This is a genomic window from Nocardia sp. NPDC023733, assembly GCF_040639775.1.
In the GTDB taxonomy this organism is placed as follows: Bacteria; Actinomycetota; Actinomycetes; order Mycobacteriales; family Mycobacteriaceae; genus Nocardia; species Nocardia rosealba.
Map to the genome: position 1 here is coordinate 230,687 of NZ_JBFAAN010000005.1, position 112,448 is coordinate 343,134.

The 112,448-nt window shown below is 67.8% G+C and carries 106 protein-coding genes and 1 tRNA gene (2 of these 107 running past the window's edge); 46 read left to right on the forward strand and 61 right to left on the reverse strand.

Features of this window, described 5'->3' with window-relative positions:
• Window positions 1-153: the 3' portion of a type II toxin-antitoxin system VapB family antitoxin gene (locus tag AB0F86_RS21325; RefSeq protein ID WP_067641359.1), read on the forward strand. Its footprint begins 66 nt before the window's first position; only the last 153 of its 219 coding nucleotides appear in the window; the start codon falls outside the window, past its left edge; its stop codon occupies window positions 151-153.
• 60 nt (window positions 154-213) lie between these two features.
• On the forward strand, window positions 214-882 hold the full coding sequence (gene radC, locus AB0F86_RS21330; protein ID WP_356984896.1) for a DNA repair protein RadC: 669 nt from the start codon (window positions 214-216) through the stop codon (window positions 880-882).
• A gap of 14 nt (window positions 883-896) precedes the next feature.
• Here radC and sph read toward each other — a convergent pair whose 3' ends face one another.
• Together sph and AB0F86_RS21340 are read right to left on the reverse strand one after the other, a co-directional pair.
• Window positions 897-1,856, reverse strand: coding sequence for a sphingomyelin phosphodiesterase (gene sph, locus AB0F86_RS21335; protein ID WP_356984895.1), 960 nt, complete (start codon window positions 1,854-1,856; stop codon window positions 897-899).
• 120 nt (window positions 1,857-1,976) lie between these two features.
• Window positions 1,977-2,870 (reverse strand): fructosamine kinase family protein, encoded by an 894-nt coding sequence (locus AB0F86_RS21340; RefSeq protein WP_356984894.1) that lies wholly within the window; start codon window positions 2,868-2,870, stop codon window positions 1,977-1,979.
• Between the two features lie 168 nt (window positions 2,871-3,038).
• Here AB0F86_RS21340 and AB0F86_RS21345 point away from each other — a divergent pair, with 168 nt between their 5' ends.
• Window positions 3,039-4,268 (forward strand): cytochrome P450, encoded by a 1,230-nt coding sequence (locus AB0F86_RS21345; protein WP_181697581.1) that lies wholly within the window; start codon window positions 3,039-3,041, stop codon window positions 4,266-4,268.
• A gap of 28 nt (window positions 4,269-4,296) precedes the next feature.
• On the forward strand, window positions 4,297-5,010 hold the full coding sequence (locus tag AB0F86_RS21350; RefSeq protein ID WP_181697580.1) for a TetR/AcrR family transcriptional regulator: 714 nt from the start codon (window positions 4,297-4,299) through the stop codon (window positions 5,008-5,010).
• Here the strand turns inward: AB0F86_RS21350 and AB0F86_RS21355 are convergent, their stop codons facing one another.
• Complete coding sequence (locus AB0F86_RS21355; protein WP_356984893.1) at window positions 5,011-5,508, reverse strand: hypothetical protein; 498 nt, start codon at window positions 5,506-5,508, stop codon at window positions 5,011-5,013.
• 161 nt (window positions 5,509-5,669) lie between these two features.
• Here AB0F86_RS21355 and AB0F86_RS21360 point away from each other — a divergent pair, with 161 nt between their 5' ends.
• Window positions 5,670-6,278: a dihydrofolate reductase family protein gene (locus AB0F86_RS21360; protein ID WP_356984892.1), complete on the forward strand. Its 609-nt coding sequence runs from the start codon at window positions 5,670-5,672 to the stop codon at window positions 6,276-6,278.
• 160 nt (window positions 6,279-6,438) lie between these two features.
• Here AB0F86_RS21360 and AB0F86_RS21365 read toward each other — a convergent pair whose 3' ends face one another.
• From AB0F86_RS21365 to AB0F86_RS21375, 3 genes are all read right to left on the reverse strand, one after another.
• A complete protein-coding gene (locus AB0F86_RS21365; protein WP_067641376.1) occupies window positions 6,439-6,951 on the reverse strand; it encodes a hypothetical protein in 513 nt (170 codons plus the stop codon).
• Entirely contained in the window at window positions 6,948-7,661 is a 714-nt protein-coding gene (locus tag AB0F86_RS21370; RefSeq protein ID WP_181697576.1) for a hypothetical protein, read from the reverse strand. The genes AB0F86_RS21365 and AB0F86_RS21370 overlap by 4 nt, the downstream gene beginning before the upstream one ends.
• A 61-nt stretch (window positions 7,662-7,722) precedes the next feature.
• Window positions 7,723-8,874 (reverse strand): type VII secretion target, encoded by a 1,152-nt coding sequence (locus AB0F86_RS21375; protein WP_356984891.1) that lies wholly within the window; start codon window positions 8,872-8,874, stop codon window positions 7,723-7,725.
• A gap of 445 nt (window positions 8,875-9,319) precedes the next feature.
• Here AB0F86_RS21375 and AB0F86_RS21380 point away from each other — a divergent pair, with 445 nt between their 5' ends.
• Window positions 9,320-10,147: an Rpn family recombination-promoting nuclease/putative transposase gene (locus AB0F86_RS21380; RefSeq protein WP_357171709.1), complete on the forward strand. Its 828-nt coding sequence runs from the start codon at window positions 9,320-9,322 to the stop codon at window positions 10,145-10,147.
• Window positions 10,148-10,270: 123 nt separating this feature from the next.
• Here AB0F86_RS21380 and AB0F86_RS21385 read toward each other — a convergent pair whose 3' ends face one another.
• From AB0F86_RS21385 to sdhC, 4 genes are read right to left on the reverse strand one after another with little or no spacing between them, the layout of a single operon-like run.
• Window positions 10,271-11,041, reverse strand: coding sequence for a succinate dehydrogenase iron-sulfur subunit (locus AB0F86_RS21385; protein ID WP_067490793.1), 771 nt, complete (start codon window positions 11,039-11,041; stop codon window positions 10,271-10,273).
• A complete protein-coding gene (gene sdhA, locus AB0F86_RS21390) occupies window positions 11,041-12,810 on the reverse strand; it encodes a succinate dehydrogenase flavoprotein subunit (RefSeq protein WP_220139230.1) in 1,770 nt (589 codons plus the stop codon). Before sdhA ends, AB0F86_RS21385 begins: the two co-directional genes overlap by 1 nt.
• 16 nt (window positions 12,811-12,826) lie before the next feature.
• Window positions 12,827-13,261 (reverse strand): succinate dehydrogenase hydrophobic membrane anchor subunit, encoded by a 435-nt coding sequence (locus AB0F86_RS21395; RefSeq protein WP_181697572.1) that lies wholly within the window; start codon window positions 13,259-13,261, stop codon window positions 12,827-12,829.
• A 1-nt stretch (window position 13,262) separates the two neighbouring features.
• Window positions 13,263-13,667, reverse strand: coding sequence for a succinate dehydrogenase, cytochrome b556 subunit (gene sdhC, locus AB0F86_RS21400; protein WP_181697571.1), 405 nt, complete (start codon window positions 13,665-13,667; stop codon window positions 13,263-13,265).
• Between the two features lie 289 nt (window positions 13,668-13,956).
• Between sdhC and AB0F86_RS21405 the strand changes: the two genes are divergently transcribed.
• The 4 genes from AB0F86_RS21405 (at window position 13,957) to AB0F86_RS21420 (ending at window position 17,582) form a co-directional block, all read left to right on the forward strand.
• Entirely contained in the window at window positions 13,957-14,358 is a 402-nt protein-coding gene (locus AB0F86_RS21405; protein WP_181697570.1) for a cytidine deaminase, read from the forward strand.
• A gap of 129 nt (window positions 14,359-14,487) precedes the next feature.
• The gene (locus AB0F86_RS21410; RefSeq protein ID WP_356984889.1) at window positions 14,488-15,774 is read left to right on the forward strand and encodes a thymidine phosphorylase; all 1,287 of its coding nucleotides are present in this window, start codon (window positions 14,488-14,490) and stop codon (window positions 15,772-15,774) included.
• Window positions 15,775-15,816: 42 nt separating this feature from the next.
• Window positions 15,817-16,299 (forward strand): hypothetical protein, encoded by a 483-nt coding sequence (locus AB0F86_RS21415; RefSeq protein WP_356984888.1) that lies wholly within the window; start codon window positions 15,817-15,819, stop codon window positions 16,297-16,299.
• A 185-nt stretch (window positions 16,300-16,484) separates the two neighbouring features.
• Window positions 16,485-17,582 carry an adenosine deaminase gene (locus tag AB0F86_RS21420; RefSeq protein ID WP_356984887.1) on the forward strand — a complete coding sequence of 366 codons (1,098 nt, stop codon included), beginning with the start codon at window positions 16,485-16,487 and terminating at the stop codon, window positions 17,580-17,582.
• Between the two features lie 43 nt (window positions 17,583-17,625).
• Here the strand turns inward: AB0F86_RS21420 and AB0F86_RS21425 are convergent, their stop codons facing one another.
• From AB0F86_RS21425 to AB0F86_RS21445, 5 genes are read right to left on the reverse strand one after another with little or no spacing between them, the layout of a single operon-like run.
• Window positions 17,626-18,858, reverse strand: coding sequence for a primosomal protein (locus tag AB0F86_RS21425; RefSeq protein WP_181697566.1), 1,233 nt, complete (start codon window positions 18,856-18,858; stop codon window positions 17,626-17,628).
• Between the two features lie 20 nt (window positions 18,859-18,878).
• The gene (locus tag AB0F86_RS21430) at window positions 18,879-19,232 is read right to left on the reverse strand and encodes a YbaB/EbfC family nucleoid-associated protein (protein ID WP_181697565.1); all 354 of its coding nucleotides are present in this window, start codon (window positions 19,230-19,232) and stop codon (window positions 18,879-18,881) included.
• Window positions 19,229-19,582: a hypothetical protein gene (locus tag AB0F86_RS21435; protein WP_067490779.1), complete on the reverse strand. Its 354-nt coding sequence runs from the start codon at window positions 19,580-19,582 to the stop codon at window positions 19,229-19,231. Before AB0F86_RS21435 ends, AB0F86_RS21430 begins: the two co-directional genes overlap by 4 nt.
• Window positions 19,579-20,706, reverse strand: a complete 1,128-nt coding sequence (locus tag AB0F86_RS21440; RefSeq protein WP_067490777.1) for a C40 family peptidase — start codon at window positions 20,704-20,706, stop codon at window positions 19,579-19,581. The genes AB0F86_RS21435 and AB0F86_RS21440 overlap by 4 nt, the downstream gene beginning before the upstream one ends.
• Entirely contained in the window at window positions 20,703-21,023 is a 321-nt protein-coding gene (locus AB0F86_RS21445; protein WP_067490775.1) for a hypothetical protein, read from the reverse strand. Before AB0F86_RS21445 ends, AB0F86_RS21440 begins: the two co-directional genes overlap by 4 nt.
• Window positions 21,024-21,166: 143 nt before the next feature.
• Here AB0F86_RS21445 and upp point away from each other — a divergent pair, with 143 nt between their 5' ends.
• On the forward strand, window positions 21,167-21,790 hold the full coding sequence (gene upp / locus AB0F86_RS21450) for a uracil phosphoribosyltransferase (RefSeq protein WP_356984886.1): 624 nt from the start codon (window positions 21,167-21,169) through the stop codon (window positions 21,788-21,790).
• 9 nt (window positions 21,791-21,799) lie between these two features.
• Here upp and AB0F86_RS21455 read toward each other — a convergent pair whose 3' ends face one another.
• Together AB0F86_RS21455 and AB0F86_RS21460 are read right to left on the reverse strand one after the other, a co-directional pair.
• Window positions 21,800-23,302: a phospho-sugar mutase gene (locus tag AB0F86_RS21455; protein WP_356984885.1), complete on the reverse strand. Its 1,503-nt coding sequence runs from the start codon at window positions 23,300-23,302 to the stop codon at window positions 21,800-21,802.
• Entirely contained in the window at window positions 23,303-24,082 is a 780-nt protein-coding gene (locus tag AB0F86_RS21460; protein WP_181697563.1) for a purine-nucleoside phosphorylase, read from the reverse strand.
• A gap of 162 nt (window positions 24,083-24,244) precedes the next feature.
• Here AB0F86_RS21460 and AB0F86_RS21465 point away from each other — a divergent pair, with 162 nt between their 5' ends.
• The 3 genes from AB0F86_RS21465 to AB0F86_RS21475 all read left to right on the forward strand — a co-directional run bounded on the left by AB0F86_RS21465 (window position 24,245) and on the right by AB0F86_RS21475 (window position 27,487).
• Entirely contained in the window at window positions 24,245-24,946 is a 702-nt protein-coding gene (locus tag AB0F86_RS21465) for an enoyl-CoA hydratase/isomerase family protein (RefSeq protein ID WP_356984884.1), read from the forward strand.
• A 49-nt stretch (window positions 24,947-24,995) separates the two neighbouring features.
• Window positions 24,996-26,198 (forward strand): M20 family metallopeptidase, encoded by a 1,203-nt coding sequence (locus tag AB0F86_RS21470; RefSeq protein WP_356984883.1) that lies wholly within the window; start codon window positions 24,996-24,998, stop codon window positions 26,196-26,198.
• Window positions 26,199-26,323: 125 nt separating this feature from the next.
• Window positions 26,324-27,487: a M20 family metallopeptidase gene (locus AB0F86_RS21475; protein ID WP_356985017.1), complete on the forward strand. Its 1,164-nt coding sequence runs from the start codon at window positions 26,324-26,326 to the stop codon at window positions 27,485-27,487.
• 61 nt (window positions 27,488-27,548) lie between these two features.
• Here AB0F86_RS21475 and AB0F86_RS21480 read toward each other — a convergent pair whose 3' ends face one another.
• On the reverse strand, window positions 27,549-28,013 hold the full coding sequence (locus tag AB0F86_RS21480) for a gamma-glutamylcyclotransferase (protein WP_067490738.1): 465 nt from the start codon (window positions 28,011-28,013) through the stop codon (window positions 27,549-27,551).
• A gap of 210 nt (window positions 28,014-28,223) precedes the next feature.
• Here AB0F86_RS21480 and AB0F86_RS21485 point away from each other — a divergent pair, with 210 nt between their 5' ends.
• The 5 genes from AB0F86_RS21485 to AB0F86_RS21505 all read left to right on the forward strand — a co-directional run bounded on the left by AB0F86_RS21485 (window position 28,224) and on the right by AB0F86_RS21505 (window position 34,631).
• Window positions 28,224-29,621 carry an NAD(P)H-quinone dehydrogenase gene (locus tag AB0F86_RS21485; RefSeq protein ID WP_225282052.1) on the forward strand — a complete coding sequence of 466 codons (1,398 nt, stop codon included), beginning with the start codon at window positions 28,224-28,226 and terminating at the stop codon, window positions 29,619-29,621.
• 176 nt (window positions 29,622-29,797) lie between these two features.
• Entirely contained in the window at window positions 29,798-30,835 is a 1,038-nt protein-coding gene (locus AB0F86_RS21490; RefSeq protein WP_356984882.1) for a hypothetical protein, read from the forward strand.
• Between the two features lie 690 nt (window positions 30,836-31,525).
• Entirely contained in the window at window positions 31,526-32,314 is a 789-nt protein-coding gene (locus AB0F86_RS21495) for a hypothetical protein (RefSeq protein ID WP_356984881.1), read from the forward strand.
• A gap of 88 nt (window positions 32,315-32,402) precedes the next feature.
• Entirely contained in the window at window positions 32,403-33,590 is a 1,188-nt protein-coding gene (locus AB0F86_RS21500; RefSeq protein WP_356984880.1) for a PLP-dependent aminotransferase family protein, read from the forward strand.
• Window positions 33,591-33,719: 129 nt separating this feature from the next.
• Entirely contained in the window at window positions 33,720-34,631 is a 912-nt protein-coding gene (locus AB0F86_RS21505; RefSeq protein ID WP_356984879.1) for an alpha/beta hydrolase, read from the forward strand.
• A 30-nt stretch (window positions 34,632-34,661) separates the two neighbouring features.
• Here AB0F86_RS21505 and AB0F86_RS21510 read toward each other — a convergent pair whose 3' ends face one another.
• Together AB0F86_RS21510 and glpK are read right to left on the reverse strand one after the other, a co-directional pair.
• Window positions 34,662-35,252 carry a TetR/AcrR family transcriptional regulator gene (locus AB0F86_RS21510; protein WP_356984878.1) on the reverse strand — a complete coding sequence of 197 codons (591 nt, stop codon included), beginning with the start codon at window positions 35,250-35,252 and terminating at the stop codon, window positions 34,662-34,664.
• A 2-nt stretch (window positions 35,253-35,254) separates the two neighbouring features.
• The gene (gene glpK, locus AB0F86_RS21515; protein WP_225282058.1) at window positions 35,255-36,751 is read right to left on the reverse strand and encodes a glycerol kinase GlpK; all 1,497 of its coding nucleotides are present in this window, start codon (window positions 36,749-36,751) and stop codon (window positions 35,255-35,257) included.
• Window positions 36,752-36,985: 234 nt separating this feature from the next.
• On the opposite strand from glpK, the gene glpD reads away from it, so the two are divergent.
• Window positions 36,986-38,776, forward strand: a complete 1,791-nt coding sequence (gene glpD / locus AB0F86_RS21520; protein ID WP_356984877.1) for a glycerol-3-phosphate dehydrogenase — start codon at window positions 36,986-36,988, stop codon at window positions 38,774-38,776.
• 3 nt (window positions 38,777-38,779) lie between these two features.
• Here glpD and AB0F86_RS21525 read toward each other — a convergent pair whose 3' ends face one another.
• The 3 genes from AB0F86_RS21525 to AB0F86_RS21535 form a co-directional block, all read right to left on the reverse strand.
• Window positions 38,780-39,160 carry a VOC family protein gene (locus tag AB0F86_RS21525; protein WP_356984876.1) on the reverse strand — a complete coding sequence of 127 codons (381 nt, stop codon included), beginning with the start codon at window positions 39,158-39,160 and terminating at the stop codon, window positions 38,780-38,782.
• Window positions 39,161-39,258: 98 nt separating this feature from the next.
• Window positions 39,259-40,032 (reverse strand): DNA-formamidopyrimidine glycosylase family protein, encoded by a 774-nt coding sequence (locus AB0F86_RS21530; RefSeq protein ID WP_356984875.1) that lies wholly within the window; start codon window positions 40,030-40,032, stop codon window positions 39,259-39,261.
• 3 nt (window positions 40,033-40,035) lie between these two features.
• Entirely contained in the window at window positions 40,036-45,231 is a 5,196-nt protein-coding gene (locus tag AB0F86_RS21535) for a DEAD/DEAH box helicase (protein WP_356984874.1), read from the reverse strand.
• 148 nt (window positions 45,232-45,379) lie between these two features.
• Between AB0F86_RS21535 and AB0F86_RS21540 the strand changes: the two genes are divergently transcribed.
• On the forward strand, window positions 45,380-45,922 hold the full coding sequence (locus AB0F86_RS21540) for a histidine phosphatase family protein (protein ID WP_181697552.1): 543 nt from the start codon (window positions 45,380-45,382) through the stop codon (window positions 45,920-45,922).
• Window positions 45,923-45,962: 40 nt separating this feature from the next.
• Here the strand turns inward: AB0F86_RS21540 and AB0F86_RS21545 are convergent.
• A tRNA-Met gene (locus tag AB0F86_RS21545) sits at window positions 45,963-46,039 on the reverse strand.
• A 53-nt stretch (window positions 46,040-46,092) separates the two neighbouring features.
• Window positions 46,093-47,616 (reverse strand): aldehyde dehydrogenase family protein, encoded by a 1,524-nt coding sequence (locus AB0F86_RS21550; protein ID WP_181697551.1) that lies wholly within the window; start codon window positions 47,614-47,616, stop codon window positions 46,093-46,095.
• 113 nt (window positions 47,617-47,729) lie between these two features.
• Between AB0F86_RS21550 and AB0F86_RS21555 the strand changes: the two genes are divergently transcribed.
• The 3 genes from AB0F86_RS21555 to AB0F86_RS21565 all read left to right on the forward strand — a co-directional run bounded on the left by AB0F86_RS21555 (window position 47,730) and on the right by AB0F86_RS21565 (window position 49,903).
• Window positions 47,730-48,182, forward strand: a complete 453-nt coding sequence (locus AB0F86_RS21555) for an Lrp/AsnC family transcriptional regulator (RefSeq protein ID WP_067490712.1) — start codon at window positions 47,730-47,732, stop codon at window positions 48,180-48,182.
• Between the two features lie 64 nt (window positions 48,183-48,246).
• Window positions 48,247-49,587 carry an L-lysine 6-transaminase gene (lat, locus tag AB0F86_RS21560; RefSeq protein WP_181697550.1) on the forward strand — a complete coding sequence of 447 codons (1,341 nt, stop codon included), beginning with the start codon at window positions 48,247-48,249 and terminating at the stop codon, window positions 49,585-49,587.
• A 121-nt stretch (window positions 49,588-49,708) separates the two neighbouring features.
• Window positions 49,709-49,903 (forward strand): hypothetical protein, encoded by a 195-nt coding sequence (locus tag AB0F86_RS21565; RefSeq protein ID WP_067981606.1) that lies wholly within the window; start codon window positions 49,709-49,711, stop codon window positions 49,901-49,903.
• 21 nt (window positions 49,904-49,924) lie between these two features.
• On the opposite strand, the gene AB0F86_RS21570 is transcribed toward AB0F86_RS21565, so the two are convergent.
• The 5 genes from AB0F86_RS21570 to AB0F86_RS21590 form a co-directional block, all read right to left on the reverse strand.
• Window positions 49,925-50,281, reverse strand: coding sequence for a hypothetical protein (locus tag AB0F86_RS21570; RefSeq protein ID WP_181697549.1), 357 nt, complete (start codon window positions 50,279-50,281; stop codon window positions 49,925-49,927).
• Between the two features lie 21 nt (window positions 50,282-50,302).
• The gene (locus AB0F86_RS21575; RefSeq protein ID WP_356984873.1) at window positions 50,303-51,673 is read right to left on the reverse strand and encodes a DoxX family protein; all 1,371 of its coding nucleotides are present in this window, start codon (window positions 51,671-51,673) and stop codon (window positions 50,303-50,305) included.
• 102 nt (window positions 51,674-51,775) lie between these two features.
• Window positions 51,776-52,744, reverse strand: coding sequence for a patatin family protein (locus tag AB0F86_RS21580; protein ID WP_356984872.1), 969 nt, complete (start codon window positions 52,742-52,744; stop codon window positions 51,776-51,778).
• Window positions 52,745-52,885: 141 nt separating this feature from the next.
• Window positions 52,886-54,685 carry an acetyl/propionyl/methylcrotonyl-CoA carboxylase subunit alpha gene (locus AB0F86_RS21585; RefSeq protein ID WP_067490697.1) on the reverse strand — a complete coding sequence of 600 codons (1,800 nt, stop codon included), beginning with the start codon at window positions 54,683-54,685 and terminating at the stop codon, window positions 52,886-52,888.
• 185 nt (window positions 54,686-54,870) lie between these two features.
• Window positions 54,871-55,752, reverse strand: coding sequence for a sulfurtransferase (locus tag AB0F86_RS21590; protein ID WP_181697546.1), 882 nt, complete (start codon window positions 55,750-55,752; stop codon window positions 54,871-54,873).
• Window positions 55,753-55,902: 150 nt separating this feature from the next.
• Between AB0F86_RS21590 and AB0F86_RS21595 the strand changes: the two genes are divergently transcribed.
• Window positions 55,903-56,709: a helix-turn-helix domain-containing protein gene (locus AB0F86_RS21595; protein WP_181697545.1), complete on the forward strand. Its 807-nt coding sequence runs from the start codon at window positions 55,903-55,905 to the stop codon at window positions 56,707-56,709.
• On the opposite strand, the gene AB0F86_RS21600 is transcribed toward AB0F86_RS21595, so the two are convergent.
• The 3 genes from AB0F86_RS21600 to AB0F86_RS21610 form a co-directional block, all read right to left on the reverse strand.
• A complete protein-coding gene (locus AB0F86_RS21600; protein WP_356984871.1) occupies window positions 56,635-57,270 on the reverse strand; it encodes a nucleoside triphosphate pyrophosphatase in 636 nt (211 codons plus the stop codon). The two genes, AB0F86_RS21595 and AB0F86_RS21600, sit on opposite strands and share 75 nt — an antisense overlap.
• Before the next feature lie 2 nt (window positions 57,271-57,272).
• Window positions 57,273-57,602: an acyl-CoA carboxylase epsilon subunit gene (locus AB0F86_RS21605; protein WP_181697543.1), complete on the reverse strand. Its 330-nt coding sequence runs from the start codon at window positions 57,600-57,602 to the stop codon at window positions 57,273-57,275.
• Between the two features lie 129 nt (window positions 57,603-57,731).
• The gene (locus AB0F86_RS21610; protein ID WP_067641427.1) at window positions 57,732-59,372 is read right to left on the reverse strand and encodes an acyl-CoA carboxylase subunit beta; all 1,641 of its coding nucleotides are present in this window, start codon (window positions 59,370-59,372) and stop codon (window positions 57,732-57,734) included.
• Window positions 59,373-59,495: 123 nt separating this feature from the next.
• Here AB0F86_RS21610 and AB0F86_RS21615 point away from each other — a divergent pair, with 123 nt between their 5' ends.
• Window positions 59,496-60,293: a biotin--[acetyl-CoA-carboxylase] ligase gene (locus tag AB0F86_RS21615; RefSeq protein ID WP_356984870.1), complete on the forward strand. Its 798-nt coding sequence runs from the start codon at window positions 59,496-59,498 to the stop codon at window positions 60,291-60,293.
• 74 nt (window positions 60,294-60,367) lie between these two features.
• Here the strand turns inward: AB0F86_RS21615 and AB0F86_RS21620 are convergent, their stop codons facing one another.
• Entirely contained in the window at window positions 60,368-61,336 is a 969-nt protein-coding gene (locus tag AB0F86_RS21620) for an acyl-ACP desaturase (RefSeq protein ID WP_356984869.1), read from the reverse strand.
• 127 nt (window positions 61,337-61,463) lie between these two features.
• Here AB0F86_RS21620 and AB0F86_RS21625 point away from each other — a divergent pair, with 127 nt between their 5' ends.
• From AB0F86_RS21625 to AB0F86_RS21635, 3 genes are read left to right on the forward strand one after another with little or no spacing between them, the layout of a single operon-like run.
• Entirely contained in the window at window positions 61,464-61,997 is a 534-nt protein-coding gene (locus AB0F86_RS21625; RefSeq protein WP_181697540.1) for a PH domain-containing protein, read from the forward strand.
• A 31-nt stretch (window positions 61,998-62,028) separates the two neighbouring features.
• A complete protein-coding gene (locus tag AB0F86_RS21630) occupies window positions 62,029-62,718 on the forward strand; it encodes a response regulator transcription factor (RefSeq protein WP_067490653.1) in 690 nt (229 codons plus the stop codon).
• A gap of 6 nt (window positions 62,719-62,724) precedes the next feature.
• On the forward strand, window positions 62,725-64,032 hold the full coding sequence (locus AB0F86_RS21635; protein ID WP_181697539.1) for a HAMP domain-containing sensor histidine kinase: 1,308 nt from the start codon (window positions 62,725-62,727) through the stop codon (window positions 64,030-64,032).
• An 18-nt stretch (window positions 64,033-64,050) separates the two neighbouring features.
• Here AB0F86_RS21635 and AB0F86_RS21640 read toward each other — a convergent pair whose 3' ends face one another.
• Window positions 64,051-64,593, reverse strand: coding sequence for a GtrA family protein (locus AB0F86_RS21640; protein WP_181697538.1), 543 nt, complete (start codon window positions 64,591-64,593; stop codon window positions 64,051-64,053).
• Between the two features lie 39 nt (window positions 64,594-64,632).
• On the opposite strand from AB0F86_RS21640, the gene AB0F86_RS21645 reads away from it, so the two are divergent.
• From AB0F86_RS21645 to AB0F86_RS21665, 5 genes are all read left to right on the forward strand, one after another.
• Window positions 64,633-65,856: a 5-(carboxyamino)imidazole ribonucleotide synthase gene (locus AB0F86_RS21645; protein WP_356984868.1), complete on the forward strand. Its 1,224-nt coding sequence runs from the start codon at window positions 64,633-64,635 to the stop codon at window positions 65,854-65,856.
• A gap of 45 nt (window positions 65,857-65,901) precedes the next feature.
• Window positions 65,902-66,408, forward strand: coding sequence for a 5-(carboxyamino)imidazole ribonucleotide mutase (gene purE, locus AB0F86_RS21650; protein ID WP_067641439.1), 507 nt, complete (start codon window positions 65,902-65,904; stop codon window positions 66,406-66,408).
• A 407-nt stretch (window positions 66,409-66,815) separates the two neighbouring features.
• Window positions 66,816-67,250 carry a hypothetical protein gene (locus tag AB0F86_RS21655; RefSeq protein ID WP_356984867.1) on the forward strand — a complete coding sequence of 145 codons (435 nt, stop codon included), beginning with the start codon at window positions 66,816-66,818 and terminating at the stop codon, window positions 67,248-67,250.
• 63 nt (window positions 67,251-67,313) lie between these two features.
• The gene (locus AB0F86_RS21660; protein ID WP_356984866.1) at window positions 67,314-67,973 is read left to right on the forward strand and encodes a TetR family transcriptional regulator; all 660 of its coding nucleotides are present in this window, start codon (window positions 67,314-67,316) and stop codon (window positions 67,971-67,973) included.
• Between the two features lie 171 nt (window positions 67,974-68,144).
• Window positions 68,145-69,302, forward strand: coding sequence for an acyl-CoA dehydrogenase (locus tag AB0F86_RS21665; protein WP_067641442.1), 1,158 nt, complete (start codon window positions 68,145-68,147; stop codon window positions 69,300-69,302).
• A 52-nt stretch (window positions 69,303-69,354) separates the two neighbouring features.
• On the opposite strand, the gene AB0F86_RS21670 is transcribed toward AB0F86_RS21665, so the two are convergent.
• The gene (locus AB0F86_RS21670; protein WP_356984865.1) at window positions 69,355-70,278 is read right to left on the reverse strand and encodes a T6SS immunity protein Tdi1 domain-containing protein; all 924 of its coding nucleotides are present in this window, start codon (window positions 70,276-70,278) and stop codon (window positions 69,355-69,357) included.
• 19 nt (window positions 70,279-70,297) lie between these two features.
• The gene (locus tag AB0F86_RS21675; protein ID WP_356984864.1) at window positions 70,298-70,666 is read right to left on the reverse strand and encodes a hypothetical protein; all 369 of its coding nucleotides are present in this window, start codon (window positions 70,664-70,666) and stop codon (window positions 70,298-70,300) included.
• A gap of 265 nt (window positions 70,667-70,931) precedes the next feature.
• Here AB0F86_RS21675 and AB0F86_RS21680 point away from each other — a divergent pair, with 265 nt between their 5' ends.
• Window positions 70,932-71,600, forward strand: a complete 669-nt coding sequence (locus tag AB0F86_RS21680; RefSeq protein ID WP_357171704.1) for a hypothetical protein — start codon at window positions 70,932-70,934, stop codon at window positions 71,598-71,600.
• Window positions 71,601-71,604: 4 nt separating this feature from the next.
• Here AB0F86_RS21680 and AB0F86_RS21685 read toward each other — a convergent pair whose 3' ends face one another.
• Both AB0F86_RS21685 and AB0F86_RS21690 read right to left on the reverse strand, forming a co-directional pair.
• Window positions 71,605-71,889 carry a GNAT family N-acetyltransferase gene (locus AB0F86_RS21685; RefSeq protein WP_067490634.1) on the reverse strand — a complete coding sequence of 95 codons (285 nt, stop codon included), beginning with the start codon at window positions 71,887-71,889 and terminating at the stop codon, window positions 71,605-71,607.
• A gap of 35 nt (window positions 71,890-71,924) precedes the next feature.
• Window positions 71,925-73,298 carry an FAD-linked oxidase C-terminal domain-containing protein gene (locus AB0F86_RS21690; RefSeq protein ID WP_356984862.1) on the reverse strand — a complete coding sequence of 458 codons (1,374 nt, stop codon included), beginning with the start codon at window positions 73,296-73,298 and terminating at the stop codon, window positions 71,925-71,927.
• 311 nt (window positions 73,299-73,609) lie between these two features.
• Here AB0F86_RS21690 and AB0F86_RS21695 point away from each other — a divergent pair, with 311 nt between their 5' ends.
• Both AB0F86_RS21695 and AB0F86_RS21700 read left to right on the forward strand, forming a co-directional pair.
• The gene (locus AB0F86_RS21695) at window positions 73,610-73,903 is read left to right on the forward strand and encodes a hypothetical protein (RefSeq protein ID WP_356984861.1); all 294 of its coding nucleotides are present in this window, start codon (window positions 73,610-73,612) and stop codon (window positions 73,901-73,903) included.
• A gap of 60 nt (window positions 73,904-73,963) precedes the next feature.
• Complete coding sequence (locus tag AB0F86_RS21700) at window positions 73,964-74,476, forward strand: GtrA family protein (RefSeq protein WP_356984860.1); 513 nt, start codon at window positions 73,964-73,966, stop codon at window positions 74,474-74,476.
• Between the two features lie 5 nt (window positions 74,477-74,481).
• On the opposite strand, the gene AB0F86_RS21705 is transcribed toward AB0F86_RS21700, so the two are convergent.
• From AB0F86_RS21705 to AB0F86_RS21715, 3 genes are read right to left on the reverse strand one after another with little or no spacing between them, the layout of a single operon-like run.
• Window positions 74,482-75,129 (reverse strand): Type 1 glutamine amidotransferase-like domain-containing protein, encoded by a 648-nt coding sequence (locus AB0F86_RS21705; RefSeq protein ID WP_356984859.1) that lies wholly within the window; start codon window positions 75,127-75,129, stop codon window positions 74,482-74,484.
• Entirely contained in the window at window positions 75,129-75,971 is an 843-nt protein-coding gene (locus tag AB0F86_RS21710; RefSeq protein WP_181697527.1) for a maleylpyruvate isomerase family mycothiol-dependent enzyme, read from the reverse strand. Before AB0F86_RS21710 ends, AB0F86_RS21705 begins: the two co-directional genes overlap by 1 nt.
• Window positions 75,968-76,465 (reverse strand): HIT family protein, encoded by a 498-nt coding sequence (locus AB0F86_RS21715; protein ID WP_356984858.1) that lies wholly within the window; start codon window positions 76,463-76,465, stop codon window positions 75,968-75,970. The genes AB0F86_RS21710 and AB0F86_RS21715 overlap by 4 nt, the downstream gene beginning before the upstream one ends.
• Before the next feature lie 398 nt (window positions 76,466-76,863).
• Between AB0F86_RS21715 and AB0F86_RS21720 the strand changes: the two genes are divergently transcribed.
• From AB0F86_RS21720 to AB0F86_RS21730, 3 genes are read left to right on the forward strand one after another with little or no spacing between them, the layout of a single operon-like run.
• Window positions 76,864-77,982 (forward strand): Re/Si-specific NAD(P)(+) transhydrogenase subunit alpha, encoded by a 1,119-nt coding sequence (locus AB0F86_RS21720; RefSeq protein WP_067641456.1) that lies wholly within the window; start codon window positions 76,864-76,866, stop codon window positions 77,980-77,982.
• Window positions 77,982-78,284, forward strand: coding sequence for an NAD(P) transhydrogenase subunit alpha (locus AB0F86_RS21725; protein ID WP_056818017.1), 303 nt, complete (start codon window positions 77,982-77,984; stop codon window positions 78,282-78,284). The genes AB0F86_RS21720 and AB0F86_RS21725 overlap by 1 nt, the downstream gene beginning before the upstream one ends.
• Window positions 78,285-78,301: 17 nt before the next feature.
• Window positions 78,302-79,720, forward strand: a complete 1,419-nt coding sequence (locus AB0F86_RS21730; protein WP_181697616.1) for an NAD(P)(+) transhydrogenase (Re/Si-specific) subunit beta — start codon at window positions 78,302-78,304, stop codon at window positions 79,718-79,720.
• Window positions 79,721-79,788: 68 nt separating this feature from the next.
• On the opposite strand, the gene AB0F86_RS21735 is transcribed toward AB0F86_RS21730, so the two are convergent.
• The 5 genes from AB0F86_RS21735 to AB0F86_RS21755 all read right to left on the reverse strand — a co-directional run bounded on the left by AB0F86_RS21735 (window position 79,789) and on the right by AB0F86_RS21755 (window position 92,454).
• Window positions 79,789-80,787 carry an ABC transporter substrate-binding protein gene (locus AB0F86_RS21735; protein WP_356984857.1) on the reverse strand — a complete coding sequence of 333 codons (999 nt, stop codon included), beginning with the start codon at window positions 80,785-80,787 and terminating at the stop codon, window positions 79,789-79,791.
• A 34-nt stretch (window positions 80,788-80,821) separates the two neighbouring features.
• Window positions 80,822-89,632 carry an amino acid adenylation domain-containing protein gene (locus AB0F86_RS21740; protein ID WP_356984856.1) on the reverse strand — a complete coding sequence of 2,937 codons (8,811 nt, stop codon included), beginning with the start codon at window positions 89,630-89,632 and terminating at the stop codon, window positions 80,822-80,824.
• Between the two features lie 127 nt (window positions 89,633-89,759).
• Window positions 89,760-90,416, reverse strand: coding sequence for an isochorismatase family protein (locus AB0F86_RS21745; protein ID WP_067490608.1), 657 nt, complete (start codon window positions 90,414-90,416; stop codon window positions 89,760-89,762).
• Between the two features lie 29 nt (window positions 90,417-90,445).
• Window positions 90,446-91,606 carry a chorismate-binding protein gene (locus tag AB0F86_RS21750; protein WP_356984855.1) on the reverse strand — a complete coding sequence of 387 codons (1,161 nt, stop codon included), beginning with the start codon at window positions 91,604-91,606 and terminating at the stop codon, window positions 90,446-90,448.
• Window positions 91,603-92,454 carry an SDR family oxidoreductase gene (locus AB0F86_RS21755; RefSeq protein WP_356984854.1) on the reverse strand — a complete coding sequence of 284 codons (852 nt, stop codon included), beginning with the start codon at window positions 92,452-92,454 and terminating at the stop codon, window positions 91,603-91,605. The genes AB0F86_RS21750 and AB0F86_RS21755 overlap by 4 nt, the downstream gene beginning before the upstream one ends.
• An 86-nt stretch (window positions 92,455-92,540) precedes the next feature.
• On the opposite strand from AB0F86_RS21755, the gene AB0F86_RS21760 reads away from it, so the two are divergent.
• Entirely contained in the window at window positions 92,541-94,196 is a 1,656-nt protein-coding gene (locus tag AB0F86_RS21760) for an AMP-binding protein (protein ID WP_356984853.1), read from the forward strand.
• Between the two features lie 55 nt (window positions 94,197-94,251).
• On the opposite strand, the gene AB0F86_RS21765 is transcribed toward AB0F86_RS21760, so the two are convergent.
• Genes AB0F86_RS21765 through AB0F86_RS21795 form a run of 7 tightly spaced genes read right to left on the reverse strand, consistent with a single transcriptional unit; the run spans window position 94,252 to window position 100,411 of the window.
• Window positions 94,252-94,467 (reverse strand): phosphopantetheine-binding protein, encoded by a 216-nt coding sequence (locus tag AB0F86_RS21765; RefSeq protein ID WP_067641464.1) that lies wholly within the window; start codon window positions 94,465-94,467, stop codon window positions 94,252-94,254.
• Window positions 94,468-94,469: 2 nt separating this feature from the next.
• A complete protein-coding gene (locus AB0F86_RS21770; RefSeq protein ID WP_181697521.1) occupies window positions 94,470-95,309 on the reverse strand; it encodes a siderophore-interacting protein in 840 nt (279 codons plus the stop codon).
• On the reverse strand, window positions 95,293-96,525 hold the full coding sequence (gene entS, locus AB0F86_RS21775) for an enterobactin transporter EntS (RefSeq protein WP_181697520.1): 1,233 nt from the start codon (window positions 96,523-96,525) through the stop codon (window positions 95,293-95,295). The genes AB0F86_RS21770 and entS overlap by 17 nt, the downstream gene beginning before the upstream one ends.
• Window positions 96,522-97,517 (reverse strand): ABC transporter substrate-binding protein, encoded by a 996-nt coding sequence (locus AB0F86_RS21780; protein WP_356984852.1) that lies wholly within the window; start codon window positions 97,515-97,517, stop codon window positions 96,522-96,524. The genes entS and AB0F86_RS21780 overlap by 4 nt, the downstream gene beginning before the upstream one ends.
• A gap of 22 nt (window positions 97,518-97,539) precedes the next feature.
• On the reverse strand, window positions 97,540-98,352 hold the full coding sequence (locus tag AB0F86_RS21785; protein ID WP_356984851.1) for an ABC transporter ATP-binding protein: 813 nt from the start codon (window positions 98,350-98,352) through the stop codon (window positions 97,540-97,542).
• 8 nt (window positions 98,353-98,360) lie between these two features.
• Window positions 98,361-99,416 (reverse strand): iron chelate uptake ABC transporter family permease subunit, encoded by a 1,056-nt coding sequence (locus AB0F86_RS21790; protein ID WP_181697517.1) that lies wholly within the window; start codon window positions 99,414-99,416, stop codon window positions 98,361-98,363.
• Window positions 99,413-100,411 carry an iron chelate uptake ABC transporter family permease subunit gene (locus AB0F86_RS21795; RefSeq protein WP_356984850.1) on the reverse strand — a complete coding sequence of 333 codons (999 nt, stop codon included), beginning with the start codon at window positions 100,409-100,411 and terminating at the stop codon, window positions 99,413-99,415. The genes AB0F86_RS21790 and AB0F86_RS21795 overlap by 4 nt, the downstream gene beginning before the upstream one ends.
• A 186-nt stretch (window positions 100,412-100,597) precedes the next feature.
• Here AB0F86_RS21795 and AB0F86_RS21800 point away from each other — a divergent pair, with 186 nt between their 5' ends.
• Both AB0F86_RS21800 and AB0F86_RS21805 read left to right on the forward strand, forming a co-directional pair.
• A complete protein-coding gene (locus AB0F86_RS21800; RefSeq protein ID WP_225282088.1) occupies window positions 100,598-101,227 on the forward strand; it encodes an MspA family porin in 630 nt (209 codons plus the stop codon).
• Window positions 101,228-101,261: 34 nt separating this feature from the next.
• On the forward strand, window positions 101,262-101,927 hold the full coding sequence (locus AB0F86_RS21805) for an MspA family porin (protein ID WP_356984849.1): 666 nt from the start codon (window positions 101,262-101,264) through the stop codon (window positions 101,925-101,927).
• A 47-nt stretch (window positions 101,928-101,974) separates the two neighbouring features.
• Here the strand turns inward: AB0F86_RS21805 and AB0F86_RS21810 are convergent, their stop codons facing one another.
• The gene (locus tag AB0F86_RS21810; protein ID WP_356984848.1) at window positions 101,975-103,540 is read right to left on the reverse strand and encodes an MFS transporter; all 1,566 of its coding nucleotides are present in this window, start codon (window positions 103,538-103,540) and stop codon (window positions 101,975-101,977) included.
• Between the two features lie 119 nt (window positions 103,541-103,659).
• Here AB0F86_RS21810 and AB0F86_RS21815 point away from each other — a divergent pair, with 119 nt between their 5' ends.
• Entirely contained in the window at window positions 103,660-104,787 is a 1,128-nt protein-coding gene (locus tag AB0F86_RS21815; RefSeq protein WP_356984847.1) for a DUF5925 domain-containing protein, read from the forward strand.
• Between the two features lie 9 nt (window positions 104,788-104,796).
• Here AB0F86_RS21815 and AB0F86_RS21820 read toward each other — a convergent pair whose 3' ends face one another.
• Window positions 104,797-106,077: an MFS transporter gene (locus tag AB0F86_RS21820; RefSeq protein ID WP_356984846.1), complete on the reverse strand. Its 1,281-nt coding sequence runs from the start codon at window positions 106,075-106,077 to the stop codon at window positions 104,797-104,799.
• A gap of 108 nt (window positions 106,078-106,185) precedes the next feature.
• A complete protein-coding gene (locus tag AB0F86_RS21825; RefSeq protein WP_356984845.1) occupies window positions 106,186-107,028 on the reverse strand; it encodes an NAD(P)H-binding protein in 843 nt (280 codons plus the stop codon).
• Window positions 107,029-107,109: 81 nt separating this feature from the next.
• On the opposite strand from AB0F86_RS21825, the gene AB0F86_RS21830 reads away from it, so the two are divergent.
• Both AB0F86_RS21830 and AB0F86_RS21835 read left to right on the forward strand, forming a co-directional pair.
• On the forward strand, window positions 107,110-108,060 hold the full coding sequence (locus tag AB0F86_RS21830; RefSeq protein WP_181697511.1) for an AraC family transcriptional regulator: 951 nt from the start codon (window positions 107,110-107,112) through the stop codon (window positions 108,058-108,060).
• Window positions 108,061-108,082: 22 nt separating this feature from the next.
• Window positions 108,083-108,499: a thioesterase family protein gene (locus AB0F86_RS21835; RefSeq protein ID WP_356984844.1), complete on the forward strand. Its 417-nt coding sequence runs from the start codon at window positions 108,083-108,085 to the stop codon at window positions 108,497-108,499.
• Window positions 108,500-108,504: 5 nt separating this feature from the next.
• Here the strand turns inward: AB0F86_RS21835 and AB0F86_RS21840 are convergent, their stop codons facing one another.
• The 4 genes from AB0F86_RS21840 to AB0F86_RS21855 all read right to left on the reverse strand — a co-directional run.
• The gene (locus AB0F86_RS21840; protein WP_181697509.1) at window positions 108,505-109,308 is read right to left on the reverse strand and encodes an SDR family oxidoreductase; all 804 of its coding nucleotides are present in this window, start codon (window positions 109,306-109,308) and stop codon (window positions 108,505-108,507) included.
• 51 nt (window positions 109,309-109,359) lie between these two features.
• Window positions 109,360-110,718 carry a nucleobase:cation symporter-2 family protein gene (locus AB0F86_RS21845; RefSeq protein ID WP_225282096.1) on the reverse strand — a complete coding sequence of 453 codons (1,359 nt, stop codon included), beginning with the start codon at window positions 110,716-110,718 and terminating at the stop codon, window positions 109,360-109,362.
• A gap of 108 nt (window positions 110,719-110,826) precedes the next feature.
• The gene (locus AB0F86_RS21850) at window positions 110,827-112,134 is read right to left on the reverse strand and encodes a dihydrolipoamide acetyltransferase family protein (protein ID WP_357171706.1); all 1,308 of its coding nucleotides are present in this window, start codon (window positions 112,132-112,134) and stop codon (window positions 110,827-110,829) included.
• Window positions 112,135-112,151: 17 nt separating this feature from the next.
• Window positions 112,152-112,448 carry the end of an alpha-ketoacid dehydrogenase subunit beta gene (locus tag AB0F86_RS21855; RefSeq protein WP_356984842.1) on the reverse strand. 678 nt of this gene lie beyond the right edge of the window, so only the last 297 of its 975 coding nucleotides appear in the window; its start codon lies off the right edge, out of view — the gene reads right to left on this strand; it ends in the stop codon at window positions 112,152-112,154.

Genomic DNA, 112,448 nt, shown 5'->3' on the forward strand with positions numbered 1-112,448 from the left:
GCCGACAGCAACACCACCGTCAACGAGGCATTGCGGCGGATCGTCGTGCACGAGCGCCAGCTGCGCAACCTCGAACGGCTGATGGCCGACTCGGTGTTCAGTCCGGAACCGCACGATATCGACACGGATTCGCCCGCGGTGGCTGAGCGGTAGCCGAACCTGTCGGTGCCCTCTGCGAGTATCGGTCTCGTCACCGATGACGTAGGGGGGAATGTGTCGGTACCGATCGCGAATCTGCCCGTCGCCCAGCGCCCGCGTGAGCGTTTGCTCGCGCTCGGCCCACACGTGCTCACCGACGCCGAATTGCTCGCGCTGCTGCTCGGTCAGGGCACGCGTGGGCAGTCCGCACTCGAACTCGCCGCCCACCTGCTCGCCGAATACGGCGGCCTGGCCGAACTTGCCGCCGCCCGCCCCGAGGAGCTGGCATCGCAGGCCGGGATCGGCCCGGCCAAGGCCGCCGCCGTGATCGCCGCGTTCCACCTCGGCACCCGCTCACGAACCAGCGAACCGGTACCGAGGCTCACCGCACCCGACGACATCGCACGCGCCGCCGCCCCGCTGTTCGCCGGCGCCCGCGTGGAACGCCTGCTCGTCCTGATCTGCGATACCCAGAACCGCCTGCGCCACCGGGTTTTCGTCGCCGAGGGCGCCATCGACCACGTAGCGGTCCCCGTCCGCGAAATCCTCAACACCGTCCTGCGCCACGATGGCCGAGCCTTCGCCGTAGTCCACAACCACCCCTCCGGCGACCCCGCCCCCAGCCCGGACGACCGCCGAGCCAGCACCCTCCTGTACCAGGCCGCCGCCACAGTCGGCCTCCGCTACCTCGACCACGTCGTCATAGCGGGCGAGAATTGGGCGACGGCCGCACCGTATCCGTGACCGTCTTCGCCACGTCAGCCGGTGTAGCCGAAGACCGGGTAGTGGTCGCTGTAGTCGGTGTAGGTGTAGGTGGTGCCGTCGGCGGTGACGCTCCAGCTCGGGCTCTTGGCTCGGCGGGTTTCGTTGACATAGCGGTCGGGCACCGGGTGGCCCTTGATGGGGAGCACGTAATCGAGGTGCTCCGAGGCGTATTCGGGGCCGTACTGGTCGCGGCAGACGGAGTTGTCCGCGCAGTCCCAGGAGAACGCGTGACCGGTGTGCTGGGGGCCTACGGCACCGAGATCGGCCAGCATGGCGCCGTATTCGGGGCTGGCTTCGATCACGTTCATATCGCCCGCGACATACACCGGCTCATCGGCCGGAATCCGCTCCGCCGCGAGGAAGGCCTTGATCTGTGCGCGCTGTTTCGCCCGCACCTGACCGGGTTGGCCCGAGCTGCACCCGTCGTCCTCGGACTGCATGTGCGTGCCGATCACGTGCACCGGACCGCCGGGCGCGGCGAGCTTCACATACGCGAAGCCCTTGTTGGAGAACCAGTCCGCGCCACATGCGTCCTTGTACACGAACTGCACCTTGCGGCTGATCGGCCACCGGCTCGCGATCGCGACACCGCCGTCCTCGGGTGTGGTGGCGGAGTAGGAGCCCTGGGTGGCGTCCCAGCCGGAGCGGGTGCGCCCGACCACCGGGGTCTGATTCGGGAAGTCCCGCTTCAGGTTGTTCAGCAACTGGTCGCCCGCCTCGTTGTGGAACAGCTCTTGAAGCACCACGACGTCCTGCCCCGCGAGGACGTTCTGCTGCGAGATGAGGTCGGCGCGCTGCTCCTGCCCCCAGTTCGGGTAGAGGGCCTCGGCGAGCATGAAGACGTTGTAGGAGGCGATCTTCGGATCTGACTTCGGCGCCGCATCCGCGGGGACGGCGACGGGCAGGAGGGCGGCTGCGCCACAGACCACGGCGAGTGTCAATCGTTTGAACATGAGGCAGTTTGGTCACATGACCAGTTCTGCGGCGACCGCTCGAGCGTCCCGACATCGAATCGTTACACGAAACGTAAATTTGTAAGCCCTGGTTCAGGACCTGTTGGTGCCGAGTGCGGCCTATCGATACCGGGCGGCCGCGTCGAGGACGGCGGTGCGATAGGAGCGGCCGAACAGGACGGCGTGAACCAGGAGCAGGGGAAGTTGATGGAGTGGGATGCGCTCCTGCCAGCCCGCCTCGAGCTGATGGATTTCGTTGTAGGCGGCGATGATTCGGGAGAGGTGGGGCGCGCCGCCGAAGAGGAAGAGCGTGGCCAGGTCGGTTTCGCGGTGGCCACCGTGCGCGGCGGGATCGATCAGCCATGGGGTGTCGGACGGGCCCCAGAGAATATTGCCGGGCCAGAGGTCACCGTGGATTCGGGACGGCGGTTCGGCGGGGGCTTCGAGGTGGATCGACTCGACGGTGGTGGCGTCGGCCGGGTCGAGTGCGCCCGCGTCGACGGCGAGCCGCAGGAGCGGAAGAATTCGGCGCTCCCGGAACCAGGTCGGCCAGTCGTGGCCGGGGGTGTTGTCCTGCGGCAGGCTCCCGAGGTAACCGTCGACGGGAGCGCCGAATTCGGCCGTGTCGGCGTTGTGGAGACGAGCCAGTCCCGTGCCGAATCGTTCGGCGGCGGCCGGGGAGGGTTCGGCATGGTCGACCCATTCCATGAGCAGCAGGTCGTCGGAGACGGCGTAGACCTGGGGGATAGCGACACCGCCCGCCTCCTGCAGCCAGCGCAGGCCGCGTGCTTCGGCTGCGAAGAATCCCGGCGGTGCGGCAGTCGGCGTGCCGTCGGTAGGCGCGGCCGAGATACCGCCGGGCCAGGTCTTGAGGAACAGCTGGGTGCCGTCGTCGAGGCCGATGCGCTCGGCCACCGCGATCGACCCACCGCCGACCGGGGTGGTGCGCAGGCGCTGATGCGCGAGGAAGGTCGGCAGCAGGTGCGGGTTGGCTCGCAGGTACGGCAAGTCCACGCCGCCATCTTGCCCAGCGGAGTCGGCGCGCGCACGGATTCACGCCATCTCGCCGACCAGGTTTCATAAACAGGTATTACTAAAACCTGTTCACAAATAGGTGCCACGTGGTTTTATCGATCCGAACGTGTTCTACGTCACGTTCTGGAGTCAGCCGAAGGAGACACCGTGACCAGCACCGATATCCCCGCGGGATTCGATTTCACCGATCCCGACCTGCTCGCCGAGCGTCTGCCGATCGAGGAGTTCGCGCAACTGCGGCGCACGGCGCCGGTCTGGTGGTGCGCGCAGCCCGACCGGGCCAGCGGCTTCGACGACGGCGGCTACTGGGTGGTGTCGACGCTGGCCGACATCAAGGAGATCTCGAAGAACCCCGAGGACTTCTCCTCACACGAGAACACCGCCATCATCCGGTTCAACGAGGAAACCACCCGCGAGCAGATCGACATGCTCGCCAACATGCTCATGCTGAACCTGGATCCGCCGCAGCACACCAAGATCCGGCGCATCGTGTCCAAGGGATTCACTCCCCGCGCGGTGGAGAACCTGCGCGCCGCGCTCACCGAACGGGCCGAACGCATCGTCTGGGAGGCCAAGAAATCCGGCCGGGGCGATTTCGTGCAGCAGGTCGCGTGCGAGCTGCCCCTGCAGGCCATCGCCGAACTGCTCGGCGTGCCGCAGGAAGACCGGATGAAGCTGTTCGACTGGACGAACCAGATGATCTCCTACGACGACCCGGAGTTCGAGGGCAATCACCACACCGCCACCGCCGAGGTGATGGGCTACGCCTGGAACATGGCCGAGCAGCGGCGCGGTTGTCCGGCCTCCGACATCGTGACCCAGTTGGTGAACGCCGATGTAGACGGCGAGCACCTCGGCTCCGACGAGTTCGCGTTCTTCGTCATCCTGCTGGCGGTGGCCGGCAACGAGACCACCCGTAACTCGATCACCCACGGCATGAAGGCCTTCGTCGACAACCCTGAGCAGTGGGAGATCTACAAGGACCAGCGGCCGCGCACCGCGCCCGACGAGATCGTGCGCTGGGCCACCCCCGTGACCGCCTTCCAGCGCACCGCGACCCGCGACCTCGAGTTGGGCGGACAGCAGATCAAGAAGGGCCAGCGCCTCGGATTGTTCTACAGCTCGGCCAATTTCGACGAGACCGCTTTCACCGACCCGTTCCGGTTCGATGTGCTGCGCAACCCCAATCCGCACGTCGGGTTCGGTGGCACCGGAACCCACTACTGTGTCGGCGCGAATCTGGCCCGCCTGGAGATCGACCTGATGTTCAATGCTCTTGCCGACGCGATGCCGAATCTGCGTCAGGTCGCCGAACCGGTGCGCTTGCGCAGCGGCTGGCTCAACGGCATCAAGCGGTGGGAAGTCGAATACTCTTGAGCCCGAACAGTAGCGAGGGGGTGGCTGGTTGACGGGCAAGGCGCGCGGGCGGGCACCCGTCGTGGCCGACGCCGATATCCGGCGGGTCGCGCGGGGGCTGCTGGCCGAGCACGGCCCCGACGCGGTCACCCTGCGGGCCATCGCGCGCGAACTCGGCGTCACCGCGCCCGCGCTGTACCGGCACTACGACTCCCGCGACGAGCTGATCGAGCGGTTGCGCGTGGAATTCTGTGCCGACCTCGCCGACAACCTGTCGGCGGGCATCGCGGACCTGCCCGACGACGGCGCGGTGCAGTTCCTCGCGATCTGCCGCGGCTTCCGCCGGTGGGCGCTGGCCAACCCCAGGGAATTCACCCTGGTGTTCGCCTCGCCCACCTCCAGTCGCGCCATGCTCCGCCGCTTCGACGAACCCTTCGGCCGGATCTTCCTCGCCGCCGCGGGCCGGTTGCTGGCCAGTTTCGAGATCGCCACCCCGCCCGGCGAATCCATCCCCGTCGAACTCCGTGACGACTTGATCGACTTCCAGACCGAACTGCTCGCCATGCTCTCGGATTCGGGTCAGAAGTTCCCCGCCGAGAAACTGGATCTCGGCGTCACCTACGTGATGGTGCAGACCTGGGTTCGTCTGTTCGGCCACGTCACCCTCGAGGTGTTCGGCAACTATCCCATTCCCCTCACCGACCCCGAAGTCATGTTCGACACCATGCTCGCCGACCTGGCCCGCACCACCGGTTTCGCGTAATCACCGCTGGGCGGGCATGCGATCCCGCGCGGCCGGAGTGAGTGAACCCGTCGCCCAGATCGCGAAGCCGATGTACAGCAGTTGTTCCGGGATGCGCTGCCACAGGGGAGACGCGGGTTCGCCTGCGAAGGTGACGTTTTCGACGGCCGCGTAGATATTGGCGGGCAGCAGCAGTACGAACAGTGGCACCAGTGCCCAGCCCGCCATCTGGCGCGTCCGGGTGAGGACCAGGCCGACGGCCGCGAGCAGTTCCAGCACGCCGGTGAACAGCACCATGAATCCGGGGAACGGAACGAACGACGGCACCATCGCCACCAGGTCGCCGTAGTTGGGCATCACGGTGACGCTCGACGGCATGAAATGGGCGGAACCGGTCATCATCAGCATGACGGCCAGTGCGTGCGCGGCAGCCGCGGACCAAGAGGCGAACCGGCTGACGCCCAGCGCCCCCAGTGCCCGGAAGCCGAGGAGCGAGACGAGAAGAACGACGACGATCACGGCGACTCCATAGTAGATAGTGACACTGTCTATTGTGGATAGTAGCGCTATCTATTACTTCGTCAAGTCTGCCCGCGCAACCTGCTGCCCCGCGATTAGTTCGGTAGCCGCGCACCGTCGTAGTAATCGACACACTCACCGCTCACCGAGGAGAAGTATCGATGAGGAAGATCACCGCCGGTCTGTTCATGTCTCTCGACGGCGTGATCGCCGACCCACAGGACTGGCATTTCCCCTACTTCGACGACGCCATGGGAGCCGCGGTCGACGCCCAGCTCGGTAGCGCCGACACCCTCCTGCTCGGCCGGGTGACCTACGACAGCTTCGCCGGCGCATGGCCCGGCCGGGAAGCCGAGGGCGGACCCGACGCGGCGTTCGCGAAAAAGCTCGGCGACGCCCGAAAACTCGTGGTCACCCATCAGAACCCCAACTTCTCGTGGCGTAACTCCGAGCGCCTCGACGGCGAACTGACCGAGGCCACAAGTGAGCTGAGGCAGGCCGAAGGCGGGGACATCGCCATCAGCGGCTCGGTCTCGGTAGTCCGCCAACTCCTGGCCGTGGGCCTCCTGGACGAGCTGCACCTCCTGGTCCACCCGATCGTCGTCGGCAAAGGCGAGCGCCTCTTCGAGGACGGGACGACGATTCCACTCCGCCTACTCTCCTCGGAGACCTTCGAGACCGGCGTGCTGCACCTGGTCTACACCAAAGACGACACCACCCCAACCGGCTCCTACGAAGACGCAAAACTCCACCTCACGAAGGATGAGTAACGACAAAGGCCGCCTTCATCCGAAGATGGAGGCGGCCTTCGCGGGAGTTGGGGAGGTCAGCGGGCGAACAGGAGCGCGCACTCCACAACCGGCGGCTTACCGTGGCGTCACCGGGCGCTTCGACAGGGTGGGTACGCCGATGCGATTCGCCGGCCGCGGCTCACGAACCCAGGAAATCGAGGTGCACGATCCGTAACGTCGGGGTGCGCTCATCGACGTAGACCGAACGCTCCATGTGCTCATTGCTCCGAGATGTATACCGCTCCTCCGCGCGCGATATCCGGGGTGAAGAATTCAAGTCCGGACCAGCAATATGTTCAAACCGGGGCGGCATCGGCGGCGTAAAAATTTCGAGAGGCTGCTCAAAATTGGACATTGCGAGCATTGATGCCAGTTGCTCCGGTGTCGCCTCGAGTACGAGAAGATATCTGTCTATCCGTTCTCCCGCACGCTTGGCGAGGAGGACCTTCGTGCCATCCGGAATAATCCAGTCGCCGTAGTTCGCCGCTTCCTGAACAAGTTCTGGCGAAGTCGATGCCTCTATCAGCGGCTTCCCATCTGTGCGTCCGACCGAGACGAAGCCACCGCACCCGACCAACAGGGTCAACGCAACTGATATGCACGCGGAGATAACAGCTCTCTTCGCAGGAATATTCGCAATTCGGAAAATCATATCGACGGCACCACTCGAGTAGGATCCGATCGGTCGCCTTGCCTGCTCTCGGTTCCTTCGTGAATGCTCGACCCTCGCATCGGCAGGGCGCCCTTGTAGTGCTTGGTGGATGATGTCCCGAACTGGTTGAATTCCTTGGCAAGGCCTGCGGTATGCAGGGAGCCCATCATATTGTCGGTTATTTCGATTTTTCCGAAATTGACAAATTTTCCATTATCCCAGTTGTAACGATCATACATATGGGTCTGATAATACATGTCCACGGCTGGTCGTGTGCCGCCATCCGTTGCCTCGGTGAAGGTGACTATCCCAGTTGAGCAAACCTCAACTGCCGCCATCGCAAGGAACCAATCATGACTGTGGTCCTTCGTAATGGCGTAACCTTTCCATGGGACTTCAAAAGTTATCGGAGAACCAAGGTTTGGGTTATTTTCCTTCAGTTGTTCGATGGCCTCGATCAAGTAATATTCAGCATGATCCTTGACTGAGGGAACGTCTTGCATGACCTTGTCCGGGTCGATATGATAATCGGTACCAGTGTTTCCGAGATAGTGGCGCATACCTCTCGCCGCATGGGTAAGCCCGAGAACATCAGCTGCGGCTTGACCGGCGAGTGCGATCTTTGCCCATGCGATGTCATCAAGACGTGCGAGGCGGGATTGTGAGTTGTACGGCCCGGCTCCACCGTCGTGCGGCGGCGGTGTGGGCATTCCCGGAATCTGTGGGGGCGACATCAACAACCTCGAATACCGTAGTGGTGAATGTTACGATTCATGCAGAAATCTGAGCTGCGGATGAATCGATGGATTCCTCCTGCCACCAGACGTTGCTACCGTATCCGTAGCGCCGTGTGCCGGGATCAGCGGTGATCTTATCCGGTGCCACGTAATCGGCCGGGTTGAACACAGGCGGAATCCGACCGGGCGTGTAGTTCAGTGCCTGAGTAAGTTTGTCAATAAGACTGGTTATCGCGCTGCGCCTGGCCTCGGCGGCCTGCTTCAATGAATCGACCGCCGTTGTGACTCTCGAACTCACTCCTGGCTGTAGTGGCTCATTGATAAGTTGTGCCCATACTCCGAGTGGGAAGGAATTCTCCCCCTCGGAAATAGTCTCGAGAACTCTACTGCTCATATCCATTGCTTGATTGAGCACCAGTTGCTCTAAGCATATGCCGGCGTTCTCCGCAATTTTCGCCACCGCGTCTAGATCAAGACTGCGCGTGTTTATGGATTGGGCCAGGGTGGTTGCGGTGGTTTCGAAAGAATCTGCCGCGCTGCCCGTCCAATCGGACCTCAACCATCGGGTGCCGCCCGCGATATTTTCGGAGGTCACGAAATCATTGATTCCGAGCATTGCGATTCGCTTGCCAATGACTTCTATCGATTCCCAATCCGCTTCCAAGGGGACGAGGAATTCGCTGATTGGCCTGATTCCCATTGCGATACTCAACGACTCTTCATATGGTGACAGTTGTGCGATCGCTGCTGTGACCACCTGTCTTATTTTTTTCGGGTCATCGGCCACATCCTGCAGGCTCGGCAACTGCAGCCCGCCATATCGTGTGTGCCCTCGGTCAAGAGCTCCCGCTGCAGTGTCTTCATTGAACGCCGACGATGAGAGTGCTCCGAGCGCGCCGGCATTAGAGTCATCCGTCGAGTGGTAGGCCTTCGCTGTTGTCGACAAATCGGAGCCGAGTTGATCGATCGCTACTCGATCCGAGTTGTGGGCAGTCATATAGGTGCTTCGAAAGCTTTCTACAGCTGTAGCCACTGTCGCCATGAGGCCGACCGAGTTCGGGGGAGGTTCAATGGCAGCGTGAAAGCGGGAGGCGTTGGAAGATGAATTCGCGGCTGTCTCGCCGAGGTCTATAGAAAACCCATTCAGCTTGCTAGTTTCAACCGATAGCTCAGCCGGTTCTGTCACGAACTGCCTCCTGTTTTGTGGAGTCTGCCACCGCGCGAAGCATTGCCAGCCCCCCCGATCCTGGTGTCTCGACGCTGAACCCCGCACTGCACGATTCGAGATGCTTCCTCATGGGTGGCCAACGTTGTTCGACCATCGATAGCCTCTTCTCGGCGTGGAAGTTCTTCTCCCATAACCTATCCAGGGTGAGATTGGTAAGAGCCCCATCGTCATGGTGTAACCGTCAGACATACGTATCGACAACCGCGTCATTCGATCTCGCCACGGGAAGTGTTGTCATCCATGTTCCCCTTGCGCGGCCCAGGGCGTAATCGACGACAACCATCCGGGCGGAATGTTGCACGGATCAATTCCTGTCGGCACGGCCGCGGCGAAACCACCCGCCGAACCCGATGGACTGGCCGGCCAACGGATCCCCGATGTCCCACACCTGGCCAGCACCGAAATGCCAGCTAGCACAACAGCACTCGATAGCGTTCGCATACCCACCCCACGGCCCTGCCAGCCTAGACTGCCGCCCACGATATCATCGCTTCCCGGCCATCGTAAGGCTGTGCGCAATCCTCGCCAAAGGCCCTGCCCACCGTGGCGTCACCGTGCGTTTGAACAACTCAGAGGTTGTTCGAAGACGGGACGACCATTCCCCTTCGTCTGTTCTTCTCGGAGATGTTCGGGACCGGAGTTGAACTTGCCGCGCGCATCGACTTCGACTGGATGGTCCTGGTGCCGGGAAGTTTCATCGTCCGAGGATCTGCGGGTCTCAGTAACGCGATGCTCTCTACCGGACCACGATCGACGGTCGGGTGTCCACGTCTACCTGCTGATCGAACATCAATCCGGCAGTGACCAGTTGATGGCGTTCCGGATGCTCGGCTACGTCCTCAACATCTGGCGACGGCATTTGGACGAGCATCCGACGTCGCAGGTCTTGCCCGATGTCCTGCCGATGGTCGTACACAGCACCCATACGGGCTTGCGGTGGACGGCGCCTACCCAGCTCGATGGCTTGATGGAGCTGAACGACTCCGCGCGTGATGTGATGTCTCGCTATCTGCCGTGGTTCGAGTTTCTGCTCGACGATGTGGCTCCGCTCGACCTCGCGGCATTGCGGGCGCGGCCGTCGATGACTACAGCGGAACGACTGGAAGCGCGTGGACGTGCCGCAGGTCGCGCTGAGATGCTGGCCGAGGTGATGACTGCCAAGTTCGGTCCGTTGCCGAGCGCTGTGCACGAACGGGTTCAAGCTGTTGATGCCGACGAGCTCCACGGATAGGTCAGGCGGGGGGTGTTCACCGCCGGATCGTTGGCGGAGATTTTCTCCTAGGCGAAAGGAACCAATGGCAAAGGCCGCCTTCATCGATCGATGAAGGCGGCCTTTGTAGGGGCCGGGGGGAGGTCAGCGGGCGAAGAGCAACGCGCGCTTGACTTCCTGGATGGCCTTGGTGACCTCGATGCCGCGGGGGCACGCGTCGGTGCAGTTGAAGGTGGTGCGGCAGCGCCAGACACCTTCGACGTCGTTGAGGATGTCGAGACGCTCGCGGGCGCCTTCGTCACGGCTGTCGAAGATGAAGCGGTGGGCGTTCACGATCGCGGCCGGGCCGAAGTAGCTGCCGTCGCTCCAGTACACGGGGCAGGAGGTGGTGCAGCAGGCGCACAGGATGCACTTGGTGGTGTCGTCGAAGCGGGCGCGGTCGTGCTGGGACTGGATGCGCTCGCGGGTCGGCTCGTTACCCGAGGTGATCAGGTACGGCTTCACGGCACGGAACGCGTCGAAGAACGGTTCCATGTCGACGACGAGGTCCTTCTCCACCGGCAGGCCGCGGATCGGCTCGACGGTCATGGTGAGGGTCTTGTCGCCCTTGGGCAGCATGTCCTTCATCAGGACCTTGCAGGCCAGCCGGTTCACACCGTTGATCCGCATCGCGTCGGAACCGCACACACCGTGGGCGCAGGAACGCCGGAAGGTGAGGGTGCCGTCCAGGTAGGACTTGATGTAGATCAGCACGTTGAGGAAGCGGTCGGTCGGCAGGACCGGCACCTGGAACGAATCCCAGTACGCGCCCTTGTCGTTCTCGGTGCTGAACCGGGCCACCTTCACGGTGACCATGACCGAGCCCTCGGGAACGGGCGCGGGCTTCTGCGTGGTTGGTTCTGCTACAGCAGTCATCAGTACTTACGCTCCATCGGCTCGTAGCGGGTCTGCACCACCGGCTTGAAGTCGAGGCGGATCTCGGAGATGAGTTCCGGGCCCTCCTTGTACGCCATGGTGTGCCGCATGAAGTTCACGTCGTCGCGATCCGGGTAGTCCTCGCGGGCGTGGCCGCCGCGCGATTCCTTGCGGTTGAGCGCGCCGACGACGGTGACCTCGGCCAGCTCGAGCAGGAAGCCCAGCTCGACGGCCTCGAGCAGGTCGCTGTTGTAGCGCTTGCCCTTGTCCTGCACCGTGATCCGGGTGTAGCGCTCCTTGAGCGCGTGGATATCGGTGAGGGCCTGCTTGAGAGTGTCCTCGGTGCGGAACACGGCGGCGTTCATGTCCATCGTGTACTGCAGTTCGGTGCGGATGTCGGCCACGCGCTCGTTGCCGTGGTCGGACAGGATCAGCGCCAGCCAGTCCTGCACCATCTGCGCCGGGTTCTCCGGCATCTCGACGAACTCGGTGCGCTGGGCGTACTCGGCGGCCGCGATGCCGGCGCGACGGCCGAACACGTTGATGTCGAGCAGCGAGTTGGTGCCGAGACGGTTCGCGCCGTGCACGGACACACACGCGCACTCACCGGCGGCGTAGAGGCCGGGGACCACGTCGGTGTTGTTGCGCAGCACCTCGCCACGGATGCGGGTGGGGATACCGCCCATCACGTAGTGGCAGGTCGGCATGACCGGCACGAGCTCCTTCACCGGGTCCACACCCAGGTAGGTGCGCGCGAACTCGGTGATGTCGGGCAGCTTCTCCTCGAGCACGTCCTCGCCGAGGTGGGTCACGTCGATGTAGACGTAGTCCTTGTTCGGCCCGGCGCCGCGGCCTTCCAGCACCTCGAGCACCATCGAGCGGGCGACGATGTCACGCGGCGCGAGATCCTTGATGGTGGGGGCGTAGCGCTCCATGAAGCGCTCACCGGAGGCGTTGCGCAGGATGCCACCTTCACCACGGACCGCCTCGGAGATGAGGATGCCCAGGCCCGCGAGGCCTGTCGGGTGGAACTGGTGGAACTCCATGTCCTCGAGCGGCAGGCCCTTGCGGAACACGATCGCCATACCGTCACCGGTCAGCGTGTGCGCGTTCGAGGTGGTCTTGTACATGCGGCCCGAGCCGCCGGTGGCGAACACGATCGACTTCGCGTGGAAGACGTGGATCTCGCCGGTGGCCAGCTCGTAGGCGACGACGCCGGTGGCGACGGGCCCACGGTCGGACTCGGTCATCACCAGGTCGAGCACGTAGAACTCGTTGTAGAACTCGACGTCGTGCTTGACGCAGTTCTGGTAGAGCGTCTGCAGGATCATGTGACCGGTGCGGTCGGCGGCATAACACGCGCGACGCACGGGCGCCTTGCCGTGGTCACGGGTGTGGCCGCCGAAGCGACGCTGATCGATCTTGCCCTCGGGCGTGCGGTTGAACGGCAGGCCCATCTTCTCCAGGTCCATGACCGCGTCGATGGCCTCCTTGGCCATGATCTCCGCGGCGTCCTGGTCGACCAGGTAGTCACCACCCTTGACGGTGTCGAAGGTGTGCCATTCCCAGTTGTCTTCTTCGACGTTGGCCAGTGCGGCGCACATGCCGCCCTGGGCCGCGCCGGTGTGGCTGCGCGTCGGGTAGAGCTTGGTCAGAACCGCGGTACGAGCCCGGGGACCGGCCTCGATCGCCGCGCGCATGCCCGCGCCACCGGCGCCGACGATGACGACGTCGTAGCGATGTTCCTGAATCGGACGGGATTCACTCATGCGAGGTGGCCTGTTCCTAACCGGTGATGTTGGGGTCGAAGGTGAAGATGACGTAGGTGCCCACGCTCATCACCAGGATCATCGAGACCACGAGGATGGTCTTGAGCCAGAACCGGGTGGAGTCCTTGCGGGAGTAGTCATCGATGACGGTGCGCAGACCGTTGCCGCCGTGCAGCTGAGCCAGCCACAGCATGGACAGGTCCCAGAACTGCCAGAACGGGCTGGACCAGCGACCGGCGACGAACGCGAAGTTCAGTCGGTTCACGCCGCCGTCGATCATCAGCATGATGAACATGTGGCCGATGACCAGCACGATCAGGAACAGGCCCGAGATGCGCATGAACAGCCATGCGTACTTCTCGAAGTTGCTGTTCGCCTTGCCGCGGGGGGCGCGGGGGGCGTCGAGGCTGGCGGGGCGGTCGTAGGACTTGCCGAGGACAGGTGCAGACATATCAGTGCTCCGTCAGCAGGTAGAAGAACTGGCGGCCGACGCCCGCGGCGGAGACCAGGATCCAGATGGTCAGCACGACCCAGAGCATCTGCTTCTGGAAGCGCGGACCCTGCGACCAGAAGTCGACGAGGATGACGCGGACGCCGTTGAGCGCGTGGAACAGTACGCAGACGACGAGGCCCATCTCCATGAGCGCGACCAGCGGGTTCTTGTAGAGCTCGATGGCTTCGTCATAGGTGTTCGGGTTCACCCGAACCAGTGCCGTGTCCAGCACGTGCACGAAGAGGAAGAAGAAGATCGTGACACCGGTGATCCGGTGCAGCGCCCAGGACCACATGCCGGGGTCGCCGCGGTACAGCGTCTTCCGCTTCGGCTGGGCCGGAGCCGGAGCTTCTATCGTGGTCATAGAGTGCGGTGCCTCCAACGTCGTTGATGGACCCGGTCACAGATCCGACGCCGGCTGCGTGGAGAGGCAAATGCCCAGGTGGCTGCGCTGTATTCTCGAGCGCTGGCCCGCCGCCGGGAACCTGAACCGATCTTCGGCTGACTCTAATCCTCTCTGTTTCGCGGAACTAATTCGGCGTGCCGTGCGTTGTGCACGAATCGGCCGAGTTAGGTTTACCTTTCTCGATGCCGAATACTGGTGTCCGAGCCCCCGCGCGGACATGTTCGGCGGTATCGGCTGGAGGTTCGCGATGTCCGAAATCGACTGGAATACCTTGCGCGACATGGCAATTCGCGTAATGGGTAGCGCGTATGCCCCGTACTCGGGTTTCCCGGTCGGTGCTGCGGCTCTCACCGTGGATGGTCGAATTGTGAGCGGTTGCAATGTGGAAAATGTCTCATATGGACTAACCCTGTGTGCCGAATGCGTACTCGTCGGTAACTTATTCGGGTCGGGTGGGGGACGCCTTCTGGCGGTATCGGTGAGCGATTCCCGTGGCGAAATCCTGATGCCGTGTGGGCGGTGCCGGCAGCTGCTGTTCGAGCACGGCGGGGGCGAGCTGCTCGTCGACCATGCCGAGGGGCCCAAGACGCTGAGCGAGCTGTTGCCGTACGCGTTCGGGCCCGATGATCTGGCGGCCGGGCAGCGCTGATCGCACCGGTCGACCAGTGACCGACCCGAACGAGGGTGATCGGGTCCCGCTCCAAGTTGATGGAGGAACGGCGGAGGCTCGCTCGGCGTGCGGAGTGCCGCGGCCGATGTTGCGTGCCAGACTGGCCGCATGACGGCACTGGACGCGGTATCGATCATTCGGGCCAAACGGGATGGCGGCGAGGTGTCGGACGAACAGATCGACTGGGTGGTCGACGGGTTCACCAGGGGAATCGTGGCCGACGAACAGATGTCGGCCCTGGCGATGGCCATCTTGCTGCGTGGCATGAACCGGCGCGAGATCGCGCGGTGGACGGCGGCGATGATCGGTTCGGGGAGCCGGATGGACTTCACCGACCTGCCGCGGCCCACCGTCGACAAGCATTCGACCGGTGGCGTCGGCGACAAGATCACCCTGCCGCTGGCGCCCCTGGTGGCGGCCTGTGGTGCGGCGGTGCCGCAGCTGTCCGGGCGCGGCCTCGGACACACCGGCGGCACCCTGGACAAGCTCGAGTCGATCCCCGGCTGGCAGGCCGACATCACCGTGCCCCGCATGCGTGAGATCCTCGCCGACCCCGAGATCGGCGCGGTGATCTGCGCGGCGGGCGCCGACCTCGCCCCCGCCGACAAGCGGCTGTACGCGCTGCGTGATGTGACCGGGACGGTCGAGTCGATTCCGCTGATCGCGAGCTCGATCATGAGCAAGAAAATCGCCGAAGGGACCGCGGCGCTGGTGCTCGACGTGAAAGTCGGGACCGGGGCGTTCCTGAAGACCCTCGACGAGGCGCGCGAGCTGGCCGCCGTGATGGTCGAACTCGGGGGAGATGCAGGTGTGAAGACCGTCGCGTTGCTGACCGCGATGGACACCCCGCTCGGCCGGACCGCAGGCAACGCGCTCGAGGTCGCGGAGTCGGTCGAGGTGCTGGCCGGAGGTGGGCCCGCCGATGTGGTCGAGCTGACGCTCGCCCTGGCACGCGAGATGGTGGCCCAGGCCGGGCTGCATGTCGACCCGGCCGAGGTGCTCGCCGACGGTCGGGCGATGGATCACTGGCGGACGATGATCCAGGCACAGGGTGGCGACCCCGATGCCCCGCTGCCGACCGCGCGGCACACCGAGACGGTGCGGGCCGAGACGGCCGGGGTGTTGACGCGGCTCGACGCGATGGGCGTGGGTTTGGCCGCCTGGCGGCTCGGTGCCGGGCGCGCCCGACAAGGCGAGCAGGTCCAGGCGGGCGCGGGTGTCGAGATGCACGCCAAGCCCGGCGATTCGGTGGCGATCGGCCAGCCCTTGTTCACCCTGCACACGGACACGCCCCAGGCGTTCGCGGGAGCGTTGGAGGCGCTCGAGGATGCCGTGGGGATCGAACTCACCCCGGCGAGCAAGCCGGGCGAGCTTGTGCTGGGACGTATCGACTGAGGTAATAGTCGTGGCCGCGCGGCCACGATCGGGAGGTTCGCTGTGTCGGTGGTCGGGGCGGGAGACCGCGGCAACGGGAGGCGGACGGCGGCGGTCGCGCGGGCGCTCGCCTTCGCCACGGCGCTGATCGCGTTCGCGATCGCCGGGCTGATGGTCTTCGACGCTGTCAGGGTGGTGAACGAGCCGATCGAACCCGATCAGGTGGACTTCCGGTTCGTCACGGGGGTGATGTGGGTGATCATGGCCGCGATCGTCGCTCCGGTCGGCGTGCTGAACCTGATCGGTGCCCGCCTGCTCGGCCGCCGAAAGCCGCGCGGACGGACGTTGGTACTCACCGGGTCATTGCTGGGCGCCGTGGTGGCATTCATGGTCGGCGCCGACGCGCCGGTGGTGGCTTGGGTGTCGGTGATCGTGCTGTTCATTGTCACGGCGGTTGCGGCTGCGCTACCTGGGACCAAACGCTGGGTCCAATGCGCGCCATCGCCGAGTGAGTCGGGGGAGTCGGTGCTAGGGCAGGTGGGCTGAGGGGGTGCGGTAGGTGGCGGACACAGGTGGTGTGGCGGGGAGTGCGGTAGGTGGCGGGCTCGAGTAGCGCCGTGCGGCTGGAAAGGGGGAGTGGCGGGCTCGAGTGGGGCGGTGGGTTGGTGGTGCGGTGGGTGTCCTCGGGGAACTGGGCTGCCGGGATCGGTGGGTGCGGCTAACGTTTGGATATGACTGGACCGGCGCCCCTCGACCTTGCTTCGATCCGACGTGCACCCAAAGCCCTGCTGCATGACCACCTCGATGGTGGTCTGCGGCCGGAGACGGTGCTAGAGCTCGCCGCCGAGTGCGGCTACGACCAACTACCCGCGCAGGATGCCGAGAGTTTGGGCGCGTGGTTCCGCGACGCCGCCGACAGCGGGTCGCTCGAGCTGTACCTCGAGACGTTCGCCCATACCGTCGCGGTGATGCAGACACCGGAGGGATTGCGGCGGGTGGCTCGCGAATGTGCCATCGATCTGGCCGCCGACGGGGTGGTCTACGCCGAGGTGCGGTTCGCACCCGAGCAGCATCTGGAGAAGGGGCTCACGCTCGACGAGGTGGTCGAGCACACCCTTGCCGGGTTCCGGGAGGGGGAGGCGATCGCGGCGGAGCAGGGCAACGTCATCCGGGTGACGTGTCTGCTCACCGCCATGCGGCACGCCGCGCGCTCGCGGGAGATCGCGGAGCTCACGGTGCGCTTCCGCGACAGCGGGGTCGGTGGGTTCGACATCGCGGGGGCCGAGGCCGGGTTCCCGCCCACCCGGCACCTGGACGCTTTCGAATATCTGCGAGTCAACCACGCGCACTTCACGATTCACGCGGGGGAGGCGTTCGGATTGCCGTCGATCCACGAGGCGCTCGCCTTCTGTGGCTGCGATCGGCTCGGGCACGGTGTGCGCATCACCGACGACATCAGCGTGCCGGGCGACATCGAGGAGGCCCAGCTCGGGATCGTCGCCAACTACGTGCGTGACATGCGGGTGCCGCTGGAACTGTGCCCGTCGTCGAACGTGCAGACCGGTGCGGTGCCCTCGCTCGACAAGCACCCCTTCGACCTGCTCGCCCGGCTGCGATTCCGGGTCACCGTCAACACCGACAATCGGCTGATGAGCGACACCACCATGAGCCAGGAGATGCTCAAACTGGTGGAAACCTTCGGCTACGGCTGGAGCGACCTCGAACGCTTCACCATCAACGCCATGAAGTCGGCGTTCATCCCGTTCCCCGATCGCCTGAAGATCATCGACGAGATCATCAAACCGCGCTACGCGGTCCTGGTCGGATGACGAAGAAGGGTGGCACCTCGTCGGTGCCACCCTTCTCGTCTTGCTACTCGCTGACCAGCCGTGCTTCGAACGTGCGTTGCAGTTCGCGGAACTGCTGGGCCTCGGCCGTGAACGGCGGGTTCGGGGCCAGCCGGTTGGGGTCCGGGTTGAGCAGATAGGAGACGTACCAACCCAGCGGGTTCGACGCGGCAAGCGCCTGTTCCACGCTGTCGTCGTCGGCGTAATCGGCTGCGTCGGTGAACAATTCGACGGCGAGGTCGAGCTGTTCGATGTCGACGGCCTCCGGTCCCTCGGCCAGGTCCTCGACGAGACCGGTGAGCACGTAGACGTTCTCGTCGCTCACCTCCACCTCGAGTGAACCGTCGACCGCGGCGGTCTGCACATCGCCGAAGGTCGACACCCGGGCCAGCTCGTGCTCGTGGTCGTCGGCCAGGTAGCGGGCCAGCGCGCGCTCGGAACCGAACACCGTGATGGTGCGGCCGTTGCCGAGGAAGATCGGCTCGTCGTCGAGGTAGCAGCGCAGGGTGAAGTGCTCACCGTCGGAGGTGACGATCTTGACCGGGTCGATGCCGACCTCGTGCCAGAACGTCTCGTCCTCGTCGTCGGCGGTGAGGTCGACGCTTTCGAACTCCTCGTCCTCCTCGACCACGTCGTCGGCGTCGACCACGTTCTCCTCCGCGGCCAGCAGTTCGGCCTCGGCGACCTCGACCGCCGCGGCATCCACCTCGGGGGTGGTGACGATGCTGTCGATCGCGTCGAGCACGTCGTCCCAGCCCTTGACGATGGCGGCACCGACCTGGTCCCACAGCTCCTCGCCGTCGCGCCCGGTGAAGGTACCGACGCCGTTGGCCAGCACGCCGAGCACCGGGTTGTCGTCGAAGAACGCCGTCACCACGTCGAGCTCGCACACGTCGCCGATGTTGCGAACCATCGCCAAGGTGTCCTCGAGCTCGCCGACCACCTCACCGTCGGGTTCGCCCGCGGCCAGCTCGGGCACGGAGACCAGGTCGAAGGTGAAGTTTTCCTCCGGCTCCAGTTCGGCGGCCGACAGGCCGGCGACCACCGCCCACGACGGATGCTCGACGAGGTCGTTGTCGGTGTCGGTGCGGATGAACGCGGCCAACTCCGCAACGGACTCGAAACCGTAGAGGTCGTCCTCGTGTCCGAGGAACGCCATGTACTCGTCGTCACCGTCGCGCCAGCGCGGTGCCCACAGGGTGACGAGATCGCCATCGGTCAGACCGAGCTCGATCGGGACGATGTCTCCAGAAGCCATGACGCGAAGCCTATCGAGCTTCAGCGCCGCGCACTATCCGGCCCGGGTGCTAATTCCCCCGGCGGGTGTGCAGTGCCGCCGGTGAGCGATTCGTTCAGTGTCGCAATGATGTTGGAGCGCGCTTCGCCCGCGGTCTCGGTGGCCTGCCTGCACGCCGACAGGATCAGCTGCGCGGCCTCCGCCGGCGGCAGGGCGGTGATGCCCTCGTCCAGGCGCAGATCGACCAGCGCGCCGTCGCTGTTCACCTCGGCGGTGACCAGCCCGTCGTCGGTGGTGAACTTGCCGTTGACCTGCTTCAACCCGTACAGCGCCGCCTCGAGTGCCTCGAGTTTCTCGGTCACGCCCGCGACCAGGGCGTCCATTTCCGCGCTCACAGGGGCCTCATCCAGCTCGTCTGACCGGTGTCGGCGTCGTCGATGCGGTCGAGTTCGTCGACGGCCTGACGCCGGGTCGGCAGGTTCATCTTGTCGAGCAGGGCATCGGGGATGCCTGCCTGCTCGCTGTACACCTCGCGCAGGCGCGCGGCGGCCGCGATGGTCGAACGCCTGGTCAGGCGAAGGATCTCATCGGCGAGCGCCTGCGCGCCGTACTGGTATTCGCTGCGCTCGAACTTGAGCGCGATCGGCAGCCCCATGCTCGTCGCCCGCACCGAGATGGTGCCCGACCGGTTGGTGCTGACCGCGGTTTCCACATTGGGAACCTCGGGGATCGGGGTTTCGCTCATGAGGTAGGCCTGTAGAAGCCGTAGAACTCCATGCCACTGTTCTCCGTTCGGATCGAACTGATCGAGACCGGGTCGCCCGCCTCGACGAGCTGCCCGTTGCCGACGACCATGGCGACGTGGCCGTCCCATACGGCCAGGTCACCGGGCATCAGGTCACCGGGTGACACCTGTGGGTGTCCGATGTGCTGTTCCTGGGCCAGGCGGGGCAGCTCCACCCCGGCCTCGCCGTAGGCGTACTTGGTGAGACCACTGCAGTCGATGCCCGAGCCCGGGTCGTTGCCGCCCCACACGTACGGGGTGCCGACCGCGCCGATGGCCGAGCGCACGGCCGTGGCGGCCTCTTCGTTGGGCGCTTCGACCACGCTGCCGTCGGGCAGGGTGACCTTGACGCCGGTGCCGGTGGAGCCCGTGGACGACCCGGTGGGGGTCGAGGTCTTGCCGTTGTTGGTCGAGTTGCCGGTGCTCGTCCCGCCCGAACTGCTCGAGTCGCCGCCGCCCATGGCCGTCGACAGGCCCGACGACACCGCGCTCAGCATCGAACCGCCCGCGCTCGTCGCGGTGGACAGCAGCGTGGAGGCGGCCGAAGTCGACAGGTTGGCGGTGTTGGCCAGCGGAGTGCTCGACGGTGCCGGGGTGAGTTCCTTGATGGCGGCGGTCTGGGTGCCGAGTTCGTCCTGCACCCGCCCGACCACGCCCATGCCCTGGCCGATGTGGTCGATCGCCGAGGCGACGACGGCGGTGAGGCCCGCCGGGGTGGCCAGGACCGGGCTGAGCGCGGAGACCTCGGTGAGGAAGGAGTTGACGATCCCGTCGAGTTCCTTCTGCCCGGTCTGCACATACGCGGCGGCCTGATCGACCACGGTGGCCATCTCGTTGCCGGTGTCGGACAGGGTGGCCGAGGAGGTCTGCACGCGCAGCGCCTTCGAGGTGACCGCGTCGACGGCCAGACCGTCCCAGGCGGTGTTCACGGCGTTGATGCCGGTGCGGCCGAGCTGATAGATCTGGTCGATCTCGGCGGAGGTGCTGCGCAGGCCGTCGGACGCGCCGCCGGTGCCGAGGACACCGCTACCGAAGCTGGACAGCAGGTCGTACAGGGGTTGAGCCAGTCCGCTGAGGTCGATCATGCGAGTTCGCCCGCTGCCGATTCGATGGCGGCGGCATTGCCCGTGTCGGTGTCGACGAGGGTGGTCGCGGCGCCGGCCGTTGCGGTGCCCATGCTGGCCATCACGGCCGAGAGTTGGGCGATCGCGGCGACGTGACCGGCCTGGGCGGCGGCGTAGGCGGTGACGAAATCGCCGCCGATGAGTCCCATCACCGGACCGAGCAGAGCCGGGTTCGATGCCACCGATGCGGCCGCCGCCGTGGCGAATTCGGTGGACATGGTTCCGGCGGTCGCACTATAGGCGACGATGCCCTCGGCATCGGCCGACATCTTTACCATCGAACTTCCCCCAATCCTCGAGTTCCCGGGCAGAGTACGTCATTCACATGATTCGACGCACCGGCTCCGCGTTCGGTTCCCTCTTCCGCGAAATTTCCCCAGCGGACGCACCGGAAGCGCGTGGGTGACCCTATCGTTTTTTCATGCGCACCGACACCGTCGACCATCCGCTCGCCGCCACTCTGCTGAGCACGATGCGAGACGCCCGCACCGACAACGCCACCTTCCGCAACGCATTGGCCGACCTCACGGGCATTTTGATGTATGAGGCCCTGCGTGACGCGCCCGTCGTCCGCGAACCGATCAACACGCCGGTCGCCGTCACCGACGGTGTCCGCCTGGCCGCCCCACCGCTGCTCGTCCCGGTCCTGCGCGCGGGTCTCGGCATGGTCTACGCCGCCGCCGATCTCGTGCCCCAGGCCCGCGTCGGTTTCGTCGGCATCGCCCGCGACGAGGAAACCCACCAGCCCGTCCCGTACCTGGAATCCCTGCCGACCGATCTGACCGACCTCCCCGTCTTCGTCCTCGACCCCATGCTCGCCACCGGCGGCTCGATGATCCACACCCTGGAACTCCTGGTCGCCCGCGGCGCCACCGACATCACCGCCGTCTGCGTCGTAGCCGCCCCCGAAGGTGTTGCCGCCCTGGCCGACTCGGGCCTGCCCGTCCGTCTCGTCACCGCCGTCGTCGACGAGAAACTCAACGAACACGCCTACATAGTCCCCGGCCTCGGCGACGCGGGCGACCGCCAATTCGGCCCCCGCTGAAACCGAGTGTCAAGGAAGCTCGAGCGCTCGGCAGAAGTCGGCCAGGCCATCGAGTCTTGCTGTGGCGGCGGCGCGGGCCTTCGGTAGGTCGGCGCTGTCCGTGACCGGGGCGAAGACCTCCAGATAGCACTTCAATTTCGGTTCGGTGCCCGAAGGGCGGACGACGATACGGAAGTCGTCGGCCTCGAAGATCAGTGCGTCCGTGCGCATTCGGCCGCGGACCTGGGCCTGATCGGTGAATTTCACCGGTGTGCCCGCGATCTCGACGGGCGGGTCCGTGCGAAGGGCCGCCGCGAGGGTGGTGGCTGCCGCTTGGTCGGGCAGACGCAGCGACACCTGACCGCCGACGTGGAGGCCGAATTCGACCGCGTAGGAATCGAGTTCGTCGAGGAGGGTGCGGTCCTGCGCCTTCAACAGGGCGACCAGGTCTGCGGCGGCCACCGCGGCGGAGATGCCGTCCTTGTCGCGGACCTTCGACGGGTCGACGCAGTGGCCGATGGCTTCCTCGTAGGCGTACACGAGTCCGTCGCCTGCCCTGGCCAGCCATTTGAAGCCGGTGAGCGTCTCGGCGTAGCGGGCCGAGCGGGCGGGCGCCAGCTTCGAGAGCAGCCGCGAGGAAACGATTGTCGTGGCGACCAGCGGGTCGTCGGCGGCGGTGCGCAGCACGTAATCGGCGAGCAGCACACCGGTTTCGTCGCCGCGCAGCATGCGCCAGCCGTTCGGTCCCGGCACGCCGACGGCACACCGGTCGGCGTCGGGATCCAGGGCGATCGCCACATCGGCGCCCACCCGCTCGGCGAGTGCGAGCAGCAGATCGGCCGCTCCCGGCTCCTCGGGGTTGGGGAATGCGACGGTGGGGAAGTCGGGGTCGGGGGCGAACTGTTCGTCGACCACATGCACGTCGGTGAAGCCCGCGGCGTGCAGCGCCCGCACGGCGAGGTCACCGCCCACACCGTGCATGGCAGTCAGGGCGATCCGCACCTCGGCCCGCGCCCCAGGACCGCCCAGCACACCGGGCAGTTCGGCGACCCGCGCCAGGTACCGGTCGACCAGTTCGGCCCCGGACGGTGAAACAGGCTCCCGCTCAACCGGTTCGACAACCTTCTCGATGTACTGCTCGATCTCGGTATCGGCCGGTGCGATGAGCTGCGAGCCACCGTCGAGATACACCTTGTACCCGTTGTCGGCGGGGGGATTGTGCGAGGCGGTGATCTGCACGCCCGCCACCGCACCCAGCTCACGCACCGCGAACGCCACCACCGGCGTCGGCACGGGCTCGGGCAAGAGGGTCACGGGAAAGCCCGCGGCCGTGAAGATCTCGGCGGTCGCGGTCGCGAATTCGGCGGAACCGTGCCGGGCGTCGCGCCCGACCACCACCGCACCGCCACCGAGACACCGCGCCCGCAACCAGTCGGCCAGGCCGGCGGTCGCCCGCGACACGGTGGTCACGTTCATCCCGTCCGGTCCCTCGCGCAACGGGCCACGCAGGCCCGCGGTCCCGAAGCGCAGCATCTACACCCGCTCCAGGATGCCGCGCAGCAGCTTGCCGAGCCGGGGCGCGGCGGCCTGCCCCTCGGCCAGCACCTCGGCATGCGAGAGATGCTCACCGGTGACCCCGGCGGCCAAGTTGGTGACCAGCGAGATGCCGAGCACGCGCGCCCCACGCGAACGCGCCTCGATCGCCTCGAGCACTGTCGACATGCCGACCAGGTCGGCGCCGAGAGTGGCGAGCATGCGGATCTCGGCGGGCGTCTCGTACTGCGGCCCGAGCAGCCCGGCGTACACGCCTTCACCGAGCGATGGGTCGAGTTCCTTTGCCAGCGTGCGCAATTCGGGGTCCCAGGCGTCGACCAGGTCGACGAAACGCGCCCCTTCCAGCGGGGTGCGCGCGGTGAGGTTCAGGTGGTCGGCGATAAGAACCGGCTCGCCCACCCGCAGCCCGCCCCTGATCCCGCCCGCGGCATTGGTGAGCAGCACGATCTCCGCACCGGCCGCGATCGCCGCCGACACCGGGTGCACCACCTGCTGGGGCGTGTAGCCCTCGTACAGGTGCTGACGGCCCATCAGCAGCAGCACATTGTTGTCGTTGACGGTGACCGAGTGCACCATCCCGCCGTGCCCCTGCGCGCTCGGTCTGCCGAAGCCGGGCAACTCCGGCATGGCGATCGAGGCATGCGGCGCGCCGATCTCGGCCGCGGCCTGCTGCCACCCCGATCCGAGCACCACGGCCACGCGATGACGCGGCACTCCCGTACGTTCGGCGATAGCCTCGGCGGCCTTCTCGGCAAGCATGTGGATAGCTTATGTCCCTGGAGCGCTGGCGCGCTCGAGTCGGCGGCCCCGCAAGTCAACCGCCGCTTCGCGGCGATCCCTCCTCGAGGTCGGGATGTGCGGGGCTGGGGAGGTGTCTACCCGCGAGTAGGAGGGTGTTCCGGCGCGGACTATTCTCCCTGCATGCCGTATTTGGAGCGCTCTGGTGAAGTTTTCGTCCTGTACCTCGGTGACGAGGGGCAGACCGACAACGAGAACCGTTTCTCGCCGGACTGGATCGACGCCTTCCACGCCGAACTCGACAAGGTCGAGGCCTCCGAGGGTGCCGCGGCGCTGGTCACCGTCGCGACCGGCAAGTTCTACAGCAACGGCCTCGACACCGATTGGGTGTTCGCCAACCTGGACAAGATCCACGGTTACCTCGACCGCGTGCACACGCTGTACACCCGTCTGCTGACCTTCCCGATGCCGACCGTCGCCGCGATCAACGGTCACGCCTTCGGCGCGGGCGCCATGCTCGCCTCCGCGCACGACTTCCGGGTGATGCGCGGCGACCGCGGCTTCTGGTCGCTGCCCGAGGTGCACCTCGGCATGCCCTTCACCATCGGCATGAACGCGCTGCTGCAGGGCCGTCTCAGCAACCAGGTGTGTGTGCAGGCGATGACCACCGGTCACCGCTTCGGCGCCGACGAGGCGATCGCCGCGGGCATCGTCGACGCGAAGGCCGACGCCGACCAGGTGCTGCCCACCGCCGTCGCCCGTGCCGCCGCGCTCACCAGCCTGCGCAAGCCGATCACCCCGATCATCAAGACCTCGCTGCACGCGGAGACTCTCGCCGCGCTCGCCACGCCGGTGACCCCGGAGAACCTGCCCTTCGGCAACTGAGGTCCTTCGCCGGTGCGCCCGGGTGGAGCACTGATGCGAGACTGAGTGCATGGCACCCTCGCGTACCGGCGAATTCTCGGCGACCGCAGCCGATACCGCGATCCTCGCGGCTTCGGACGAGCTGATCGGGCTGTCGCACGCCATTCACGCCGAACCCGAACTGGCCTTCGACGAGACCCGAAGCGTCGCCAAGGTTCTCGCCCCGCTACGCGCCCGCGGCTTCGAGGTCACCACCGGAATCGCCGGGCTGCCCACGGCCTTTCGCGCCGTCTACGGCAGCGGCCCGCTCACCGTCGGCATCTGTGCCGAATACGACGCGCTGCCCGAGATCGGGCACGCCTGCGGGCACAACATCATCGCCGCGTCCTCGACCGGCGCGGCGCTCGGCCTGGCCGAGGTGGCCGATCAGCTCGGCCTCACCGTCGTCGTGCTCGGCACGCCCGCCGAGGAGAGCGGCGGCGGCAAAGTACTCATGCTCGAGGCGGGCGCCTTCGACGACATCGCGATGGCGATGATGGTCCACCCCGGCCCGGCCGACATCGTCGGCGCCCGATCGCTGGCGCTGGCCGACCTCGCCGTCACATTCCACGGCCGCGAGGCACACGCGAGCGCCGCGCCGGAACTCGGCCTCAACGCCGGCGACGCGATCACCGTCACCCAGGTTGCTCTCGGCTTGCTGCGCCAGCATCTGCGGCCCGGCCAGCAGCTGCACGGTATAGTGTCCGACGGTGGTGTAGCCCCCAACATCGTGCCCGGACGTGCGGAGTTGCTGTACTACCTTCGCGCTGCCGACGCCGCGTCCCTGGACGACCTGATGCGCCGGGCGAAGGCATGCTTCGCGGCGGGCGCCCTGGCGACCGGCTGCACCCACGACATACGGACGCTCGCGCCCACCTATACCGAGCTCACCCCCGACCCGGTTCTCATCGCTGCCTACCGCGCGCAGATCACCGGTTTGGGACGGGTGCCGATCGCGCCCGAGCTCGAGGTGCTGCGACCGCTCGGGAGCACCGACATGGGCAACGTCACCAACGTGATCCCCGGCATCCATCCGGTGATCGGCATCGACGCCGGTGGCGCGGTGACCCACCAACCGGACTTCGCGGCGGCCGCGGTGAACGCCTCGGCGGATCAGGCCGTGATCGACGGTGCGCTCGCGCTCGCGCGTACCGCTGTCGCGATCGCGCGCGATGAAGTACACAGGGACAGGTTGTTGCAACGTCTGATCGAACGACAGGAGGACATTCGGTGAGTATTTCCGGCCATTCGGGCACCGCACGCGCAGGCGCTGACGCTCTATCGATGGGTGTTGCCACCCCGTCGGTGATGCGTGAGCCCACGGTGTTCCCGACCCGGCCGGTCGCCGAACCAACCATGATGTCGGGAACCGAGATCGTCGACGCATGGCTGGCCGAACACACCGGTGACCTGGTGCAATGGCGCAGGCACATCCACGCCAACCCCGAGTTGTCGCGGGCGGAGTTCGCCACCACCGAGTTCGTCTCCGGCTGGCTCACCAAGGCGGGCCTGACCTGGGAGGTGCTGCCCGGTGGCACCGGACTGATCTGTGATCTCGGACCGTCCGACGGACCGCGCATCGCCCTGCGCGCCGACATAGACGCCCTGCCGATGCAGGAATTCACCGGCCTGAGCTTCGCCTCGACCGTGCCCGGTGTGTCCCACGCCTGCGGCCACGACGCGCACACCACGGTGCTGCTCGGGACCGCGCTCGCACTGGCCGAGGCCGAACACACCCTGCCGGTCGGCGTGCGGTTGATCTTCCAGCCCGCCGAGGAAGTGATGCCCGGCGGCGCGCTCGATGTGGTCGCGGCAGGCGGGATGAACGGTGTGGACCGGATCTTCGCGCTGCACTGCGACCCGCGACTGGAAGTGGGCAAGGTCGGGCTGCGGACCGGGGCGATCACCTCGGCGGCCGACACCGTCGAACTCGTGCTCGACTCACCCGGCGGGCATACGTCGCGGCCGCACCTCACCAGCGACCTGGTGTACGCCATCGGCACCGTCATCACCGGGCTGCCCGGGCTGCTGAGCAGGCGGGTCGATCCGCGCACCAGCACCGTGATGGTGTGGGGCGCGGTGAGCGCGGGCAAGGCACCCAACGCCATCCCGCAGACCGGCATGCTCACCGGAACCGTCCGCACCGGCGACCACCCCACCTGGTTGCTGCTCGAGCCGCTGGTCCGCGAGATCGTCGACAGCCTGCTCGCGCCGACCGGGGTGCGGTACCAGCTCAACTACAAGCGCGGCGTACCCCCGGTGGTCAACGACGCGGCCTCGACCCTGATGTTCGAGAACGCCGTCCTGGCGATCGGATCCGACGCACTGGCCGACACCCCCCAATCGGGTGGCGGCGAGGACTTCTCCTGGTACCTGGAACACGCGCCGGGCGCGATGGCGCGGCTCGGCGTGTGGTCGGGGACCGGCGAGCAACTCGACCTGCATCAGCCGACGTTCGATATCGACGAACGCGCGCTTGCCGTCGGCGTGCGGACACTGACGAATATCGTGCTGCAGGCCTGAGGGGCACTGCGAGGGCGGGGAGTGTGGTAGTTGGCGCACTCCCCGTGCTCGGGGGGTCGGCTCAGGCCGACCCCGGACCCACATTCTTGCTGTTGCGGGTGCGCAAGGCGTGCACGTAGTCCTCGGGTGCGCCCGCCTTCTCGGCGGCATCGGCGATGACACCCAGATAACGCGCCGACGGCAGCCCGCCCTCGTACGCGTCGAGCACGTACAACCAGGCCAGCCGCGACTCGCCCTGGGTGCCGGTGACCCGCAGCCGGATCTTCTTGTGGATGCCGAAGTCGGAGCCCTCCCAGCGGTCGAGGCGTTCCTCGTCCTCCGGGGACACGTCGTAGAGGACGACGAACACCCGGGAGCCCGGATCTTCGACGACGGTGGCCAACGGCCCTTCCCAGCCGATGTCGTCACCGGCGAAGGTCAGGCGCCAACCTTCCAGCCACCCGGTCCCGGACATGGGCGAATGCGGGCAGCGTTCCAGCATCTGCGTGGAGTCCATGTTGGACCCGTAAGCGGCATAGATCGGCACCTGAGGAACTGTAGCCAATAAACCGCGCGGAATTCCTGTCTCCCACCCAGATCGGCTCACGGTCACACTCGGCGGTGACGGCGAACACGCCGAACGTTGTTCACCGAGCCGACCCGGTCGCGTCACGGCGCACCTGAAATGATGGGGCGACAGCGCGGGCGGCCCTCACAAGGGGCGATGCCCGATCAGGCGAGCACAGGAGCGTGACTGGTGGCACGGATTGCGATCATCGGCGGTGGACCGGCGGGTTACGAGGCGGCTCTGGTGGCCGCCCAGCACGGGGCCTCGGTGACCCTGGTCGATGCCGACGGCATCGGCGGCGCCTGTGTGCTGTGGGATTGCGTTCCGTCGAAGACGTTCATCGCCTCCACCGGTCTGCGTACCGATCTGCGCCGCGCCCGCGACCTCGGCATCACCCTGGACGCGAGCCAGGCGAAGGTGAACCTGCCCGAGGTGAACGGCCGCGTGAAGGCGCTCGCCCTCGCCCAGTCCTCCGACATCCGCGCCAAACTGCAGGCCGCAGGCGTGCAGCTGCTGGCCGGGCGCGGTGAATTGGTCGGTCCCGCAGCCGGTTTGGCGCATCGTGTGCGTGCCACCATGGCCGACGGCAGCACCGAGGAATTCGAGGCCGAGGTGGTGCTCATCGCCACCGGCGCCAGCCCGCGGGTGCTGCGCGGCGCCGAACCCGACGGTGAGCGAATCCTCACCTGGCGTCAGCTCTACGACCTCCCGGAACTGCCGGAGACCCTGGTGGTGGTCGGATCCGGTGTCACCGGTGCCGAATTCGTCTCCGCCTACACCGAGATGGGTGTGCGGGTGAAGCTGGTGTCCAGCCGCGACCGCGTGCTCCCCGGCGAGGACGCCGACGCCGCCCTCGTGCTCGAGGAAGCCCTGGCCGAACGCGGTGTGGAACTGGTCAAGCACGCCCGCGCCGACGCCGTGGAGCGCACGGCCGACGGCATCGTGGTGAAGCTGTCCGACGGACGCACCGTCACCGGTACCCACGCCCTGATGACAGTCGGCTCCACCCCGAACACCGCCGACCTCGGTCTCGACCGGGTCGGTATCGAGCTCGACAACGGCTACCTGCGTGTCGACCGCGTGTCGCGCACCTCGGTGCCGGGCATCTACGCGGCGGGCGACTGCACCGGCCTGCTCCCGCTCGCCTCGGTGGCCGCGATGCAGGGCCGGATCGCGATGTACCACGCGCTCGGCGAGGGTGTGAGCCCCATCCGGCTCAAGACCGTCGCCTCGGCGGTGTTCACCCGTCCGGAGATCGCGACCGTCGGGGTGAGCCAGACCGCCATCGACAACGGCGAGGTGCCCGCGCGCACGGTCATGCTGCCGCTCAACACGAATCCGCGCGCGAAGATGTCGGGGCTGCGCCGGGGTTTCGTCAAGATCTTCTGCCGCCCCGCCACCGGTGTGGTGATCGGCGGTGTGGTCGTCGCCCCCATCGCCTCGGAGCTGATCCTGCCGATCGCGCTCGCGGTGCAGAACAACCTCACCGTCACCGACCTCGCGCAGACCTTCTCGGTGTACCCGTCGCTCACCGGATCGGTCACCGAAGCCGGTCGTTTGCTGATGCGCCACGACGACCTGGACTGAGCCCCCACGCCCGATATCCGAAAGCTACTGCCGCGTTGCCTGTCTCGCGCTCATATGGTTGACTCACGGCCGAGGCGCGTTCGAATATGAGCGCGTGGTGGATTGTGGGGGATTCCCTCCGGGAAAGGGATTAGCGAAAAGTGAAGCATCGTAAGCCGAGTCGGGCGCAGCGAGCGATGGCAAGCACGTCGTTGCCCCTGGCCGCCGCCGCGGCCGTGGCGACCCTCCTCGCGGCTCCGGCCGGCGCGGTCCCCAGCGACCAGCCGACCACACCCGCGACTCCGGCTCCTGCGCAGCCGGGCACCGAGACCCCGAGCCAGCAGCCGGGAGAGACGCCGGAGACGGTCACTCCCGAGGAGAAGCAGCCGGAGACCCCGGAGAACGTGAAGCCGGGCGAGTCCAAGCCCACGCCGGCGCAGCCGGGTGTCACCACCCCCGCGCCGGAGGAGCCGGAGCAGGCCAAGCCGACGCCGAGCCAGCCGGGCGTCACCACCACCCCGCGTACCGCGCCGCTGCCGGTGCCGGGTCAGGCCGGTCAGGGCAACCCCGCCCAGCCCGCCGTGAATAACCCGGAGAAGCCGGAAGAGGCCAAGCCGGGCCAGCAGGGCGGCACCCCCGCCCAGCAGACGCCCGCGCAGCCCTCGCAGAACCAGCCCGCCGCCCCGCAGGCGCAGGGCGGTGCCGCCGAAGACGGCCCCGAGACCCTGGTGCAGGAGCCGCAGGAAGCGCAGGAGCCCGCCTGGCAGGCGCCGCGCCTGGCCAACGCGCCCGCCGCGCCGGTCGTCGAGATGGAAGGCCCGCACCAGGAAGTCGGCGTCACCGTCGACGGCGGCTCGCTGCTGCCGGGTGTGCTGGCCAACACCCACCACTACAACAACGCTTCCGGTTACGTCGGCACCATCGGCTACCGCACGCCGGGTGGCGGCTTCGGTGACGCCGGTGTGGCGGTCGAGTACGTCGGCGAGAACTCGGTGAAGGTCACCACCTTCAACGGTGGCGACGGCCGCCCCGACAACACCATGGTCACCGTTCTCGACACCACTCAGGCCAACCTGGCCAAGGCGGCGGTCGAGAACTGGATCAAGGCTCAGCCGGGCGGTGCCGCCGCGATGGAACAGGCCGCGAAGGCTACACTTCCGGTGCCGGGGGAGCTGCTGCAGACGATCAACGTCGCGGGTGTCACCACTCAGTGGGGTGGCTCGCTCCAGTACTGACACGCAGTACGTCGTGTGGGGCGGTCGGATGGCGACCGCCCCACACGTGTGTCCTGGGGAAAGGATGGGACTGTGGCCACCGAGGATGACGAGAACGAGCGCGGCCGTAACCGGCCCGCGAGTGAATTCGGTCCTCCCGTAGGCGATTTCGGGCCGCCGGTCGACGACGCCGGTTTCGGTGGACCGCTCGCCGTGCCGCCGCCCGCTCCGCCGGGACCGCTGCCGGAGGTCGGTTGGCGACCCGCGCAGCCGGGCTCCGCGCCCGCGCCCGGGCCGTTCGGTGCGCCGGTGGGTGCGCCGATGCCCCCGGCCGGACCCGTTCCGCCCGCCGCTCCTGGTCCTGTGCCTCCCGCTGGGAGCGTTCCGCCGAATGGAACTGTTCCGCCGCGCGGGTCCGATCCTGTTGTGCCACCGCGTCGTTCGGCTCCTACATCGGTCTTCGGCGATGCCGTGTCGACGCCGCCGCCCACGAGTCCGCCTACGCCGCCTCGTTCTTCGGCGCCGACCTCCGTTTTCGGTGGGGCCACACCGCCACCCACGAATCCTGTTGCGCCGCCGCGTCGTTCGCCGTTCGGCGATGCTGTCGCGACACCGCCGCCCGCACGACCCGCCCCGCCCGCCGACCCGACGGTGCGTTTCGGTGCCGACGCTCCCGCTGCCGGTAGCTCGGTGTTCGGTGATTCGGTGCCGGTGACTTCCGGGAAGGAAGAGACCGAGGTCATCCGGCGCAACTCCGCGCCGCGCCAGCAGCGGGTCTCCGAGCCCGAACGCGCCCCCGAACCGCCGCGCGCACCGGCCAAGGACAACGACGCCGAGGACCGGGCCTGGTGGAACAGCCCCGACGACGACGGCGGCGTCCCCAAGCCGCCCGAACCCGGCCTGTCCTGGGCCGACGACCCCATCGCCCGCAGGCTCGCCCCGAAGACGCCGGCCGCGCCGGTCGTCGAGAAGTCCGAGCCCGACAACCGGATGCGCTGGATCATCGGCGGTGTGGTGGCCGCGGTCCTGCTCGTCGTCGCGCTGGTGCTGACCATCGGGCTGGTCAAGCGTGGCGGTGGCGAGGATCCCGGGCCCACCGCGGCGCCGGTCACCTCCGCCGCGGGTGCCGAATGCCGGACGATCGCCGACGAGGGTCTCACCGTCGGCAACGGCCCGGGCGACACGTCTTCGGGCGCCCGGGCGATCCTCGGCTTCCAGTACGCCTTCTATGTCGAACGCTCCGGTACGCGGGTGCGTGAGTTCGTCGCGCCCGACGGGGTGACCATCTCGCCCGCCGATGTCATCCAGAAGGCGATCGACGATCAGATCCCGAGGGGTACCACGCACTGTGTGAAGGTGCGCGAGACCGGCGTCGGCGTCTATGACGTGGAGCTGCGTGAGTGGCATCCCGACCGTACGTCGGTGGTCTACAAGCAGGAGATCGTCACCTCGCTGACCGACGGGAAGTGGCAGGTCAAGTCCATCACTGCCCTCCCGTAGTCCCATTATCTGGGACAACAATTTCATATTCTGGTGAATGCTGTGCGATCGTTGGTCATCGCGTCCCCTGGCGTTCCCGGAGGTTTCCATGTCGCTGACCAGTCCAGCATTGGCGGGCAAGCTCGCCGGTTTGCAGAGTTCGGCGATCAGGGACCTGCTCAAACTCACCGCGCGGCCGGAGATCATCAGCCTTGCCGGTGGTCTGCCCGATGCGGCACTGATGCCGGGCGAGCGGATCGCCGCCGCGGCTGAGGCGGCACTGCGTGATCCGGCCGTGTTGCAGTACACGGAGTCGCCCGGCTGGCCCGCGCTGCGTGCGGTGATCGCCGAGTGCGAGTCGGCCAAGATCGGCCGGTCGGTGCCGGTCGGCGAGGTGTTCATCACCCACGGTTCGCAGCAGGCGTTGTCGCTGCTGGCCGAGGTGCTGCTCGATCCCGGCGCGTTGGTCGTGGTGGAGGACCCGGCGTATGTCGGTGCGCTGCAGGTGTTCCGGGCGGCCGGTGCGCGCATCGTCGCCGTGCCGCTCGACGCCGACGGGCTACGTGTCGACGTGCTGGAGGAGCTGCTGGCCGCCGGTGAGCGTCCGGCCGTCGTCCACACCGTCGCCAACTTCCACAACCCCGGTGGGGTCACCCTCGCGCCCGAGCGCCGTCGTCGCCTGGCGGAACTCGCTGAGGCACACGGCTTCTGGGTGATCGAAGACGATCCCTACGGCGAACTCTGGTTCGACGAGCCCGCCCCGGCGCCGGTCGCCTCCTACTCACCCCAGGTGATCCGCCTGTCCAGCGTGTCCAAGATCCTGGCCCCCGCCCTGCGCGTCGGCTGGCTGATCGCCCCCGAAAAGGTCTGTCGTGCGGTCGAACTCCTCAAGCAGGGCGCCGACCTGTGCGGTTCGGCCCTCACCCACCAGATCACCACCGACCTGCTCGCCGACACCGACTGGCTCACCACCCACGTCGACACCGTCCGCGCCGCCTACGGCACCCGCGCCCGCGCCCTCGTCACCGCCCTGCGCACCACTTTCGCCGACCGCGTCCGCTGCACCGACCCGACCGGCGGCATGTTCATCTGGGCCGATTTCACCGACGGCACGAACGCCTCAACCCTCCTCCCCGCCGCCCTGGAAGCAGGCGTCGCCTACGTCCCCGGTGCCGCCTTCGCCGTCATTGACGCCTACCAGGCCTCCATGCGCCTCTGCTTCACCACCTCCGACGAAACCACCCTCACCGAAGCGATCAACCGCCTGGCAAAAGCAGCCACGACCAGCGTCTGCTGAAGCCGTGTTCGAAATGCGAGCACGAAGATCAGCGTTTTGCGATTGCGCTGCTCAGTAGGTGTTTTTTCGGTCGGCTCGGTGGCGTGAATGCGAGTTGGCAGCGGGTATTCGGGGCCGGATCCTGTGCGTATGGAGTATTCGAGTTATGTGAAGTTCCTGCCGGTTCGGTATCGGGAGGCGGTGGTCGAGCCGCAGTCGACGTGGTGGGCGTGGCGCGGGCGCAGGGTGCATGTGGCCAGGGCGGAGCGTGGGGACGCGGCTGTTCGGGTGTTGGCGTTGCACGGGGCGGGCGGGCATGCGGGGTTGGTGTGGCCGCTGCTCGGAATCGCTGCGGGGGAGGGTGTTTCGGTCGCGGCGCTGGATCTTCCGCTCTACGGCGACACCGTCGAGCCGAAGCCCGCGTCGGTGCGGTATCGCGACTGGGTCGAGTTGGTGAGCGAGTTCGTCTGTGCTGAAACCGAATCCGACAGCAGGCCGCTCGTGCTGTTCGGTGCGAGTATCGGTGGGATGCTCGCGTACGAGGTGGCGGCGCGGACCGGGCGGGTCGCGCATGTGGTGGCGACTTGCCTGCTCGATCCCGGTGACCCGGCCGCCCGTAGGGCAGCCGCTCGCTGGAAGGTGTTGGGCGCGTTGCCGCGCGGTGTGCTCTCGGGAGCGGGGCGGGTAGCGGGCGGTGTGCGCGTGCCGGTCCGGTGGATGGTGGATATGGCGAACATGAGTCTGGACCAGGAACTGTCGCGGCACTGTGGCAACGACCCGAGAGGCGGCGGCGTGTGGATCCCCGTCGGATTTCTCACGAACTTCCTCTTGTTCGAGCACACACCTCCACAGGACTATCAGGGTTCGCCGGTGACGCTGGTCCAGCCGGCGGCGGATCGGTGGACGCCGCCGGAGCTGAGCGTGCGGTTCCTCGACCGGATCGCCGCCGACACGAAAGCGGTGTTGCTCGAGGGATGTGGTCACTTCCCCATAGAGGAGCCGGGGCTGACGCAGCTGGCCGACACCTTGCGGGAGGTCATCGGCTCGGTCCGCCCGCTCTGACCAGCCGGGGCCGGGCCGTCCACTGCCCGTTCATCCCTCGGGCAGCAACTGCCGCGCCAGTACCAGCAGCGCATCCGCATCGACGGTGTGCCGCGTCATGACGCGATGCACCTGAGTGTCGACGGCGTGGACCAGGGTCCGAGCGGTGAGCTGCGGATCGGTTCCGCCGCGCCCGCATCGCCGCAGATGGAACTCCACCTCGGCGACGAGGTAGTCCTCGAAGGCCCGCACCGCCTCCCATTCCGCGGGCAGCCGCAACGCGACGCGGTGCATGAGGGCGTGCAGGGCAGGCCGGTCGCGATGCAGGTCGGCGACGGCCGTCACGATCGTACGCAGCGTCTCGTCGAAGGGTGGCTCCTCGGACCGCAACCGCGCGAACACCTCGCCGAGTCCCGTCCCGGCAGCGAGGAAGTGGCGCTCGGCCAAGGCGCGCAGCATCGCCGTCTTGTTCGGAAAGTACTGGTACAGCGTGCCGATCGAGACGCCTGCCCGCTCGGCGATCCGGTTGGTCGTTGCCGCCGCACCCTCGCGGGAGAACACCTGGGCGGCGGCCTCGAGCAGCGTTTCCACGGTCTCGCGCGCCCGGCGTTGACGAGGCAGTTTGCGGGGGCGGTCGTCCATGTTCAGGACCAGTTGTAGGTGCGTTCCACGGCCTTGTTCCATTCCGAACAGCGTTGGGTGCGTTCGGATTCGGTCATATCGGGGGTCCAGGTGTGGTCGGCGATCCAGTTGTCGCGCAGGTCGTCGAGGTTGGACCAGTAGCCGACGGCCAGGCCCGCGGCGTAGGCGGCGCCGAGGGCGGTGGTTTCGCGGACTACCGGGCGGACCACGGGGACGTCGAGGATGTCGGCCTGGAATTGCATGAGCAGGTCGTTGCCGGTCATGCCGCCGTCGACCTTGAGAGTGGTCAGTTCAAGGTCGAGGTGCTGTGCGGCGGCGTCGGCGCGCATGGCGTCGACCACCTCGCGGGTCTGGAATGCGGTGGATTCCAGTGCGGCCCTTGCCAGATGGGCCTTGGTGACGAAGCGGGTGAGGCCCGCGATGACACCTCGGGCGTCGGGCCGCCAGCGCGGGGCGAACAGGCCGGAGAAGGCCGGGACGAAGTAGGCGCCGCCGTTGTCGGGGACCGTGCGGGCCAGGGTTTCCACTTCGGCGGCGGAGGAGATGATGCCGAGGTTGTCGCGCAACCACTGCACCAGCGAACCGGTGACCGCGATGGACCCTTCCAGCGCGTAGACAGCGGGGGTGTCACCGATCTGGTAGCAGGCGGTGGTGAGCAACCCGTGCTTGCTGAAAACCGGCGTCGTCCCGGTATTGAGCAGCATGAAATTGCCTGTGCCGTAGGTGTTCTTGGCCTCGCCGGGTGACAGGCACGCCTGCCCGAAGGTGGCGGCCTGCTGGTCGCCGAGAATGCCCGCCACGGGTGCGCCGGCGAAGGGCCCGGCGGTGATCTCCGCGTACACCTCCGAAGAACTGCGGATTTCCGGCAGCATCGACATCGGCACGTCGAATTCCGCGCAGATCTGCGAATCCCATTGCAACGTGCGCAGATCCATCAGCATCGTGCGCGAGGCATTGGTGACGTCGGTGCGGTGCTCACCGGTGAGATTCCACAGCACCCAGGTATCCATCGTGCCGAAACACAGGTCACCCGCCTGTGCCTTCTCCCGTGCGCCCTCGACATTGTCGAGGATCCAGCGCAGCTTCGGACCGGCGAAATAGGTCGACAGCGGCAGCCCGGTGCGGTCGGCGTACCGCGACGGACCCTGCTCGCCACCGAGCTCGGTGCACAGCTGATCGGTGCGGGTGTCCTGCCAGACGATGGCGTTGTACACCGGTTCGCCGGTGGTCCGGTCCCACACGACGGTGGTCTCGCGCTGGTTGGTGATGCCGATGGCGGCCAGGTCGCCCGCCGAGCAGCCACTGTTGCCCAGCGCGGCGCCGAGCACCCATTCCGTATTGCGCCACACCTCGACCGGATCGTGCTCCACCCAACCGGGCTTGGGAAAGATCTGCCGATGTTCGCGTTGCGCGGTCCCGACGATCCGGCCCTGCCGGTCGAAGACGATGCACCTACTCGAAGTCGTGCCCTGATCGATGGCGGCCACATAGCGACGCATTCAGGCAGGCTACCCAACCACGCGGTCGTCGTAGCAAGCTTTGTCGCCGACGACGAGCGGGAATCGCCCGGTTGGGCGCGGGTACCGAATTTCGGCCACGCGCCTCGCCGGGTTCGTCCCACACGCCGGGTGGGCACTACGTTTAGCCTGTAGGCGGCGCCGGGATGTGCCCGGCGTCTGCACCCAACTGTCGGCTGGGACCGGCCGTTCACGGTCGGCGGCGAGGAGTCGAGCATGTCGCAGACACCGGAGTTTCCGTTTCTGAACCCTGGTGAGTTGGTCGCCGGCGGAAAACGGGACCGGCTCGGCCCCGGCGAGCTCGGGCCCGAACACCGGCGCACCGCCTGGGAGCGCCTCGGCAAGGACCGGTTCGACGCGCTGGTCATCGGCGGCGGCGTGGTCGGCGCCGGAATCGCGCTCGACGCGGCGACCCGTGGCCTGTCGGTCGCCCTCGTGGAGGCGCGTGACCTCGCCTCGGGCACCTCGAGCCGGTCGTCGAAGATGTTCCACGGCGGTCTGCGCTACCTAGAGCAGCTCGAGTTCGGGTTGGTGCGCGAGGCGCTCAAGGAGCGCGAGCTGGCGTTGTCGACGCTGGCGCCGCACCTGGTGAAGCCGCTGCGGTTCCTCTACCCGCTCACCCACCGGGTGTGGGAACGGCCGTACGTGGCCGCGGGCCTGACCCTCTACGACACCATGGGTGGCGCGAAATCCGTTCCGGGACAGCATCATCTGACCCGACACGGTGCGCTGCGGCTGGCACCCGGCCTGCGCCGTGACGCCCTGATCGGCGGTGTCACCTACTACGACACCGTCGTCGACGACGCCCGCCACACCATGACCGTCGCCCGCACCGCCGCCCACTACGGTGCCGTTATCCGTACGTCCACCCAGGTGGTGGGGCTGCTGCGGGAGGCCGACCGTGTGGTCGGGGCGAAGCTGCGCGACACCGAGGACGGTCGGACCGCCGAGGTGCGCGCGAGCGTGGTCATCAATGCGACGGGCGTGTGGACCGACGAGGTGCAGGGCCTGTCGCATCAGCGCGGCCGATTCCATGTGCGAGCGTCCAAGGGTGTGCACATCGTCGTTCCGCGCGACCGGATCGTCAGCGACGCGGCGATCATCCTGCGCACCGCCACCTCGGTGCTGTTCGTCATTCCGTGGGGTGCGCACTGGATCGTCGGCACCACCGACACCGACTGGAATCTCGATCTCGCGCATCCCGCCGCGACCAAGGCCGACATCGACTACCTGCTCGACCGGGTGAACGAGGTGCTGGTCACGCCGCTCACCCACGCCGACATCGACGGCGTGTACGCGGGCCTGCGACCGCTGTTGGCGGGAGAGAGCGACGAGACGTCGAAGCTGTCGCGTGAGCACGCCGTTGCCCGGGTGGCGCCCGGCCTGGTGAGTATCGCGGGCGGCAAGTACACCACCTACCGGGTGATGGCGTCCGATGCGATGGACGAAGCGGCACAGGACATTCCGGCCCGCGTGTCGCCGTCGATCACCGAGAAGGTGGCGCTGCTCGGCGCCGACGGGTACTTCGCGCTGGTGAACCAGACCGTGCAACTGGCCGAGCACTACGGCGTCCACCCGTACCGGATGACCCACCTGCTCGACCGCTACGGTTCGGTCGTCGACGAGGTGCTCGCCATGGCCGAGGGCAAACCCGAACTGCTGCAACCGATTACCGACGCTCCCGCCTACCTGCAGGTGGAGGCGGTGTACGCGGTCGCCGCGGAGGGTGCCCTGCACCTCGACGACATCCTGGCCCGGCGCACCCGTATCTCCATCGAATACCCCGACCGGGGCGCCAACTGTGCCGAGCAGGTCGCGCACCTGGTGGCGCCGGTTCTCGGCTGGGACGACGACGACATCGAGCGTGAGGTGTCGACCTATCAGGCGCGGGTGCGCGCGGAGATCGAATCGCAGACCCAGCCGGACGACAAATCGGCCGACGCCCTGCGGGTCGCCGCGCCGGAGCCGCGTCCGCAGCTGCTGGAACCGGTCCCGCAGGACCGCTGATCCTCAGACCGGGTCGATGCGCGCCTTCAGCAAGCAGAAGTAGTTGTCCTCGGGATCGGCCAGCACGTGCCACTGCTCATCGCCGGTCTGGCCGATATCCGCGGGACGTGCGCCGAGTTCGAGCAGGCGCGCGAGTTCGGCGGCCTGATCGCGGTCGGTGGGGTTGACGTCGATGTGCAGGCGGGCCTTGCCGGGCGTGGGGTTGTCGGTGGGGCTGAGGATGATCGTCGGCTGCGGGCCGCCGAAGCCTTCGCGTGGCCCGATTTCCATGCTGCCGTCGTCGTCGCGATCGAGCACGACGTAATCGAGTACCGCGCACCAGAACTGGGCGAGTGTCTCGGGCTCGCGGCACTCGAGCACGAGTTCACCGATCCGACATGCCATTGCGAAACCTGCTCTCTACCTGGTGAACTGCCGGGAAGTTAGCGCCGGGAACGATTCTGGCGAGCGTATCGGACCATGGCGGTGTCGGCGAGCTGTTTTCAGGGAACCGGCTGGCAGCGCGGACAGAAATAGATGCCACGTTCGCGCTGGGTGATGCGGTCGGCGGGGTCGTCCTCCCCGAGGAGTTGGGAGGCGATGGCGGTGCCGCAGCGCGGACACGGTCGACGGGTGCGCCCGTAGACCATCGGTCGCCAGGGTGGTTCGTGCGCGGCCTTGCCGAGAACCCGGTGTGACTCGTCGACGAGGGCGGGGAGATCGGCGATGTCGCCGACGGGCGTGGCCGGGTGGACGCGGCGAAGGAAGCAGATCTCGCTGCGGTAGATATTGCCGATGCCCGCCAGGTTGCGCTGGTCGAGCAGGGCGAGGCCGATGGGGCGGCGCGGATACCCGGACAGGCGCCGTAATGCCTCGGCGGCGTCCCAGCCGGGTCCGAGCAGGTCGGGGCCGAGGTGGTCGATGACGGTGTGTTCCTCGGCGCGCGGCAGGACTTGCACTTTTCCGAGTGAGAAGCCGACGGCCTCGACCTCCTCGGTGGCGAGCACGAGTCTGGCGGTGACCCGCGGTTTGGTCCAGCGTTGGCCGCAGTGGAACACCCGCCACTCGCCCTCCATTTTCAGGTGGGTGTGGATGCTCACCCGTTCGGTGCGTACGAACAGGTGCTTGCCGTAGCTGGCGACCTCGTCGACGACCGCACCGACCAGGTCGACGGTGGCGTAGCGCGGCACACGGAAGTCGCTGCGGGTCAGGGTTTTTCCGGCCAGTGCGGTGCGTAGCCGTTCGGCGGTGCGGAAAACGGTGTCGCCCTCGGGCATCGGCTACACCTGCCTGCGCAGTCGGAGTCCGCGTGGGGTCATCGAGAAGCCCGCCTCGACGAGGACGTCGACGAAGGTGTGGCCGTGCACGGTTTCGCCGTTGATCTTGTCGATCACCAGGCCGTCGACCCGGCGGTCGGTGACCAGTCGCGCCAAGGCGACGGCCGCTGTGCGGCGCAGGCCGATGTCCTCGGTGAAGCTGAGCAGGGTCTTGCCGCCGCGCTCCACATAGAGCACCAGTTCGCCGCCGACCAGTACCACCAGCGCCCCCGCTTTGCGGCCCGGCCGGTGACCGCTGTCGGCATCGCCCTTGGGCCACGGCAGGGCGGCGCCGTAGGGGTTGGCCGGGTCGCAGGCGGCCAGAGCCACGGCGACGCCTACCCGGTTGTTGTCACGGTCGGTGTCGAAGGAACGTAATCGGTCGACGGTGTCGGTGGTGGAGAACTGCGCGCCACCGAGGGTGTCGACGAAATAGCCGCGCCTGCACCGGCCACGGTCCTCGAACTCGGTGAGCACCCGGTACATCAGCGCGAACCCGCCCGGCACGCCTTCGTTTTGTACGGAGCCGCGTGTCAGCACGCCGTACCGCTCGATGAGTTGATCGGCCGTGGCGTGTGCGCGAACGGTGTTGTCGCGCACCCGTTCCGGGAGGATCGACCACCTGCCTGCCAGGTTCGGTGGGCCGGACCGGGTCGGCATGGACGGGCGGGGGAGGTACGCGCGGGCCCGGGGAGCGCGGCGCGGGGTCCGGTGCGCGGTGGTGCTGCGCGCGGTGCCGGACAGGAGTGCGCGCACCGGGGCGAAGGTGTCGCCGGAAACGTAACCGGCCCAGACCAGCTGCCACAGGGCTTCGCCGACCGCTTTGTCGTCGAGCAGGCCGGTCGCATCCGACAGTTGCCGGAAGAAATACGCACCGCCGCCACTGAGGTTCGCCGGGAGTCGACGCCCTTCGCCGCCGATGGCACCGGGTCGGTCCAGATCTATCACCTCGGCCTCGGTGCTGTCGGTCGGTTCACCGCGCCCGGATCGTAGGCGGGGCTCGATATCGGCGCCGAGAGCCAGGAGCAGGTCCAGCTGAATGTCGGTGGGGTCGATGTCGTCGGGTGGCGGCAGGGTGACCGGGGCCTGCTCGGCCAGGTGCAGGGCGATCCAGCCGTCGCGGGCGGTGATGGCACCGTGCCCCGACCAGATCACCTCGCCGGTGGCCATGAGTTCGTCGAGCATGGCGGGGGAGTAGTCGCGCACCCGCATCGGCAGGATCAGCGACTCCCACGCCGAGGCCGGAACGGGCACGCCCGCGAGCTGTTCCACCACCGTGGCCACACCGTCGATGCCGCGCAACTCGCCCGAACCGACGTGTTGCCAGGCAGGCAGGAAGCGAGCGAATGCCGCAGTGGCGACCGGCTCGACCTCATGCCGCGCCGCCGCCAGCGACCGACGCCGCAACCGCCGCAACACCTGCGCGTCACACCACTCACCACCGGCCGCACCGGGCGTGAATTCACCCTCCACAACGCGCTTTTCCGCGAGCAACCGATGCAAGGCGGTGACCGCGACCGCCGTACCCAGGCCGAATCGCTCGGCAACGGCCACGGTCGTGAACGGCGCGTGCGTGCGCGCATACCGCCCGACAAGATCGCCCAGCGGATCCGGCACCGGCTCGATGAACGCCGCAGGCACCCCGATCGGCAACGGCACCCCCAGCGCATCACGCAACCGAGCCGCGTCCTCCACCGCGACCCACCACGTGCGCCCCGCGAACGAAACTTCCAGGGCCCGCCGCGAATCCCGCAGTTCGGCGAACCACGCCGGGGCATCGGAGTCCAGGAGCATCTGCGACTCATCACCGCCCACTGACGCACCTCCGTCGGCAGCCGCAACGCCTACGACCGATACATCGCTGCCGAGCGACCCGGCGCCCACGGACGACTGATCGTGGCCTGCTGGCGAACTGCCATCGGCCGAGGGCTTACTTCGGGTCGACACCCCGCTGCCAGCCAGAGGTGCTAGGTCGTCGGCCGCGGCATAGCGAGCAGCGGTCGCGGTTCCGGGGCGGGGTACGCAGCGGGCGGCGGCTTCTGCGGGCGTGAGGGGGCCGAGGAGGCGGAGCAGGTCGGCCAGGCCTTCGGCGTCGCGGGCGTGGCGTTCGGGGGTGAGGCGTTGGAGTTCGCGTTCGGTGAGGTCGAGGACCGCTGGGTCGAGGAGTTCGCGGAGTTCGACGCGGCCCAGGAGTTCGGCGAGCAGACTCGAGTCGAGGGCGAGGGCGGCGGCGCGCCGCTCGGCCAGCGGGCTGTCGCCGTCGTAGAGGAACTGGCCGATGTAGGAGAACAGCAGGGCGTTGGCGAACGGTGACGGGGTGGCGGTCTCCACCTCGACCAGGCGGATCTCCCGGCGTGCCACCCGCGTGAGCAGGTCGCGCAAGGCGGGCAGGTCGTACACATCGCGCAGGCATTCGCGCACGGTTTCCAGCAGGATCGGAAACTGCGGGAATTTCCTTGCCACGTCGAGCAATTGGGCCGATCGTTGCCGCTGCTGCCACAGCGGGGCCCGCTTGCCCGGGTCGCGGCGCGGCAACAGCAGCGCGCGGGCGGCGCACTCGCGGAACCGGGACGCGAACAGCGCCGAACCACCGACCTGCTCGGTGACGATGTCGTCGATCTCGTCGGGTTCGAACGCGAACAGCTCGGCACCCGGCGGCTGATCCGTGGTGTCGGGCAACCGTACGACAATGCCGTCGTCGGACGCGGTGGGCGCCGCATCGATGCCGAATTGCTCCTGCAAACGCGCGCCGACGGCCAGCGCCCACGGTGCGTGCACCGGCGTGCCGTAGGGCGAGTGCAGCACGAGCCGCCAATCACCGAGTTCGTCCCGGAACCGCTCGACTACGAGCGTCCGATCGGTAGGCAATTGCCCTGTCGCCGTGCGCTGTTCGTCGAGCAGCCCGACAAGATTGGCCGTCGCGTTCTGATCCAGCCCAGCGGTCCGCACCAACTCCTCGAGCCGCGCCGCGGGCTTGCTCAGCTCGGCGCCCGCCGGTGCCGCACTGCGTGATCGGGCCGTGCCGGACTCGCCACCGCGCGGCTCGGCCCCGCTCGATTGGGCGCCGCTCGATCTTCCCTGGTCCGCCGCCTCCCTCTTCACCAGCGCGGGCTCGACACCAACCGTTTGCTCGTCGTCCGACGCCGTGCCCGTGGCAGCCATCTGAGCTGTCCTGTCGAGACGCGGGGATCGCACGACGTACGACCCGATCGACGACGGAACCTCTTGTCCGGCAACGGTATCCGCAGTCGCGAATGCCTTGCCGCGCGCCAGGGTGTCCATACCGGCGACGATCCGGGTCAGTTCCTCGGCCGGAACCTGCCCGGCCGTCCGTACGAATTCGCCGAGCGCCGCACCGAGCTCGGCCGGCCGGCCCAGCCCGTCGCCATGCCAGAACGGCAAGCGGCCGGGCAGCCCGAACGCGGGCGACACCAGCACCCGGTCGAAGGTGATCTCCTCGATCCGCCAACTCGTCGCACCGAGCGCGAACACATCACCGACGCGGGACTCGTAGACCATCTCCTCGTCGAGTTCACCTACACGGGAAGCCTTCTCACCCACCATGAACACCGCGAACATCCCGCGATCGGGAATCGCCCCACCCGAGGTGACCGCCAGGCGTTGCGCACCGGGGCGGCCGGTCAGCGTGCCCGCGTCGCGATCCCACACCACGCGTGGCCGCAGCTCGGCGAACTCGTCGGACGGATACCGGCCGGCGAGCAGATCGAGCACGGATTCATAGGCCGAGCGGGGCAGCTGCGCGTAGCTTCCGGTCGACCGGACGACATCGAACCAGGCGTCGACATCGAGCGGTTCCAGCGCGCACGCGGCGACGGTCTGCTGGGCGAGGATGTCGAGCGGATGCGCGGGGATCTGGAGCAGTTCGATCTGCCCGGACAGCATGCGCTGGGCGGCGACGGTGCAATGGATGACATCCGTGCGGTGCTTGGGAAACAGCACACCCCGCGAGATCTCGCCCACCTGGTGCCCGGCCCGTCCGACCCGTTGCAACCCACTCGCCACCGACGGCGGCGCTTCCACCTGCACGACCAGGTCGACCGCACCCATGTCGATGCCCAGCTCGAGACTGCTCGTGGCAACCACGCACCGCAGCCGGCCGGTCTTGAGGTCGTCCTCGATGATCGCCCGCTGCTCCTTGCTCACCGACCCGTGATGGGCGCGCGCCAGCAGGTGTTCGGCACCGTGGATCACCTCGGTGGACGGCCCGAGCTGGGCCGGCGGGGCGTGCTCGGTCTCGACCGGTTCGCCGAGCTTGGCGGCGTAGGCCTCGTTGAGCCGGGCGGTCAACCGTTCGGCCAGGCGCCGCGAGTTCGCGAACACGATCGAGGACCGATGCTCGAGCACCAGGTCGACGATGGCCTCGTCGACATGTGGCCAGATCGAACCCGGCTGGTCGGAGTCGCCGCCGGGATCGGTCATATCCGCCACCGGCACCCGAACCGACAGGTCGAAGGTCTTCGGTGCGGGTGGCCGAACGATGGTGATCGGCGCGTCGCCGACGAGGAACCGCCCGACCTCCTCGGGCGGGCGGACGGTGGCCGACAGCCCGATGCGCTGCGCGGGCCGTTCGGTGAGCTGATCGAGCCGGGCCAGCGACAACGCCAGGTGCGCACCGCGTTTGGAGCCGGCGATGGCGTGCACTTCGTCGACGATCACCGTCTCGACCTCGGCGAGCGTTTCGCGGGCCGCGGAGGTGAGCATCAGGAACAGTGATTCGGGTGTGGTGATGAGAATGTCGGGTGGGGTGCGCTGCATCGCCCGGCGCTGTGCGGGGGTGGTGTCACCGGATCGCACGCCGACCGAGATCTCCGGCGGGTCGAGCCCCAGCCGCTTCGCCGTCTGGGTGACCCCGACCAGCGGGGCACGCAGGTTCCGCTCCACGTCCACGGCCAGTGCTTTCAGCGGTGAGACGTAGAGCACGGACGTTCCTCGGCGGGTGCCGGGTTCGGCGGGCCCACGCTGGGCGAGCTGGTCGATCGCCCACAGGAACGCCGACAGCGTCTTGCCCGAGCCGGTCGGTGCGACGACAAGGGTGTGCTGCCCGTCGGCGATGGCCTGCCACGCGCCGAGCTGAGCCGACGTCGCCTCGGGGAAGGCACCGTCGAACCATTGCGCGGTAGCGGGGGAGAACCGGTCCATGAGATTCAGTGTGCACCCACCCACCGACAGGTTCCGCGATCCGCGCGCCGCCCGCGACCAGCGTCGATGCCACAGTCGAGGAAGATTCCCCGGTCGAGCCGGGGTGAGGGGTGTGGCTCGGAACACGTCCGCCGTACCCTGGTCCATCGTGCAAACGGTGCTGAGAGTCGACCTCGTCGGCCACGGCCTCACCGAGGCGGTGCGCAAGGCGCGTTTCCCGGTCGACGAATCCCTGGACAAGGCGGGCCTCGCGGAGCTGGATACGTGCTCGCCGCTCACCGGAGCGCAGGTGCGGACGGGCCCGGAACGACGGGTGCGTGAGACCGCCGAGGCGCTCGGGCTGGTGGGCGAGCGGGACGAGCGACTACGTGACCTGGACGCGGGTGCGTGGCGGGGTACCGAGATGGGCAGGCTGCCGCAGGATCAGCTGTTCACCTGGCTCACCGATCCGGAATTCCGTGGACACGGTGGTGAGTCGGTGACCGACCTGGTGGCGCGGGTGCGCTTCTGGCTGGCCGAGATCGCTTCGGCGGGTCTGGATACCGTCGCGGTGACGCATCCGTCGGTGATCCGCGCGGCGCTGCTGGTCGTCCTCGACGCACCACCGAAGTCCTTCTGGCGCCTCGATGTGCAGCCCGCGAGCGTCACCCGGCTGCATTTTCGCGGCAATTGGACGTTGCGATTGGGATGAACGACGAAAGCCCCGGAGTCGAAACTCCGGGGCTTTCGGGTGGTAGCGGGAACAGGATTTGAACCTGCGACCTCTGGGTTATGAGCCCAGCGAGCTACCGAGCTGCTCCATCCCGCGTTGCATTCACTACTGTACACGCGGGGTGGCCGAAGGCGAAATCGCCGCTGTGATCAGCCGAAATGGATGCCCTGGGCGAGTGGGAGTTCGGTGGAGTAGTTGATCGTGTTGGTCGCCCGGCGCATGTAGGCCTTCCAGGAGTCGGACCCGGATTCGCGCCCGCCGCCGGTGTTCTTCTCGCCGCCGAACGCCCCACCGATCTCCGCGCCGGAGGTGCCGATGTTGACATTGGCGATGCCGCAATCGGATCCGGCGACGAACTGTTCGGCCTCGCGCTGGTCGAGTGTGAAGATGGCCGAGGAAAGGCCCTGGGTCACACCGTTGTTCAGCGCGATGGCGTCGTCGAGGTCGTCGTAGGTGAGCACGTACAGGATCGGTGCGAAGGTCTCCTCCCGCACCAGTTCGGACTGCGCGGGCATCCGCACGAGCGCGGGCCGCACGTAGTACGCCTCGGATCCGATCAACTCCACCCGCTCACCGCCGCAGACGATGTCGCCACCCTCGCCCTTCGCGCGCAGCAGCGCCGCCTGCATCGCCGTGTAGGCGCGTTCGTTGACGAGCGGGCCGACGAGCACACCGTCGTCGAGCGGATTGCCCACGGGCAGTTGGCTGTACGCCGCCGACAGCCGCTCGACGAGCTGATCGGCGATCGAGCTGTGCACGATCAACCTGCGCAGCGTGGTGCACCGCTGACCAGCGGTGCCCGCCGCCGCGAACACGATCCCGCGCACCGCCAGTTCCAGATCCGCGCTCGGCGCCACGATCGCGGCATTGTTGCCGCCGAGCTCGAGCAGGCAACGCCCGAACCTGGCCGCCACCCGTGGCGCGACGATGCTACCCATCCGCACCGAGCCGGTCGCGCTCAGCAACGCCACCCGCGGGTCGTCGACGAGCGCCTCGCCCACGGTCGCGTCGCCCTGAACGAGTTGGTGCACTTGGGGATCCGCACCGACCTCGAGGGCGGCCCGACGCAGCAGCGTGTGACAAGCCAACGCGGTGAGCGGGGTCGTCTCCGACGGCTTCCACACCACCGTGTCACCACAGACCAGCGCGATGGCGGTGTTCCACGCCCACACCGCGACCGGGAAGTTGAACGCCGAGATCACCCCGACCACTCCCAGCGGATGCCAGGTCTCCATGAGCCGGTGCCCGGGCCGCTCCGACGGCATGGTCGCGCCGTAGAGCTGACGCGACAGGCCGATCGCGAACTCGCAGACGTCGATCATCTCCTGCACCTCGCCGAGTGCTTCGGCGCCGATCTTGCCCGCCTCGAGCGTGACCAGCTCGGCCAGCTCGTCCTGATGGGCGACCAGCAACGCCGACAGCCTGCGCACCAGCGCCGCACGCACCGGGGCGGGCACCGTGCGCCACGATTCGAAGGCGGTGGCCGCGCGACCGATCGCGGCGTCCACGTCGGCCGTCGTGTCGGGAGTGAGCGGCAGCAGGACACCACCGGAGATCGGGGTGCGCGCGAGCAGGACGCCCGGCTCGGGCACGTCGGCGCCGAGGCCGTGCAGCAGGGCCCTCGCGCGCAGCGAGAGCTGTTCGGAGAAATGCTCGGTCACGGTGTGCGTCATCACTGTTCACCTTCTGCTGTTGGTACGACTCACGGAAAAGTTCGCTCGGATTTCGGAGGAGAACAGAAAGAAGTCTTCCCCGCGCAACCCCCGGCCTGCGTTAGCCTTCGCTGATGGCGGATACACCGGCTAGACCCCAGCTCGACGACATCGACCGGCTCCTGATCAGAGAGCTGATGAACGACGGGCGCGCCACCCTGTCGAATCTGGCGGAGAAGGCCAGCCTCTCGGTGTCGGCGGTGCAGTCACGGGTGCGCAGGCTGGAGGCGCGCGGCGTGATCCGTGGATACACGGCCAACGTCGACCCCGAAGCGCTCGGGCACCTGCTGTCGGCATTCGTCGCGATCACTCCTCTCGACCCGTCCCAGCCCGACGACGCGCCCGCATTGTTGCAGCACGTTCCCGGCATCGAGGCGTGCCACTCGGTGGCGGGCGAGGAGAGCTACGTCCTGCTGGTGCGGGTGGCCTCACCCCGGCATCTCGAACAGCTGCTGCAGGAGATCCGGGCCACCGCCAATGTACGGACGCGCAGCACCATCATCCTGCAGACATTCTACGACAGGTAACGATTCTTCGTAATTAATCCGTCATTCCGTGGATGTTCCGTAAATAGTTGCGTACCCTCGGGTCGTGACCATCGAACTGGAGCGCCCCGGCGCGGCGGTCACCCCCGCCAACCGGGTCCACGAAATCCTGTCCTCGCACATCCTCGCGGACGGCTTCGATCTTGTGCTCGATCTGCACAAGTCCCACGGCCGCACGCTCGTCGACGAACGCGACGGCACCGCCTATCTCGACATGTTCGGCTTCTTCGCCTCCAACGCCCTCGGCATGAACCATCCGGCACTGGCTCGCGACGAGCGCTTCCGTGCCGAACTGGCCACCGCCGCGGTCAACAAGCCGAGCAACTCCGACATCTACACCGTCGAGATGGCGCGATTCGTCGACACTTTCGCCCGCGTCCTCGGTGATCCGCGACTGCCGCACCTGTTCTTCGTCGACGGTGGTGCGCTCGCGGTCGAGAACGCCCTCAAGGTGGCCTTCGACTGGAAGAGCAGGCACAACGAATCCCACGGCCGCTCACCGGAACTCGGCACCCAAGTGCTACACCTGACCGGTGCCTTCCACGGTCGCAGCGGCTACACCATGTCGCTCACGAACACCGATCCGGTCAAGACCGCGCGTTTCCCCAAGTTCGACTGGCCACGCCTGGCCACCCCGCACACCTTCGCCGGCGAGGACCTCGACGCCCTCGAAGCCGAAACCCTCGCTCAGGCCGCCCGCGCGTTCGCCGACCGTCCGCACGACATCGCCTGTTTCATCGCCGAACCCATCCAGGGTGAGGGCGGTGACCGGCATCTGCGTCCGGGGTTCCTGGCCGCGATGCAGCGGTTGTGTCACGACAACGACGCGCTGTTCGTCCTCGACGAGGTGCAGACCGGGGTCGGGCTCACCGGAACCACCTGGGCCTACCAGCAATTGGATGTCGCTCCGGATGTGGTGGCGTTCGGGAAGAAGACCCAGGTCTGCGGCATCATGGCAGGCGGCCGGGTCGACGAGGTGCCCGACAATGTCTTCCGGGTGAGTTCGCGGCTCAACTCCACGTGGGGCGGCAACCTCACCGACATGGTGCGCGCGCGTCGCATTCTCGAAGTGCTGGAACAGGATCGGCTGATCGACAAGGTCGGCTCACTCGGCCGCTACCTGCTCGGCCAGCTGGGTCAGCTCGCCGCCGCATACCCGGAGAAGGTGAGCGAGGTACGTGGGCGCGGACTGATGTGCGCGATCACCCTTGCCACGCCGCAACTGCGGGACCGGGTGGTGACGGCCCTACGCGAGCGCGAGCATGTGCTGCTGCTGGGGACCGGCGAACGCGGAATCCGGTTCCGTCCGGCACTCACCGTCACCGAAGCAGAACTGGGCAAGGCTGTAGACGCCCTCGACCGGGTACTCGCGACCATCGCGGAATGACGGCAAACCTGTTGGGAGAAACCCGATCCGGTGCCTCCGGGTATTTGACCGAACGGTCAGATATGCCAGACTCGTCTTCCGAGCGAACAACTCGATCGACAACTACCGAACAGGACTCTCGATGAAGAAGCTCGTTGCTGTCAGCGCTGTGATCGCCGGCCTCGCCCTCCCCGTCGCGACCGCGAATGCGGCCACCGCACCTGATATCGCCCCCGCCGCGACCCAGGTCGGGTCCTCGACGGGCGACATCTTCTCGGCGGTATGCGAATTCCTCAACGGCGGCTGGGCAGGCCGGCCCAAGCCCTGCATCTACTGACGAGACCGAACACCGTAGGGCTCAGCCCAATTCGGGGCTGAGCCGCGGGGTGAGGGCGAGGGCGCCTGCGACGAAACGGGTCACCGATTCGACGCCGGTGGCCAGGGCGTCGTCGAATCCCTCGCGCGCCCAACCGGTGATCAGGGCGGTGCCGTCCGCGTCGGGGGTGACGCCGATCTCGGCGATCATCTCCGCCGTGGTCGGCACGCACACCGCCCACGAGAAATGCGACTCGTCGGCCCACTGGGCGACACGGTTCGCCACATATCCGGGATCGGTGATGCCGCCGTCGGCGAGCGCGGGCCGGTCATCGATGCGTTCGTCGGCGCGCAGGGCACGCAGATACCAGGAGCCTGCGTTGATCTCGATCGGTTCCACGGGCCGAGCCTAGCCGGGGCGTCACCGGTAGTACGGCGTGGCCTGAACCCAGTGGAAGCCGCGCGAGACGACCGGGAACTGCTCGAGATCGACCTGGTCGAGCCGCATCCGTACCTGGCGGCCGCCCAGCTTGCCCTCGAGGATCAGCTGATTCTCCTGCGGCCGAAGGTAAGTGAAGGACGCGATCGCCCACTGGTGGGTGGTGTCCTTGGACAGGGTGACGGTCTGCTTGCCGGTGTCGACGCGGGCGGGGAAGGACACCAGCGAATCGTCGAGGCGCTGGGCGGTCATGCCCTGCGGGATGTCGAAGATGATGCGGCGGAACCGCTCGGTCGGGCTCGGCATGCCGGTTGCCGGTGCGTCGAAGTCGACCAGCGCGGGCACCTGCTCGCCGTCGACCGAGTATTCGGTGACATTCCAGATTCCGTAGAGCGGCGACTTCGGCCGGGCATTGCCGTAGGTGTGCCAGCCGTCGTAGGCCTCGACGGCCGTGGCGACGAGGAACCAGAGCCCGAGCAGTACCTGGGCACCGAGCATCAGCCGGTTGCCACGCGGTGAGGCGAGCAGGGTGGTCGACCGGCTCGGTTCGACGGCACGGCCGAGCAGCGCCCGGACCAGTCGTGCGAGATCAGGTGCCGCGAGAAGCGTTGCGTACAGCAGCAATTGGAGGGCGAACAGCTTCACCGGCACATCGAAGGTGAGGTTCATCAGCACCACCTGCAGCGCGACGATCACCGCGAGCACCGAGCCGAGCCCGGCGGTGAGCGGCAGGATCAGCAGCACCGCCGCCGTCACCTCGGCCGCCCCGAGTGCCATCTCGTACGGTTCCGACAGCGACGACTGCGCCCACAGCACCGCCATCGGGCTCATGTGCCCGAACGGTTCCACCAGCCGCTCCAGATTGAACGACATCTGGGTCGGCATCAGCTTGATCATCCCGTACAGCATCAGCGCGCTCACCAGCGTGAACCGCACCAGCAATCGGAACCAGCCGTACAGGCGCGCATAGTCGGGGCGACGCCGGTCGAGCACCGACCACACGGCGGTCGCCGGAACCGCGACCAGGATCAGGGTGAAGACGCTGATCCACTTGGCGGCGGTGTCACCACTACCGGTGACCGTGTAGTCGACCCGGACATCGAACAGCCGGGTGCCCACCCAGTCCGTGAGCGGATGCAGCGCAGTCCATTTGCCGACCTCGGCCACCACCTGCTGGGATAGGCCGAGAGTACGCAGGAGCGCGTGCAGCAACCACGCACCGGCCATCCCGATTCCGACGGTGACGAACGTGAACCGGAACAGCACCCGGACGGCCGGGTGCCACCCCCGCTCCTCCGGCTCTTCGTGGCCGGCGGACTCCACCGGCGGTCGAGCCAGCACCTGCGTACCCATCCCGGTCTCCCTCTGTTCGTGCCCTCGCCGGTGAGACGCTAAGGGAGCGGGCAGAACTGGGAAATCCGGCAAAACCGGTGCCCCGGAGTTCCGGGGGTCGCCTCAGGCCGGGCTCGGCCGGTCGCCGAGCAGGGCGTGGACGGCGGCGCGGCCGAGGTCGAGGGCCTGGGTGAGCAGGGTGGTGTCGCGAGCGGCGCTGTCGACCGGCGGGGCGCCGGCAGGCGGATGCACCTGCAGTACCCGGTCACCGAGGCCGGCGAGATAGCTGTCCTCCACCGCCTGCTGACCGGGTCGCGCCGACCACGCGCGGAAAGCACCGGGCGCGACCGCACGCAGATATCCACCGCCGACCACCCGATGCACCAGGGGAGCGGGCGGACGTAGTTCCCCGGTCCGTCGCGTGCGCAGGACGAGGGCGTGGGTGGCGCCCGCGCTCACCGCGCTCCGGATCGGCACGGTCTCCGAGAGACCACCGTCGAAATAGCTGCGGCCGGCCAGCTCCACCGGCGGGCCCGCGAGCAACGGCAATCCCGCCGACGCCCGCAGAGCCGTGAGCAGAGTGGGCTTGTCGACGATGAACGGTGCGAGATCGACCGGCTGCCCGGTGCGAGTATCGGTGGCAATCGGGTGGAAGCTGGTCGGATTGGCGAGAATCGCCGGAAAATCCATCGGCTCGATCCCGTCGTACACCCGGTGCACCAGGTAGTGCAGATCGAAAACCGGTCGCCCGCGCACGATCCGCACCGGGTCGACCACCCGCCGCATGATGGTGCGATCCGTCCACGACCGCATCCCCGACGCGGCCCGCCCGCACAGCAGCCACGCCCCGTTGATCGCCCCGGCCGACGTGCCGTACACGGCATCGAACACCGTCGACAGCCCGAGTTCCTCGAGCGCCTGCACCATGCCGCTGGAATACACACCGCGGCTGCCGCCACCCTCGATCACCAGGGCGAGACGGTGCCCGTCGTCGCGATGCCCGGCGGCCTGCCTGCCGCGAATCACCTCGGCGACCGGCACCGGATCCGGCGTGGCTGAGGAATCCGGTTCGATGTGCGCACTGCTGGTCACCCGACCCACATTACGACAGGCCACGGACGCATCGCCCGGCCGCGAGCGCGATCTTCGCCGCCCGTTCACTCAGGGCAATCGTCCCTGAACGCGAACGGACGCCGGTCTACAAGAGACCGGCGTCCGTTCGGGGGGAAACTTCTACTTGATCTCGGCCAGGACGGTGCCCTGGGTGATGGCGGCACCCGCCTCGACGGCCAGCCCGGTGACGACACCGGCCTTGTGCGCGTTGACCGGGTTCTCCATCTTCATGGCCTCGAGCACCACGATCAGGTCGCCCGCCTCGACGGTCTGGCCCTCTTCGACGGCGACCTTCACCACGGTGCCCTGCATGGGCGCGGTGACCGCGTCGCCGGAAGCGGCACCGGCACCGCCGCCACCACGCTTGCGCGGCTTGGGCTTCTTGCGGACCACACCGTTACCGGCCGCACCGGCGGCACCGCCACCGAGGGAGAACTGGCCGGGCAGCGACACCTCGACGCGACGTCCACCGACCTCGACCACGACCTTCTGCCGGGGCAGTTCCTCGTCGTCGTCGGCCGGGGCACCGCCGCCGGTGTACGGCTCGACGGTGTTGTTCCACTCGTTTTCGATCCACTTGGTGTAGACGTCGAACTTCTCGCCGTCACCGATGAACGCCGGGTCCTCGACGATCGCGCGGTGGAACGGGATGACCGTCGCCAGGCCCTCGACCTCGTACTCGGCCAGCGCGCGACGGGCGCGCTGCAGCGCCTGCTCGCGGTTCTCGCCGGTGACGATCAGCTTGGCGAGCATCGAGTCGAACTGACCGCCGATGACGCTGCCTGCCACCACACCGGAATCCACGCGCACGCCGGGGCCCGAGGGCTCGCGGTACACGTTGACCGGGCCGGGGGCGGGCAGGAAGCCGCGACCGGCGTCCTCACCGTTGATGCGGAACTCGAACGAGTGACCACGCGGGGCGGGGTCCTCGGTGATGCTCAGCTCGTGGCCCTCGGCGATGCGGAACTGCTGACGCACCAGGTCGATACCCGCGGTCTCCTCGGTGACCGGGTGCTCCACCTGCAGGCGGGTGTTCACCTCGAGGAACGACACGGTCTCGCCCTGCACCAGGTACTCCACGGTGCCCGCGCCGTAGTAGCCGGCCTCGCGGCAGATGCGCTTGGCGGAGTCGTGGATCTTGGCGCGGACCTCGTCGGACAGGAACGGCGCGGGCGCCTCCTCGACGAGCTTCTGGAAGCGGCGCTGCAGCGAGCAGTCACGGGTACCGGCGACGACGACGTTGCCGTGCTGGTCGGCGATGACCTGGGCCTCGACGTGGCGGGCCTTGTCCAGGTACTGCTCGACGAAGCACTCACCACGGCCGAAGGCGGCGACGGCCTCACGGGTGGCCGACTCGAACAGCTCGGGGATCTCCTCGATGGTATGGGCGACCTTCATGCCGCGGCCACCGCCACCGAAGGCCGCCTTGATCGCGACCGGGACGCCGTATTCCTTGGCGAACGCGACGACCTCGTCGGCGTTCTTGACCGGGTCCTTGGTGCCCGCGGCCATCGGGGCCTGCGCGCGCTCGGCGATGTGGCGGGCGGTGACCTTGTCACCCAGGTCGCGAATCGACTGCGGCGAGGGGCCGATCCAGATCAGCCCGGCGTCGATGACGGCCTGGGCGAAGTCGGCGTTCTCGGAGAGGAAGCCGTAGCCGGGGTGGATCGCGTCGGCGCCGGACTTGGCGGCGGCGTCGAGGATCTTGTCGAACACGAGGTACGACTCGGCCGAGGTCTGGCCGCCGAGGGCGAAGGCCTCGTCGGCGAGCTTCACGAAGGGAGCGTCGGCATCGGGCTCGGCGTACACCGCGACGCTGGTGATCCCCGCGTCCTTGGCAGCCCGGATCACGCGGACCGCGATCTCGCCGCGGTTAGCTACGAGTACCTTCGTGATCCGTGCGCTGGCATGGCTGGGCACTGAGCCTCCTGTGTGCAATCTTTGGTCGCTTCGGACGGGTCACCGTGTGGGCCCCGCGCCCGGTATCGACAACTTTCGTCTCGGGCGAGTGTAGGCAGTGTGCCAATTCGCCCCGAACTCGGCTAGCCCTACTGTTCAGTAGGTCGTAGGTCACACTACGCGGCCCGCCGACCTGTGAACCCGTTTCAATTCCGCTGATCGACGGTGCCCGGTTCGTCGCCCGCGGCGATCGGCAGGCGAACCGAGTTGCCCCATTCGATCCACGAACCGTCGTAATTGCGCACCGACCTGCGGCCGAGCAGGAAGGTGAGGACGAACCAGGTGTGGCTGGAGCGTTCGCCGACCCGGCTGTAGACCACGAGATCCTCGGCGGGCAGGGCGCCGTAGACCTCGTCCAATTCGGCGCGCGAACGGAATCTTCCATCGGGTGAGCAGGCAAGTGTCCACGGGATGTTAACGGCGGTTGGCACATGGCCCGCCCGTTGCGTTTCGGGTTCCTTGTCGCCGCCGGACTCGCCCGCGTACTCCTGCGGCGAGCGCACGTCTACCAGCGGGCGGCCCAGCCGCGCGAGGACCTCCTCGCGGAACGCGCGGGCGGTCGTGTCGTCACGCTCGACCGAGGGGTAGTCGCTGCGCTCGGGGACGGGCGGGTCGAAGGTGGTGTCGCGTTCCTCGGAGATCCAGGCGTCGCGGCCGCCGTCGAGCAGTCGCACGTCCTCGTGGCCGAACAGGGTGAAGATCCAGGCGGTGTGCGCGGCTTGGGCATTGCCGCGATCGCCATAAATCACCACGGTGTCCTCGCGCCGGATACCCTTGGCGCGCATCAGTTCGGTGAATCGGTGACCATCGATGTAATCGCGGGTCACCGGGTCGCTCAGATCACCACGCCAATCGATCTTGACCGCGCCGGGCACATGTCCGATGTCGTAGAGAAGAATGTCGTCGTTGGATTCGATGACCTTCACACCGGGCACCCCGATGTTTGCGGACAGCCATTCGGTGGTTACCAATCGATGCGGGACTGCGTAGGAACCGTAGGCGGGGTGCGGATCCGGGGCGACGGGCACAGTGTGGTCCTTCACGCGAGAGTTGGGCGGGTGCGGCAGTGTCGAGGCCGTAGCCGATGGTATGTCTGTGGTGGCACATCACGAATCGACGCAATGGGCGAATAAAGCGCAGAGCTGTCCGATAAAGTCTCTGGAGAGGAGGGGTGAGCTATGTCCGATTCATGGCCGCGACGGCGACTGCTCGCGATCCTACGTGGCGCCACCGAGCCCCTCGATGCCCAGGAACTGGCCCGCATCACCGGACAGCACGTCACCACCGTCCGTTTCCACCTCGACGTTCTCACCCGTGAATCGCTCGTGCGCCAGTTCCAGCAACCCCCGCGCGGACGTGGCCGACCTCGCATCGGTTACCGCGCGGTGCAGCGGTCGGTCGGCTATCAGGAACTGGCCCAGGTGCTCGCCGACCACCTCGGACCCGACCCGCTGAGTCGCTCCGCCGCCGCCATCGAGGCGGGCCGCGCGTGGGGCCGTCGCATGGATATCGGCTCCCACCAGGTGGAAACTCTCGCCGACGCCCGTGACATCACCATGTCGCTGATGTCGGAACTCGGCTTCGCGCCGGAGAAGGACCCGGTCGGCGAGACCGACGAGCACGTCGGGATCAATCTCACCGCCTGCCCGCTGCGCGAACTGGCCCGCTCACACGCCGAAGTGGTGTGCGGAGTGCACGTGGGTCTGATGCGCGAAGTGCTGGAACGCAACGGTGCGCGCGGCCGGGTCGAGGTGCGGCTGCACCCGTTCACCGAACCGGAACTGTGCCATGCCAGGCTCGAACTCACCCTCGGCGCGGAAGCTGTCGAGCACGCGGCCGAGGAGCACGGCGAGCGGCCGATCCGGTCGGCCGTCGGCGAGGACCAGGCCGCTCAGCGAATGATCACGCCGTCAGGACCGCGCGTCCCGCCACAGTTGCGTGACACCGACGCCGACGTCTTCGAGCAGCCTGCGCAGCAGTGGTAGCCCGATCCCGATGACACTCGACGGATCACCCTCGATCCGGTCGACGAACCAGCCGCCGAGACCGTCGAGCGTGAACGCGCCCGCCACCTGCAGCGGTTCGCCGGTGGCGATGTAGGCCTCGAGTTCGTCCGGGCCGGGTTTGGCGAAATGCACGGTGGTGGAACTGCATTCGGCTGATTCGGCGACGACCTCGCCGTCGCGCAGGCGCAGTACGCAGTGGCCGGTGAGCAGATCGGCGCTGCGCCCGGCCATGCTCGCCCAGCGCTCGCGCGCCACCTCGGGCGTGTGCGGTTTGCCTTGTAGCCGCCCGTCGACGAGCAGCATGGAATCGCAGCCGACGACGACACAGTCGGCGGCGAGTTCGGGAATGGTGCCTGTCACGTCGAGCGCCTTGGCACGGGCCAGGGCGACAACGACATCGTCGGCGGACGTATCAGCGGGAAGCGCGGCCGAGACCGCGTCCTCGTCGACGCCGGAGACGCGGACGACGGGATCGATACCCGCCGTCCGGAGCACCCCGAGCCGGGCGGGGGACGCGGAGGCCAAGACCAGCCGGGTCACCCTCAGCGCAGGTGCGACAGCAGCGGGTACACGTACGGCGAGAACGGGGACGAACCCCGGTGCATCAGCGTCGCCTGACCCCAGCCGTCGACCGGCTGATGAGCGGTCGGCGCCGGTGCGCTCGCGGCGGCGGCACTGAACACCGCGACCAGCGCGGCGACGTCCTCGTCACTGGGCGAGCCCTTGAGAATGCGCAACAGCGGCTCACCGGCGGGTTCTGCCGGGGCCTCGGTCAGCGTGTCGGTAGACAGTTCGACCTCGTCGACGAGTGGTTCGACAGCGAGCTCGAGCTCGGCGGCGGTCAGCACGTCTTCTTCTGCCACAGTGGTCACAGTGCCAGATCCTTCCTGCGCGTACTTCGGTTCACGGCGCGGTGTCCGCGATCATTCCCGGTGCAACAGCGCCGGGCAATAGTTGATTTCCCCAACAAGTGTGCGCGGCACACGAGGAATATCGCGTTTTCAGAGCGGAATGTTGCCGTGTTTCTTGGGGGGAAGGGTCACCATTTTGCGTTCGAGCAGTCGCAGCGCCGACACGATCTGGCCTCGCGTGTGCGACGGCGGGATGACCGCGTCGACGTAGCCACGCTCGGCGGCCACGTACGGGTTCACGAGGGTGTCCTCGTACTCGTTCTGCAGCTCGAGGCGCAAAGCGTCGACGTCGGCGCCGTTCTGGGCGGCCTCTGCCAGCTGTTTGCGGTAGACGAACCCGACGGCGCCCGAGGCGCCCATCACGGCGATCTGCGCGGTCGGCCACGCGAGGTTCACATCGGCACCCATGTGCTTGGAACCCATCACGTCGTAGGCACCGCCATAAGCCTTGCGGGTGATGATCGTGATCTTGCCCACAGTGGCCTCGCCGTAGGCATAGAGCAGCTTGGCGCCGCGGCGAATGATGCCGTTGTATTCCTGGCCGGTGCCGGGCAGGAAGCCGGGCACGTCGACCAGGGTGATGATCGGGATGTTGAAGGCGTCGCAGGTGCGAACGAAGCGCGCGGCCTTCTCCGAGGCGTCGATGTCGAGGCAGCCGGCGAACTGGGTGGGCTGGTTGGCGACGATGCCGACGCTGCGCCCGTCCACCCGGCCGAAGCCGACGATGATGTTCATCGCGCGCTCGGCCTGCACCTCGAGGAACTCGTCGTCGTCGAGCAGACGACGGATCACCTCGTGCATGTCGTAGGGCTGGTTCGGCGAATCCGGGATGATCGTGTCGAGCTCGAGATCTTCCTCGGTGAGCGAGTCCTCGATGGCGCCGAAGATCGGGTCGGTCGGCTCGGTGCGCGGTGCCTCGGCGCGGTTGTTGCTCGGCAGGTAGCTCAGCAGGTCCTTGACGTAGTCCAGCGCGTCCTGCTCGCCGGAGGCCACGTAGTGGGCGACACCGGACTTCACCATGTGGGTGTGCGCGCCACCGAGGTCTTCCATGCTGACCTCTTCACCGGTGACGGTCTTGATCACGTCGGGGCCGGTGACGAACATCTGCGAGGTCTGATCGACCATCACCACGAAGTCGGTGAGCGCGGGGGAGTACACGTGCCCACCGGCGGCGGCACCCATGATCAGCGAGATCTGCGGGATCACGCCGGAGGCCTGCACGTTGCGGTGGAAGATCTCGCCGTAGAGGCCGAGGGAGACGACGCCCTCCTGGATGCGCGCGCCCGCGCCCTCGTTGATGCCGACCAGCGGACGGCCGGTCTTGATGGCCAGGTCCATCACCTTGACGATCTTCTCGCCGTAGACCTCGCCGAGCGAGCCACCGAAGACGGTGACGTCCTGGGAGAACAGGCACACGTCGCGGCCGTCGATGGTGCCGTAACCGGTGACGACGCCGTCGCCGGTGGGGCGGTTGTTCTCGAGTCCGAAGTTCACACTGCGGTGCTTGGCCAGGGCGTCGAGCTCGACGAAGGAGCCCTCGTCGACCAGTGCGAGGATGCGCTCGCGGGCGGTCATCTTGCCCTTGGCGTGCACCTTGTCGACGGCGGCCTCACCCATCGGGTGTTGCGCTTCTTCCAGCCGATTCCGCAGATCAGCCAGCTTCCCGGCGGTGGTGTGGATGTCGGGGGCGCCCGCCGATTCCGACGCGGGCTGCTGCTGGACACTCGTCATGGGTTGCGAGTGTAACGAGTGATACCGCCCCGCACTACGGCAGTGCGCCTACCGGCCAGTACAGAAACCGCAGCTAGGTGTGGTGATGCCCCATAGCACGCGGCGGCGGGTAGCGTGCCAGGAATGAACAGAGCACCGATCGACGCGCAACGTCTGCGCAGCTCTCTCGTCTCCCCGGCACCGGTGTTCTTCGACCGGATCGATGTCGTCGAATCGACCGGTTCGACCAATGCCGATCTGGTGGCCCGCGCGGCCGATCCCGCTGTCGACCGGCAGGCGCTGCTCGCCGAGGAGCAGGTCGCGGGTCGCGGTCGGCACGCGCGCGAGTGGGTGAGTCCGCCGCGGGCCCAGATCTCGCTGTCGATCCTGGTCCGGTTGCCGGGGATCGACCCGGTGGCGCTGGGCTGGTTGCCGTTGCTCACCGGCATCGCGGTGGTCGACGCGCTGCGTGGCATCGCGGGTCTTTCGCCGGAGTTGAAGTGGCCCAACGACGTTCTGCTCGACAATCGCAAGCTCGCGGGCATCCTCGCCGAGGTGGCCGCCACCGGCATCGCGCCCGCCGTGGTGGTCGGTGTCGGCCTCAATGTCGACCTGGACGAGTCGGAACTGCCGGTCCCGCACGCTACTTCGCTCGCGCTGGCCGGGGCGCAGACCACCGATCGCACCGCGCTCGCCGCCGCGATCCTCAGCGAATTCGCGCGCCGGTTCACCGAGTGGGAGCGGGCGGGGTGGGCCACCGACGAACTGGCGGCGGCCTATCGGGAGCGTTGCGCGACCATCGGGGTGAACGTGCGGGCAGAGCTGCCGGGTGGGAAGGTCCTCACCGGTGTGGCCACCGGGATCGACGCCACCGGGCGGCTGCTGATCGGCGACGACGCGGTGTCGGCGGGAGATGTGACCCACCTGCGCGGGCAGTACTGACCCCACGCCGCCGGTCAGGCGCTGTGGTCGTCTCCACGACGCCTGACCGACCGGTCGCGAACGGTTGCTGCCGATCAGCGCGCCGCCGCGCCTGTCCCCTTGCGTTCGGCCACCTCGCGCTCGCGCGCCAGCAGCCTGTCGCGCTGCTCCTCGAACTTCAGCACGTCCTTCTCCAGCTTGGCCAGGAACTGCGCGAGCTCGTCGCGGGCCGCCTCGCCGCGTGGCCCGAAGTCGTCGCGGCCGAAGATGTTCCACTGCTTGAGCACCGGCAGCACCACCTCGTCGAGGTGCTGGCGCAGGTCGTAGATGCCGTGCTTGGCCATCAGCACGCCGTTGCGCCGCCAGTTCGGCATGCCGGCGCCGGGCATCTGGAAGTTGGTGAGCACCTTGGTGATCGCGGGCATCGCCTGATCGGGGACCAGGTCGAGGGCGGCCGCGCACAGGTTGCGGTAGAAGATCATGTGCAGGTTCTCGTCGGTGGCCACGCGCGCGAGCATGCGGTCGGCGACGGCGTCGTCGCAGACGCGACCGGTGTTGCGGTGGCTCACCCGGGTGGCCAGCTCCTGGAACGTCACGTACGCGACGTTGACCAGGAAGCCGCCCCAGTTCGCCGGTGCGTGGGCGCCCTGGGTCATGTGGACCATCCTGGCGTTCTCCAGCGCGACCGGGTCGACCCCTCGGGTGACGACCAGATAGTCACGGATGACGATGCCGTGCCGGTTCTCCTCGGCGGTCCAGCGACCGACCCAGGTACCCCACGCGCCGTCCTGGGAGAAGTTCTCGGCGATCTCCCGGTGATAGGAGGGCAGGTTGTCCTCGGTGAGCAGGTTGGTGATCATCGCCGCCTTGGCGACATCGGTGAGCTTGGATTGTTCCGGCTCCCAATCGATTCCGCCCATCGCGGCGAAATTGCGACCCTCGTCCCACGGCACGTAGTCGTGCGGGTGCCAGTCCTTGGCGATGGACAGGTGCCGGTTCAGATTCTGTTCGGCGACGGGTTCGAGAGCGGTGAGGATTTCGAGCTGAGTCAGAGCTTTGGTCATGCGAGCCTCCACTGTCGTTGGCGAGCAAGCAGAAATGGGCAAAACCTGGCTTCTAGCGCGGAATCCACAGTATCGCCTCCGCCGTGGCATCGAGAAATGCACCGTCATCGCGCGGTACTGTGCGCATATGGGTTACCCGGAGGATGTCCTCGCGCCCGACGAGCAGCTGATCCTGCACCGCCACCCGCACTGGAAGATGCTGGTCTGGCCGATCATCACGCTCATCGTCGCCACCGCCCTCGCCGGTTTCCTCGGCGGGCTGGCCTGGCGAAACACCACCGGGCACGTGCGAACCGTGCTGCTGGTGCTCATCGGCCTGATCTGGTTCGGGATCATCGCCTGGCGGGTGATCGTGCGGGTGATCGCCTGGAAGTCAACGCATTTCATCGTCACCCAGCGCCGGGTGCTCGTCCGTGAGGGCGTGCTCACCCACACCGGTATCGACATCCCGCTCAGCCGTATCTCCAGCGTGCAGTTCAGTCACGGCGTCTTCGACCGGCTGCTCGGCACCGGCACGCTCATCATCGGGTCGTCGTCGGAGGAGCCGCTCGAATACGACGACATCCCCCAGGTGCAGCAGGTGCACTCGCTGCTCTACCACCAGGTTTTCGAGGCGGGCCGCTCGCCGACCGATCAACATTGGGGTGGCGGCTACCGGTGAGCCGCGGGTCCAGACCACTTAACCTGGGCACATGACCGCAGTACTTCTGGCCGAGGACGACGAGGCGATCGCCGCACCCCTGTCGCGCGCACTGGGGCGTGAGGGCTACACCGTCACCGTCGAACGCTTCGGCCCGGCGGTGCTGCGCCGTGCTCTCGAAGGCAACCACGACCTGCTGATCCTCGACCTCGGCCTGCCCGGAATGGACGGGCTCGAGGTATGCAGGCAGGTACGCGCGGGCGGTGCCGACATCGCCGTGCTGATGCTCACCGCGCGCACCGACGAGGTCGACTTCGTCGTCGGGCTCGACGCGGGCGCCGACGACTACGTCGGCAAACCGTTCCGCCTCGCCGAACTGCTCGCCCGCGTGCGAGCCCTGTTGCGGCGCAGCGGAATCGGTGACGACGCGGTGGAGGTCGGCGGTATCCGGCTGGAACCGGCGGCGCGCCGCGTGCTGGTGAACGGGGCCGAGGTGAACCTGGCCAACAAGGAGTACGAGCTGCTCAAGGTGCTCATCGACCGGGCCGGTCAGGTGGTCGGCCGCGAGACGATCCTGCGCGAGGTGTGGGGCGATGCCGACCTGCGCGGATCCAAGACCCTCGACATGCACATGTCCTGGCTGCGCCGCAAGATCGGCGACGAGGGCCCGATGGCCGAGCGGCGCATCGTCACCGTGCGCGGTGTGGGCTTTCGCCTCAACACCGACACGCACCGGAGCTGACGGGTCGTGCGTCGTCGCATCCTGCGTTCGATCCTCACCGTCCTCACCATCACCACGGTGGTGCTGGGCGTACCACTGATCTACACCGCCTGGCTCTGGGTGGAGGACATCACCCGCAACGATCTGCAGAGCAGGCTGGAACGCATCGCGGCCGAGGTGATCGCCCAGGAACAGGTCGACGGTTACGTCCACGACGGGCTGGACGTGCGCGCCATCCGGGCGCTGGTGCCCGAGGGCGGCAGGCTCACCGTCGTGTACCCGACGCCGACCGACAATGCCGCGCGCACCGATATCGGCGTCGAGCAGATCGACGACCCCCTGGTCGAGTCGCTGTCGATGGGGACCTCGGCGTCGTTGCGGCTCGAGGTACCCGCCGGACCCATGCACGCGCGCCAGGAGCAGGCCGTCGCCGCGGTCGCGCTGGCCGTGCTCGCCTCGCTCGGTGCGGCGTTCTCGGTGGCCGTGGTGACCGCGCGCCGCGTCGCCGATCCGCTGCGCGATGTGGCCGCCCGCGCGGCCCGGCTGGCGATGGGCGACTTCCGGCCCGACCCCCGCAGGCACGGCATCGCCGAACTCGACCGGGTCTCCGATGTGCTCGACTCGGCGACCGTCGAGATCGCGGGCCGTCTGCAACGTGAGCACGCGCTGGTCGCCGACGTTTCCCACCAGCTGCGCAGCCGCCTGACAGCCGTGCGGTTGCGCTTGGACGAGCTGTCGACCCACAACGACCCGGAGGTCGTGCACGAGGCCGAGGAGGCGATGGCGCAGGTCGACCGGCTCACCGACGCTATCGACGACCTGGTCCGCGCCTCCCGCTCCGAAGACGCCGCCGATCGCGACCCGGTGCCGGTGATGGCCGAGCTGCGCGGTGTGGTCGCCGAATGGACGCACCCGTTCCACGAGGCGGGCCGCGAACTGAGCCTGATCGGCGACGAATCCCTGCGCGCGCCGATCACCGGTTCGCGGTTGCGTGAGGCGGTCGCGGTGCTGGTCGACAACGCCCTCATGCACGGCGGCGGCACCTGCACGGTGTCGGTGCGAACGGTCCCGACGATGAGCGCGCGTGACCCACTGATCTGCGTGGAGGTAGCCGACGAGGGCGAAGGCATTCGCGACGAAATGGCCCCGCACATCTTCGACCGGGGTTTCTCGGCCGGTGGGTCGACCGGTGTGGGGTTGGCACTGGCGCGGGCCCTGGTGGAGGCCGATGGTGGCAGGCTCGAGCTGCAGCGTCGCCGTCCGGCTCTGTTCGCGGTGTTCCTCGGATCCAAGGTCAACCGGTCGCAGAACGCGACGCTGACCGAACCGCGCTGATTTACCAACCGCGCCTGCTCAGCTCTTGCCGAGCGGTTCTTCCTCGACGAGCTCCTCCAGTTCGGCGACGATCTCGTCCATCTCGTCGGGGAACACCCACCGCCGCATCGCCCAGAACCGGAACGCCATCTGCAGCAGGTTGCCGATGACGAACGCGCTCACGAAGTCGGCGATGTTCTCGGTCAGGAAACTCACATTCGGCTGCCGCAGATCGAACACATAGCTCGAGATCCACAGCGGTATATTGCTCAGCGCCACGCCGATGCCGCTGACACCGAAGAACAGCAATGCCTCGTGATGTTTCTCGCGGCCGCCGCGATTCTTGAACGACCATTCGCGGTTGAGCACATAGGACGCGATCACCGCGACCACGCCGGAAATGATCTTGGCGGTGACCGGCTTTTCCGACAGAACGGTCCATTTGAGCAGGTAGAACAGGCCGCTGTCGATCACGAACGTCGTCGCGCCGACGATGGCGAACTTGATCAGCTCTTTATGCCGGAGCGCGAGCTCGCGCAGGCGCGGGGGAAGGACGCTGACCACGTCGTCGACGATTGACACGAGTTCCGAGTGTACCGGTAGCAAAGATTCGCATTCGACATGACAACATTGCACGACGTGACTGCACGTTCGTTCGATCCGTCTGCCATGCCCACCGTCACGATGGTCGGTGGGGGCCAGCTCGCGCGCATGACGCACCAGGCCGCGATCGCCCTCGGCCAGCGTCTGCGGGTACTCGCCGAGAACCCCGGCGATCCCGCCGCCCAGGTGAGTCCCGATGTCGTGCTCGGTAGCCACGACGACCTGTCCGCGCTGCGCACGGCCGCCAAGGGCTCGCACGCGCTCACCTTCGACCACGAGCACGTGCCGACCGAGCACCTCGACGTGCTCGTCGCCGAGGGCGTGAACGTGGCGCCGCCGCCGCAGGCGCTGATCTTCGCCCAGGACAAGCTGGCGATGCGGACCGAGCTGTCCTCGCTCGGTCTGCCGGTGCCCGCGTTCGTCGAGGTCATCTCGCCCGCCGACGCGGTCGCCTTCGGCGACGAGCACGGCTGGCCGTTCGTGCTCAAGGCCGTGCGCGGCGGGTACGACGGGCGCGGGGTGTGGATGCCCGCCGATGCCGAGGAGGCGACGGCGCTGGTCACCGACCAGCTCGCGCACGGTGTGCAGCTGCTCGCCGAGGCGAAGGTCGACCTGAAGCGTGAGCTGTCGGCGATGGTCGCTCGTTCGCCGTTCGGGCAGGCGGCCACCTGGCCGGTGGTGGAGACCGTGCAGCGCAACGGTCAGTGCGCGGTCGTCATCGCACCCGCACCCGACCTGCCAGAGGACACCGGCGCCCGCGCGGAGACGATGGCGCTGGAACTGGCGGCCGGGCTCGGTGTGGTCGGTGTGATGGCGGTCGAACTGTTCGAAACGCACGACGGCGAACTGCTGGTCAACGAGCTCGCCATGCGCCCGCACAACTCCGGGCACTGGGGCATGGACGGTGCGCGGACGGGTCAGTTCGAGCAGCACCTGCGCGCGGTGCTCGACTACCCGCTCGGCGATACAACCCCGTTGGCGCCCGTCACGGTGATGGCGAACATTCTCGGCGCGGCCGAGGCGCCCGAGATGTCGATGGACGAACGGCTGCACCACTTGTTCGCCCGGATGCCGGAGGCGAAGGTACACCTGTACGGCAAGGGTGAACGGCCCGACCGCAAGATCGGGCACATCAACATCCTCGGCGACGACGTGGCCGAGGTCCGCGAGCAGGCCGAGCGCGCCGCGCATTGGATGTCGCACGCGGTCTGGACCGACGGTTGGGACCCGCACGGCGAGTGAATCGCTGACAACCCCGCGCACCGCACCTCCGCCGAAAGGAATCAGATGAGCACCACCGGACCCCAGGTCGGCCTGATCATGGGCAGCGACTCCGACTGGCCAACCATGGAAGCCGCCGCCGAGGCCCTCGCCGAGTTCGGTATCCGCTTCGAGGTCGGCGTCGTCTCCGCCCACCGCACCCCCCAGCGCATGCTCGACTACGCCCGCGAAGCCGCAGGCCGCGGCCTGAAAGTCATCATCGCGGGCGCGGGCGGCGCAGCCCACCTCCCCGGCATGGTCGCCTCCGCCACCCCCCTCCCCGTCATCGGCGTCCCCGTCCCCCTGAAATACCTCGACGGCATGGACTCCCTGCTCTCCATCGTCCAAATGCCCGCAGGCGTCCCCGTAGCCACCGTCTCCATCGGCGGCGCCCGCAACGCAGGCCTCCTCGCCGTCCGCATCCTCGCGTCTTCCGACGAATCCCTGCGCACCCGCATGGAACAGTTCCAAGCCGGCCTCGAAAAAATGGTCCTGGCCAAAGACGAAGCGCTGCGCACCAAACTTTTGGGCTGAGAAGGCCGAGCCGGTCGCATTTCCGGCGACCGGCCCGCCGGAATTGCCGAATTCCGGTGAACCGCCGCACTTTTCGTACGCTGACCTGCCATCACGTACGTTCGCCCCATGGTGACCTCATCGCACGAAGCGATGCATCGGATCTTCCAGCACGACGCGGCGGCGATCGCGCACGCGTTCACTGTGCTGAACTTGCCGTTCGCCAAACCGATCGCAGTGGAACAGCTTTCCATCGACCTCACCGAAACGGCACCGGTCGAGCGGCGTGCCGACACGATCCTCGACATCACCACTGTCAACGACAGATTCCTGATGGTGATAGAGGCACAGTCGGCGCCGAGACGATCACCCTGTACCCGCTGGTACTCGGCCCGCACAACGTTCCCGCCGTCACCGACCCCACCCTCGTGGTCCAAGACCTCCCTTTGGCCGCGCTCTCGGCCGTCACCCATGCCCGCGAGGCGGATATCGGTGCGATACTGGAGGCAATCGTCACAGGGATCCGCCGAATAGGCGGCAACGAGACGACCGAGTTCTACGTCGAGTTGATCGAGCAGGGCATCTCACACACCGCAGCCGCCGAGACCTGGAGGAACCACATGGCTACCGATCTCTCGTTCTTCCGCTCAGAATCCGCGCAGAAGCTCAGGGCGCAAGGGCGGGCGGAGGGCGTCGCCATGGGGCGCGCCGAGGATGTGCTCATGGTGCTGCGGCACAGGGGTGTGGTTGTCACCGATGCGGCCGCGGATCGCATTCGTGGCTGTCAGGACGAGGCGCAGTTGGCGACCTGGTTGCGCCGGGCGCTGGACGTGTCCTCGGTCGCCGACTTGTTCGGGGAGTGATCCGGCGGACGTCTGTCGGTGTCGTGTGAGGTGACTGCGGGGCGGTGACTACGGTTGACGTCCGTGGCACAGGATGATGCGGCGCAGTTTCGGCTGACGGTGGTTGATCAGGCGTTGCGGTTGTTTGCCGAGCGGGGGTATGAGGCGACGACGGTCGACGAGATCGCGGTGGCGGCGGGGATTTCCCGGCGGACGTTCTTTCGGCAGTTCCGGTCGAAAGAGGACGTGATCTTCGCCGATCACGAGTTCCAGCTGGCATCGGCACAGGAATTCCTGGCCGAGGGGTGGGGGGACCCGTGGGATGCGGTGTGTGAGGCCGTGATCGGGGTGTTCGAGCGGTTCACGCAGTGGCGCGATATCGCGGCGCGGCGGTATCAGGTGGTGCGGCGGGTGCCCGCCTTGCGGGAGCGGGAGATCGTCACCGTGTTCCGGTACGAGCGGTTGTTCACCGAGTTCCTGCGCGAACGGCTACCGGAGACGCCGGATCTGGCGCGCGTGCAGTTCACGGCCGCGGTGACCGCCACTCACAACTACCTGTTGCGGCGGATGGTGCGTGGCGAGCCGGGGGCGGCGGTGAGCGATCTGCGGACCGAACTCGCGCTGATTCCCCGTGGCAGGCGCGACGCGTCCGAGGGAGAGGAACTGGTGGTCGCGGTGTTTCCGCGCGACATGCCGCCGCGCGAGCTGGCCGACCGGCTCACCGCGCGCCTCGGTAACCTGTGAGCCACCGGGCGCGCGACACCACGCAAAAGTGACACTCGGTGCCACACCCATATCCCCATGTAGCGGTAGAGTGCCGCGCGTATAATCCTTTGTGGATTGGCACTGCGTGCCGAACGTAAGCCCGCTGTGCGAGGCGCAGCGAACACCACCAGAACCAGGAGTGTGCCTTCGATGGCTGGAAACCCCGATTTCGACCTGTTCAAGCTCGAGGACTTCCACGACGAGCTGCGGCAGGCCATCCGCGGCCTGGCCGAGAAGGAGATCGCGCCCTACGCCAAGGACGTCGACGGCAACGCCCGGTTCCCCGAGGAGGCGCTCACCGCCCTCAACGCCGCGGGCTTCAACGCCGTGCACGTGCCGGAGGCATACGGCGGCCAGGGCGCCGACTCCGTCGCCACCTGCATCGTGATCGAGGAAGTGGCCCGCGTCTGCGGTTCCTCCTCGCTGATCCCGGCCGTCAACAAGCTCGGCACCATGGGCCTGATCCTCAACGGCTCCGAGGAACTGAAGCAGAAGGTCCTCGGCGACCTGGTCGAGGGCAAGATGGCCTCGTACTGTCTGTCCGAGCGTGAGGCCGGTTCCGATGCCGCCTCCATGCGCACCCGCGCCAAGGCCGACGGCGACGACTGGATCATCAACGGCTCCAAGTGCTGGATCACCAACGGCGGCAAGTCCGAGTGGTACACCGTGATGGCCGTGACCGACGCCGACAAGGGCGCCAACGGCATCTCCGCGTTCATGGTCCACAAGGACGACGAGGGCTTCGTCGTCGGCCCGCTCGAGCACAAGCTCGGCATCAAGGGTTCGCCGACCGCCGAGCTGTACTTCGAGAACTGCCGCATCCCCGGCGACCGCATCATCGGCGAGCCCGGCACCGGCTTCAAGACCGCGCTGCAGACCCTCGACCACACCCGCCCGACCATCGGCGCGCAGGCCGTCGGCCTGGCCCAGGGCGCGCTCGACGCCACGATCGCCTACACCAAGGACCGCAAGCAGTTCGGCAAGTCCATCGCCGACTTCCAGAACACCCAGTTCATGATCGCCGACATGGCGATGAAGATCGAGGCCGCCCGCCTCATGGTGTACACCTCCGCGGCCCGCGCCGAGCGTGGCGAGAAGAACCTCGGCTTCATCTCCGCCGCCGCCAAGTGCTTCGCCTCGGACGTGGCCATGGAAGTCACCACCAACGCCGTCCAGCTCTTCGGCGGCGCCGGCTACACCACCGACTTCCCGGTCGAACGCATGATGCGCGACGCCAAGATCACCCAGATCTACGAAGGCACCAACCAGATCCAGCGCCTCGTCATGAGCCGCCAGCTCCTGCGCTGATCCCTTCAGGACGAACGCCCCCGGCAGGATCCCTGCCGGGGGCGTTTCATATTCACCTGCCGCCGAACAACTTTCGCCAGCCGGTTCGGCGCGGCGCGACCTCGACGCTCACCCGCGCTCCTTCCGGGACGAACCGGGCCTGATCGTGAACCTGGCCCGCGATCCCAACCGCGACGACGAAGTCGAGCACTTCTACGTTGTCGGCCGTGATCGCGCCGCCGAGGACGGGCGGATGACTGAAGTCGTAGACCTGATCGGCCGCCGGGGTGATGCCGCGGTCGACGAGTTCGGCGACGAGATCGGCGCGCAGCACCTGCGGGCCTTGCGATGGATCGTTGAGGGCCGTCTCGCACTCCTCGAACGAGGTCCACCTGCGGGTGAGCGTTCCCGAGATGATGTCCAGCAGCCACACGCCATCCTCGTCGCCGAGGAAGACGTCGCCGAACAGCGTGGTGAACACCGGTCGCTTTCCGTCGACCCCGACCCACGCCCATTCCTCGAGGGCCACCGCCACCTTGTCGCCCGCTGGGCGGATCAACGTGGGCGTCCGGTCGGCTGTGTTGTGGCCGTGCGCTTCGGCGACGAGGTCGAGGAAGGTCCACACGTCGCCGACGGTGTAGGTCGCGGGCTCCATCGACCCGCCGAGGAACGGATACGGCGTCGGGATGTAGACCTGGCCGTCGCCGAGCGGTCCGAGCAGGGCACGGATTTCGGCGACGTGGCCGGGCAGCATGACGTACTCCGCGAAGCCGGGGTCCCGGAGGACGGTATCGGTGAATTCCCCCGGCCCCGAGAAGGTTCCGTAGCTCTTGGCCGCGGCCTTGAACGGATGCAGCACCGCGTACTCACCCGCCGCGCTTGCCAAGAACATATGCCCGAGGTCGGAATACCCGACCACGCAGTCGAACTGCGGAACTCGGCGGCCCAGGTTGCCGCCACCGAACCCACCGCCACGGGCGGGATCAGCCGGAAACACTCCGTTTTGTCCACAGCGTTCACCTTCCGCCGAACATGCGTTGCCGGAGAGACCGCTTCGGCACCGTGGCGTGACTGCGCGCCAGTGGGTCGTAGTCATAGGCGGAACTGCACGCCCACGTCGCGTCGGGGTTTTTCGACAGGTTGTACTGCACCCCGCGAAGGCCGGTTCCAGCGTAGTGGTGCATGGAGATCAGCTCTGTGAGCAGCGGGCTCAGTGAAGACCAGTCCTCCGAGGTGAACTGTGTGTCCGCCTGGCACCGGACATCGACCCGGTTGCCGTCGAGCCCGATGTCCACCATTGCCGTGGTCGCGTGTTCGTCCAACTGGTTCGCGACGACGTGTGCGACCTCCGTCTCGATGCGGAGCTGAGCCATCCAATCGATCATCGATCTCCGTCCAGAAAATCGGGGTGACGGTTCGGCACCATCCGGTTCCTCGCCGGTGATTCGGGTGTTCCGAGCGGAGAGCAACCGAGGAGCATAGCTCTCGGTTCGGCGGCCTGCAATGACTCGTTCAGGAGACCCGAAGGACATCCGCGCCCTTTGGTAATCGACACAGCTCGCTGCTGGGAGCCCGCCGGCGATGGCTCGAGTCGTTAGCGTGATCGCCCGAGTGGCCGGGAATGCGGCCGGTGATTCTCGAGGTGATGTGGTGCGACGTGACCGGATGGCTCGGTGGGTCGCGGTGTTGGGGGTTGGGGTGGCGTTGGCCGGGTGTGCGGCCGAGGAGGCGCCGGGGATCGTGGCGCTGAAATCGTTGCCTCGGCTGGCCGAGTACCCGGCCGGGTATTCGCTGGTGGGCAAGCCGGCAAGTATCACCGCCGCCGAGGCGGGTACGGCGTTGCCGCTCACCTTCACCGATGACGTGTGCCGTCCGCTGATCGAGAATCCGATCGGTGCGGGGGCGCGGGAGTCGGTGGCATCGAATACGAGCCCGGCGGTGTTCCTCGTCCAGATCGTCGAATCCGACTCGGCGGTGGCGGGTTTGACCGACCTCGTGCAGCGGTGCGCGAACGTCGAGGCGCGCACCGGAGACCGCACCTTGAAGATGGCCGTGTCGACGGTGGAGGCGCCGAAGACGGTAGCTTCGGAAGCCGTCGTCATCCGGACGAACGGGAACCAGGAGACGCGCGTCGAGGGTGCGCCGCCGATACAGACGCCGGTCGCCCAGCAGCGTGTTGTCGCCAGGGTCGGGAAGTACGTGGTGTCCGCGCTGGTGATGCTGTCCTCGATGTCGGAGCAGAGCCAGACCGCCGAGCTCGAGGTGCTGCGGCAGGTCTACGAGATCGCCGTCGACCAACTGGCCCGCGAGATCGCCTGAGCGCTCAGGGGACCAGTTCGGCGTATTCGGGGTGTTCGGCGATGTACTTCTCGACGTACCAGCAGGTGGGCACGACCTGGTAGCCGTTGGTCCGGGAGTCGTCGAGGCCGTATTTGACCACGTCGGCGGCGACCCCGCGGCCCCGGAACTCGGGGAAGGTCATGGTGTGGTGGAAGTCGCGGACCTTGGTGTCCTCGCGTTCGGCGTAGTCGGCGTATCCCGCGAGGACGTCGTCGAGGTAGATCTCGTAGCGGGTATCGGCGACGTTGTGCTCGAGCCTGGTGGTCATACCGGATGCTAACCCGTCGCGGTCGGCGGATGTTCCTACAGGACCGCGCCGGGGTTGAGGATGCCCGCCGGGTCGAGCGCGTCCTTGATGCGGCGGGTCAGGGCCATCACCTCGGGTCCCACCTGATTGGGTAGCCACGCCTTCTTGAGCCTGCCCACGCCGTGCTCACCGGTGATGGTGCCGCCGAGGGTGATGGCCAGGTCCATGATCTCGCCGAAGGCGCGGTGGGCGCGGGCGGTGTTGTCGGGGTCGGTGGGGTCGTGCACGATCAGCGGGTGGGTGTTGCCGTCGCCAGCGTGGGCGATGACGGAGATCAGCACGTCGTTGCGTTCCCCGATGGCGGCCACGCCGGTGATGAGCTCACCGAGCCGGGGCAACGGCACGCCGACGTCCTCGAGCAGCAGCGGCCCGATCCGTTCCACCGCCGGAATAGCGAACCGCCGCGCGGCGGTGAAGGCTTCGCCTTCGTCAGGATCGGCGGTGTGGAAAACCTCTGTCGCCCCGGCCTTTTCGCACAGTGCGAGCATCGTCTGGGCTTCGTGCGTCGCGTACTCGCCGGGTGCGTCCGACCGGGCGACGAGCAGTGCGGCGGCGGTGCGATCCAACCCCATCCGCATCTCGTCCTCGACGGCATTGATCGCGACGGTGTCCATGAACTCGAGCATCGCGGGCCGCAGCGCGGAGGTGATCGCGAGGATCGCGTCGGTGGCGGCGGTGAGTGTGGCGAAACCGGCGACCACGGTGGCCTGCGGTGGTTGGGCGGGCAGCAGGCGCAACGTGAGTTCCGTGATGACCCCGAGAGTGCCTTCACTGCCGACGAACAGCTTGGTCAGCGACAACCCCGCCGAGTCCTTCAGCCGAGGCCCACCGAGACGAACCACGGTTCCGTCGGCGAGCACCACCTCCATTCCGAGCACGTAATCGGTGGTTACTCCGTATTTCACGCAGCACAGCCCACCCGCGTTGGTGGCCGCGTTGCCGCCGATCGAGCACATCTCGAACGACGACGGGTCCGGCGGATACCACAATCCTTCCGCCGCGACGGCCCGCTTCACCTCCGCATTGAGCAGGCCCGGCTGCACCACCGCGGTGCGTGTCACGGGATCGACGTTGATCTCCCGCATCAATTCGGTGGACAGCACGATCCCGCCGTCCACCGCCGTCGCGCCACCCGAGAGCCCCGACCCGGCGCCGCGCGGCACCACCGGCACCCCGTGCGCCTGCGCCCAGCGCAGCGTGGCCGCCACATCGGCGGTACTGCGCGCCCGCACCACCGCCACCGGCGTCCCCGCCTGGGGATCACGAGCCCAATCCTGCCGATACCCCTCCATCACATCGGCATCGACTACAACTGCCCCCTCGGAAATCTCCGAAACCAGCGAATCCAGATCCACCCGGCGATCGTCCATTCCCCACGCTAACCCGACCAGGCCCTCTCGAGTATGCGATCGCCACGCTCTGGTGGCGGCGTCATCCGAGAGCCCAACGCCACCAGAACCTGGTGATCAACCGTCCAGAAGTGATGTGTGACCGAACAGGGCCGCGAGGGCATGGTTGTGATTCGGCGCGGCCGGTTGGTGTATACGGCGTTTGAGTGGTCACAATGCAGGGGAGGGTGTGATTTTGTCGGGGCGCCCGGCGTGTTTTCTTGTTCCGTTGCCTGCGCATCGCGCACGCGATGTCGTTGTGCCGCACCGTTTTTCGCAGGGAGGATCGGATGATGAGGGAACCTCGGGACCGGGCCGAGCTGGTCGGCGCGCTGCTGGGCGCCGATATCGAGGCCGACGCGATGCGTCGCGTGTACGCGGGCGACCACGACGACTGGATGACGGCGCTCGAGTCGACGGGCCTGTTCGATCTGCGCGCGCTCGCCGAGATCGCGAGCTCGTGGGCCGCCGACCCGCGCGTACTGCGTGACGCGCTGCTGGCCGAGGCCGACAAATTCACCCGCCGCCGTTGCCTCGCCGAGTGGGCGGCGCTCGAGCGCGGTCCGGTCGTGGCCGTCGGCCGCTAGCGCTCAGGGCGTTTGCCCGTTGCTCACCTCGATGTCATGTGCCGCTGGCAGGCTGACCGGGTGGAGCAGCAGGCGAGTGTCACGGATTCGGCCGCCGACCGGTTCACCCGCTGGTGCGAGGGCGTTGTCGCCCGGCTGCCGTGGGGACTCGACCGGTACGTGCCCGCCACTTTCCTCGGCTTCGCCCTCATCAACAGCTTCACCTTCGGCGTCGATCTGCTGCTGCTCACCCTGCTGCACGACGGTTTCGATCTGCCCGTGTGGTTGTCCATCACGTGCGCCTATATCGTCGCGTTCGGCCTGAGTTTTCTGCTGAATCGCACTTTCAACTTCCACTCGCACGCCCCGATGGGCAAGCAGGCGGCGGTGTATGTGGTCGTGGTGGTGGTGAACTACCTTGCGTTCATCCTCGGCGTCGGATCGGGTCTCACCGCGCTCGGCGTGCAGTACCACGTGGCGCGGTTGCTGGCCGGTGGTTGCGAGGCCGTGTACATGTACTGCGCGATGCGCTGGATCGTATTCCGCAAACGGACACCGGCGCCCGACCTGGCCGAGGTCGACACCGCACGCTGAGGCCCTCAGCGTGACCCGCGCAGCACCTCGGTGTGTTCACCGTCGACCACCACGACGTCGTCATCGGTGAGCGCCCAGTGCGGGACGCCTTCTTCCTGGTAGCGCGCAAGCATCTTCGCCGATTCCCCGTCCGGATCGGTGGCCGAGTCCAGGTGCACGACGAGCTGTCGATCCACGAGTCCGAGCCCGTCCCATCGCGGTGCTGCCCCCGTGGTGGGCAATACCTCGCCCGGGTCGTCCATCGTCTCCAGTCCGTGCAGATCGGGCGTGAGCAGGCAGGCCCCCGCGCTGTACCCCGCATAGGTCAAGGCGTCCTCGCGCAACAGCGCGGGAAGCACCGAATCAGCTCCGCTGCGGGCGAATTGGGCACGCAGGACGAAGGTGTTGCCGCCGCGCACCCACACCATCGAGTACTCGCGCAGCCGACGCTCCAGCTGCGCGGGCTGCCCGACGTAGTCGCGCAGATCCAGCACATCGGGCGAATATCCTTGTCTACGTAGGGGTTCCATGTCGCTGGCGACCGCAGAGGCCCACGCGGCGGGCCAGGCGTCACACGCGTTCGGAATCACCGCGACCTTGCCTTTGCCGCCGGCCAGCGTGGCGAGTCGCTCGGCGAAACCGCCGAATCGGTAGGAGGCCAGGAACAACCGCATCAGATGGTGAAGGCCAGATTCTGGACGAGCCGATCGCCGAGGGCGGCATCGCCTTCGACGACCACCTTCCCCGGGTGCGTCGCCGCCGACTGCCTGCCGCCACGCAGACGCGCGAAAAGCCCCGAGTCCAAACGGATCACGGTTGTCGGCTCCCCGTCGGCTTCGTCGAGTACCGAACCGCGCCCGCCCTCGACCGCGAGGTGCACCTGCCGGGTGACCGGGCCGGTGAGGTCGAGTGTGATGCGTGAACCGTCGGGCGCCTTCGCGCCTTTCACCACCGCGCGCCCGAGCCCGAGCGTGAGTTCGGTGAACGCCGCCTCCGCGCGCGCACCGCCCTCGTCGACGCTGCGGCCGATCCCGTCGGCGAGGTCGAGCTCGTGCATCCAGCAGTCGAACAGGCGCACCCGCATGAACCGGCCGTAGGCGACCTGCCCGACCGGCGACACCGTCGGCGCCTCCCACTCCTCGTCGGTCATGGCGGCAAGGGCGGCGCGGCGCAGCTCGGTGACCTCGTCGAACAGCGCGAGCAGGCGTTTGCCCGACAGCGGCCGCAACCGGTCGACCCAGATCTCGTTGAGCACGGCGACCTCGTTGCGCACATGCGGCAGCGTGCGCACATCGGTCTTGGGGCGCAACGGATCATGGGCGGGCGGGGTGCGCCCGAGCAACCACGATTCGGTACCGATCACGTGCGCGACCACATCGAACAGCGTCCAGCCGGGCAGGGGAGACGGTCGGCGCCAGGCCTTTTCGTCGAGGTCGGCGACCAAGGCGGCGATGGTCTCCCACTGCTGGGCGAGCAGATCGGTGAGCAGTTCGCGCGACGGTGTCGGTTCGGTCATCCCTGTACTCCTTCTGCTTCGCTCGCCGGGTCCGGCCGATCCGGTTGCCGCCCCGGCGTATTCGCCTCGGCGTCGAGCGCGTCGATGCCCGCGCGGATCGCCGCCGCCGTCGAGGTGGGTTCGTACGGACGTCGCAGCAGGAACCCCTTGGCGAAACCGAGTTTGTCACCGTGCTTGCGCGGCACGACGTGCAGGTGCACATGGCCGACGGTCTGGAAGGCCGCGGTGCCGTCGTTGATCGCTAGGTTGGCGCCGTCGCTGGCCAGCCCGCTCCGGCGCAGGGCGCGGGCCAGGCGATGACCCACGCGGAAGACCTGTGCGCCGAGATCGGGATCGAGGTCGTCGAGTTCGGTGGCGTGGGTCTTGGGGACCACAAGGGTGTGGCCTCGCGTGATGGGCCGGATGTCGAGGAACGCGCAGACGGCGTCGTCCTCGTAGACCTTGGTCGCCGGCGCGGCACCGGCCACGATCCGACAGAAGACGCAGTCGTTCACACCGTGAACCCTACGGCGTGGCCCTCGGGACGCAACAGTCCTTGCATGACACACATCACGTCCCGTGCGGTGGACGGCCGCCCTACCCGCACTCTCACGTCCAGGTAAGTATCGGACCTGCTTGTGCGTTCTTGTCCTTGCCTACCTGCGGCTACGAATGTGTAGTCAGGCGCCACCCGGCGCCCGGCGGGCCGAGGAAGTGGCTGTCGCTGCGGAAACAGGTCCGCTCTGTCCGTTTTATGGTCAAGAGTCCAGTTCTCCGCTGTGACGGGCATCTCCGCTAGGCTCACCGCGAGCCGAGTACAGTTGCGAGGATTTCAGTTGAACTTACTGACCAGTAACGTCGGCTGAACCGTTGTTCCCAGGCTCGAAGCCAGCACGAAAAGGAAGTCTGACTAGTGGAGACAACGCAAAACGTTGGCGAGGACTCGCCGCGCGGCGCGCGTGTCGGAGTCGTTCGCGAGTCCGGCGTGGGTGAGCGGCGAGTCGCCCTGGTACCCAAGATCATTCCCACCCTGTCCAAGCAGGGTGTCGAGGTGATCGTGGAAGCCGGTGCGGGCCTCGGCGCGCTCATTCCCGACGCGGCCTATGTAGAGGCCGGTGCGACGATCGGCGATCCGTGGTCGGCCGATGTCGTGGTGAAGGTGGCTCCGCCCAGCGATGCCGAGGTGGCCAGGCTGTCCTCCGGGCAGACGCTGATCGGCTTCCTCGCGCCCCGCAACGCGGAGAACCAGATCGGTGCGCTGAAGGCGGCCGGTGTGCAGGCCTTCGCGGTGGAGGCGATTCCGCGTATCTCGCGTGCGCAGGTGATGGACGCGTTGTCCTCGCAGGCCAACGTGGCCGGGTACAAGGCTGTGCTGCTCGCCGCCTCGGAGTCGACCCGGTTCTTCCCGATGCTGACGACCGCCGCGGGCACCGTGAAGCCGGCGACCGTGCTGGTGCTCGGTGTGGGTGTGGCGGGTCTGCAGGCGCTGGCCACCGCCAAGCGTCTCGGTGGCCGCACCACCGGGTACGACGTGCGCCCCGAGGTCGCCGACCAGGTGCGTTCGGTCGGTGCGCAGTGGCTCGACCTCGGCATCGATGCCGCCGGTGAGGGTGGGTACGCCCGCGAGCTCACCGAGGAGGAGAAGGCCAAGCAGCAGCAGGCGCTGGAAGACGCGATCAAGGGTTTCGACGTGGTCATCACGACTGCGCTCGTGCCGGGCCGCCCGGCGCCGCGTCTGGTGACGGCGGCCGCGGTGGAGGGCATGAAGCCCGGCAGTGTGATCGTCGACCTGGCCGGGGAGACCGGTGGCAACTGTGAGCTCACCGAGCCCGGCGAGATCGTCGTGAAGCACGAGGTGACCATCGCCTCGCCGCTGAACCTGCCCGCCACCATGCCCGAGCACGCTTCGGAGCTGTACTCCAAGAACATCGCCGCGCTGCTGGAACTGATGCTGGTCGACGGCAAGCTCGCGCCCGATTTCAGCGATCAGGTGCTGGCCGATTCCTGTGTCACCCGTGAGGTGGAAGCCTGATGTACACCGAACTTCTCGCCAATATCGCCATTCTCGTGCTGTCCGGCTTCGTCGGCTTCGCGGTGATCTCCAAGGTCCCCAACACCCTGCACACCCCGCTGATGTCGGGCACCAACGCCATTCACGGCATCGTCGTGCTCGGTGCGCTGGTGACGCTGGGCAATGTGAAGGATCCCTCCCTGCTGGTGCAGGTGATCCTGTTCGTCGCCGTGGTGTTCGGAACGCTGAACGTCATCGGTGGCTTCGTGGTCACCGACCGCATGCTCGGCATGTTCAAGGGTAAGAAGAAGGCGGCCGAGTGATGCACGCAGTCGACAATATGACCTACCTGGTCAACGGCCTCTACATCGTGGCCTTCTCCATGTTCATCTACGGCCTGATGGGGCTCACCGGCCCCAAGACCGCCGTGCGCGGCAACCAGATCGCCGCCGTCGGTATGGCGATCGCCGTGATCGCCACGCTGATCTCGATCCGGCACACCGAGATGCTGAACTGGATCCTGATCGCCGGTGGCCTGATCGTCGGTGTGGCACTGGGTGTTCCGCCCGCCGTGCGCACCAAGATGACCGAGATGCCGCAGTTGGTCGCGGCGTTCAACGGTGTCGGTGGTGGCACCGTCGCGCTCATCGCGTGGGCCGAATTCATCGACAGCTCGGGCTTTTCCGCGCTGCACGACGAGCCGACCATCCACATCATCATCGGTTCGCTGTTCGCCGCGGTGATCGGCTCGATCTCCTTCTGGGGCTCGATCATCGCCTTCGCCAAACTGCAGGAGATCCTGTCCGGCAAGCCGATCGGCATCGGCAAGCTGCAGCAGCCGCTGAACCTGCTGCTGCTGCTCGGTTCCATCGTGTGTGCCGTGGTGATCGGTCTCGGCGCCGACGACGGTGGCGTGTCGCAGCTCTGGATGATCGCGCTGCTTGTGCTGGCCGGTGTGCTCGGCCTGATGGTGGTGCTGCCCATCGGTGGCGCCGACATGCCGGTCGTCATCTCGCTGCTCAACGCCCTGACCGGTCTGTCGGCCGCGGCCGCGGGCCTGGCGCTGAACAACACCGCGATGATCGTGGCGGGCATGATCGTCGGCGCGTCCGGCACCATCCTCACCAACCTGATGGCCAAGGCCATGAACCGCTCGATTCCCGCGATCGTCGCAGGTGGTTTCGGTGGCGGTGGCGCGGTGGCCGCCGGTGCCGGTGGTGAGGCCAAGACGGCCAAGGCCACCTCCGCCGCCGATGCCGCGATCCAGATGGCCTACGCCAACCAGGTCATCGTGGTCCCCGGCTACGGTATGGCCGTCGCCCAGGCCCAGCACGCGGTCAAGGAGATGGCGTCGCTGCTGGAAGGCAAGGGTGTCGAGGTCAAGTACGCGATCCACCCCGTCGCCGGTCGTATGCCCGGGCACATGAACGTGCTGCTGGCCGAGGCCGAGGTCTCCTACGACGCGATGAAGGAAATGGACGACATCAACGGTGAGTTCAACCGCACCGATGTGGTGCTGGTGATCGGCGCCAACGACGTCACCAACCCCGCCGCCCGCGAGGATCCGTCCAGCCCGATCTACGGCATGCCGGTCCTCAATGTCGACCAGGCCAAGAGCGTCATCGTGCTCAAGCGCTCGATGAACTCCGGCTTCGCCGGCATCGACAACCCGCTGTTCTACGCCGACCACACCTCCATGTTGTTCGGCGACGCCAAGAAGTCCGTCGGTGCGGTCACCGAGGAACTGAAGGCGCTGTAAGACAAGCGACATCGAACAAGAGAGGCCCCGCCGGTATTTCACCGGCGGGGCCTCTCGCTGTCGCGTGGCTACTCGAAGGTGTCGGCCAGCAGGTCGAGGGTGGCCATGGACTGGCGGTAGTCCGGGCGCTTGCTGGCTGCGGGGAGTTCGTAGACCTGGTTCTTCTGGAAGGCGGGGAGCATGGCCAGGGCCGGGTCCTGCTTCAGCTGGGGGATGTTGCGGCCGCCGTCGAGCAGGATCACGAACAGGACCGGGGCGTCGGCGACGGTGCTCAGGAGTTCGGGACTGAAGGTGACCCAGTCGCCTGCCTGGGTGCGGGGCGGGTTGCCTGCCTTGGCCTCGATCTTGTCGTCGATGGTGAAGCCGACGTCGGCGAGGAGGTTGGACAGCGGGGTGCCGGGGGCGAGCAGGATGGGCTTGCCGTCGGCCTGGGACTGCATCACCGAGGTCGCGCCCTGGGGGATCTTCAGCTTGGCCTTCACTTCCGCGACCCGGTCCTTGTAGGCGGTGAGCATGGGCTCGACCTTGTCGGGGCGGTTCACGAAGTCGGCCACCGTCTTCAGTTGGTCCTGCCAGTTGGCGAGGTCCGAGGGGACGAGGGCGGTCGGTGCGACGGCGCTGAGCTTGTCGTAGTTCTTGATGGTCTGCAGGCCGGGGAAGCCGGGTCCGCCGCCGATGATGAGATCCGGTCGCTGGGCGGCGATGAACTCCAGATTGAGGTCGTCACCGGAGGGGACCGCTTCGGTGCCCTGCTCTTTCGCGTCGGCGGCCCAGGACGGGGGGAACTCGCCGGGTGCGAGGGTGACGCCGAGGATGCGCGGATCCGCGGCCTTCACGTTCGCGTCCAGGTCGTAGAGGAATCCGGCGAGGGCGCCGTTGAGGACCACGATTCGCTGTGGGTCGGCGGGCACGGTGATCTGGCCCTTGGCGGTTTCCACCTGGCGGGTGCCGGTGTCGGTCGACCCTTCGGAGGTGGAGGTGCCGCAGCCCACTGCCGTCGCGGTCACCGCGACGATCAGGAGTGCGACGGCGGCGCGCATGCGGGCCGTCATTCGGTGCGCTGACATAGGAGTTGTTCCTTCTTTCTATCCAAGTGGAAGTTCAGGTGCGGATCGCGGGATCCGCGTCGATGAGCGCGGCGACCTCGATCCAGCCGGTCGGCATCGCGATCTCGTTGTGGGTGTAGGGCAGTCGCCGGACCACCAGCTGGGCGCCCGCGGCCCGCCAGCCGGTGAGCTGGGCGTGCACGCGCTCGGGTTCGAGGCCGTTGTCCGCGCAGTACAAGGCCATCGGGCCGCTGTAGGAGGGGGACTCGGACTCGGTGACCATGCGCAGCAGTTCGGTCGCGGCCTGGGTTACCACGGACGCCAATTCGGCTGGGTACTCCTCGATTTCGGGTACCAGTGCGGTCATTCCGGAGGGATCTGCCAGGGTCGCGGCGGCCCGCTCGGTCAGGTTCGACAGCGGGTGCGAGTCGAGCAGACCCACATAGCCGACCTGCTCACCCTCGGCTTCGAGGATGGCGGCCATGGCGTGGGCGAGATTGCCGCCCAGCGAGTAGCCGAGGAAGTGGTACGGGCCGTGCGGTTGGATGCGGCGGACGGCGGCCAGGTAGTAGCGCGCCAGGTCGTCGAGGGTGCGGGTCCGGGTGGTCGGCTCGGTGAGGTGGGGCATCTGCAGGCCGATGATGGGTCGTTCGGCCCGAAGCAGCCTTGCCAGAGGAGCGTATTTCCATGCGGTGCCGCCGATTTGGTGGATGCAGAACAGCGGCGGGACCGAGCCCTCGGCGCGCAGTTCCAGGACCGGATCGAGGCGGCGGCCCAGGCCGGCGAGGCCGTCCTTCGGTGGGGTGGTGGAGTCGGCCGCGCCGATGCGGGCGGCGAGCTCGCGGGGGGTCGAGGCGGTGAAGACGTCGTCGAGGACCACGGGTAGGTCCGCGCGGGTGAGTCGGCCGACCAGTCGCACGGCGAGCAGGGAGTGGCCGCCCTTGTCGAAGAAGTCGTCATCGGTGCCGATCTCGGGGACCGAGAGGACGGCTGCCATCGCCGCGCGAATGGTGTCGAGAGTATTGCCGTCCGCGGTGCGAGACTCCGGTGCGGGGAGCGCGCGGCGATCGATCTTCTCCGTCGCCGTGCGGGGAATGTGATCCAGCACGACAACGGCGGCGGGAATCATGTACGCGGGCAGCTTGTTTCGTAGCTGTTCGCGGATCGAATCCGTGTCGAGCGTGATTCCGGACTTCGCCATGAGGTAGGCGACCAGCCGCTGATCGCCCGGTGTGTCCTCGCGCAGCTGTACCACCGCGTGGGCCACGCCGGGGCACGTGAGCAGGGCCGATTCGATATCGCCCAGTTCGATGCGCTGGCCACGCAACTTCACCTGGCTGTCGGTGCGGCCGATGTAGTCGAGTTCGCCGTCGGGGTTCAGTTTCACCAGATCACCTGTGCGGTACATCCGTTCGCCGCTGCCGAACGGGTCGGCGACGAAGGCTGCGGCGGTCAGGTCGGGACGGGCCAGATAGCCGCGCGCCAACCGCACTCCGGTCATGTAGAGCTCACCGACGGTGCCCTCGGGGACGGGGTGCAGCTGGTCGTCGAGGATGCGGACGGTGTCGGCGGGTGCACCGACCGGGACCGACGTGGTGTCGGCGTCGACGGTCTCGTGGAAGGTGAAGCCGATCGCCGCCTCCGTGGGACCGTAGAAGTTGTACACAGCGGTACCGGTGAGTGCGCGCATCCGCTGCGCCGTCGCCGCCGGCAGCACTTCACCGCCGGTGAGGACGCAGCGAAGGTCCGCGCATCCCGAGAGATCGGCCTCTTCGGCGAGCACAGTGAGCATGGAGGTCGTCATCCACATCGCCGTGACTCGCTCCGCGCTCATGAGTTGTGCCTGGTAGTAGGGGTCGCGGTGGCCGCCGGGGCGGGTCAGCACGATCCGGGCGCCGACGTGCAGCGGCAGGAACATCTCCATCAGCGAGGCGTCGAAGATCGGCGGGGTGCGGTAGAGCATGGTGTCGCCCGGGCCGAACCGGACTTCGCGCTGCAGCCATTCGAAAGTGGAGATGATCGCGGCGTGCGACAGGCTCACCCCCTTGGGCACACCCGTGGAGCCGGAGGTGAACAGGAGGCAGGCGGTATTCGCCGGGCGCAGCGGTGCGAGGCGGTCCGCATCGGTGAGCGGAGTAACGGCGAATTCGCCCTGCCCGCGGTCGTCCGATTGCTCGTCGACCATCGTGCGAATGTCATCGAGCGAGCTCAGAACCATTGCAGCAGCGGCGGTATCGATAATCTTCTCGACGCGTTCTGCGGGCTGTTCCGGGTCTATCGGGAGATAGACACCGCCTGCACGGCAGATCGCATGCGCCGTGACGACGGAATCGATAGTGCGCGGCATGGCGACGGCGACCACGGTCTCGGGACCGACACCACGCGAGACGAGCCACCGGGCGAGACGATTGACCCTGGCATCGAATTCGCCGAAGTCGATCGTGACGCCGTCCGCCGTCACCGCCGGGGCTGTCGGATCGACAGCGATGCCCCACTCGGCCAGGGTGGTACCGCTCGGAGCCGCCACGATCGGGTGACTGAGCAAGGCCCCATTGTTGAGCGGAGCAGCAGATCGGGCGTCAGTGTCGACGCGGGCTGTCGCTGGAGTGCCGTCGACGGCTGTTGCGGTGGGCCGCGCTGTGACGACTGGCTCGGCGAAGACTTCTGGTGGCGGTGCGATGGGTGGTGCCGGTGCGGCCGGGGGCGTGGCGGTTGGAGTGAGGGGCTTGATGAACTGGGTCGCGGGGGTGTCGGGGGTGGTCGTGATCGACGTCAGCGTGGTGGTGATTCGGTCGGCGATCCGGGCGAGGGTGGTGTCGGGGATGACGCTGCGGTCGTACCAGATGACCAGCGTCAGGTGGTCGCCCGGCGGGGCGATCAGGGTGAGTGGGTAGTGGGTGTTGCCGTGGTTGTGGAATTCGCCGAGACGTAGGTCGTGGGAGTTTGGTTGTCCGGGGCCTGAGTTGGGGAAGTTCTCGAAGGCGACCAGGGTGTCGAAGAGAGTGCCGAGGCCCGTGATGCGTTCGATCTCCGCGAGGCTCGCGAAGTCGAACTCCTGCATGGCGAACTGGTTTTCCTGCAAGTCGGCCCACTGGTCGAGCAAGGGACGAGCCGGATCGAAGGTGCAGCGGACGGGCACGGTATTGGCGAACAGGCCGACCATGCCCGCTACGCCGGGCAGCTCCGCAGGACGTCCGGAGACGGTCGCGCCGAACACGACATCGAGGCGACCGGTGAGCGCGGCGAGCACCAGCGCCCAGGTGCCCTGCACCAGGGTGTTCATCGTGAGACCGCGGCATCGGCCGAGCTCGGCCAGTGTGGTTGCGAGCGATGCCGGGAGCGCAACCTGCCACTGCCGAACCTCGCGGGAAGTGGTGCCCTGATCGAGTGCCGGTGTGGTGGCCGGCGATGACGGGCGTCCGACTTGCTGCTGACGGGTTTCGGGTTCGCGGGGAGTATGGGCGGCATCGACGATCGTCTCGGTTACCAGCGTCGGTGCCTCGAGCCCGGCCAGTCGGTGAGACCAGGCGGTGCGGACGGCGTCGCGGTCGCGGGCGGCGAGCCAGGTCAGGTAGTCACTGTACGCAGGCGCCGGGGGGAGTTCGTCGCCGTGGTAGGTGGCCAGTACTTCGCGCAGAACTATAGGGGTTGACCAGCCGTCGATGACCAGGTGATGGGTGTTGAGCACCAGGCGGTGTGTATCACCGGGTAGACGAATCAGCGTGGCGCGCAACATCGGTGACCGGTCGACTGCGAACCGGTGGCGGGTCGCTTCGGCTTCGAGGCGGTCGGCTGCGGCCTCTGCGGTGCGCAGCGGCAGATCTGAGAGGTCGACCTCACGCCAGGGCATGCCGACCGAACGTGGAACCGCCTGCACCGGCTGGTCCAGGTCCTCGAAGTGGAAGGCGGCGGCCATGGTCGGGTGTCTGCCCACTACGGTGTCGAAGGCTGCCGACAACCGTGGGCCGTCCAGCGGGCCGTGCAGGTCGACGCGGGCGCTGAGGGTGTAGACGTCGTCGGCACCGTCACGAATCGCGTGGAACAGCAACCCTTCCTGCAAGGGCGACAGCGGGAGAAGTTCGGCCAGTGGGCCGTGCGTGTCCTCCAGCACGTCGATGATGTCCTGGTCGACGATCACGCCGGGGCAGTCCGACGGTGTGAGTCCGCCGGGATACAACCTCGCGTGAGCGGCCAACGCCTCCAGCGCGAGTTCGAAGTGCCGCTGGATTTCCGCGACCTGGTCGGCGCCGAGAATCCGGCTCGCGGCTGTCCACTCCACGGCCAGCCGCGGCGCACCGGCCCGCGCGGATTCGTGCACGAAGACATTGAGTGAAAGCACCTCGGTGAGTGCCTTTTCCGATGGTTCCGTCACCGCGAACGCGTCGTGTTCGGGCAAGCTCCAACCTGGCGTCCCACCGCCACCGAACCGGCCGAGATAGTTGAGCAGCACCTCCGGTGCGCGGCGACCGGCGAATCGCGGCGCGGTCTCGGGGTCGAGCCTGCGCAGCACGCCGTAGCCCACACCGTTGCCGGGAACAGCGCGCTTGGCTTCTTTGACCGCGCGCAGCAGGTGTCCGGCCGCCGCGCCACCGGACAAGGCCTCGGTGAGTCCGGCGGGATCGTCGATGCCGGTCGCGGGCGTCCACACCGGGAACTCGCTGGTAAACCAGCCGACGGTGCCAGCGAAATCGGTGTCGGGGCGCAATGCTTCGCGCCCGTGACCCTCGACGGTGACCGGCCTGCCCGGTTCCAGCGACTCGCCGCTCTCGTGCCGCCAAGCGTTGAGTGCGAGCATGAGTGCCGCGAGCAATACATCGTCGGTCTTCGCTCGGTAGGCGGTGGGCAGTGTCGTGAGGAAGGCTTCGGTGATCGCCGGTGTAGCGAAAGTCCTTGTCTGCTCGGCGCTCTCGACAAGGTCTACAGCGGGATCGAGCGCTCTCTCCCCGAGGGGTGCGACGCTCGCGTCGCCGAGCGCGCGCTCCCAGTGCACCAGCTCCGCGCGGTACTCGCCCGCAACACCGGACTCGGCGAGCAACGTGGCGTATCGCCGCCACGAACTCCCCTTTCCAGCCAGTCGCGCGGGGCGTTCTTCCTGCGCGGCGGAGCAGGCCTCATACAGCTCGGGCACCAGGATTCGCCACGAAACACCGTCTACCACCAGATGATTGGCAACCAGCACCAACCGATCGGCGACGCCGTGCCCGCTACGTACCAGCGCGGCACGAATCTGGACACCCTCGGCGGGTGCCAATTCCTTTGCCAGCGCGAATGCCACCGACTCGATCAGCGCTGCCATCCCGCCATGCCCTGGCACGCCGGGAACGATCTCGCGGACCAGATCGGGTGCGCGCAGCGTGCCCACTGCGGCAACTTCGAGCCGGGCGTCGGTGCCGGACCCGTCGAGGACGAGGCGGAGGGCGTCGTGGCGGTCGAGAAGGGTTTGCAGGCCGGTGGTGAGGTGGTCGACTGTCAGGTCTTCGTGGAGGGTCAGAGCTGTCCACTGGGCGTAGCCGGCGATGGTGCCGGAGTCCGCGTTCGCCTCGAGAAGGGCCGCAACCATGGGCGGGATCGGGACGGCACCGGTCGGTTCGTCTGGGGTCGGTGCGCCGGTGCGTACCTCGGCCATCTGGGCGGTGGCGGCGATGGTGGCCAAGTCGCGTTGGGCGAGGAGGGTTTTCGGCTGGACTTCCCAGCCGAGGGCGCGGAGGCGGCTGCTCACACCGATCGCGGTGATGCTGTCGCCGCCGAGGCCGAAGAAATCGTCGGTCGCGTTGACCTGCGCCAGGCCGAGGACCTCGGCGACGATTCCACACAGTGCCCGCTCCTGCTCGGTGCGGGGCGGTCGGCCGGTCGAGGTCAGCTGGGGTGCCGGAAGGGCTGCGCGGTCGAGTTTTCCGTTGACGGTGGTTGGCAGTGAATCGAGGATCACCAGGGCCGAGGGGACCAGGTGGTCGGGGACCAGGGTGGTCAGCAGCTGACGGAGCTGGTCGGCGTCGAGGGTGCGGCCGGTCTCGGGGACCAGGTAGCCGATCAGTCGGGTGCTGTCGCCGGATTTGCGGATAGTGGCGGCCGCTGCGGCTACCCCCGGTAGCGCGCCGAGCGATGCCTCGACTTCGCCCAGTTCCACGCGGTAACCGCGCACCTTGATCTGGGAATCCGCGCGCCCGAGGTAGTCGTAGCCGTGGCCGGGGAGCCAGCGTGCCCGGTCACCGGTGCGGTACATGCGTTCCCCGCACGCGAACGGATCGGCGACGAACCGCTCCGCTGTCACCACCATGCGCCCGAGGTAGCCGCGAGCCAATTGTGGCCCCGCCAAATACAACTCGCCGATCTCACCGTCGGGCACCGGCTGCAACGCGCCGTCGAGCAGGTAGGCGCGGGTACCCGCCAGCGGTCCGCCGACGTGCGGCACAGCACCCGTCACCGGCGCACTCAGCGCGTCGACGGTTGCCTCCGTCGGGCCGTACATGTTGCGGGCGACCACCTTCGACGCGACGATGGCCGTCCACAACGCGGGTGGCGTCGCCTCACCACCGAGCAGCAGCAGCTCCGGACGGTGTGCGCTGCCGAGCAACCCGTTGTCGATCAGCGCGGTCGCCATCGAGGGGGTGGTGTCCACGACATCGATGCGATCGGTCCGTAACGCCGCTACCTGCGCGGACGCGTCCTTCTGGATATCTACGTCGTACAGATGGATCCGGTGCCCGCACCACAACCACATGAGCTGATCCAGGGCCGCATCGAAGGCGAAGGAATAGGTGTGCGCGACATGCAGCTGCCGCCCGCCCACTCGCGCGGCGTTCTCGGCGTAGACGGTGCGCCGATGGTGGTGCAACAGCTGAGCCATCGCGCCGCACGAAATCTGCACACCCTTCGGCTTGCCGGTGGAGCCCGAGGTGTACACGACATAGGCGAGATGCCCGGCTGAACGAGGCGCGGCGAGTTCAGCCATCGACAGCGGCCCGCTCGGCAGACTGGTGATGGCTGCTCGAACGCCGTTGTCCGACAACAGGAGTATTCCCGGTGCCACATGGCGGTTCACCACGTCGCCAGTCATGGACAGGCCGTCCGCCTGCGCTGCGGAAGTCCGGTCCGGGGACCCGTCAGTCGTGAGCCGCTCTGCGAAGACCGCTTCCGCGACAATGTCATCCGTCAGGATCAAGGCCGGATCGGCGTCTTCGATGATGTCTGCCAGGCGCTGGGCGGGGTGGTTGATGTCGAGCATCAAGAAGGCCGCACCCGCGTGTTGCACTGCCAGCAGGGCGATCACCAGGTCGACCGAGCGGGGGAGGGCGATGCCGACGATGTCTTCGGGGCCGATGCCTCGGCCACGCAGGTAGCGCGCGAGCTGGTGCACGCGGGCACCGAGTTCTGCCGCGGTGAGCCGGTGGGTGCCGTCGACGAGGACGATGTCGTCGGGCTGGGCCGCGACCATGCGGTCGAAGACCTCGACGACGTCGTCGGGACGCCCGGGCAGGGCCGCGCCGGCGCGCTCGACGGCGATGTCGGCCGCGACCTCGGCCGGGTACAGGGTGATCGCGCCGATCGGCTTGTCGGCATCGACCAGTTCGGTGATCAGCGTGACCAGCGCGTCCATCCGTCGCCGCGCGGTGGCCGCGTCCAAAGACCGCGCGTCGACCTCGAAGCCGAGCTGGACGCGGTCCTCCGACAGCGGGGTGACGGTCAGGCCGAGGTCTTCCGGCGGGCCACCGGCCACATTGCGCAGGGTGCCGGTGGCACCGTCGAAATCGAGGGCGAAGTCGAAGGCCTTGAGATTGACGCCGATGCCGTGCAGCAGGGCACCGGTCTGTGCCCCACCGAATTCGCGGGCGAGGTCCTCACCGCGAAAACGTTGGTGGGCGCGCATCTCTCGCAGTGCGTCGGCCACCCGCTTGCCCAGCTCACCCAGGCGGTCCTGACCGGACACCGAAACTCGCAGCGGCAGGACGTTGACCGCCATCGACGGGGTGGTGAGGGCGGTCTTGCCGACGCGCGCCATCACCGGCAGTGCGATGACCACATCGGTCTCACCGAGCAGCCGGTGCACGAATCCCGCGTAACCGGCGACGAGCACGTCGGCCCACGTGATACCGGCTTCGGTGGCCGCTGTTTTGACGCGACCCATCAGGTCGGCGTCGAGGACCGCGCGCACCTCGTGGGTCTGCTCGACCACGCCCTCGGGTGCCCGACCGCGCCCGTCCAGCGGCGGCAGCGGCGTGAGCCGGTCGCGCCAGTACTCGCGGTCTTGCCGATGTGCCTGGCTCCCACGGTATTCCAGGTCCTCGGCCACGAGCGTTTCCACCGACCCCCAGCGCAGGCGCGGCACTTCGGTACCGCGACGCAGCGCGGTGTAGTGGGCCGCGACCCGGCGCGACACCATGGCCGCGCTGTAGCCGTCGATGATCAGGTGGTGATAGAGCTGGATGCACCACACGTCGTTGTCGGTGAGACGCAGCAGTGTGTAGGTGTAGAGCTGCCGGTCGACCATGTCGCGGCAATAGGTCGCGGCGCGTTCGCGTTCGGCGGCGACCAGCCGGTGCGCCGCGGCGACCGGGTCGGCTTCACCGCGCAGATCGACGAGTGGACGCAGCTCCGGTTCCAGCTCGGTGATCCGCTGCCGCGGCCCCTCTGGAGTCTCACTGAATCGCAGCCGCATCGTGTCGGTTTCGGCGATGGTCCGGCGAATCGCGGTGTCCAGCAATGGCACGTCCACCGGTTCTGTGCCCGAGATCTCCAGGACCTCGCCGACCAGGTAACTGAGCGACTCGGGGTCAAGTCGCTGCGCGTTCCAAATGCCCAATTGCGCTCCGGTGAGCGGTAATCCGGGATGGTCGGCGCTCACGTCGTCCCGTTCCACCGAGCCCACAGCAACTCCTTCGTCAAAGTTCTCCACCCACCCCACGCGGCGCTGCCGGACTCGGGAAGAGTCCGGCAGCCGCGCGAGGCGAGTCAGGTTTGTCTTGGTTCGAATGGCGGAGCGTCCGCCGACGGGGTCAGGCGTCTGCTTCGACCTGTGCGGGATCGAGCTGACGCAGCAGCTCCGAGGTCCCGACCACCGCCCCGCAACGCCGGGCGACGTAGTTCAGTGCCATCACATGCTCGTCGCGGCTGAAATCCGCCGTCGCGTCGTGGACGAGGAACGGCCGCACATCACCCATGAATGCCTCGGCGGCACTGAGCATGCAGCCCATGTGCGTGTAGACGCCGGTAACCAGGAGCTGATCGCGCCGGTAGTAACCGAGCAGTTCACGCAGGTCGGTGCGCTGGAACGCCGAATAGCGCCACTTGGTCACCTGGATGTCCTGCGGTTCGGGCGCGAGGGCATTGATGACCTGCGTGTCGGCGCCCTCGGCCATCCCGCTGCCCCAGAAGTCGGCCAGAATGCCGCGTCGCGACGGGTGCTGATTACCGGGCTGCATCGTGTAGATCACCGGGATGTCGAGCTCGTGGCAGCGGTCGCGCAGCAGAGCGATATTGGCGATCAGGGTGCGGGCGGGGTCGCGGTGCAGGTCGTAGGCGTCGAGGAAGTACTGCTGCATATCGTGGATCAGCAGGGCACAACGTCCTGGTTCGGCAGTCCAGTCGACCTGGTCGGCGGTGAACTCGTCGACGCCCGGCATCGGATAGGGCGCGATCGGGGGGATAGGCATGACGGTCTTTCGTTCGAACGGAAGTCGGCTCAGCCAACGGTGACGGGCAGATCCGCGATACCGAGCGGAGCGAGGATGCGCTGGAATTTGCCGGTGGTCTCGGCCAATTCGGCGGCCGGGTCGGACGCGGCGACGATCCCGCCGCCCGCGTGCGCGAGCAGCGTGGTGCCGTGCTCGGACAGCTCGGCGCAGCGGATGCTCACCATCCATTCGCCGTTGCCGTCGGCATCGCACCAACCGACAGCGCCCGCGTAGAAACCGCGTTCGCCCTCGAGTTCGGCGATGAGACGGGCCGCCGCGGCGGTGGGTGTGCCACAGATCGCCGGGGTGGGGTGTAGCGCTACGGCGAGCTCGAGTGCCGACGGGCCGGCCAGCGGGACGGCCGCGGTGATCGGCGTACCGATGTGCCACATCGCCGGAGTTGCCATGAGTTCCGGTGCGGGAGTGTGTACTTCGGCGCAGCGGTCACGCAGCACGGCCGACACCTGATCGGTGACGAAGCGGTGTTCTGCCAGGTCCTTGGTCGAGGCGAGCAGCGTGTCGGCGGCCGACCGGTCGGCATCGCCGTCGTCGAGTACCCGGCGGGCCGAGCCGGCCAGCGGATAGCTCACGACGCTGTTCCCGTCACGACGCACCAGGATCTCCGGACTGGAGCCGAGGAGATGGCGGCCGGGGTATCGCCCACCCGCCGCGGACAGATCGACCAGGAAACCGTTCGACATCGGGTCCGAGGCGACCATCAGGTCGAGGATGTCCAGTGCGCGAACGGGAGTCGCCGAGCGGGCCCGAATCGCGCGTGCCAGCACGACCTTTCGCAGGGGGTGGGCGGGGTCGGCCAGCAGTTCGACAGCGGTGGCGACGCGCCTGCGGTGCTCCTCGGGTGCGGGAAGCGCCGCGTCGAAGGCGAACTGTGGCAGGGGCTCCGAATCGCGCTCGAGCATCCGGGGCCGGTAGGGCGCGTCGGTGATCGTCACAGATTCCGGCGCCCACAGCGCTGTCGGTGCGCCGGGGCGGAAGGGAAGTGCGCCGACGATGTGGCTGATCCGGCCACTGCGCAGCGCGGTGATCGCGTCGTGTGCCGAGCGGAAAACCGTCCCGCCCGCGGTGGCGGACACGGTCCGCTGCGGACGGGACAGCACAAAAGCGGGGTCTGAACTGGCGGTACTGATGGGGATCATCCTCTCGGTCACATATCTAGCGTTGCGCCACCGTCGACCCGCAGGTCGTGCATGGTGATGTGGCGGGCGCCGTCGGACGCCAGGAAGTGGACGGCCGACGCGATGTCGTCGGGAGCGGCGATGCGCCGCAACGGGATTCCCAGCCGGTAGGCGGCGGGATCACCGTCGAGCAGCGCGGTCTCGGCGGCGTCGTCCAGCGGTGTGCCGCCGAACATGTCGCGCAACATGGTGGTGTCGGTGGAGCCGGGGGAGACCAGGTTGACCCGCACACCGAGCGGCGCCACCTGCAAGGCGAGCGACCGGGTGAACGCGGTCGCCGCGGCTTTGGCGGCGCCGTAGGCGGCCATGCCGACCCGGGGCGTGGCCGCGGCATTGGAGGAGACCACCACGATCGCCCCGGTTCCGGCGGCGACCATCTCGGCGGCGGCACGCTGGGTGACCAGCATGGTCGCGGTGGCGTTCACGCTGAGGCAGCGCGTCCAGTCCGCCGGGTCGAGTTCGAGCGCGGGGCCGCCGACCATCACGCCCGCCGCGTGCACCAGCACCTCGACGGCGCCGTAGTCGGCCGTGAGCCGGTCGAAGGCCGCCCGCACGGCTGCGCTGTCGGTGAGATCGACGGTGACGCCGTGCACGTCGGGCGCGGATAGCGTTGCCACTGCGGCACTTCCGGCGCCGCGACGGTCGGTGGCTGCATCGAACCGCTTCGCGATCGCGGCGGCGGTCCGGTGTACGGCCGGGTCGAGGTCCCACAGCGAGACGACCCGGTCCTCGGCAGCGAAGCGCGCGGCGATCGCGGCGCCGATGCCCCCGGCCGCGCCGGTGACGACGACGACCCGACCGCGAGAATCACCATTAGACATGAGGTTAGCCTAACCTGACTGTCCGTTATTTGGTTAGCTTCCCTCATAACTTTTGGCCGAAACACCGAACCGCCTGCTCGAAAGAGGTGCTCGACTTGACCGAACCCGCCTTCGCCGGCTTCACCCCCTGGCCCGCCGACCTGGCCGACCGCTATCGCGCCCACAATCTCTGGACCGGTGACACTTTCGGCGATGTTCTCGCCGCGCGTGCCGCCGCCACACCGGACCGGATCGCGGTTCTCGACACCGCCCACAGCTGGTCCTATGCCGAACTCCATCACCGTGCGCGTTCGCTCGCCGCCGGTCTGGCCCGACTCGGCATCACGCCGGGCGATCGGGTGCTGGTGCAGCTGCCCAACCGGGCCGAATTCGTCGAGGTGGTCTTCGCGCTCTTCGAGCTCGGCGCGCTGCCGGTGTTCTGCCTGCCCGCGCACCGCGCCGCCGAGCTGGTGCCGATCGCCGAGGCCGCCGCCGCGACGGCCGTCATCACCTGCGGAGCCCACCAACGCTTCGACTACGCGGCGCTCGCGGCGACGGTGCGGGAGAAGGTGTCGAGCCTGCGGCATGTGCTGCTCGTCCTCGACGAGGGGCAGCAACTGCCCGAGGGCGCGCACGATATCGCCGAATTCCGCGACGAGCCGGTGGAACTGCCGGGACCGTCGGCCGGTGACGTCGCGTTTCTGCAGCTCTCGGGTGGCAGCACCGGCATCCCCAAGCTCATCGCCCGCACCCACGACGACTACCTCTACAGCGTGCGCCGCAGCGCCGAGATCTGCGAACTCGACAGCGACACGGTGTATCTCGCGACGCTGCCCGTGGCCCACAACTTCCCGATGAGTTCGCCGGGCATTCTCGGCGCGCTGTGGGCCGGTGGTGCGGTGGCCATGACGCCCGATCCCACACCGGCGACGGCCTTCCCGCTGATCGAGCGGTTCGGCGTCACCATCACCGGCCTGGTGCCACCGCTGGCGCGATTGTGGACCGAGCGCGCCGAAGCCGGTGACACGCCTGATCTTTCGAGCCTGCGGGTACTTCAGGTGGGTGGTGCCCGCTGCCAGGACGAGCTGGCGCGCCGGATCGGTCCCGCGCTCGGCGTCACCCTGCAGCAGGTGTTCGGGATGGCCGAGGGCCTGGTCTGCTACACCCGGCTCGACGACCCGATCGACGTGGTGGTGAGCACGCAGGGCAGGCCGATGTCGGAGTTCGACCAGATCGCGGTCGTCGACGACAACGGTGTGGAGGTGGCGCCGGGCGAACAGGGCAACCTGATCACCCAGGGCCCGTATACGATTCGCGGCTACTACGACAACCCCGAGGCCGACGCCCGCAGCTTCACCGCCGACGGCTGGTACCGCACCGGCGACATCGTCTCGATCCGCCCCGACGGCAATCTCGTGGTCGCCGGCCGCGCGGGCGACTGGGTGAACCGCGGCGGCGAGAAGGTCTCCGCCGAGGAGCTCGAGGCGCATCTGCTCGAGCATCCCGGCATCCGCGACGCCGTGATCGTCGGCACGCCCGATCCGGTGCTGGGACAACGTATCTGCGCTTTCGTGCAGCCGACTGATCCGGAGCAGCGACCGACGCTCACCTCCGTGCGCAAGTTCGTGCGCGAGCGGGGTGTCGCGGCGTGGAAGATGCCCGACGCGGTCGTGGTGATCGAACAGTTCCCCGAGACCGGCGTCGGCAAGACCAGCCGCAAGGAACTGCGGCAACTGCTCGCCGAGGGTGCCCACGGGAACTGATCCAGCAGAAGCGGTTCGGCCAGGGGTGGCGCACCGAGTGCGCCACCCCCGCTGCTCACGCCAGCAGTTCGATCCACGACCCGAGGACGGGTTCGCCCGCGAGCGTGGGAAAGTCGATATCCGCATGACCAGCCGACCGCCATTTCTCCACCAGCGACATGATGCGCACCGAATCGAGTCCGGCGTCGAGCAGATCGGTCTCGGCGCTCAGTTCGGTCGCCTCGACTCCCAGTACGGTGGCCACATCGGCGATCACCTGTTCGTCGGTCATGGTCATTCCTCTCGATCGAAGTCGGCGACGCCGCGCTTCCAGTAGCCGGCGATGAGCGAGTCCTTGGGACCGATGCCCAGGTCGTCGCGGATGATCTTGCGGACACCACGCAGGCACCCGGCCTCCCCGGCGACCCAGGCGAAAACCCGGTGTCCGGCAGCGACTTTCACCTCGCGGACAGCCTGCTCGAGGATGTCGCTCGTGCCGGGCGCCGCGTCACCCCGGTGCAGCCAGCGCACGGTCACGCCCGCGGGCGGGTCGAGGGGGATCTCCTCGGCGGGCCCGGCGACCTCGATGAATGCCCAACCGGTGGTGTCGCGCGGCATGCGCTCGAGCCAGCGGGCGATGGCGGGCAGCGCGGTGATGTCACCGGCGAGCAGATAGTCGTCGTAGGTCTCCGGGATGACGACGCCACCGGGCGGACCCGCGATGTGGACCTTGGTGCCCGGGGTCACCGAGGTGGCCCAGTCCGAGGCGAGACCGCCGGGGTGGATGACGAAATCGATGTCGAGTTCGCCGTCCTCGACGCTGTGGCGGCGCACCGTGTACTCGCGCGAGATCGGTCGCGGGTTGCCCCACTCGAGCATCGTGCCGTCGAGCTTCGGCAGCCGCAGCACGCCGTCTTCGCCCGGGAAGATCAGGCGCACATGCTCGTCCGGCACATAGCTGTGGAACTTCGCGATGTCCGGGCCGCCGAAGGTGATCCGCAGCAGTGCCGCGCCAACGGGCACGACCCGCAACACCTCCACTTCCTGCAGGCCGATCGGGTACGGCACCTTGGCGTAGTGGTCCCCGGCGAGCACCTCGGCGATGTTCGCGGCGTAGTCACTGCGATCCTTCACCGTTTTCCTTTCTGTGCAGTGGCCCGGCGACGAGCGCCATCAGGCCGGTGAGTACCAGGACGGCGACGCCGTAGAGCACGAGCGCGCGTCCGGGTTCGAAGGTCTGGCCGACGAATCCGGCCACCATGGAGCCGACCGCGGTGCCGGCGACGGACTGCACCATCAGCAGGCCCGACATCCGTCCGCGCATGTGGTCGGGCGCGGCCTGCTGCAGCATCGTGTAGCGCAGCACCATGTTCACGGCTCTGGCCAGGCCGAATCCGGCCAGCCCGAGGAACACCAGCGCGGCGTGCGACCACAGTCCGGCCGCGATCACGCCGATCGGCATCAGTCCGAGCGAGATCAGCAGCGCCCGACCGGTGTGCGCGCGCCCCATCCAGCCGCTGGTCAGCGTGCCGAGCACCGCACCGGCGCCGGGTGCCGCGTAGAGCAGGCCGAGGGTGCCCGGCCCCGCGTCGAGTTCGACATCGGCGAAGGCGGGCAGCAGCACCAGCGGGCCGCTGACGAGCATCCCGATCAGCCCGGTGAGCAGAATGAGCCGGATGGACTCGTGCCGCACCGCGAACGCGATACCCGCCACCAGCTCACGGACCGGGTTCTCCAAGTCGCGCTGCGGTGGCGGCGACGGGCCGATGGCGGTGATCAGCCCGACGGTCGCGGTGGTCGCGAGGGCGCAGAGGAAATAGGCCGTGGCCACACCGGTTTTCGCGACGAGCAGGCCGGCGAATGCCGGGGTGATCATGGTGCCGAGGTCGGTGGTCAGCGAGACCAGAGCACCTGCGGCCGCGACTTTTTCACGTCCGACGAGCACCGGGACCATGGCCATCAGCGCCGAACCGCTCACCCCGCCCGCGAGACCGTCGACGACCGCCGCGAGATAGATGGCGGACAGGAACGGCTCGGGCAGTACGGCATTCACCCCGAGGATCAGGAAGCCGATACCGGCCGCGCTGCGCGACCACTGGATCACTGTCCGGCGGTCGTACCGGTCGGCGACCACCCCGCCCGCGAGACTGCCCGCGAACAGGGCGACCGCGGTGGTGGTGGCGACCCCGGCCACCTGCACACTCGATCCGGTCAGCTGATAGATCTGCAGCGGCAGGGCGACCATGAGCAACCCGATGCCGAGTACCGACACCAGCCGCGCCGCGAACGCGCACCGGAAGGGGCGCGACGCCCGCAGCGGGCTGAGGTCGATGAGCAGTCCCGACGTCACCGGAAACGTTCCACGAGCAGATCGAGTGTCGCCATGACGGTGCGGTAGTCCGGACGCGAGCTGGTGGCGGGCAGTTCGAAGACCTTGCCCGCCTCGAACGACGGCAGCGAGGCGTAGAGCGGATCGGCGCGCAGCTCTTCGAGCGAACGTCCGCCGCTGAGCGGGATGGTGAACAGCACCGGCGCGTCGATCACCGTGCTGAGCAGCTCCGGGCTGAAGCTGATGAAGTCGGCGCTCTGCTCCTTGGCGGGGTTTCCGGCCTTGGCCTCCACCTGCGTGTCCAGCGTGAAACCGACCTCGGCGAGCAGCGCGGGCAGCGCGGCGGTCGGCACGAAGACCGTCGGCTTCTGGCTCTTGATCGACTGGAACACCGTCGTCGCGCCGACGGGCGGCTTGATCTTGCTCTTGGCCTCGGACAGCTTGGCCTGGTAGTTCGCGATCAAGGTGTCGACATTGGCCGGCTTGTTCACGGTCTCGGCGATGAACCGCAGCTGGTCCTGCCAGTTGGTTGTCTCGGTCGGCATCAGCACGGTCGGGGCGATGGCGCTGAGCTGGTCGTAGGCATTCACCGACTGCTGGCCGGGGTAGCCCTGGCCACCGCCGATGATCAGATCGGGACGCTGGGCGGCGATGAACTCGAGGTTGATGTTGTCACCGGACGGAACGGCCTGTGTCCCTTGTGCCTTGGCGTCCTCGGCCCAGCCGGTCGGGAACTCGCCCGGCTTGGTCGGCACACCGAGCAGGCGCGGGTCGGCCGCGACGACGGGCGCCTCGAGGTCGTAGAGGTAACCGGCCAGGTTGCCGTTGAGCACGACGATGCGCTGCGGATCGGCCGGCACCTTGATGGGGCCCTTCGCGGACGGCACCTCGCGTGGGCCGGAATCGGCGGAGTTCGACGACGAGTCACCGCACCCGGCGAGCACCGCGACCAGCGCGAGAACCGGGACGACGAGGGCGGCGCGAAGCCGGCCCGGGGAACGGTTGGTGAACATGGACGGGGTTTTCCTCATTTCTTCAGTGCACCGGTGCGGCGTTCTCGGCCAGCGGAATCACCAGCGGCGTCCCGGTTTCCGGGTCGTCGACGATGCGGCAGCGCAGCGAGAACACCTCGTGGACCAGGTCCGCGGTGACGATGTCGGCGGGGGTGCCGGTGGCGACGATCCGCCCGTCGCGCATGGCGATCAGGTGGTCGGCGTAGCGGAAGGCGTGATTGAGGTCGTGCAGTACGGCGACGACGGTGCGTTCCGATTCGCGGTTGAGCGCGCGGCACAGGTCGAGCAGCTGGATCTGGTAGGCGATGTCGAGAAAAGTGGTCGGCTCGTCGAGCAGGATGATGGGCGTCTGCTGGGCGAGCACCATCGAGATCCAGACCCGTTGCCGTTGACCGCCCGACAGTTCGTCGACCGGGCGGGCCGACAGCTCGGCGACGCCGGTGGCCGCCATCGCCGCCGCCACCGCCTCCTCGTCGGCCTTGGACCACTGCCGCAGCAGCGTCTGGTGCGGATAGCGGCCGCGCGCGACGAGGTCGGCCACCCGGATGCCGTCGGGTGCGGTGGAGGTCTGGGGGAGCAGGCCGATCTGACGAGCCAGCTCCTTGGCCGGATAGTCCGTCACCGGCTTGCCGTCGAGCAGCACCCTCCCGGATTCCGGGGCGAGCAGGCGGGCGAGCGCGCGCAGCAGGGTGGACTTGCCGCAGGCGTTCGGGCCGATGATCACGGTGAACTTGCCGTCCGGGATGTCCACGCAGAGTTGGTCGCTGATCGTTCGGCCCTTGTACCCGAGGCGGACCTGGTCGGCGCGCAACCGCGCGGCGTGAGTGTCGTTCATGTCGCTTCCTATTTCCGTCGCGCTTCGGCGACGAGCAGATACGCCAGGTACAGGCCGCCGATCGAACCGGTGACGATGCCGACCGGGATGGTGGTCGGGGCGAAGGCGTGCTGGGCGATCCAGTCGCAGGTGACCAGCAGGGTCGCGCCCATCACCGCCGCCGGAACCAGCGCGATCGACGGGGTGCGGGTGAGCTTGCGCGCCAGATGCGGTGCCGCAAGGGCGACGAAGGCGATCGGCCCGGCCACAGCCGTTGCCAGCGAGGTGAATCCGACGCTGAGCGCGATCAGCCAGCCGGTGGCCTTGCCGGCGTCGAGCCCGAGGGCGCGGGCGGTGTCGTCGCCGAGTTCGAGGATCTGCAGGCGCGGCGCGGCCGGGATCAGGGCCACCGCCAGCACGGCGAGCACGATCATGGTCGGCGCGACCTGCGGCCACGACAACCCGTTGAGCGAACCCGCACCCCAGGCCGCGGCCGACATCGCCGCGTCGAGGTCGGCCCGCATGATCAGCCAGGTGTTGACCGAGGCGAGCATCGCGCTCACGCCGATACCGACGATGATCAGGCGGAACCCGGTCACGTTGTGCCGGAAGGCGAGCAGGTGGATGACCAGCGCCGCGCCGAGGCCGCCGACCATCGCGCCCGCCGCAGTCTGGAAACTCCCGCCGCCGAGGGTCAGGATCACCAGGAGCGCGCCGGTGTAGGCGCCGGTGCTGAACCCGATGATGTCGGGGCTGCCGAGGGGATTGCGGGTGACCGACTGCAGTATCGCGCCACTCACACCGAGCGCCGCGCCGAGGGCGAGTGCCAACAGGATGCGCGGCAGCCGCCAATCGAAAACCACCAGCCGATCGAAGCGTTCGTCACCGATGAACAGCGCGCGGAGCACACGCGGCGCCGGGATCTCGAAATCGCCGCTACCCAGGGCGAATACCGCGGTCGCCAGGGCAATGGCCAGCAGGATCGCGCACACCACAAGCGTGCGCACACCGATCCTCGCCGTGAGACCCGTGCGCCCGGGGCGCACCACCAGCATGGTGCGACCGAAATCGATCTTCGTGCTCATGCCGCGGCCCCCACTCGTGAACGGCGCGCCAGCCAGATCAGCATGGGCGCGCCGAGGAACGCCGTGACCAGCCCCGCGGGCACCTCGTCCGGGCGAATAATGATGCGGCCCAGCACATCCGCCGTGAGGACGAGCAGCGGCGCCAGCACCAGCGAGTACGCGAAGATCCAGCGCTGATCGGGACCGACCAGCCAGCGGACGATGTGTGGAACCGCGAGACCGACGAAGGCGATCGGACCGACCGCAGCCGTCGCGGTACCGCACAACAGCACCAATGCCAGCGCGGTGAGCAGCCGCGTGCGGTTGACGTGCACGCCGAGCGACCGGGCCAGATCATCACCGAGGGCAACGGCATTGAGCGACCGCGCGCAGACGGCGGCGATCAGCAGCCCGACCACGATGAACGGCGCGGCGCCCGCGATGATGTCGAATCCGCGCCCGGTGAGCGAACCGGCGTCCCAGCGGCGCATCTCGTCGAAAGCCTTGGGGTCGAGCAGGATCAGGCCGCGCGTGAGCCCGCCGAGTACGGCGGTGGCGGCCACTCCGGCCAGCGTGAGCCGGATCGGGTCGGTACCGGTGTGCCCCGCGGTGCCGAGCCGGTACACGACCACCGACACCAGCGCGGCTCCGGCGAAGCCGAACCAGACGTAGGACGTGATCTCCTCCACACCGAGCAACCCGACCGCGACCGTGATCGCGAACGCGGCACCGGCATTCACGCCGAGCAGTCCCGGGTCGGCCAGCGGGTTACGGGTGAGTCCCTGCATCAGGCAGCCCGCGACGCCGAGTGCCAGCCCGGCGAGTAGCCCGAGAACCGTTCGCGGCAGCCGGTATTCGATGACGGTGACGTGGTCGGGCGTGGTCGCGGCGCTGGTCAGCGCCTGCCAGACCTCGCCGACCGGAATAGATTTCGTGCCGACCAGCAGGCTCAGCAGACAGGCCGCGGTCAGCAGCGCCACTGTCAGCAACCAGCCGAACCAGCGCGGACTTCTCATCAGGGATCTCTCTCATATGGAACCGTGTCACGAGGAGGGTAGCTCATGTTTAGGTGAGCCTAGGCTTATTCAAAGTTAGCTAGGGCAAGGTCTTGATAGGTGAGCCTAACCTGTCTACAGTCCGAGCTGTTCAAGATCGGTGCGAATCGGTCACAACAGTTGATGAGGACATCCACGATGCGAAAAATGCTTGCGGCCACTGCGCTGGCCACGGCCGCGCTGGCCGTTGTCGGCGGAACGGCGAGTGCGGACACCTTCGTTCCGCTGCCCGACGGCGAGAAGGCCGGCCCCGGTGTGTTGATCAAGCGGGTTGCAGAAAGCGCCCTGATCTCGCCGTCCATGGCGGCCAACGGCGCAGGCCGCGTGGCGTGGGTGAGCGGAACCGTGCTGGCCGAGGTGGCCGAGACCCCGAAGGGTGAGCCCCGCCCGTTCGTCGGCGGCAACGGCGCGCCCGGCACCAACAACTCCTCCACGCACGGTTCTTCGCGCGTGAGCACCGGCTACATCGTCGGCTGCCAGGTGAGCATCGCCGACGACGCTATCTCGGCGGGTGTCTCGGGCGGCATCAACACCAGCGGCGTGAACGCGGGTGCCTCCATCGGCGTCAAGCTCGGCCCCGGCGAGGTGAAGTTCATCGGCATCGAGGGCTTCGACATCGTCGAGAAGGGCAACTACCACATCAGCTACAAGGACGTGGAGCTGCAGATCCAGGGCTGCGCCGGTTACGCGCAGGCCCGCGCCTACACCGTCGTGGAGATCATCGGCGACAACTACTCCAAGACCTCCCTCTACGGTGCCCCGTTCAGCATCGGCTGACCTGTCGCCCTTCTCGACGAATAGGAACAACTCCATGACCATCTTCACGAAGGCCGGTGCCCGTCTGGCCGGTGCCGCCGCGGCCGCTACTGTCGCGCTCGGCCTCTTCTCCACCGGCGCCGCCAACGCCGACACCTTCATCCCGCTGCCGGGCGGTGAGCTCACCCAGACCCTGCCCGACGGCACCGCGGTGACCATCCGTCTGGTCGGCGAATCGGTGAACATCAGCCCCTCCATGGGCGCGACTCCCTTGCATCGCAATGTCTGGGCCTCCGGCCGGGCCGAGGTGCAGGTCCACGCCGAGCACAAGGGCGTCAAGATCTCCCCCGGATACGTCGTCGGCTGCCAGGTCGACATCTCCGGCGGCAACGCCACCGGTGGTGCCAACGGCGCGGTGAACAACTCGGGCAACGCCAGCGGCGGCGTGACCTCCGGTGGCAACCTGACCCTCGGCCCCGGCCAGGCGTCGACCTTCTGGCTGCTCCAGGTCGAGGGCCCCGATGCCTACGGCGAGGAGAGCTACGTGCCCGCCATCAAGTTCTTCGGCCAGGAAGGTTCGGTCACCTGGGCCGACTCGACCCTCGGCCTCTCGGGCTGCGCCGGCTACGCCCAGGCGCGTGCCTTCGTCTCCGTCGAGGTGACCACCCAGTTCGGTCGCTCGGAGCTGCGCCTGTGGGGCCAGCCGTTCAGCCTCGGCTGATGCCACGGGCCCCGCAGGGAGCTGTACGCTCCCGGCGGGGCCCCGGCTCATTTCTGCCCGTCGGCACGCTCGTTCGGTGCCGGAACGTGGCGAAGCAGGACGACGACCAGGCCGGCCGCGATCGCGGTGAGTCCGATACCGACGATCGAGTTCACTTGCAGTGCATGGGTATACGCCTGCCGTGCCGTCGTGGTGAGCTCGGCGCCGAGGGCTTCGGGCAGCATCGAGGCGAGGTGCAGCGCTCCGGCGAGGGTGTCCTCGGCGGTGTGCGCGAGCTCGGTGGGCAGGCCATCCGGTAGTTCACCGGCCATCTGCCCGCGATAGACCGCGGTGCCGATGCTGCCGATCACCGCGACCCCGAGCGCGGTCGACAGTTCCTGCCCCGTCTCCGAGATCGCGGACGCGGCACCGGCGCGTGCCGGGTCGACCGCGCCGACGATCAGGTCGAGTCCGAGGACGAACATCGGGCTCAGACCGAGCGCGAACACCACCATGCCGGTGACGATCAAGCCGAGATCGTCACCGCCCGCGAGCTGGGTGAAGATCGCGTAGCCGAACATGGCGATCACCAGCCCGCCCGTCATCAGATACGCGGGACGTATCCGAGGCGCGAGGGCGCTCACCGCACCGGCCGCGAACACCATGGCCACCGCCTGCGGCACCGTCCACAGCCCGGCCTCGAACGCCGAAAGCCCGAGCACCAATTGCAGATACTGTGCGAGCAGCAGGAACAGGCCGCCCATGGCGAGCATGGCAACCATCAGCGCCGCGAGCGAACCGCTGAACCGGACATTGCCGAACAGTCGCAGATCGATCAGCGGGTCGGTGAGTCGTTGCTGTCGCAGCACGAACACGGTGCCGAGCACCAGCGCACCGACCAGGACGGCGACGGGTTCCACGGCCAGTCCGTCCTTGGCCAGTTCCTTGATGCCGTAGATGACACCCATCACCGACACCAGCGACAGCACGGCGCTGAGAATGTCGGGCTTGCCCGGGTTCGGATCCTTGTACTCGGGCAGCAGGAACGGTCCGGCGGCAAGCAGCAGCACCATCGCGGGAACGGCGACCAGGAACACCGAACCCCACCAGAAGTTCTCCAGCATGGCTCCGCCGACCAGCGGTCCGACCACCATGCCGACCATGAAACTGGTCATCCACACACTGATCGCGGCGGTCCGCTGGCGGTCGTCGTGGAACATATTGCGGATCAGGGCCAGGGTCGAGGGCATCAGCGTGGCACCTGCGATACCGAGCAGCGCGCGCGTGCCGATGAGCATGTTCGCGCTGGTCGAATAGGCCGCGATCACCGAGGCGGCGCCGAAGGCCAGCGCGCCGATCATCAACAGCCTGCGCCTGCCGATCCGGTCGCCGAGGGTGCCCATCGTGATGAGGAAGCCCGCGACGAGGAAGCCGTAGATGTCGAGGATCCACAACAGCTGTGAACTGCTCGGCTGCAATGCCTCGCTGATGTGGGGGATCGCCAGGTAGAGCACGCTCATGTCCATCGAGATGAGCAGGGTGGGCAGGGCGAGGACCGCCAACCCGATCCACTCCTTCACCCCTGCGGTCGGGGTGGGTTCGTCGACCGGCCGGGGGCTCTGGGTGGAAGTCACATCGCCGACGTTACCGACGGATCGAGAACACGTGCCAGCGATTTTCCGGGCCCGGTGACCCAGCGCACAGCCGGGAAGTCGTTGGACATTCCGGGTCCGCGACCACGATCATTGGCGCGGTGTCCACACCTACCGACCAGCTCCGGGAACCGTCGCGGGAGACGGGCGAGCCGTTTCCGTGGTCGGCGGCCATCGATTCGACCTATTCCACCCGCGACGCCATCGACGCGCTCGCACTCGCCCCGTTCCTGCGCGGCGAGCAGCCCTTCGCCCGGCAGGCGCACCTCGACCGGGTCCATCCCGACGCGCCGTTGCGACCCGAGGGATCGACGATCCTGCGCTCGGTCTTCGACGACGACAGCAGTGCGATGCTGGCCGCCGGGGCAGGCTGGTCGCTGCGGGCGGTGCGCTGGGCGGGTGGCTCGGCGACGATCGAGGTGACCGCCGCAAGCGATGAGCTCGCCGTCGAGGTACTCGCGCGCGCCACCGAGGGCGCGGCCCAGGCTCGCGACACCGCGTCGACGGTGGAAATGGGCTTCTGGCACATGGATGTGCGGCGGCCCGCGCGTAGACGCAGGCAGATCGTCGCGCCCGCGTGGCCGGAGATCCGTGGCAACTACACCGCGCCGGTATCGGCCGCGTTCGACCGGCTGATGAGCCTGGGTACCGACGACATCCGCGGCAGGCTCGTGCTGCTGCACGGCGAGCCGGGCACCGGGAAGACCACCGCCCTGCGGGCGCTCGCGCGGGCGTGGGCGCCGTGGTGCCAGGTCGACTGCGTGGTCGATCCGGAGGAACTGTTCAGCAATCCCGGCTATCTGATGGAGGTGGCGGCCGGTGCCGACGGTGACGACGAGGACGGCCGCTGGCGGTTGCTGGTGCTCGAGGACTGCGACGAGCTGATTCGCGGCGAAGCCAAAGAAGCGGCGGGACAGAAGCTTTCGCGGCTGCTGAACCTCACCGACGGCATGCTCGGTTCGGGACGCAAGGTGCTCTTCGCGATCACGACCAACGAGGACCTGTCCCGCCTGCACCCGGCGGTCGTGCGGCCCGGGCGGTGTCTCGCGCAGCTCGAGGTGGGCAGGCTCTCGCCCGAGGAGGCGACGCAGTGGCTCGTCGGTCAGGACCATGCCTCCGCCGCATTCCCCGACGGCGCCACGCTCGCGGAGTTGGTGGCCCATCGTGACGGTGGAATTCAGATCCGCTCGACGGTCGAGCGAACGACCGAGGTCGGTATGTACCTGTAGGACTAGCCCTCAGCGATGGACGACGGAGGCCGCCGCCGCGCAGGCGAGGGTGAGGACGAGGGGAACGATCAGCGCCGCGGTGAGCGGGATGATCGCGGTGAGCCAGCCGATCACCGCCGGGCCCGCGAGCAAGCCGAGGTAGCCGATGGTGAAGACGCGCGACATCTCGGTGGCTGCTTTCGGTCCGCCCAGATTGCCTGCCGCCGTGAAGATCTGGGGCACACCGCCCGCGAGCCCGAGACCGCACATCGCCCAGCCGACCAGGGACAGCGGCAGCCAGGGTGAGACGATCACGACCGCGAAACCCGCCGCGCACAACAGGCTCCCGTAGCGCAGCAGCGCGACCGGCCCGATCGCCCCGCTCACCCGGTCGGCCAGGAAACGGCCGATGGTCATGGTCGCGGAGAACGCGCCGAAGGCCAGCGCGGCGTCACCCTCGGACACATCGAGGTGCTCGCGGACTTGCAGCGCGCTCCAATCGGCGGCCACACCTTCGGCCAGCAGCAGTACGAAGGCGATCAGCCCGAGCCACAACACTTTCCGGTTCCGGCGCGACTGCCGCTCTGCGTCGTTCAGGCTCGAGTCCTCGTCTCGGGCCCGCTGCTCCCGGGCTTGCGGGCTGCTGGACGATCCGGGGGCGCCGGTGATCTCGGGCGGTGTCGGTGGGAGGTCTGCGGCGGGACGTGTGTCGTAGTGCTCGGGGTGGGAAGCGGGCTCGCGGTGGTGGGAGAGGAGATGGGGGACAAGGGCTGCGGTGGTGGCCAAGCCGAGAAGGCCGGCGGCGGTGAGCGTTATCTCGGGGGCGATGCCCGCGCGTTGGGTGGCGGCACCGATGATCGAGCCGACGAAACCGCCCGCCGAGAACATGGCATGGAAGGCCGACATGATCGGGCGGCCGTAGCCGCGTTCGACGAGCACCGCCTGGGCATTCATCGACACGTCGAGCGCCCCGTTGCCGAAACCGAAGCAGGCCAGCGCGATCGCCAGGCTCACCGACCCGGTCGCCAGGCCCGGCCCGACGATCGTCACCGAGATCGCCGACGCGGCCAGCGCCACCAGTGTCCGGCTGCCGAGCCGGTCGGCGGTGGGTCCGGCCAGCCGCATCCCGATCAGCGCCGTCCCGGCGAGCAACAAGACGAACATCCCGAGCGTCGACGCCGACACCTCGGTCCGGTCGGTGATCGCCGGAATATGCACCACCCACATCGCGAGCAGCACCCCGTTCAGCGTGAAAGCGCCGAACACCGCCCCCCTGGCCGACCGCAGCCGACGATCAATCGCTGGCGTCACCCCATCGACGCTACCGGCCACCCGCGAGACCCTCCCCGAATTCAAGATCACCACGCTCTGGTGGCGGCATTTCGCGGCACCGGAGCGTGGTGGTCAATCATCCAGGATCTACTGCGGGGTCCAGACTCCGGTGGCGGCGGTCTGCTTGGCGTATTCGGTGAAGTCGCGGGGTGCGCGGCCGAGGGCACGCTGGACTCCGTCGGCGGTGGCGGAGTTGCGGCCGTCGAGGATTGTGCCGAACAGATAGTCGAGCAAGCCGACCACGTCCTCGGGGAGCTCGTAACCGCGCAGAGCCGCAACGAATTCCGGCCGACCGATCGGGATGAAGGCGATCTCGCGGTCCGCGGCCTCGGCGATCTCGGTGACCGCTTCGGCGAAGGTGAGCGCCCGCGGGCCCGTGAGCTCGTAGATCTCGCCGACGTGCCGGGGATCGGTGAGAGCGGCGACGGTGACCTCGGCGATATCGTCGGCATGCACGAACGGTTCGGGCACATCACCGTTGGGCAACGCGACAGCACCTGCGAGCACATCGCCGAGGAAGGCGCCTTCGCTGAAGTTCTGGGCGAAGAAGCTGCAGCGCACAACGGTCCAGGCGAGCCCGGACTCATGAACGGCCGCTTCGCATTCCAGCGCTTCGGGCTCGCCGCGGCCGGACAGCAACACCACCGATCCGACGCCGGCCGCGCGGGCGGCGGCGGTGAAGGCGCGGATGGTGTCCGGTGCGCCGGGGACGGCGAGGTCGGGTTGGAAGGCGAGGTAGATCGCGGTGACCCCGGCCAGGGCGGGGCCCCAGGTGTCGCTGTCGGCCCAGTCGAAGGGGATCTCGGCGGACCGCGAACCGCGGCGCACCGGGTGACCCGCCGCGTCCAGGAGGGCGGCGACGCGGCTGCCGGTCTTGCCGTTGGCGCCGGTGACGAGGAAAAGAGGCTGGTGAGCAGCGGTGTTTGTCATGACATAAGTACACCGGTGCCGGGCCTGCGTCACCATCGTCGGAACGCTCGCCGACATGCGCGGTCGTCTACTGTGAAAGATGTGGATGCGTTAGCCGGTCTGCTCGAGGGCCCACGTGCACGCGGTGCGTTTCTGATGTGCTCGCTGCTCAACCCGCCGTGGTCGCTGCGGGTCCAGGATCAGGCGCCGTTGACGGTGCTCGCCATGATTCGCGGAAAAGGCTGGGTGAGTACCGAATCCGGTTCGCCCCAACAGGTCGGCGCCGGTGATGTGGTGATCTTCCGTGGGCCGCAGCCGTATACGGTGTCCGACGATCCGGCGACCGAGCCGCAGATCGTCGTGCAGCCCGGGCAGGTGACGACTACGCCCGACGGTGAAATCCTCTGTGAGACATTGACTCTCGGTGTTCGGCAGTGGGGTACCGACCCAGGTGGGGAGACCCTGATGGTCACCGGGACCTACGAGTCCGCCGGTGCCGTGAGCACCCGGTTGCTGCGCGCCCTGCCACAGGTTGCGGTCCTACCGCGTGGCGACCTGGATTCCCGGCTGCTCGACCTGCTCGTCGACGAGGCGACCAGGGACCGCCCCGCCCAGGGCGCCGTCCTCGACCGCCTGCTCGACCTGCTGCTCATCGCCGCCCTGCGTGCCTGGTTCGCCCGCGACGACGCACCCGCCTGGTACCACGCCTACAGCGACCCGCTGGTCGGCAAGGCGCTGCGGCTGCTGCAACACAACCCGGCGCATCCGTGGACCGTGGTCGCGCTGGCCGACGCGGTCGGCATGTCGCGGGCCGCGCTGGCCCGCCGGTTCACCGAACTGGTCGGCGAACCGCCCATGACTTTCCTGACCGAATGGCGGTTGTCGCTGGCCGCCGACCTGCTCGCCGAGACCGATTCGACCGTGGAATCCATCGCCCGCCAGGTCGGCTACGGCAGTGCGTTCGCCCTGAGTACCGCCTTCAAACGGCACTTCGGGGTGAGTCCGCGTGACCACCGGCAGGGTGGGGGAGCGGCTTTGTCGTCGTCGGCCTGAACCGGGCTGGCATCATGACGGCATGGATTACCCCGTGCTGTGGCCGATGCCGACCCGCTGGGCCGACAACGACCAGTACGGTCACGTCAACAACGTGACCTACTACTCCTACTTCGACACCGCGGTCAATGCCTGGCTCATGCGGGCCACCGGCACCGACATCACGGCGCTGCCGGCGCTCGGTGTGGTCGCCCAGACCTCGTGCCGGTTCCACGGCTCGGTCAGCTTCCCCGACCAGCTGCAGGTGGGGTTGCGTATCTCCCGCCTCGGCAAGTCGAGCATCACCTACGACCTGGCGATCTTCCGGGAAACCGACGGTGGTCTCGAGCTGGCGGCCACCGGCGATTTCGTGCACGTCTACGTCGACAACGAAACACGCAAGCCGGTGCCGATTCCCGACGTGGTGCGTACGGCCGCCGCGGAACTCGTGACCGAGTAACAGTCCTACCCGCGCAGTGCTTCCTGGAAACGGCGCATGCCCGCGATCCATCGGTCGTAGTCGGCGCCCTTGTTGCGATACATCTGCAGCACCTCCGGGTGCGGCAGGATGAGGAAGTGTTCGGCGGCCATCGCCTCGATGACGGTCTCGGCGACGTCCTCGGTCGACAGCACCGCGCCCGCGGTCTTCACCGCCTTGATCGCGAAGGCCGCGGCGTCGGGGTTCTCCGGGATGAGGTCGCCGCTGAGCAGCCGGGTGTCGACGCCCATCGGACACAGGCAGCTCACGCGAAGGCCCTTGTCGCCGTAGGTGATCGACAGCCATTCGGCGAACGCGACCGCCGCGTGCTTGGTCACCGAGTACGGTGCCGAACCCAGCTGGGTGAGCAGACCCGCCGCCGACGCCGTCGAGACGAAGTAGCCTTCGCCCCGTTCGACCCAACCCGGCACGAGCAGCTTCGCGGCCCGCACGTGCGCCATCACATTCACATCGATCGCAGCGGCCCACTGGTCCTCGGTGCTGTCGAGGCCGGGCCCACCGCCGATTCCGGCATTCGCGAAATACAGGTCGACCGGGCCGAATTCGCGTTCGGCGGTGGCGATGAGCTGCGCGACCACCTGTTCGTCGGCCACGTCACCACCGACTGCTATTGCCTTGTCGCCGAGTTCGGCGGCCACCTTCGCCGCGCTGTCACCGTCGAGATCGGCGACGACGACCCGTGCGTCACCGGCGACCAGACGGGCGGCGAGTGCGGCACCGATGCCCGCTCCCGCGCCGGTGACGATCGCGACCTTGCCTGCTGTCTCCATGCTGGCACCATAACGGCGGTGCCGCCGGTCCCGCACCGGATCGCGGGCGGTTCAGGTGGCGGCCACCGGCTCGCGGACCGGTTCGACGGGTGCCTTCGCAGTGCGGGCAAGGGTGCCGAGGACAGTGTGGTTGAAGGCCAGGTTCAGCAGGAAGGCGGTGGCCGCGCCGAGGGTGACACCGCTGTCCAGCAGGATCTGCGCCGAGGTGGGGAACTTGTCGAACATGTCCTTGGTGAAGACCGGTAGCAGACCGATGCCGATGGCCGTGGCCGCGATGGTGGCATTCACCCGGTCGGTGAGGTCGGCTTGCAGCAAGGTCTGCACACCGACCACGGCGACCGTCGCGAACAGGACCAGACCCACGCCGCCGACCACCGGTTTCGGGATCACCGCCACTACTTCACCGAAGCGGGGGACGAGGCCGAGCAGCACCAGGATCGCCCCGCTCACCGCGGTCACGTACCGGCTGTAGATCCTTGTCGTCGAGACCGCGCCGACGTTCTGGTTGAAGATCGTGTCGATGAACGCGGTGAAGATGCCGCCGAGCACACCGGACAGGCCGTCGCCGACCAGGCCGCGCGCGAGATCACCTCGGCCGAGCGGTTTTCCGGTGATCTCGCTGATCGCCAGCATGCTCGCGGTCGACTCCGCGAACACCACCGCCATCACGATGCTCATCGCCACCACGGCGGTCACCGGGAACTGCGGTGACCCGAAGTGGAAGGGTTGCGGAATGCCGATCCAGTCGGCGGCACCGACGCCCGCCGTCGAAATCAGCCCCATCGGCAGCGCGATCACGATGCCCGCGACCAGCGCGATGAGCACACCCAGCTGTGACCACACGCCACGACCGAGACACACGAAACCGACCGCGATCAGCACCACCACCGCCGCCAACCCGATACTGGACGGCGACGCGAAGCTCGGCGCCTTCGGATCGTTGCCGATGATCAGGCCACCGGCCACCCCGATCAGTGACACACCCACCACGGTCAGCACGGTCCCGGTGACCAGCGGCGGAAAGAAGCGCACCACCCGCGCGAACGGCCACGCCAGCGCCACACCGACCACGCCACCGATCAGCATCGACCCGTACACCGCGTCGAGTCCGTACTCCTTCGCGATCAGAATCATCGGGTTGAGCCCGACGAAGGTGGCACCACACACGATCGGCAGCCTCGCCCCGGCCAGCTTGCCGACCCCGAGACTCTGCACCAGGGTGATCACCCCGGCCACCAGCAGATCAGCACTGATCAACAACCCGATCGTCGCCCGATCCAACCCCGCCGCCGCCCCGAAAACCAGCGGCACGGTGATACACCCGGTGTACATGATCAGGACGTGCTGCAGGCCGAAAGCCAGTTGCCGACCCAACGGCAACCGGGTGTCGACAGGATGTGCCTCGCTCATACACAGGTTGTAGCCCCCGATTTTTACAGCGGGAGTGCACCGTGTTTCGCCTGCGTTGCGGGACTCGTATATTCCCCGATCCGCTCAGGAGGCGGCGGTCCGGCCAGGTCAGACGCGGCTGAGGAGGGTCAGGGGGTCCTCGAGGAAGGTCGCGGTGGTGGCGAGGAAGCGGGCGCCGAGTTCGCCGTCGATCATGCGGTGGTCGAAGCTGAGGCCGAGGGTGGTTGTCCAGCGGACGGCTAGTTCGTCGCGGAATACCCAGGGGCGCTTGCGGATCGAGCCGACGCAGAGGATGGCGGCTTCGCCGGGGTTGACCAGCGGGACGCCCGTGTCGACGCCGAAGACACCGACATTGGTGATGGTGAAGGTGCCGCCGAGGAGGTCGGCGGGAGTGGCGTTGCCCGAGCGGGCGGTGTCGGCGGCCCAGCTGATCTCGCGGCACAGTTCGCGCAGGCTCAGGGTTTGCGCGTCTTTGAGGTTCGGGACGAGCAGCCCTCGATCGGAGGCGACCGCGATGCCCAGGTTCACGTAGTGCTTGGTGACGATCTGCTGATTCTGCTCGTCCCATGCGGCATTGATGCCGGGGTGTTCGGCGATGGCGGCCAGAGCGGCACGCGCGACCAGTGCCAGCGGGGTGAGCGTGAGTCCTTCGAACGACTTCGTGGTGCGCAGGTGGTCGAGCAGTTCCATCGATGCCGTGCAGTCGACGGTGACGAATGTGCTCGCTTGCGGAATGGTGCGGGCGCTGGCCAGCATCGCGGCGGCGGTGCGCTTGCGGATTCCGGTGACGGGCGCGCGTTCCTCGCGGGCCCTGGACTCGATGAGACCCGCGTCGTGCCCGTTCTGCTGGGCGACAGCGGCGAGCTCGGCCCCGGGCTTGGCCCGCGGTCCGGTGATCGGCACGGCCGAGCGCACGTCCTCGACGGTGACCGCGCCCTCAGGTCCCGAACCCGCGACGTACCACAGGTCTATCCCGAGCTCCTTGGCCAGTTTCCGGGCCGCGGGCGTGGCAGCGGCCCGGTGCGTGCTCGGCGTAGTGGACGCCATCGACGGTGTGGGCTTGCGGCGTCGCGAGGTGGCTTCGGCCTCGGGTCCGTACCCGACCAGCACGTCCCTTCGATCCTCGGCGGTGGGCGGGTCGGTGACCTCGAGGTCGTTGCGCACCCGGATCAGCGGGGCGCCCACCGGCACCGTATCGCCGGGCGAGGCAAGCAATTCGACGACCGTTCCGGAGAACGGCGACGGCAGCGCGACCACCGCCTTGGCGGTCTCCACCTCGGCGATGGTCTGGTTCAGTTCCACCGTGTCGCCCACGTCGACGGCCCACGAAACCAGGTCGCCGTCGGCGAGGCCCTCACCCAGGTCGGGAAGACGGAATTCGAGCACGTGTCCGTCGTCGCCAGCTGGTTGCGGCACGGGCGCACCTTTCGTCGTCATGCGGCTAGGCAGCGGTCGACCGCGGCGAGGATGCGGTCGGGATCAGGCAGATGGTGCTTTTCGAGCTTAGCCGGGGGATAGGGGATGTCGTAGCCGCCTACGCGCAGCACGGGCGCCTCGAGGTGGTAGAAGCAGCGCTCGGTGATCCGCGCGGCGATCTCGGCACCGAGCCCGGCGAACACCGGCGCCTCGTGCACGATCACCAGCCGTCCCGTCTTGTCGACGGATTCGGCGATGGTGTCGACATCCAGCGGCGACAGGCTGCGCAGATCGATCACCTCGATCGAATTACC

What these genes read in the sequence shown, in the direction of transcription:
- sph (WP_356984895.1), bottom strand. Translation starts at nt 1,856, where the DNA reads ATGTTCAAACGATTGACACTCGCCGTGGTCTGTGGCGCAGCCGCCCTC.
- AB0F86_RS21360 (WP_356984892.1), top strand. Translation starts at nt 5,670, where the DNA reads ATGAGGAAGATCACCGCCGGTCTGTTCATGTCTCTCGACGGCGTGATC.
- AB0F86_RS21365 (WP_067641376.1), bottom strand. Translation starts at nt 6,951, where the DNA reads ATGATTTTCCGAATTGCGAATATTCCTGCGAAGAGAGCTGTTATCTCC.
- AB0F86_RS21370 (WP_181697576.1), bottom strand. Translation starts at nt 7,661, where the DNA reads ATGCCCACACCGCCGCCGCACGACGGTGGAGCCGGGCCGTACAACTCA.
- AB0F86_RS21380 (WP_357171709.1), top strand. Translation starts at nt 9,320, where the DNA reads ATGCCAGCTAGCACAACAGCACTCGATAGCGTTCGCATACCCACCCCA.
- AB0F86_RS21385 (WP_067490793.1), bottom strand. Translation starts at nt 11,041, where the DNA reads ATGACTGCTGTAGCAGAACCAACCACGCAGAAGCCCGCGCCCGTTCCC.
- sdhA (WP_220139230.1), bottom strand. Translation starts at nt 12,810, where the DNA reads ATGAGTGAATCCCGTCCGATTCAGGAACATCGCTACGACGTCGTCATC.
- AB0F86_RS21395 (WP_181697572.1), bottom strand. Translation starts at nt 13,261, where the DNA reads ATGTCTGCACCTGTCCTCGGCAAGTCCTACGACCGCCCCGCCAGCCTC.
- sdhC (WP_181697571.1), bottom strand. Translation starts at nt 13,667, where the DNA reads ATGACCACGATAGAAGCTCCGGCTCCGGCCCAGCCGAAGCGGAAGACG.
- AB0F86_RS21405 (WP_181697570.1), top strand. Translation starts at nt 13,957, where the DNA reads ATGTCCGAAATCGACTGGAATACCTTGCGCGACATGGCAATTCGCGTA.
- AB0F86_RS21410 (WP_356984889.1), top strand. Translation starts at nt 14,488, where the DNA reads ATGACGGCACTGGACGCGGTATCGATCATTCGGGCCAAACGGGATGGC.
- AB0F86_RS21420 (WP_356984887.1), top strand. Translation starts at nt 16,485, where the DNA reads ATGACTGGACCGGCGCCCCTCGACCTTGCTTCGATCCGACGTGCACCC.
- AB0F86_RS21425 (WP_181697566.1), bottom strand. Translation starts at nt 18,858, where the DNA reads ATGGCTTCTGGAGACATCGTCCCGATCGAGCTCGGTCTGACCGATGGC.
- AB0F86_RS21435 (WP_067490779.1), bottom strand. Translation starts at nt 19,582, where the DNA reads ATGAGCGAAACCCCGATCCCCGAGGTTCCCAATGTGGAAACCGCGGTC.
- AB0F86_RS21440 (WP_067490777.1), bottom strand. Translation starts at nt 20,706, where the DNA reads ATGATCGACCTCAGCGGACTGGCTCAACCCCTGTACGACCTGCTGTCC.
- AB0F86_RS21445 (WP_067490775.1), bottom strand. Translation starts at nt 21,023, where the DNA reads ATGGTAAAGATGTCGGCCGATGCCGAGGGCATCGTCGCCTATAGTGCG.
- upp (WP_356984886.1), top strand. Translation starts at nt 21,167, where the DNA reads ATGCGCACCGACACCGTCGACCATCCGCTCGCCGCCACTCTGCTGAGC.
- AB0F86_RS21455 (WP_356984885.1), bottom strand. Translation starts at nt 23,302, where the DNA reads ATGCTGCGCTTCGGGACCGCGGGCCTGCGTGGCCCGTTGCGCGAGGGA.
- AB0F86_RS21460 (WP_181697563.1), bottom strand. Translation starts at nt 24,082, where the DNA reads ATGCTTGCCGAGAAGGCCGCCGAGGCTATCGCCGAACGTACGGGAGTG.
- AB0F86_RS21465 (WP_356984884.1), top strand. Translation starts at nt 24,245, where the DNA reads ATGCCGTATTTGGAGCGCTCTGGTGAAGTTTTCGTCCTGTACCTCGGT.
- AB0F86_RS21470 (WP_356984883.1), top strand. Translation starts at nt 24,996, where the DNA reads ATGGCACCCTCGCGTACCGGCGAATTCTCGGCGACCGCAGCCGATACC.
- AB0F86_RS21475 (WP_356985017.1), top strand. Translation starts at nt 26,324, where the DNA reads ATGTCGGGAACCGAGATCGTCGACGCATGGCTGGCCGAACACACCGGT.
- AB0F86_RS21490 (WP_356984882.1), top strand. Translation starts at nt 29,798, where the DNA reads ATGGCAAGCACGTCGTTGCCCCTGGCCGCCGCCGCGGCCGTGGCGACC.
- AB0F86_RS21500 (WP_356984880.1), top strand. Translation starts at nt 32,403, where the DNA reads ATGTCGCTGACCAGTCCAGCATTGGCGGGCAAGCTCGCCGGTTTGCAG.
- AB0F86_RS21505 (WP_356984879.1), top strand. Translation starts at nt 33,720, where the DNA reads ATGGAGTATTCGAGTTATGTGAAGTTCCTGCCGGTTCGGTATCGGGAG.
- AB0F86_RS21510 (WP_356984878.1), bottom strand. Translation starts at nt 35,252, where the DNA reads ATGGACGACCGCCCCCGCAAACTGCCTCGTCAACGCCGGGCGCGCGAG.
- glpK (WP_225282058.1), bottom strand. Translation starts at nt 36,751, where the DNA reads ATGCGTCGCTATGTGGCCGCCATCGATCAGGGCACGACTTCGAGTAGG.
- glpD (WP_356984877.1), top strand. Translation starts at nt 36,986, where the DNA reads ATGTCGCAGACACCGGAGTTTCCGTTTCTGAACCCTGGTGAGTTGGTC.
- AB0F86_RS21525 (WP_356984876.1), bottom strand. Translation starts at nt 39,160, where the DNA reads ATGGCATGTCGGATCGGTGAACTCGTGCTCGAGTGCCGCGAGCCCGAG.
- AB0F86_RS21530 (WP_356984875.1), bottom strand. Translation starts at nt 40,032, where the DNA reads ATGCCCGAGGGCGACACCGTTTTCCGCACCGCCGAACGGCTACGCACC.
- AB0F86_RS21535 (WP_356984874.1), bottom strand. Translation starts at nt 45,231, where the DNA reads ATGGACCGGTTCTCCCCCGCTACCGCGCAATGGTTCGACGGTGCCTTC.
- AB0F86_RS21550 (WP_181697551.1), bottom strand. Translation starts at nt 47,616, where the DNA reads ATGACGCACACCGTGACCGAGCATTTCTCCGAACAGCTCTCGCTGCGC.
- AB0F86_RS21555 (WP_067490712.1), top strand. Translation starts at nt 47,730, where the DNA reads ATGGCGGATACACCGGCTAGACCCCAGCTCGACGACATCGACCGGCTC.
- AB0F86_RS21565 (WP_067981606.1), top strand. Translation starts at nt 49,709, where the DNA reads ATGAAGAAGCTCGTTGCTGTCAGCGCTGTGATCGCCGGCCTCGCCCTC.
- AB0F86_RS21575 (WP_356984873.1), bottom strand. Translation starts at nt 51,673, where the DNA reads ATGGGTACGCAGGTGCTGGCTCGACCGCCGGTGGAGTCCGCCGGCCAC.
- AB0F86_RS21595 (WP_181697545.1), top strand. Translation starts at nt 55,903, where the DNA reads ATGTCCGATTCATGGCCGCGACGGCGACTGCTCGCGATCCTACGTGGC.
- AB0F86_RS21610 (WP_067641427.1), bottom strand. Translation starts at nt 59,372, where the DNA reads ATGACGAGTGTCCAGCAGCAGCCCGCGTCGGAATCGGCGGGCGCCCCC.
- AB0F86_RS21615 (WP_356984870.1), top strand. Translation starts at nt 59,496, where the DNA reads ATGAACAGAGCACCGATCGACGCGCAACGTCTGCGCAGCTCTCTCGTC.
- AB0F86_RS21620 (WP_356984869.1), bottom strand. Translation starts at nt 61,336, where the DNA reads ATGACCAAAGCTCTGACTCAGCTCGAAATCCTCACCGCTCTCGAACCC.
- AB0F86_RS21625 (WP_181697540.1), top strand. Translation starts at nt 61,464, where the DNA reads ATGGGTTACCCGGAGGATGTCCTCGCGCCCGACGAGCAGCTGATCCTG.
- AB0F86_RS21630 (WP_067490653.1), top strand. Translation starts at nt 62,029, where the DNA reads ATGACCGCAGTACTTCTGGCCGAGGACGACGAGGCGATCGCCGCACCC.
- AB0F86_RS21645 (WP_356984868.1), top strand. Translation starts at nt 64,633, where the DNA reads ATGACAACATTGCACGACGTGACTGCACGTTCGTTCGATCCGTCTGCC.
- purE (WP_067641439.1), top strand. Translation starts at nt 65,902, where the DNA reads ATGAGCACCACCGGACCCCAGGTCGGCCTGATCATGGGCAGCGACTCC.
- AB0F86_RS21665 (WP_067641442.1), top strand. Translation starts at nt 68,145, where the DNA reads ATGGCTGGAAACCCCGATTTCGACCTGTTCAAGCTCGAGGACTTCCAC.
- AB0F86_RS21675 (WP_356984864.1), bottom strand. Translation starts at nt 70,666, where the DNA reads ATGATCGATTGGATGGCTCAGCTCCGCATCGAGACGGAGGTCGCACAC.
- AB0F86_RS21685 (WP_067490634.1), bottom strand. Translation starts at nt 71,889, where the DNA reads ATGACCACCAGGCTCGAGCACAACGTCGCCGATACCCGCTACGAGATC.
- AB0F86_RS21690 (WP_356984862.1), bottom strand. Translation starts at nt 73,298, where the DNA reads ATGGACGATCGCCGGGTGGATCTGGATTCGCTGGTTTCGGAGATTTCC.
- AB0F86_RS21695 (WP_356984861.1), top strand. Translation starts at nt 73,610, where the DNA reads ATGAGGGAACCTCGGGACCGGGCCGAGCTGGTCGGCGCGCTGCTGGGC.
- AB0F86_RS21705 (WP_356984859.1), bottom strand. Translation starts at nt 75,129, where the DNA reads ATGCGGTTGTTCCTGGCCTCCTACCGATTCGGCGGTTTCGCCGAGCGA.
- AB0F86_RS21710 (WP_181697527.1), bottom strand. Translation starts at nt 75,971, where the DNA reads ATGACCGAACCGACACCGTCGCGCGAACTGCTCACCGATCTGCTCGCC.
- AB0F86_RS21725 (WP_056818017.1), top strand. Translation starts at nt 77,982, where the DNA reads ATGTACACCGAACTTCTCGCCAATATCGCCATTCTCGTGCTGTCCGGC.
- AB0F86_RS21730 (WP_181697616.1), top strand. Translation starts at nt 78,302, where the DNA reads ATGACCTACCTGGTCAACGGCCTCTACATCGTGGCCTTCTCCATGTTC.
- AB0F86_RS21735 (WP_356984857.1), bottom strand. Translation starts at nt 80,787, where the DNA reads ATGTCAGCGCACCGAATGACGGCCCGCATGCGCGCCGCCGTCGCACTC.
- AB0F86_RS21745 (WP_067490608.1), bottom strand. Translation starts at nt 90,416, where the DNA reads ATGCCTATCCCCCCGATCGCGCCCTATCCGATGCCGGGCGTCGACGAG.
- AB0F86_RS21755 (WP_356984854.1), bottom strand. Translation starts at nt 92,454, where the DNA reads ATGTCTAATGGTGATTCTCGCGGTCGGGTCGTCGTCGTCACCGGCGCG.
- AB0F86_RS21765 (WP_067641464.1), bottom strand. Translation starts at nt 94,467, where the DNA reads ATGACCGACGAACAGGTGATCGCCGATGTGGCCACCGTACTGGGAGTC.
- AB0F86_RS21780 (WP_356984852.1), bottom strand. Translation starts at nt 97,517, where the DNA reads ATGTTCACCAACCGTTCCCCGGGCCGGCTTCGCGCCGCCCTCGTCGTC.
- AB0F86_RS21785 (WP_356984851.1), bottom strand. Translation starts at nt 98,352, where the DNA reads ATGAACGACACTCACGCCGCGCGGTTGCGCGCCGACCAGGTCCGCCTC.
- AB0F86_RS21790 (WP_181697517.1), bottom strand. Translation starts at nt 99,416, where the DNA reads ATGAGCACGAAGATCGATTTCGGTCGCACCATGCTGGTGGTGCGCCCC.
- AB0F86_RS21795 (WP_356984850.1), bottom strand. Translation starts at nt 100,411, where the DNA reads ATGAGAAGTCCGCGCTGGTTCGGCTGGTTGCTGACAGTGGCGCTGCTG.
- AB0F86_RS21800 (WP_225282088.1), top strand. Translation starts at nt 100,598, where the DNA reads ATGCTTGCGGCCACTGCGCTGGCCACGGCCGCGCTGGCCGTTGTCGGC.
- AB0F86_RS21805 (WP_356984849.1), top strand. Translation starts at nt 101,262, where the DNA reads ATGACCATCTTCACGAAGGCCGGTGCCCGTCTGGCCGGTGCCGCCGCG.
- AB0F86_RS21825 (WP_356984845.1), bottom strand. Translation starts at nt 107,028, where the DNA reads ATGACAAACACCGCTGCTCACCAGCCTCTTTTCCTCGTCACCGGCGCC.
- AB0F86_RS21835 (WP_356984844.1), top strand. Translation starts at nt 108,083, where the DNA reads ATGGATTACCCCGTGCTGTGGCCGATGCCGACCCGCTGGGCCGACAAC.
- AB0F86_RS21840 (WP_181697509.1), bottom strand. Translation starts at nt 109,308, where the DNA reads ATGGAGACAGCAGGCAAGGTCGCGATCGTCACCGGCGCGGGAGCGGGC.
- AB0F86_RS21845 (WP_225282096.1), bottom strand. Translation starts at nt 110,718, where the DNA reads ATGAGCGAGGCACATCCTGTCGACACCCGGTTGCCGTTGGGTCGGCAA.